Origin of the sequence: Pseudohaliea sp., from assembly GCF_040217025.1 — a bacterium.
Classification (GTDB): Bacteria; Pseudomonadota; Gammaproteobacteria; order Pseudomonadales; family Halieaceae; genus Pseudohaliea.
Genome location: NZ_JAVJOA010000010.1, coordinates 56,223 through 167,226, shown reverse-complemented (window position 1 = coordinate 167,226; position 111,004 = coordinate 56,223). Strand labels below are relative to the sequence as shown.

At 68.9% G+C, this 111,004-nt stretch carries 116 protein-coding genes, 2 pseudogenes and 1 riboswitch (1 of these 119 running past the window's edge); of the genes and pseudogenes, 67 read left to right on the top strand and 51 right to left on the bottom strand.

The window, feature by feature from the left end:
* The 20 genes and pseudogenes from RKE50_RS12140 to RKE50_RS12045 all read left to right on the top strand — a co-directional run.
* Positions 1-128 carry the 3' portion of a GGDEF domain-containing protein gene (locus RKE50_RS12140; RefSeq protein ID WP_350036697.1) on the top strand. Its footprint begins 970 nt before the window's first position, so only the last 128 of its 1,098 coding nucleotides appear in the window; the start codon falls outside the window, past its left edge; the stop codon is at positions 126-128.
* 111 nt (positions 129-239) lie between these two features.
* Positions 240-416 carry a hypothetical protein gene (locus RKE50_RS12135; protein WP_350036696.1) on the top strand — a complete coding sequence of 59 codons (177 nt, stop codon included), beginning with the start codon at positions 240-242 and terminating at the stop codon, positions 414-416.
* Positions 417-474: 58 nt separating this feature from the next.
* Positions 475-1,095 carry an adenylyl-sulfate kinase gene (gene cysC / locus RKE50_RS12130; protein WP_350036695.1) on the top strand — a complete coding sequence of 207 codons (621 nt, stop codon included), beginning with the start codon at positions 475-477 and terminating at the stop codon, positions 1,093-1,095.
* A 49-nt stretch (positions 1,096-1,144) separates the two neighbouring features.
* Complete coding sequence (gene sat / locus RKE50_RS12125) at positions 1,145-2,332, top strand: sulfate adenylyltransferase (RefSeq protein ID WP_350036694.1); 1,188 nt, start codon at positions 1,145-1,147, stop codon at positions 2,330-2,332.
* Positions 2,333-2,522: 190 nt separating this feature from the next.
* Complete coding sequence (gene gspC / locus RKE50_RS12120) at positions 2,523-3,599, top strand: type II secretion system protein GspC (protein WP_350036693.1); 1,077 nt, start codon at positions 2,523-2,525, stop codon at positions 3,597-3,599.
* Complete coding sequence (gene gspD / locus RKE50_RS12115; protein WP_350036692.1) at positions 3,599-5,626, top strand: type II secretion system secretin GspD; 2,028 nt, start codon at positions 3,599-3,601, stop codon at positions 5,624-5,626. Before gspC ends, gspD begins: the two co-directional genes overlap by 1 nt.
* Positions 5,613-7,148 (top strand): type II secretion system ATPase GspE, encoded by a 1,536-nt coding sequence (gspE, locus tag RKE50_RS12110; protein WP_350036691.1) that lies wholly within the window; start codon positions 5,613-5,615, stop codon positions 7,146-7,148. The genes gspD and gspE overlap by 14 nt, the downstream gene beginning before the upstream one ends.
* 7 nt (positions 7,149-7,155) lie before the next feature.
* A complete protein-coding gene (gspF, locus tag RKE50_RS12105; RefSeq protein ID WP_350036690.1) occupies positions 7,156-8,394 on the top strand; it encodes a type II secretion system inner membrane protein GspF in 1,239 nt (412 codons plus the stop codon).
* 4 nt (positions 8,395-8,398) lie between these two features.
* Positions 8,399-8,845: a type II secretion system major pseudopilin GspG gene (gene gspG / locus RKE50_RS12100; RefSeq protein ID WP_350036689.1), complete on the top strand. Its 447-nt coding sequence runs from the start codon at positions 8,399-8,401 to the stop codon at positions 8,843-8,845.
* Positions 8,846-8,849: 4 nt separating this feature from the next.
* Positions 8,850-9,515, top strand: coding sequence for a prepilin-type N-terminal cleavage/methylation domain-containing protein (locus RKE50_RS12095; protein WP_350036688.1), 666 nt, complete (start codon positions 8,850-8,852; stop codon positions 9,513-9,515).
* Positions 9,508-9,915, top strand: coding sequence for a type II secretion system minor pseudopilin GspI (gspI, locus tag RKE50_RS12090; RefSeq protein WP_350036687.1), 408 nt, complete (start codon positions 9,508-9,510; stop codon positions 9,913-9,915). Before RKE50_RS12095 ends, gspI begins: the two co-directional genes overlap by 8 nt.
* Positions 9,899-10,573: a type II secretion system minor pseudopilin GspJ gene (gene gspJ, locus RKE50_RS12085; protein ID WP_350036686.1), complete on the top strand. Its 675-nt coding sequence runs from the start codon at positions 9,899-9,901 to the stop codon at positions 10,571-10,573. Before gspI ends, gspJ begins: the two co-directional genes overlap by 17 nt.
* Positions 10,554-11,600: a type II secretion system minor pseudopilin GspK gene (gene gspK, locus RKE50_RS12080; RefSeq protein WP_350036685.1), complete on the top strand. Its 1,047-nt coding sequence runs from the start codon at positions 10,554-10,556 to the stop codon at positions 11,598-11,600. Before gspJ ends, gspK begins: the two co-directional genes overlap by 20 nt.
* A 44-nt stretch (positions 11,601-11,644) precedes the next feature.
* A complete protein-coding gene (gspL, locus tag RKE50_RS12075; RefSeq protein ID WP_350036684.1) occupies positions 11,645-12,847 on the top strand; it encodes a type II secretion system protein GspL in 1,203 nt (400 codons plus the stop codon).
* Positions 12,847-13,314, top strand: a complete 468-nt coding sequence (locus RKE50_RS12070) for a type II secretion system protein M (RefSeq protein ID WP_350036683.1) — start codon at positions 12,847-12,849, stop codon at positions 13,312-13,314. Before gspL ends, RKE50_RS12070 begins: the two co-directional genes overlap by 1 nt.
* A 6-nt stretch (positions 13,315-13,320) precedes the next feature.
* Positions 13,321-14,091, top strand: a complete 771-nt coding sequence (gene gspN, locus RKE50_RS12065; RefSeq protein ID WP_350036682.1) for a type II secretion system protein N — start codon at positions 13,321-13,323, stop codon at positions 14,089-14,091.
* A gap of 17 nt (positions 14,092-14,108) precedes the next feature.
* A pseudogene (locus tag RKE50_RS12060) lies at positions 14,109-14,279 on the top strand (rubredoxin); the annotation flags it as partial.
* Between the two features lie 38 nt (positions 14,280-14,317).
* Positions 14,318-16,096 carry an aminopeptidase P family protein gene (locus tag RKE50_RS12055; RefSeq protein WP_350036680.1) on the top strand — a complete coding sequence of 593 codons (1,779 nt, stop codon included), beginning with the start codon at positions 14,318-14,320 and terminating at the stop codon, positions 16,094-16,096.
* Between the two features lie 94 nt (positions 16,097-16,190).
* On the top strand, positions 16,191-17,546 hold the full coding sequence (locus RKE50_RS12050) for a sodium-dependent transporter (RefSeq protein WP_350036679.1): 1,356 nt from the start codon (positions 16,191-16,193) through the stop codon (positions 17,544-17,546).
* Positions 17,547-17,548: 2 nt separating this feature from the next.
* Positions 17,549-18,946 carry an alanine/glycine:cation symporter family protein gene (locus tag RKE50_RS12045; protein WP_350036678.1) on the top strand — a complete coding sequence of 466 codons (1,398 nt, stop codon included), beginning with the start codon at positions 17,549-17,551 and terminating at the stop codon, positions 18,944-18,946.
* Positions 18,947-18,993: 47 nt separating this feature from the next.
* On the opposite strand, the gene cls is transcribed toward RKE50_RS12045, so the two are convergent.
* Positions 18,994-20,430: a cardiolipin synthase gene (gene cls, locus RKE50_RS12040; RefSeq protein ID WP_350036677.1), complete on the bottom strand. Its 1,437-nt coding sequence runs from the start codon at positions 20,428-20,430 to the stop codon at positions 18,994-18,996.
* A 186-nt stretch (positions 20,431-20,616) separates the two neighbouring features.
* Between cls and RKE50_RS12035 the strand changes: the two genes are divergently transcribed.
* Positions 20,617-21,057, top strand: coding sequence for a hypothetical protein (locus RKE50_RS12035; RefSeq protein ID WP_350036676.1), 441 nt, complete (start codon positions 20,617-20,619; stop codon positions 21,055-21,057).
* 137 nt (positions 21,058-21,194) lie between these two features.
* Here RKE50_RS12035 and RKE50_RS12030 read toward each other — a convergent pair whose 3' ends face one another.
* The 6 genes from RKE50_RS12030 to RKE50_RS12005 form a co-directional block, all read right to left on the bottom strand.
* Positions 21,195-22,256 (bottom strand): S1C family serine protease, encoded by a 1,062-nt coding sequence (locus RKE50_RS12030; RefSeq protein WP_502937889.1) that lies wholly within the window; start codon positions 22,254-22,256, stop codon positions 21,195-21,197.
* Between the two features lies 1 nt (position 22,257).
* The gene (locus RKE50_RS12025; protein ID WP_350036675.1) at positions 22,258-23,010 is read right to left on the bottom strand and encodes a DUF1499 domain-containing protein; all 753 of its coding nucleotides are present in this window, start codon (positions 23,008-23,010) and stop codon (positions 22,258-22,260) included.
* Complete coding sequence (htpX, locus tag RKE50_RS12020) at positions 23,007-23,891, bottom strand: protease HtpX (protein ID WP_350037851.1); 885 nt, start codon at positions 23,889-23,891, stop codon at positions 23,007-23,009. Before htpX ends, RKE50_RS12025 begins: the two co-directional genes overlap by 4 nt.
* Positions 23,892-23,992: 101 nt before the next feature.
* A complete protein-coding gene (locus tag RKE50_RS12015; protein WP_350036674.1) occupies positions 23,993-24,232 on the bottom strand; it encodes a hypothetical protein in 240 nt (79 codons plus the stop codon).
* A gap of 51 nt (positions 24,233-24,283) precedes the next feature.
* The gene (locus RKE50_RS12010) at positions 24,284-25,018 is read right to left on the bottom strand and encodes a J domain-containing protein (protein WP_350036673.1); all 735 of its coding nucleotides are present in this window, start codon (positions 25,016-25,018) and stop codon (positions 24,284-24,286) included.
* A gap of 12 nt (positions 25,019-25,030) precedes the next feature.
* Positions 25,031-25,717 carry a hypothetical protein gene (locus RKE50_RS12005; RefSeq protein ID WP_350036672.1) on the bottom strand — a complete coding sequence of 229 codons (687 nt, stop codon included), beginning with the start codon at positions 25,715-25,717 and terminating at the stop codon, positions 25,031-25,033.
* 210 nt (positions 25,718-25,927) lie between these two features.
* Here RKE50_RS12005 and msrA point away from each other — a divergent pair, with 210 nt between their 5' ends.
* Complete coding sequence (msrA, locus tag RKE50_RS12000; protein WP_350036671.1) at positions 25,928-26,590, top strand: peptide-methionine (S)-S-oxide reductase MsrA; 663 nt, start codon at positions 25,928-25,930, stop codon at positions 26,588-26,590.
* Positions 26,591-26,632: 42 nt separating this feature from the next.
* Here msrA and RKE50_RS11995 read toward each other — a convergent pair whose 3' ends face one another.
* The 3 genes from RKE50_RS11995 to rimO all read right to left on the bottom strand — a co-directional run bounded on the left by RKE50_RS11995 (position 26,633) and on the right by rimO (position 29,280).
* The gene (locus RKE50_RS11995; RefSeq protein WP_350036670.1) at positions 26,633-27,085 is read right to left on the bottom strand and encodes a CBS domain-containing protein; all 453 of its coding nucleotides are present in this window, start codon (positions 27,083-27,085) and stop codon (positions 26,633-26,635) included.
* Between the two features lie 128 nt (positions 27,086-27,213).
* A complete protein-coding gene (locus RKE50_RS11990) occupies positions 27,214-27,939 on the bottom strand; it encodes a 16S rRNA (uracil(1498)-N(3))-methyltransferase (protein ID WP_350036669.1) in 726 nt (241 codons plus the stop codon).
* Positions 27,940-27,966: 27 nt separating this feature from the next.
* Complete coding sequence (gene rimO, locus RKE50_RS11985) at positions 27,967-29,280, bottom strand: 30S ribosomal protein S12 methylthiotransferase RimO (protein WP_350036668.1); 1,314 nt, start codon at positions 29,278-29,280, stop codon at positions 27,967-27,969.
* A 176-nt stretch (positions 29,281-29,456) separates the two neighbouring features.
* On the opposite strand from rimO, the gene RKE50_RS11980 reads away from it, so the two are divergent.
* Positions 29,457-29,786 carry a hypothetical protein gene (locus RKE50_RS11980; protein WP_350036667.1) on the top strand — a complete coding sequence of 110 codons (330 nt, stop codon included), beginning with the start codon at positions 29,457-29,459 and terminating at the stop codon, positions 29,784-29,786.
* 17 nt (positions 29,787-29,803) lie between these two features.
* On the opposite strand, the gene RKE50_RS11975 is transcribed toward RKE50_RS11980, so the two are convergent.
* Positions 29,804-30,307: a DUF2244 domain-containing protein gene (locus RKE50_RS11975; protein WP_350036666.1), complete on the bottom strand. Its 504-nt coding sequence runs from the start codon at positions 30,305-30,307 to the stop codon at positions 29,804-29,806.
* 69 nt (positions 30,308-30,376) lie between these two features.
* Between RKE50_RS11975 and RKE50_RS11970 the strand changes: the two genes are divergently transcribed.
* A complete protein-coding gene (locus RKE50_RS11970; protein ID WP_350036665.1) occupies positions 30,377-31,189 on the top strand; it encodes a sulfurtransferase in 813 nt (270 codons plus the stop codon).
* 15 nt (positions 31,190-31,204) lie between these two features.
* Here the strand turns inward: RKE50_RS11970 and RKE50_RS11965 are convergent, their stop codons facing one another.
* The gene (locus tag RKE50_RS11965; protein ID WP_350036664.1) at positions 31,205-31,861 is read right to left on the bottom strand and encodes an RluA family pseudouridine synthase; all 657 of its coding nucleotides are present in this window, start codon (positions 31,859-31,861) and stop codon (positions 31,205-31,207) included.
* Between the two features lie 40 nt (positions 31,862-31,901).
* On the opposite strand from RKE50_RS11965, the gene RKE50_RS11960 reads away from it, so the two are divergent.
* On the top strand, positions 31,902-32,570 hold the full coding sequence (locus tag RKE50_RS11960; RefSeq protein WP_350036663.1) for a class I SAM-dependent methyltransferase: 669 nt from the start codon (positions 31,902-31,904) through the stop codon (positions 32,568-32,570).
* A 4-nt stretch (positions 32,571-32,574) separates the two neighbouring features.
* On the opposite strand, the gene RKE50_RS11955 is transcribed toward RKE50_RS11960, so the two are convergent.
* From RKE50_RS11955 to RKE50_RS11935, 5 genes are all read right to left on the bottom strand, one after another.
* Positions 32,575-33,342, bottom strand: coding sequence for a pyridoxine 5'-phosphate synthase (locus tag RKE50_RS11955; protein WP_350036662.1), 768 nt, complete (start codon positions 33,340-33,342; stop codon positions 32,575-32,577).
* Complete coding sequence (locus RKE50_RS11950) at positions 33,339-33,920, bottom strand: peptidylprolyl isomerase (protein ID WP_350036661.1); 582 nt, start codon at positions 33,918-33,920, stop codon at positions 33,339-33,341. The genes RKE50_RS11955 and RKE50_RS11950 overlap by 4 nt, the downstream gene beginning before the upstream one ends.
* Before the next feature lie 51 nt (positions 33,921-33,971).
* Entirely contained in the window at positions 33,972-34,658 is a 687-nt protein-coding gene (locus tag RKE50_RS11945; protein ID WP_350036660.1) for a TIGR04211 family SH3 domain-containing protein, read from the bottom strand.
* Positions 34,659-34,831: 173 nt separating this feature from the next.
* Positions 34,832-35,131 carry a YciI family protein gene (locus RKE50_RS11940; protein WP_350036659.1) on the bottom strand — a complete coding sequence of 100 codons (300 nt, stop codon included), beginning with the start codon at positions 35,129-35,131 and terminating at the stop codon, positions 34,832-34,834.
* An 18-nt stretch (positions 35,132-35,149) separates the two neighbouring features.
* Positions 35,150-35,761, bottom strand: a complete 612-nt coding sequence (locus RKE50_RS11935; protein ID WP_350036658.1) for an inner membrane-spanning protein YciB — start codon at positions 35,759-35,761, stop codon at positions 35,150-35,152.
* A 101-nt stretch (positions 35,762-35,862) separates the two neighbouring features.
* Between RKE50_RS11935 and RKE50_RS11930 the strand changes: the two genes are divergently transcribed.
* The 5 genes from RKE50_RS11930 to rluB all read left to right on the top strand — a co-directional run bounded on the left by RKE50_RS11930 (position 35,863) and on the right by rluB (position 39,990).
* Positions 35,863-36,729, top strand: a complete 867-nt coding sequence (locus RKE50_RS11930) for a PHP domain-containing protein (protein ID WP_350036657.1) — start codon at positions 35,863-35,865, stop codon at positions 36,727-36,729.
* Positions 36,726-37,349, top strand: coding sequence for an L-threonylcarbamoyladenylate synthase (locus RKE50_RS11925; protein ID WP_350036656.1), 624 nt, complete (start codon positions 36,726-36,728; stop codon positions 37,347-37,349). Before RKE50_RS11930 ends, RKE50_RS11925 begins: the two co-directional genes overlap by 4 nt.
* 85 nt (positions 37,350-37,434) lie before the next feature.
* The gene (locus RKE50_RS11920; RefSeq protein ID WP_350037849.1) at positions 37,435-38,241 is read left to right on the top strand and encodes a segregation and condensation protein A; all 807 of its coding nucleotides are present in this window, start codon (positions 37,435-37,437) and stop codon (positions 38,239-38,241) included.
* Positions 38,241-39,041 carry an SMC-Scp complex subunit ScpB gene (scpB, locus tag RKE50_RS11915; RefSeq protein WP_350036655.1) on the top strand — a complete coding sequence of 267 codons (801 nt, stop codon included), beginning with the start codon at positions 38,241-38,243 and terminating at the stop codon, positions 39,039-39,041. Before RKE50_RS11920 ends, scpB begins: the two co-directional genes overlap by 1 nt.
* Positions 39,034-39,990 carry a 23S rRNA pseudouridine(2605) synthase RluB gene (gene rluB, locus RKE50_RS11910; protein WP_350036654.1) on the top strand — a complete coding sequence of 319 codons (957 nt, stop codon included), beginning with the start codon at positions 39,034-39,036 and terminating at the stop codon, positions 39,988-39,990. Before scpB ends, rluB begins: the two co-directional genes overlap by 8 nt.
* Positions 39,991-40,018: 28 nt before the next feature.
* On the opposite strand, the gene RKE50_RS11905 is transcribed toward rluB, so the two are convergent.
* The 4 genes from RKE50_RS11905 to RKE50_RS11890 are packed head-to-tail and all read right to left on the bottom strand — an operon-like array spanning position 40,019 to position 43,576.
* Positions 40,019-40,774, bottom strand: a complete 756-nt coding sequence (locus RKE50_RS11905; protein ID WP_350037847.1) for a YciK family oxidoreductase — start codon at positions 40,772-40,774, stop codon at positions 40,019-40,021.
* The gene (locus RKE50_RS11900; protein ID WP_350036653.1) at positions 40,774-41,505 is read right to left on the bottom strand and encodes an HAD family hydrolase; all 732 of its coding nucleotides are present in this window, start codon (positions 41,503-41,505) and stop codon (positions 40,774-40,776) included. Before RKE50_RS11900 ends, RKE50_RS11905 begins: the two co-directional genes overlap by 1 nt.
* The gene (gene ubiG / locus RKE50_RS11895; RefSeq protein ID WP_350036652.1) at positions 41,502-42,212 is read right to left on the bottom strand and encodes a bifunctional 2-polyprenyl-6-hydroxyphenol methylase/3-demethylubiquinol 3-O-methyltransferase UbiG; all 711 of its coding nucleotides are present in this window, start codon (positions 42,210-42,212) and stop codon (positions 41,502-41,504) included. The genes RKE50_RS11900 and ubiG overlap by 4 nt, the downstream gene beginning before the upstream one ends.
* Positions 42,209-43,576, bottom strand: a complete 1,368-nt coding sequence (locus RKE50_RS11890) for a TRZ/ATZ family hydrolase (protein ID WP_350036651.1) — start codon at positions 43,574-43,576, stop codon at positions 42,209-42,211. Before RKE50_RS11890 ends, ubiG begins: the two co-directional genes overlap by 4 nt.
* A gap of 292 nt (positions 43,577-43,868) precedes the next feature.
* On the opposite strand from RKE50_RS11890, the gene gyrA reads away from it, so the two are divergent.
* The 19 genes from gyrA (at position 43,869) to RKE50_RS11795 (ending at position 63,399) form a co-directional block, all read left to right on the top strand.
* Entirely contained in the window at positions 43,869-46,547 is a 2,679-nt protein-coding gene (gene gyrA, locus RKE50_RS11885; RefSeq protein WP_350036650.1) for a DNA gyrase subunit A, read from the top strand.
* Positions 46,548-46,568: 21 nt separating this feature from the next.
* Positions 46,569-47,648 (top strand): 3-phosphoserine/phosphohydroxythreonine transaminase, encoded by a 1,080-nt coding sequence (gene serC / locus RKE50_RS11880; protein WP_350036649.1) that lies wholly within the window; start codon positions 46,569-46,571, stop codon positions 47,646-47,648.
* A 14-nt stretch (positions 47,649-47,662) separates the two neighbouring features.
* Positions 47,663-48,781 (top strand): prephenate dehydratase, encoded by a 1,119-nt coding sequence (gene pheA / locus RKE50_RS11875; protein ID WP_350036648.1) that lies wholly within the window; start codon positions 47,663-47,665, stop codon positions 48,779-48,781.
* Between the two features lie 8 nt (positions 48,782-48,789).
* On the top strand, positions 48,790-49,680 hold the full coding sequence (locus tag RKE50_RS11870; RefSeq protein WP_350036647.1) for a prephenate dehydrogenase: 891 nt from the start codon (positions 48,790-48,792) through the stop codon (positions 49,678-49,680).
* A 14-nt stretch (positions 49,681-49,694) separates the two neighbouring features.
* Entirely contained in the window at positions 49,695-51,020 is a 1,326-nt protein-coding gene (gene aroA / locus RKE50_RS11865) for a 3-phosphoshikimate 1-carboxyvinyltransferase (protein WP_350036646.1), read from the top strand.
* Positions 51,017-51,715 carry a (d)CMP kinase gene (gene cmk / locus RKE50_RS11860; RefSeq protein ID WP_350036645.1) on the top strand — a complete coding sequence of 233 codons (699 nt, stop codon included), beginning with the start codon at positions 51,017-51,019 and terminating at the stop codon, positions 51,713-51,715. The genes aroA and cmk overlap by 4 nt, the downstream gene beginning before the upstream one ends.
* A 127-nt stretch (positions 51,716-51,842) precedes the next feature.
* Positions 51,843-53,516, top strand: a complete 1,674-nt coding sequence (rpsA, locus tag RKE50_RS11855; protein WP_350036644.1) for a 30S ribosomal protein S1 — start codon at positions 51,843-51,845, stop codon at positions 53,514-53,516.
* Between the two features lie 212 nt (positions 53,517-53,728).
* Complete coding sequence (locus RKE50_RS11850; protein ID WP_350036643.1) at positions 53,729-54,025, top strand: integration host factor subunit beta; 297 nt, start codon at positions 53,729-53,731, stop codon at positions 54,023-54,025.
* Complete coding sequence (locus RKE50_RS11845) at positions 54,022-54,327, top strand: lipopolysaccharide assembly protein LapA domain-containing protein (RefSeq protein ID WP_350036642.1); 306 nt, start codon at positions 54,022-54,024, stop codon at positions 54,325-54,327. The genes RKE50_RS11850 and RKE50_RS11845 overlap by 4 nt, the downstream gene beginning before the upstream one ends.
* Complete coding sequence (gene pyrF / locus RKE50_RS11840) at positions 54,320-55,039, top strand: orotidine-5'-phosphate decarboxylase (RefSeq protein ID WP_350036641.1); 720 nt, start codon at positions 54,320-54,322, stop codon at positions 55,037-55,039. Before RKE50_RS11845 ends, pyrF begins: the two co-directional genes overlap by 8 nt.
* 183 nt (positions 55,040-55,222) lie before the next feature.
* A complete protein-coding gene (locus RKE50_RS11835; RefSeq protein WP_350036640.1) occupies positions 55,223-55,552 on the top strand; it encodes a ComEA family DNA-binding protein in 330 nt (109 codons plus the stop codon).
* A gap of 96 nt (positions 55,553-55,648) precedes the next feature.
* Positions 55,649-56,602: an NAD-dependent epimerase/dehydratase family protein gene (locus tag RKE50_RS11830; protein ID WP_350036639.1), complete on the top strand. Its 954-nt coding sequence runs from the start codon at positions 55,649-55,651 to the stop codon at positions 56,600-56,602.
* On the top strand, positions 56,602-57,564 hold the full coding sequence (locus tag RKE50_RS11825; protein ID WP_350036638.1) for an MraY family glycosyltransferase: 963 nt from the start codon (positions 56,602-56,604) through the stop codon (positions 57,562-57,564). Before RKE50_RS11830 ends, RKE50_RS11825 begins: the two co-directional genes overlap by 1 nt.
* 68 nt (positions 57,565-57,632) lie before the next feature.
* Positions 57,633-59,666: a polysaccharide biosynthesis protein gene (locus tag RKE50_RS11820; RefSeq protein ID WP_350036637.1), complete on the top strand. Its 2,034-nt coding sequence runs from the start codon at positions 57,633-57,635 to the stop codon at positions 59,664-59,666.
* A 24-nt stretch (positions 59,667-59,690) separates the two neighbouring features.
* The gene (locus tag RKE50_RS11815) at positions 59,691-60,656 is read left to right on the top strand and encodes a DHH family phosphoesterase (protein WP_350036636.1); all 966 of its coding nucleotides are present in this window, start codon (positions 59,691-59,693) and stop codon (positions 60,654-60,656) included.
* 35 nt (positions 60,657-60,691) lie between these two features.
* Positions 60,692-61,582, top strand: coding sequence for a LysR family transcriptional regulator (locus RKE50_RS11810; RefSeq protein WP_350036635.1), 891 nt, complete (start codon positions 60,692-60,694; stop codon positions 61,580-61,582).
* Positions 61,583-61,725: 143 nt separating this feature from the next.
* Positions 61,726-62,097 carry a hypothetical protein gene (locus RKE50_RS11805; RefSeq protein WP_350036634.1) on the top strand — a complete coding sequence of 124 codons (372 nt, stop codon included), beginning with the start codon at positions 61,726-61,728 and terminating at the stop codon, positions 62,095-62,097.
* 64 nt (positions 62,098-62,161) lie between these two features.
* Entirely contained in the window at positions 62,162-62,974 is an 813-nt protein-coding gene (locus RKE50_RS11800) for a hypothetical protein (RefSeq protein ID WP_350036633.1), read from the top strand.
* On the top strand, positions 62,974-63,399 hold the full coding sequence (locus RKE50_RS11795) for an HIT family protein (protein WP_350037845.1): 426 nt from the start codon (positions 62,974-62,976) through the stop codon (positions 63,397-63,399). The genes RKE50_RS11800 and RKE50_RS11795 overlap by 1 nt, the downstream gene beginning before the upstream one ends.
* A 12-nt stretch (positions 63,400-63,411) precedes the next feature.
* On the opposite strand, the gene RKE50_RS11790 is transcribed toward RKE50_RS11795, so the two are convergent.
* The 11 genes and pseudogenes from RKE50_RS11790 to RKE50_RS11740 all read right to left on the bottom strand — a co-directional run bounded on the left by RKE50_RS11790 (position 63,412) and on the right by RKE50_RS11740 (position 74,407).
* A complete protein-coding gene (locus RKE50_RS11790) occupies positions 63,412-63,828 on the bottom strand; it encodes a DUF6524 family protein (RefSeq protein WP_350036632.1) in 417 nt (138 codons plus the stop codon).
* 76 nt (positions 63,829-63,904) lie between these two features.
* A pseudogene (locus RKE50_RS11785) lies at positions 63,905-64,953 on the bottom strand (NADP(H)-dependent aldo-keto reductase).
* Between the two features lie 25 nt (positions 64,954-64,978).
* The gene (locus tag RKE50_RS11780) at positions 64,979-65,911 is read right to left on the bottom strand and encodes a cation diffusion facilitator family transporter (RefSeq protein WP_350036631.1); all 933 of its coding nucleotides are present in this window, start codon (positions 65,909-65,911) and stop codon (positions 64,979-64,981) included.
* A gap of 102 nt (positions 65,912-66,013) precedes the next feature.
* A complete protein-coding gene (locus tag RKE50_RS11775; RefSeq protein WP_350036630.1) occupies positions 66,014-66,919 on the bottom strand; it encodes an AEC family transporter in 906 nt (301 codons plus the stop codon).
* Between the two features lie 70 nt (positions 66,920-66,989).
* The gene (locus tag RKE50_RS11770; RefSeq protein WP_350036629.1) at positions 66,990-67,856 is read right to left on the bottom strand and encodes a universal stress protein; all 867 of its coding nucleotides are present in this window, start codon (positions 67,854-67,856) and stop codon (positions 66,990-66,992) included.
* A 22-nt stretch (positions 67,857-67,878) separates the two neighbouring features.
* Positions 67,879-69,354 carry a SulP family inorganic anion transporter gene (locus RKE50_RS11765; protein WP_350036628.1) on the bottom strand — a complete coding sequence of 492 codons (1,476 nt, stop codon included), beginning with the start codon at positions 69,352-69,354 and terminating at the stop codon, positions 67,879-67,881.
* Positions 69,355-69,551: 197 nt separating this feature from the next.
* Positions 69,552-70,103 carry a GNAT family N-acetyltransferase gene (locus RKE50_RS11760; RefSeq protein WP_350036627.1) on the bottom strand — a complete coding sequence of 184 codons (552 nt, stop codon included), beginning with the start codon at positions 70,101-70,103 and terminating at the stop codon, positions 69,552-69,554.
* Positions 70,104-70,156: 53 nt separating this feature from the next.
* Complete coding sequence (locus RKE50_RS11755) at positions 70,157-71,356, bottom strand: ABC transporter permease (protein WP_350036626.1); 1,200 nt, start codon at positions 71,354-71,356, stop codon at positions 70,157-70,159.
* 4 nt (positions 71,357-71,360) lie between these two features.
* A complete protein-coding gene (locus RKE50_RS11750) occupies positions 71,361-72,575 on the bottom strand; it encodes an ABC transporter permease (protein WP_350036625.1) in 1,215 nt (404 codons plus the stop codon).
* On the bottom strand, positions 72,562-73,254 hold the full coding sequence (locus RKE50_RS11745) for an ABC transporter ATP-binding protein (protein WP_350036624.1): 693 nt from the start codon (positions 73,252-73,254) through the stop codon (positions 72,562-72,564). Before RKE50_RS11745 ends, RKE50_RS11750 begins: the two co-directional genes overlap by 14 nt.
* Positions 73,247-74,407, bottom strand: coding sequence for an efflux RND transporter periplasmic adaptor subunit (locus RKE50_RS11740; RefSeq protein WP_350036623.1), 1,161 nt, complete (start codon positions 74,405-74,407; stop codon positions 73,247-73,249). The genes RKE50_RS11745 and RKE50_RS11740 overlap by 8 nt, the downstream gene beginning before the upstream one ends.
* Positions 74,408-74,562: 155 nt before the next feature.
* On the opposite strand from RKE50_RS11740, the gene RKE50_RS11735 reads away from it, so the two are divergent.
* Positions 74,563-75,813: a serine hydrolase domain-containing protein gene (locus RKE50_RS11735; RefSeq protein ID WP_350036622.1), complete on the top strand. Its 1,251-nt coding sequence runs from the start codon at positions 74,563-74,565 to the stop codon at positions 75,811-75,813.
* A gap of 6 nt (positions 75,814-75,819) precedes the next feature.
* Here the strand turns inward: RKE50_RS11735 and RKE50_RS11730 are convergent, their stop codons facing one another.
* Both RKE50_RS11730 and RKE50_RS11725 read right to left on the bottom strand, forming a co-directional pair.
* Positions 75,820-77,409 carry a hypothetical protein gene (locus RKE50_RS11730; protein WP_350036621.1) on the bottom strand — a complete coding sequence of 530 codons (1,590 nt, stop codon included), beginning with the start codon at positions 77,407-77,409 and terminating at the stop codon, positions 75,820-75,822.
* A 17-nt stretch (positions 77,410-77,426) separates the two neighbouring features.
* Positions 77,427-77,510, bottom strand: a riboswitch (cyclic di-GMP riboswitch).
* 51 nt (positions 77,511-77,561) lie between these two features.
* Positions 77,562-78,575, bottom strand: coding sequence for an AraC family transcriptional regulator (locus RKE50_RS11725; RefSeq protein WP_350036620.1), 1,014 nt, complete (start codon positions 78,573-78,575; stop codon positions 77,562-77,564).
* Positions 78,576-78,743: 168 nt separating this feature from the next.
* On the opposite strand from RKE50_RS11725, the gene RKE50_RS11720 reads away from it, so the two are divergent.
* Entirely contained in the window at positions 78,744-79,598 is an 855-nt protein-coding gene (locus tag RKE50_RS11720) for an NmrA family NAD(P)-binding protein (protein ID WP_350036619.1), read from the top strand.
* 223 nt (positions 79,599-79,821) lie between these two features.
* Here the strand turns inward: RKE50_RS11720 and RKE50_RS11715 are convergent, their stop codons facing one another.
* Positions 79,822-82,098, bottom strand: coding sequence for a fatty acid cis/trans isomerase (locus RKE50_RS11715; RefSeq protein WP_350036618.1), 2,277 nt, complete (start codon positions 82,096-82,098; stop codon positions 79,822-79,824).
* A gap of 303 nt (positions 82,099-82,401) precedes the next feature.
* Between RKE50_RS11715 and RKE50_RS11710 the strand changes: the two genes are divergently transcribed.
* Entirely contained in the window at positions 82,402-84,189 is a 1,788-nt protein-coding gene (locus RKE50_RS11710; protein WP_350036617.1) for a DEAD/DEAH box helicase, read from the top strand.
* A 15-nt stretch (positions 84,190-84,204) separates the two neighbouring features.
* Here the strand turns inward: RKE50_RS11710 and RKE50_RS11705 are convergent, their stop codons facing one another.
* Positions 84,205-85,179: a calcium/sodium antiporter gene (locus tag RKE50_RS11705; protein ID WP_350036616.1), complete on the bottom strand. Its 975-nt coding sequence runs from the start codon at positions 85,177-85,179 to the stop codon at positions 84,205-84,207.
* A 121-nt stretch (positions 85,180-85,300) separates the two neighbouring features.
* Positions 85,301-85,930, bottom strand: a complete 630-nt coding sequence (gene trhA, locus RKE50_RS11700) for a PAQR family membrane homeostasis protein TrhA (protein ID WP_350036615.1) — start codon at positions 85,928-85,930, stop codon at positions 85,301-85,303.
* Positions 85,931-86,099: 169 nt separating this feature from the next.
* Here trhA and RKE50_RS11695 point away from each other — a divergent pair, with 169 nt between their 5' ends.
* The 5 genes from RKE50_RS11695 to RKE50_RS11675 all read left to right on the top strand — a co-directional run bounded on the left by RKE50_RS11695 (position 86,100) and on the right by RKE50_RS11675 (position 90,016).
* A complete protein-coding gene (locus tag RKE50_RS11695; protein ID WP_350036614.1) occupies positions 86,100-86,771 on the top strand; it encodes an NUDIX hydrolase in 672 nt (223 codons plus the stop codon).
* Positions 86,772-86,842: 71 nt separating this feature from the next.
* On the top strand, positions 86,843-88,189 hold the full coding sequence (locus RKE50_RS11690; RefSeq protein WP_350036613.1) for an FG-GAP repeat domain-containing protein: 1,347 nt from the start codon (positions 86,843-86,845) through the stop codon (positions 88,187-88,189).
* 11 nt (positions 88,190-88,200) lie between these two features.
* A complete protein-coding gene (locus tag RKE50_RS11685; protein WP_350036612.1) occupies positions 88,201-88,692 on the top strand; it encodes a hypothetical protein in 492 nt (163 codons plus the stop codon).
* A gap of 134 nt (positions 88,693-88,826) precedes the next feature.
* Positions 88,827-89,186: a DUF3192 domain-containing protein gene (locus RKE50_RS11680; RefSeq protein WP_350036611.1), complete on the top strand. Its 360-nt coding sequence runs from the start codon at positions 88,827-88,829 to the stop codon at positions 89,184-89,186.
* A 74-nt stretch (positions 89,187-89,260) separates the two neighbouring features.
* Positions 89,261-90,016, top strand: coding sequence for an SDR family NAD(P)-dependent oxidoreductase (locus tag RKE50_RS11675; protein WP_350036610.1), 756 nt, complete (start codon positions 89,261-89,263; stop codon positions 90,014-90,016).
* Between the two features lie 6 nt (positions 90,017-90,022).
* Here the strand turns inward: RKE50_RS11675 and RKE50_RS11670 are convergent, their stop codons facing one another.
* Positions 90,023-90,715 (bottom strand): SDR family oxidoreductase, encoded by a 693-nt coding sequence (locus RKE50_RS11670; protein WP_350036609.1) that lies wholly within the window; start codon positions 90,713-90,715, stop codon positions 90,023-90,025.
* 85 nt (positions 90,716-90,800) lie between these two features.
* Positions 90,801-91,829, bottom strand: a complete 1,029-nt coding sequence (locus tag RKE50_RS11665) for a TauD/TfdA dioxygenase family protein (RefSeq protein WP_350036608.1) — start codon at positions 91,827-91,829, stop codon at positions 90,801-90,803.
* 220 nt (positions 91,830-92,049) lie between these two features.
* Here RKE50_RS11665 and RKE50_RS11660 point away from each other — a divergent pair, with 220 nt between their 5' ends.
* Positions 92,050-92,970 (top strand): glutathione S-transferase family protein, encoded by a 921-nt coding sequence (locus RKE50_RS11660; protein WP_350036607.1) that lies wholly within the window; start codon positions 92,050-92,052, stop codon positions 92,968-92,970.
* A 9-nt stretch (positions 92,971-92,979) separates the two neighbouring features.
* On the opposite strand, the gene RKE50_RS11655 is transcribed toward RKE50_RS11660, so the two are convergent.
* The 3 genes from RKE50_RS11655 to RKE50_RS11645 form a co-directional block, all read right to left on the bottom strand.
* Positions 92,980-93,888: an AEC family transporter gene (locus RKE50_RS11655; RefSeq protein ID WP_350036606.1), complete on the bottom strand. Its 909-nt coding sequence runs from the start codon at positions 93,886-93,888 to the stop codon at positions 92,980-92,982.
* 72 nt (positions 93,889-93,960) lie between these two features.
* Positions 93,961-94,278, bottom strand: coding sequence for a 2OG-Fe(II) oxygenase (locus RKE50_RS11650; protein WP_350036605.1), 318 nt, complete (start codon positions 94,276-94,278; stop codon positions 93,961-93,963).
* A gap of 126 nt (positions 94,279-94,404) precedes the next feature.
* Positions 94,405-95,055 (bottom strand): hypothetical protein, encoded by a 651-nt coding sequence (locus tag RKE50_RS11645; RefSeq protein WP_350036604.1) that lies wholly within the window; start codon positions 95,053-95,055, stop codon positions 94,405-94,407.
* A gap of 311 nt (positions 95,056-95,366) precedes the next feature.
* On the opposite strand from RKE50_RS11645, the gene RKE50_RS11640 reads away from it, so the two are divergent.
* Positions 95,367-96,653 carry an APC family permease gene (locus RKE50_RS11640; protein WP_350036603.1) on the top strand — a complete coding sequence of 429 codons (1,287 nt, stop codon included), beginning with the start codon at positions 95,367-95,369 and terminating at the stop codon, positions 96,651-96,653.
* Positions 96,654-96,682: 29 nt separating this feature from the next.
* Here RKE50_RS11640 and RKE50_RS11635 read toward each other — a convergent pair whose 3' ends face one another.
* The gene (locus RKE50_RS11635) at positions 96,683-97,660 is read right to left on the bottom strand and encodes a cyclase family protein (protein ID WP_350036602.1); all 978 of its coding nucleotides are present in this window, start codon (positions 97,658-97,660) and stop codon (positions 96,683-96,685) included.
* Positions 97,661-97,769: 109 nt separating this feature from the next.
* Between RKE50_RS11635 and RKE50_RS11630 the strand changes: the two genes are divergently transcribed.
* From RKE50_RS11630 to RKE50_RS11620, 3 genes are all read left to right on the top strand, one after another.
* Complete coding sequence (locus tag RKE50_RS11630; RefSeq protein ID WP_350036601.1) at positions 97,770-98,672, top strand: LysR family transcriptional regulator; 903 nt, start codon at positions 97,770-97,772, stop codon at positions 98,670-98,672.
* A 115-nt stretch (positions 98,673-98,787) separates the two neighbouring features.
* Positions 98,788-99,798 carry a DMT family transporter gene (locus RKE50_RS11625; RefSeq protein ID WP_350036600.1) on the top strand — a complete coding sequence of 337 codons (1,011 nt, stop codon included), beginning with the start codon at positions 98,788-98,790 and terminating at the stop codon, positions 99,796-99,798.
* 12 nt (positions 99,799-99,810) lie between these two features.
* A complete protein-coding gene (locus RKE50_RS11620; RefSeq protein WP_350036599.1) occupies positions 99,811-100,434 on the top strand; it encodes a flavodoxin family protein in 624 nt (207 codons plus the stop codon).
* An 8-nt stretch (positions 100,435-100,442) separates the two neighbouring features.
* Here the strand turns inward: RKE50_RS11620 and RKE50_RS11615 are convergent, their stop codons facing one another.
* Positions 100,443-100,925, bottom strand: coding sequence for an FKBP-type peptidyl-prolyl cis-trans isomerase (locus RKE50_RS11615; protein WP_350036598.1), 483 nt, complete (start codon positions 100,923-100,925; stop codon positions 100,443-100,445).
* A gap of 378 nt (positions 100,926-101,303) precedes the next feature.
* Here RKE50_RS11615 and RKE50_RS11610 point away from each other — a divergent pair, with 378 nt between their 5' ends.
* Together RKE50_RS11610 and RKE50_RS11605 are read left to right on the top strand one after the other, a co-directional pair.
* The gene (locus RKE50_RS11610; RefSeq protein WP_350036597.1) at positions 101,304-102,119 is read left to right on the top strand and encodes an amidohydrolase family protein; all 816 of its coding nucleotides are present in this window, start codon (positions 101,304-101,306) and stop codon (positions 102,117-102,119) included.
* Between the two features lie 19 nt (positions 102,120-102,138).
* Positions 102,139-103,041, top strand: coding sequence for a haloalkane dehalogenase (locus RKE50_RS11605; protein ID WP_350036596.1), 903 nt, complete (start codon positions 102,139-102,141; stop codon positions 103,039-103,041).
* Between the two features lie 151 nt (positions 103,042-103,192).
* Here RKE50_RS11605 and RKE50_RS11600 read toward each other — a convergent pair whose 3' ends face one another.
* Positions 103,193-103,897: a tellurite resistance TerB family protein gene (locus RKE50_RS11600; protein WP_350036595.1), complete on the bottom strand. Its 705-nt coding sequence runs from the start codon at positions 103,895-103,897 to the stop codon at positions 103,193-103,195.
* A 298-nt stretch (positions 103,898-104,195) separates the two neighbouring features.
* Here RKE50_RS11600 and RKE50_RS11595 point away from each other — a divergent pair, with 298 nt between their 5' ends.
* Positions 104,196-104,792 carry a DUF4136 domain-containing protein gene (locus RKE50_RS11595; RefSeq protein ID WP_350036594.1) on the top strand — a complete coding sequence of 199 codons (597 nt, stop codon included), beginning with the start codon at positions 104,196-104,198 and terminating at the stop codon, positions 104,790-104,792.
* A gap of 16 nt (positions 104,793-104,808) precedes the next feature.
* Here the strand turns inward: RKE50_RS11595 and RKE50_RS11590 are convergent, their stop codons facing one another.
* Positions 104,809-105,033, bottom strand: a complete 225-nt coding sequence (locus RKE50_RS11590) for a hypothetical protein (protein ID WP_350036593.1) — start codon at positions 105,031-105,033, stop codon at positions 104,809-104,811.
* Positions 105,034-105,153: 120 nt separating this feature from the next.
* Positions 105,154-105,786: a class I SAM-dependent methyltransferase gene (locus RKE50_RS11585; protein ID WP_350036592.1), complete on the bottom strand. Its 633-nt coding sequence runs from the start codon at positions 105,784-105,786 to the stop codon at positions 105,154-105,156.
* A gap of 101 nt (positions 105,787-105,887) precedes the next feature.
* Between RKE50_RS11585 and RKE50_RS11580 the strand changes: the two genes are divergently transcribed.
* The gene (locus RKE50_RS11580; protein ID WP_350036591.1) at positions 105,888-106,793 is read left to right on the top strand and encodes a LysR family transcriptional regulator; all 906 of its coding nucleotides are present in this window, start codon (positions 105,888-105,890) and stop codon (positions 106,791-106,793) included.
* A 63-nt stretch (positions 106,794-106,856) separates the two neighbouring features.
* Here RKE50_RS11580 and RKE50_RS11575 read toward each other — a convergent pair whose 3' ends face one another.
* Positions 106,857-107,183 carry a hypothetical protein gene (locus RKE50_RS11575; RefSeq protein WP_350036590.1) on the bottom strand — a complete coding sequence of 109 codons (327 nt, stop codon included), beginning with the start codon at positions 107,181-107,183 and terminating at the stop codon, positions 106,857-106,859.
* Between the two features lie 46 nt (positions 107,184-107,229).
* Positions 107,230-107,649 (bottom strand): VOC family protein, encoded by a 420-nt coding sequence (locus RKE50_RS11570; RefSeq protein ID WP_350036589.1) that lies wholly within the window; start codon positions 107,647-107,649, stop codon positions 107,230-107,232.
* Positions 107,650-108,045: 396 nt separating this feature from the next.
* Here RKE50_RS11570 and RKE50_RS11565 point away from each other — a divergent pair, with 396 nt between their 5' ends.
* On the top strand, positions 108,046-109,086 hold the full coding sequence (locus RKE50_RS11565) for a serine hydrolase domain-containing protein (RefSeq protein WP_350036588.1): 1,041 nt from the start codon (positions 108,046-108,048) through the stop codon (positions 109,084-109,086).
* A gap of 171 nt (positions 109,087-109,257) precedes the next feature.
* Here RKE50_RS11565 and RKE50_RS11560 read toward each other — a convergent pair whose 3' ends face one another.
* Both RKE50_RS11560 and RKE50_RS11555 read right to left on the bottom strand, forming a co-directional pair.
* Entirely contained in the window at positions 109,258-109,545 is a 288-nt protein-coding gene (locus RKE50_RS11560) for a circadian clock KaiB family protein (protein ID WP_350036587.1), read from the bottom strand.
* Positions 109,546-109,557: 12 nt separating this feature from the next.
* On the bottom strand, positions 109,558-110,976 hold the full coding sequence (locus RKE50_RS11555) for a DUF7125 family protein (RefSeq protein WP_350036586.1): 1,419 nt from the start codon (positions 110,974-110,976) through the stop codon (positions 109,558-109,560).
* Positions 110,977-111,004 lie beyond the last annotated feature (28 nt).

The following is a 111,004-nucleotide window of genomic DNA, read 5'->3' as shown; positions in this document are numbered from 1 at the left end:
TCCCCGCGGACAACCTCGAGCGCCTGTCCGTACTGCTGCAGGCCGAGGCGGAAACCGCCCTTGCCCAGTCCGTGCTCGCCGGCGGCAACCGCGTCTCCATCGCCCGCCTTGGTGCCCTGATGGTCTGAGCGATCCTGCCCCTGGCTGCCCCGGGGCAGCTGGCGGGCCTGCCGTGAGGCCGCCGGGCGGCCGTGCTATCATCCGGGCCGCGACGACCGGCCCCGGAGGGTTCCCGAGCCGTGCAACTGCTGTTCGTGTTGCTGCTGCTGTTTGCCGCCCTCGCCCTGCTCGTGACGCTGGGCGAGCGCTACGCCCGTCCGCCGAGCCCGGGCCAGCTGGCCCGGCTGCGGCGCTGGCTGCTGCCGCTGGTGGGCGCCCTGCTGGTGCTGTCGCTCGTTGACTACTACTGGGCCTGAGGGCCCGCGCGATGCCGGCCCCGTTGCCCGGAGCCGGCCCGGACAAGGACCTGCCAACATGACCGAACAAAAAGCCACCAACGTGCACTGGCACGAGGGCGACATCGGCCGCGCCGAGCGCGGCGAGCTGCTGGGCCACGGCGGCGCCACGATCTGGTTCACCGGCCTCTCGGGCAGCGGCAAGAGCACCGTGGCGGTGGCCCTCGAGGGCGTGCTGCACGAGCTGGGTGTGCTCGCCTACCGCCTGGACGGCGACAACGTGCGCCTCGGCATCAACCGCAACCTCGGCTTCAGCGCCGAGGACCGGGCCGAGAACATCCGCCGCGTCGGCGAGGTCGCCAAGCTGTTCGTGGACTGCGGTGCCGTCGCCCTGAGTTCCTTCATCAGCCCCTACGCCGCCGACCGCGACAAGGTGCGCGCCCTGCACGAAGAGGCGGGCCTGCCGTTCATCGAGGTCTTCGTCGACTGCTCCCTCGAGGCCGCCGAGGCCCGCGACCCCAAGGGCCTGTACAAGAAGGCGCGGGCCGGCGAGATCAAGAACTTCACCGGCATCGACGATCCCTACGAGGCGCCGGCGAACCCGGAGCTCCACCTGCGTTCCGACCAGCAGTCGCTGGAGGAGGAGGTGGACGCCATCCTCGTGCTGCTGCGCGAGCGCGGCATCATTCCCGCCGCCTGACCTCGAACCGGCCCGTCACACGACCCTGCACCCGGCAAGGAGACCGACCATGATCAAGCCCCATGGCTCCCAGGAACTGAACCCGCTCTACGTCGCCGACCCCGCGGCGCGCGCCGCCCTCACCGAGGAGGCCGAGGGGCTGCCGAGCCTGCTGCTCAACTCCGCCGCCGCCGCCAACGCCGTGATGCTCGGGGCCGGCTACTTCAACCCGCTGCCGGGCTACATGAACCTCGCGGACGCCCTGTCCGTCGCGGAGTCCATGCGCACCGGCGACGGCCTGTTCTGGCCCGTGCCCATCGTCAACTTCACCGATGACGACTCGGTGGAAGCCGGCGCCCGCATCGCCCTGCGCGACCCCAACGTCGAGGGCAACCCGGTACTCGCGGTGATGGACGTCACCGCGGCGGAGCCGGTGACCGACGACCAGGTGGAAGCCATGGCGTCAAAGATCTTCCGCACCCTCGACCCGGAGCACCCGGGCGTGGCGACGTTCACGTCGCTCGGCCGCCGGCTGCTGTCCGGCCCGATCCAGGTGCTGAATTTCTCCTACTTCGAGACCGACTTTCCCGAGACCTTCCGCACGGCGGTGCAGATCCGCGACGAGATCGCCGCGCGCGGCTGGGAGAAGGTCGTGGCCTTCCAGACCCGCAACCCCATGCACCGTGCCCACGAGGAACTCTGCCGCATGGCCATGCAGGACCTCGGCGCAGACGGCATCCTGGTGCACATGCTGCTCGGCAAGCTGAAGCCCGGCGATATCCCCGCAGACGTGCGCGACGCGGCAATCCGCAAGATGGTCGAGGTGTACTTTCCCCAGAACACGGTGATGATCACCGGCTACGGCTTCGACATGCTCTACGCGGGCCCGCGGGAGGCCGTGCTGCACGCCGTGTTCCGCCAGAACTGCGGCTGCACGCACCTCATCGTCGGCCGCGACCACGCCGGCGTCGGCGACTACTACGGTGGTTTCGATGCGCAGGAGATTTTCGATGACGAGGTGCCCGCGGGCGCGCTGGAGCTGGAGATCTACCGCGCCGACCACACGGCCTACAGCAAGAAGCTCGACCGGGTAGTCATGATGCGCGACGCCCCGGACCACTCCAAGGAGGATTTCGTGCTGCTCTCGGGTACCGCCGTGCGCGACATGCTCAGCCGCGGCGTGGCGCCGCCGCCGGAGTTTTCCCGCCCGGAAGTGGCACAGATCCTCATGGACTACTACCGCTCGACGGTCTCCTGACCGCCGGCGGCGGAAACGGGCGGCCGGGGCCGCGTCGCGCGGGGCGCTGCCCCGGGCGTCGTAGTTGCCCCGCTTTTCACAATAGTGTCACAATTTTGCCATTCAATGGGCACCCCCGCGGGTGCTTCCTGCGGAAGGCATCGCCGTGCTCGCGGCCGATGTGTCGCAGGTGAAGGTCCGGAGGACATGCGTGCCGCAAGCATGGCGGGAAACCCTGGCGGCCGGCCTGGCCGGTGCCGGTCAGCGGGGCCAGGGCCTCGTGCTGTTCTGGTCCCGACCCGAGCGGCTGCGGCGCCTGCAGGCGGGTCTCCTGGTGCTCCTGGCGGCCTGGGCCTGCCTGTCGGCGGCCCGCCTCGGCTGGTCTTTCCTGCCCGCTCCCGACACCCCGATTCCCCCCGCTGAGCAGCTGGTCAACCCGGCCCGCCGCGCCGCCGCCCCGGCCGCCGGCCCCGCGGTGGATATCGAGGCAGCCATCGGCTGGCACCTGTTCGGCGAGGCCGGCGCCCTGAGCGAGGAGGCCCTCGCCGAGCTGGCGCTGCAGCAGACGACCGCGAAACCGAAGGCCGGCATCGAGGACGGCGCCCGCGAGACGCGCCTCGCCCTCACGCTTACCGGCATCGTCGCCACGGACGAGGATGGCCTCGGCTTCGCCATGATCGAGCACCGCGGCACCGAGGCGGTCTACGCGGTCGGCGACGAGCTGCCGGTCGGCCGGCGCGTGCTGCTGGCCAAGGTGATGCCGAGGCAGGTGGTGCTGGACAACGGCGGCACCTATGAACTGCTGACCCTGTTCGAAGACAGCGCCCTCGACGGCCAGCTTGCCGGGGCGGGGGGCGATGCGCAGACCCGTGCCCGGCCGGGGCCGGCAGAGCAGGCGTCCCCGGCTGCAGCGGACGAGGCGCCGGCCGCCGAGGCGGTCAGCGCAGGCCCCGGGGCCACGGATCTCGCCGCGCAGTACCGCGAGCGCCTGTACAATGACCCGCAGTCCCTGGCCGACGTGGTGCGTATCACCGCCGTGCGCCAGGGCGACCAGCTCGTCGGCTACCGGGTGAGCCCCGGCCGCGCCGGCGAGGACTTCGCCGCCCTGGGCTTCGAGCCCGGGGATATCGTCACGGGAGTGAACGGGCTCTCGCTGACGGACCCGGCGAATACGGTCCGCCTCTACCAGGCCATGCGCGAGGCCCGGGAGGCGGTTTTCGACCTGACGCGCGACGGCGAAGCGCTGTCGCTCAGCGTGCGGCTGGCCGCCGCCGGAGACACCGATTGATGCGACGCCTGCCCCGCCTGCTCGCCCTGCTCCTCGCCCTCAGCCTGAGCTGTGCCCGCAGCCCGGGCGCCGCGGCGCAGGATTTCACCGTCAACCTGAAGGAGACGGACATCCAGGAGCTGATCAAGTTCGTGTCGGAGGTCACCGGCACGACGATCGTCGTGGACCCGGCGGTGAAGGGCAAGGTCAAGGTCGTATCGTCGCGCCCGGTGAGCCGCGCCGAGCTCTACGACCTGTTCCTGTCGATCCTCGACGTGCACGGCTACACGGCCGTGCGCTCCGGCGAGGTGATCCGCGTGATCCAGTCCAAGGACGCGCGCTCCGCGTCGCTGCCGGTGGAGGACGACAGCCGCCGCGTGTCCGACGAGTACGTCACCCAGGTCATCCGCCTCGACAATATCTCCGCCGCCAAGCTGATTCCCGTGCTCCGGCCCCTGGTGCCGCAGCAGGCGCACATGGCTGCCTACGCGCCGAGCAACGCCATCATCATCTCGGACACGGCGGCCAATATCAGCCGCATGGTCGACATCATCGAGCGCATGGACCGCTCGGCGACGGCGGAGACGGAAGTCGTCGCCCTCAAGTATGCGAATGCCGGCGACGTGGTGGACATGCTGCAGAAACTCAACGACCCCTCGCAGCAGCAGGCCGGCGAGGCGGAGCCGGAGGTGCTGCTGGTACCGGACCAGCGCACCAACAGCGTGCTGGTGAACGGCGACGAGATCCAGCGGGCGCGCATACGCCGCCTCATCGGCTACCTCGACACGCCACTCGAGCAGACCGGCAACGTCAAGGTCATTTACCTCGAGTACGCCCAGGCCACCGAGGTTTCCGAGGTGCTCACCCGCGTCATGCAGAACATCAGCCGCCTCGACAGCGCGGACGGCAAGGGCAGCGGCCGCGCGAGCGAGGCCACCATCGAGGCGGATGAGGGCACCAACAGCCTGATCATCACCGCGGACCCGAACCAGATGGCGGCGCTGGAGTCGGTGATTCACCGCCTCGATATCCGCCGCGCCCAGGTGCTGGTGGAGGCGATCATCGTCGAGATGGAGATCACCGACGGCGCCGACCTCGGCCTGCAGTGGCTCTTCGCCAACGACGACGGCGCCTTCGGCAGCAACATCAATGCCGACGACGCCCGCGCCCGCAATATCGCCAACGCCATCCTGAACCCGGACAACCCGGACGCGGAGCCGCTCGCAAATACCGGTGACTTCGATGTCGGCGCCCTTGCCGGGGCCCTGGCCCAGTCCCCGGGCATGACCCTGGGCTGGGGCGTCGTCGACGACGACCTCAGCATGACGGTGATCCTCAACGCCCTGCGCGAGCGCACCAACGCCAACATCCTCTCCACGCCGTCGCTGCTCACCCTCGACAACCAGGAGGCCTACATCACGGTCGGCCAGAACGTGCCCTTCGTCACCGGGTCCTTCACCAACACGGGCACGGCGAACGGCGCGCAGAATCCCTTCCAGACCATCGAGCGCGAGAACGTCGGGATCACCCTGTCGGTGAAGCCGCACATCAACGAGGGCGACGCGGTGGTGCTGGACATCGAGCAGGAGGTGTCCAGCCTGACCGGTCTCACCGGCGCACAGGCCATGGCATCGGACCTCATCACCAACGAGCGCAAGGTGCAGACCAAGGTGCTGGCGGAGGACCAGCGCATCGTCGTCCTCGGCGGCCTGATCAAGGACGACGTGCAGGATGCCCAGCAGAAGGTACCGATCCTCGGCGACATCCCGCTGCTCGGCCGGCTGTTCCGCAACGACTCGATCAACGTCACCAAGACCAACCTGTTGATCTTCATCCGGCCCACGATCATTCGCGACGGCGCGGCGCTCGAGGGCGCCACGGCGCTCAAGTACAAGCAGATCCGCGAGCGACAGCTCGAGCGGCAGGAGCGGGGGCTCATGTTCCTCGACGACGGCGACTTCCCGGTGCTGCCGGAGTGGGAATCGCAGATCCGGCAGCTCGAGCAGCTCCGCGAGGAGCAGGACGGTGAGGGCGATGGACAGCGCTGAGCTCGAGCCTGCAGCGGACGAGGCGGGCACCGCGCCGGGCGCGGCGACGGCGGAGCGGGCACCGCGGCGCCTGCCCTTCGCCTTCGCCCAGCATCACCGGGTGCTCCTCGAGGACGGGGACGAGCCGGTGGTCTACCACCTCGGCACGCCGGCCTACGATGTGCTGGTGGAGCTGCGCCGGGTCATCGGCGGTGCCTTCCGTCTCCAGCCCATCGAAGAGACGCTGTTCCAGCAGCGCTTGAGCCAGGCCTACCAGCGCCGCAACAGCGAGGCCGTGCAGATGGCCGAGGACATCAGCGCGGACGTCGATCTCGGTCGCCTCGCCGAGGAGATACCCGACGCCGGCGACCTCATGGAGGCGGAGGACGATGCGCCGATCATCCGCCTGATCAACGCCATCCTGTCGCAGGCGGTGCGCGAGCAGGCCTCGGACATCCATATCGAGACCTTCGAGCACCGCCTCAGCGTGCGCTTCCGTATCGACGGCGTACTCAACGAGGTGCTGACGCCGAAGCGCATGCTCGGTCCCCTGCTCGTATCCCGGCTCAAGGTCATGGCGCGCCTGGACATCGCGGAAAAGCGCGTACCCCAGGACGGGCGCATCTCCATCCGCATCGCCGGCCACGCCGTGGATATCCGCATGTCGACGATTCCCTCGGCCTACGGCGAGCGCGTGGTGCTGCGACTCCTCGACAAGCAGGCGGGGCAGCTGGAACTGGCGCAGCTGGGCATGCCCGAGGCCGTCTTCACGGGCTTCCGCCGGGCCCTGCGCAGCCCCCACGGCATCATCCTGGTCACCGGCCCCACCGGCTCGGGCAAGACCACCACGCTCTACGCCGGCCTCGCCGCCATCAACGAGACCGAGCGCAATATCCTTACCATCGAGGACCCGATCGAATACATGCTCCCGGGCGTGGGCCAGACCCAGGTCAACCCGAAGGTGGAGATGACCTTCGCCCGGGGCCTGCGCGCGATCCTGCGCCAGGACCCCGATGTGGTCATGGTCGGCGAGATCCGCGACCTCGAGACGGCGGAGATCGCCGTGCAGGCCTCCCTCACGGGGCACCTGGTACTGTCGACGCTGCACACGAATACGGCGATCGGCGCGGTGACCCGGCTCCAGGACATGGGCATCGAGCCGTTCCTGCTGTCGTCCAGCCTCCTCGGGGTCATGGCGCAGCGCCTGGTGCGGGTGCTGTGCCCGGAATGCAAGGCGCCGCACGTGCTCAGCGACAGCGAGGCGGAGCTGCTCGGCGGCGATGACTGCCGCGGCCGCAGCGTGTTCCGCCCGGTGGGCTGCGACCACTGCAACCACAGCGGCTACCGCGGGCGCATGGGCATCTACGAGCTCATCGAGGTGCGCGACCAGCTGCGGGCCATGATCCACGAGGGCGCCAGCGAGCAGGAGATGCTGCGCGAGGCGCGTCGCCAGTACCCCAGCATCGAGGACGACGGGCGCCGGCGGGTGCTCTCGGGGCACACCAGCCTCGAGGAAGTCATGCGCGTGACCGCGCTGGCCTGAGGCGCCCGTGCCCGCTTTCCGCTATCGCGCCCTCAACCCCGCCGGCAAGCTCGTGCGCGGCGTGCTCGAGGGCGACTCGGAGCGCGCCATCCGCCAGCAGCTGCGCACGCAGAGCCTGCGGCCGGTGGAGGTCAGCGCCGCGAACCGTGCGCCGTCCCGGGGCGAGGCCCCGCACCTGCGTGCGCGCCTGGGGCTGGGCCTGGGCGGGCCCCGGGTCAGCCCGGCGGATCTGTCGCTGCTGACGCGCCAGCTCGCCACCCTGGTGCTGTCAAATCTGCCGCTCGCCGAGTGCCTGCAGGCGGCGGCCGAGCAGAGCCGCAAGGCGGGCACCAAGGCGCTGCTGCTGCAGGTCCGTTCCCGGGTGGCCGAGGGGCATACCCTGGCCTACGCGCTCGGCGAGTTCCCGCAGGTGTTCAGCGAGATGTACCGGGCCATGGTCAACGCCGGCGAGCACGCGGGCTTCCTCGGCCCCGTGCTGTCGCAGCTGGCGGACTACGCCGAGCAGCGCCAGTACACGACGCAGAAGCTGAAGATGGCGATGATCTACCCGGTGATCCTGCTCGCCGTCGCGGTGGCGGTGGTGACCGCGCTGCTCGTTTTCGTGGTGCCGGAGCTCATCGGCATCTTTGCGCACAGCAACCGGGAGCTGCCGCTCCTGACCCGGGGGCTCATCGCCACCAGCGATTTCCTGGAGGCCTGGGGCCTGTGGCTGTTCCTGGCGCTCGCCGGCCTCGCGGTCGGGCTGCGCCGGTTCCTGCGCGCCCCGGCGCGGCGCCGGGCCTGGCACCGCTGGCTGCTCCGGGTGCCGGGGTTGTCGCGGCTGCTGATCGCCGTCGACACGGCCCGCTTCGCCTCGACCCTGAGTATCCTGATGGCGAGCGGCGTGCCGCTGCTCGAGGCGCTGCGCATCGCCGGCCAGGTGCTGTCCAATCTCGTGCTGCGCGAGGAGAGCCTGCGCGTGGCCGAGCGGGTGCAGGAGGGCGCGAGCCTGAGCAAGGCCCTCGGCCGCGGCGAGCTGTTTCCGCCGATGATGGTGCACATGGTCGCCAGCGGCGAGGCCAGCGGTGAGCTCGAAACCATGCTCGAGCGCAGCGCCGCCAACCAGGAGCGGGAACTGGAGATGACCCTGGGTACGGCCATGGGCCTGTTCGAGCCGCTGATGGTGGTGGTCATGGGCGGCCTGGTACTGGTGATCGTCCTGGCGATCCTGCTGCCGATCTTTGATCTCAACACGATGGTAAGGTAACGACATGAACCGACAGACGATACGGTCGCAGAGCGCAGGCTTCTCCCTCGTGGAGATCCTGGTGGTGCTGGTGATCATGGGCCTGCTCATCAGCGTGGTGGCACCGACGGTGCTGAACCGGGCCGACGAGGCGCGGGTGCAGAAAGTCCAGGCCGACTTCAAGGCCATCGAGACGGCGCTGAAGATCTACCGCCTCGACAATTACGTCTACCCGACCACGGAGCAGGGGCTGGAAGCGCTGGTGGAACCCAGCACCCTCGACCCGGAACCGCGCAACTTCAAGGAGGGCGGCTACCTCGCCGAGGTCCCCGTCGACCCCTGGGGCCGCCCCTACCTATACCTGAGCCCCGGCGAGCGCGGCGAGGTGGATATCTACAGCCTGGGCGCCGACGGCCTCTCCGGGGGCGAGGGCCAGAACGCGGATATCGGTAACTGGCGCGACAAGGAGTAGTTCCATGCGGCACCAGCGCGGCTTCAGCCTGCTGGAGATGCTCGTGGTGCTGCTGGTCGTGGTGGTGATCGTGTCGCTGGCCAGCCTCAACACGGGCAGCGGCGCCGAGGAGCGGCGCCTCGCCGAGGAGGTGCGCTTCCTCGCCGACGTCGCCGCTTACGCGCGCGACGAGGCCGCCTTCAGCGGCCGCGACCACGGCCTGCTCCTGGCCGAAGAGCAGCGCGACGGCGAGCGGGTCACGGTGCTGCGCTTCCGCGAACGCCGGCTCCCCGGAGAGCGCGGCGCCGGGCCCGTCGCCGTGGCGGGCAGCGGGGAAAACGGCAATCAGCTCAGCGCGGGCAGCGGCCGGCCACTGGCGGCGGGACGCGGTGAGGACCGGCCCTGGGCGCGGCCGCAGAGCGGCGGCGAGCTGTTCGAGCCGCTGGTCTTTCCCGCGGCCCTGGCCGTCGAGCTGTCCCTCGAGGGCGTGCCCGTGGTGCTCGACCGCGGCGCGGCGGGAAACGCGGCAGAGAGAGTGCCCCAGGTGATCTTCTATGCCAGCGGCGAGGCGACGCCGGGCAGCCTGTCGTTCCGTCGCGCGGCGACCGGCGAGTTTCTCTGGCAGCTGCGCTGGGACCTGCTCGGCCGCATCGAGGTCACCGACGACCCGCTGGAGGCCGGCGATGCCTGAGCACCGCGGCCGCGGTTTCACGCTCGTGGAGGTGCTGGTCGCCCTCGCCATCGTGGCGCTGGCGCTGCCCGCGCTCCTCTTTGCCCTCGACCAGCAGGTCGACGGCACCGCCTACCTCCGCGACAAGTCCCTGGCGCGGCTGGTGGCGAGCAACAAGCTCACGGAGGTCCGCCTCCTCGCCGACGCCCGCGGCCAGCTCCTGCGCGGCAGCGAGAGCGGCGAGGCGCGCCTGGCCGGCCGCGACTGGTACTGGTGGCTCGACAGCGAAGGCACGGAGGTGCCGGGCTTCAACCGCGTGACGGTACGCGTCGGCCTCGCGGCGGGTGAAGGCGATGACAGCCTTGTCACGCTGGTGGGCTACCTCGATGACCCGGGAGGCGCCGATGCAGCGGCGCCCTGACTCGCGGCCCGGCGGCCGCGCCCGCCGCGGCTTCACGCTGGTCGAGGTGCTGATCGCGCTCGCGGTCACCGCCTTCGTTGCCGCCGCGGCCTACGCCGGCCTGTCCGCGGTGATCGACGGCGTGGACGCGACCCGCGCGGTGGCGCGGCGCACGGAGGACCTCAACCGGGCCCTCATGATTCTCTCCCGGGACCTGCGCCAGTTCGCGCCGCGGCCGGTGCGCGACGAGTTCGGCGACGTGGAGCCGGCGCTGTCCGGCGGCCCGCTCGCGCCCTTTCCCCTCTCGCTCACGCGCACCGGCTGGCACCCGAGCGCGGAGCAACCGCGCAGCCACCTCGAGCGGGTCAGCTACTACCTCGAGGACGACGCGCTCTGGCGCCTGTCCTGGCCGGTGCTCGACCGGGCCAGTTCCGTGGAGCCGCAGCGCGTGCGCCTCCTCGACGGGGTGGAGCGGCTGGAACTGCGCTTCCTGCCCCGGCTGGAAACGCTCACCGCCGGCCGCGGCAGCGACATCGACAGCCGCGACTGGGAGCGCAGCTGGATCCGCGAGGTGGGCGTCGATACGCCGTTGCCGCCCCCGCCGGCGGCCCTCGAGCTGCGCCTCGAGCTGGCGTCCCTCGGGGAACTGCGGAGGCTCTATGCGCTGCCGCGGCCCTAGCCCCCTGCGGCGGCGACCGCGGCGCGGCGGCCGGCAGAGCGGCGTCGCCCTGGTGGTGGCGCTGCTGGTCTTCGCCCTGGCCGCGGTACTGCTGGTGGCGCTGCAGCGCGAGTTCAGCCTTTTCTACCGCCGCGCCGGCAACCAGCTGCTCGCGGAGCAGGCCTGGGCCTATCTGCGCGGTGCCGAGGCGCTGGCCGCGCTCGCCCTGGCGCGCGACTACGAGCTGGACCAGCAGCGCGATGCGCCGCGGGACGATCTCGACGAGCTGTGGGCGCAGGAGAGTGCGCCCTACGCCCTCGACGAGGGCGGCTGGCTCAGCGGCAACCTGCAGGACCTGCAGGGCCGCTTCAACCTCAACCTGCTCGCCGCGCGCAGCGAGGCCGAGGAGGCCGGCGGCCTGCCGTCGTGGACGCCGGCGCAGGCGTTCTTCATCCGCCTGCTCGTGAGCTTCGAGGACCTGGCGCTGGACCAGGCCACCGCCATCGCCGTGACCGAGGCCATCGGCGACTGGCTCGACGCGGACCAGGTGCCGCGACCGAACGGTGCCGAGGACGACAGCTACGTTGTCCGCACGCCGGCCTACCGGGCGGCCAACCGGCCGATGGCGAGCGTGAGCGAGCTGCGCGCCGTCGCCGGCGTAACCCCGGCGCTCTACGCCCGGCTCGAGCCCCTGGTCACCGTGTGGCCGGAGACCCCCGGCGGCCTCAACATCCACACCATGCCGCTGGCGCTGCTGCGCGCCGTGAACCGCGACGGCAGCCTCGAGCCGCTGCCGTTGAGCGACGTGGAGCTGATGCTGGAACAGCGGCGAACGGTCGGCTTTGCGGACAAGCGCGCGTTTCTCGAGGACCCGGTCTTTGGCGGTGCACCGCTCGAGGTGGTGGCGACGCTCCTCGGCGAATCCTCGAGCTGGTTTCTCCTCGCCGCCCGCGTCGAGATTGCCGACCGGGAGCAGCGCTTGTACAGTGTGCTGCACCGTGAATTCCGCGAGGTGCGCAGCGTACTGCGCGCCAGCGGGAGCCTGTGACCAGCCATGTTCCCACCTATGCCCCCACCCTTCGAGAGAAGCCCGTGAGCGAGAACCTGAACGTGCTCCGCCTCGCCGGCGGCGACCTCTGCTGGTACCGCGCCGGCAGCAGCGATGCGCCCGTGCCCGTCTCAGAGCCCGGCGTCGCGGAGCGGCTCGCGGGGCTGTTGGCCGAGCGCCGGGAGGCGGTGGTTTTTGCCGCGCCCGGCGAGGATGTGCGCCTGGTCGAGCTCACGGTCACACCCGAAGAGAAAAAACACCTGCGCGCGTCGCTGCCCTTCATGCTGGAAGAGGCCGTCGCCGAGGACATCGAGGCCCTGCACGTGGTCCCGCATCATCGCGGCGACCTCGACTACACCGCCATGCTCTGCCGCCACGAGCGCATGGCAGCCTGGGCCGAGGCACTCGCGGTGCTGCCCGCCGTCACCTGCTGGACACCGGAACCGCTGCTTCTGCCCTGGCGGGCGGGCGAGTGGTGCCTGCTCCTCGAGGGCGAGCGCGCGCTCCTGCGCCACGGTGCGGGCGCCGGCACGGCGGTGGAGCGTGAGCTGCTGCCGGCGCTGCTCGCCGCGCTCCTCGCCGGCGACGACGCGCCCGACACGGTCGTCGTCTACGGCGAGGACCAGGCCGCGGATACGGCGCTGCTCCCGGAGGCAATCGCCGGGCGCTGCCAGTGGCGGCGCGGCGGCTTTTCCCAGGCACTGTGGCTCGATGCCGGCGGCGACCGGCCGAACCTCCGCCAGGGCCAGTACGCCCCGCGGCTGCCGCTGCGCCGCTGGTGGTCGCAGTGGCAGCGCGTGGCCGTGGTGCTCGGCGTCGCCTTCGCGCTGCAGCTCGCGGCGACCGCCGCCGAGTACCGGCAGCTGCGCGCCGTGAACCTGTCCCTGCGCGAGGCCATCCAGGAACGCTACCGGGAGGCCTACCCGCGCGGTGCCGTGGTCGACGCGGAGACGCAGCTGCGCCGCCAGCTGGCCTCGCTCACGGGGTCGGGCCAGGGCAGCGGTTTCACCAGCCTGCTCGCGCGCGTGGGCGCGGTCATCGACGGGCAGCGGGGTACCTCGATCGAGAGCCTCAACTACAGCCAGCGCGGCAGCGAGATGCGCCTCAACATCCGGGCGCCGGACTTCGGCGCGGTCGAGCGGGTGCGCGCCGGCCTGGCCGGCGCCGGGGTCGAGGCGGTGATGGAGAGCAGCACCAACGACGGTGACGGCGTGCGCGCGCGGCTCCGGGTCGGAGGGCGCGGCTGATGCGCTGGCTGGAGCGGTTCACGCCGCGCGAGCAGCTGAGCCTGCTGCTCATGGCTCTGGCGGTGATCGCCTGGGCGGGCTGGATGCTGCTGTGGGCGCCGCTGCGCGACGCGCGCAACGAGATGGCGCAGCGCAATGACGCCACCGCGGTGGTTCTGCAGCGGGTCGACGCCATGGTCTCGGAGATCCTCGCGCTGCGCGCCAGCGGCGGCGCGGGCCAGCGCGGCAACCTGGTAGCGCTGATCAACCGCAGTACCGGTGCAGCGGGCCTCGCCGTCAGCCGCCTGCAGCCGAACAGCCGCGGCGAGGTGCAGGTGCGCTTCGAGGCCGCGGCCTTCGACGACCTGCTCTCCTGGCTCCACCGCCTCGAGACCGAGGAGGGCATCATCGTGGGCGAGGTCGCCATCAGCCGGGCCGGTACGCCGGGCCGGGTCAACGCCACCGTGCGCCTCGGCCAGGGCGGCTGACGCCGCGTGCGCAAGGCCCTCGTCCCCGCCCTGCTGGTCCTGGGCTGCCTGCTGGCCGCGGTGGTGCTGCTGCCGGCGCGCCTCGCCGGGTGGGTGCTGCCGGCGTCCGTCATCGCCGCCGACGGCTACGCCGGCACGCTCTGGCGCGGGCAGGCGGCCCGGGCGCTGGTCGCCACGCCGGGGGGCTACTTCCATCTCGGCGGCCTGCGCTGGGAACTCTCGCCCCTGTCCCTGCTTATTGCGCGGCCGACCGCCACGGTCGAGGCCGCCTGGGCGGACCAGCGCCTCGCCGGTACCGTGACCTGGCGCGGCGGCGAGAGCCTGCGCGTGCGCGATGCGCGCCTCGCGGTGGACGCCGCGCTGCTCAAGGAGATCGTCCCGGTCTCGCTGCGCGGCCGCATCGCCGGCGACCTGGCGCAGCTGGCCGTCGCCGACGGCCTGGTGCAGGCCCTCGAAGGGCGACTGACCTGGGAGCGGGCGGCCTGGGACGCCCCCGGCAGCAGTTTTGCCCTCGGCAGCTACGCGGTAGACTTCGCCCCCGCGGCCGGTCGTGCGCCGGCAGGGGGCAAGGGCGGAGTGCAGGGCGAGGTGCTGACCCTGGCGGGCCCGCTCGAGGCCGCGGGCACCCTGGCCCTCGCGGAGCGCCGCTACCGCATCGATCTCACCCTGACCAGCGAACGGTCCCTGCCCCGGCCCCTGGCGGAGGCCCTTTCGCTGCTCGCAACGCCGACGGACCGCGGTTTCCGCCTGGTCCTCGACGGCGAACTGCAACGCTGAACCCGCAGGAGGAAACCATGGCGGACGACTATCGCAAGTACGAGTGCATTGTCTGTGGCTTCATCTACGACGAGGCCGAGGGGCTGCCGGACGAGGGCATTCCCCCGGGGACGCGCTGGGAAGACCTGCCGGAGGACTGGCTCTGCCCGGACTGCGGCGTCGGCAAGGAAGACTTCGACCCCCTCGACTGAGGCGGGCCCATCACCCCAGACTGCCGGAGACCCCCATGACCGATGCCCTGCACGCCCTGCGCCCGCTGCTCGAGGAACGCGGCTACGCTGCGCTGGTCGTCCCGCGCGCCGACGAACACCTCGGCGAATACCTGCCGGTGCACAACGAGCGTCTGCGCTGGCTCACCGGTTTCACCGGCTCGGCCGGCGTCGCCCTGGTCCTCGCCGACCGCGCGGCGGTTTTCGTCGACGGCCGCTACACGGTGCAGGTCCGCCGCCAGGTCGACAGCGCCGCTTTCTCGTTGCACCACCTCATCGACGAGCCACCGATCGCCTGGCTCGCGGCCCAGCTGCCGAAGGGTGCCCGCGTCGCCTGCGACCCGCGGCTGCACAGCCTGGCCTGGTTCGAGGCGGCCGAGCAACAGCTCGCCGACGCGGGCATCAGCCTGGTCGCCGATGCGGACAACCTCGTCGATGCCGCCTGGGCCGACCGGCCGGCGCCGGTGGTCGAACCGGCGCTGCTCCTGGACACCCGCTACAGCGGCGAGGACAGCCTGGCGCGCCGGCGGCGCATCGGCGCGACGCTGAAGGATGCCGGGGCGGACGCCGCGCTGGTGTTCGCGCCGGATTCCGTGAGCTGGCTGCTCAACGTGCGCGGCGAGGACGTGCCGCGCACGCCGGTGCTGCAGGCCTGGGGCATCCTCCACGGCTCCGGTGAACTCGACCTCGTCTGCCACCCTGGCCGGCTGCCGCCGGGCTTCCACGATCACGTGGGCGAGGGCGTCGCCGTCTACGCCGAGGCCGATGCCGTGCAGGTCATCGGCGCCTGCGCCGGCAGGACGGTGCTTGCCGACCCGGTCACCGCCAATGCCTGGACGCAGCGCGCGCTGCGCGAGGCCGGGGCGACCCTGAAGGCCGGCAATGACCCGGCGCTGCTGCCCAAGGCCTGCAAGAACGACACGGAGATCGCCGGTGCGCGTGAGGCCCACCGCCGCGACGGCCTGGCGGTCGTGCGCTTCCTGGCCTGGCTCGACGGCGAGGTGGCGGCCGGGCGCCTGCACGACGAGGCGCGGCTCGCGGAGCAACTGCTCGCCTTCCGCTGTGAGCAGCCACTGTTCCGTCAGCCCTCCTTCGACACGATCTCTGCCGCCGGCGCCAATGCGGCCATGTGCCACTACAACCACCGCGATAACACGCCGGCGGTCCTCGAGGCAGACAGTGTGTACCTGGTCGACAGCGGCGGGCAGTACCTCGACGGCACCACGGATATTACCCGCACCGTCGCCATCGGTGACCCCGGCGACACCGTGCGCCGGCTCTTCACCCGGGTGCTCAAGGGGCACATCGCCCTGGATACCGCGGTGTTTCCGCCGGGCACCACGGGTACGCATCTCGACGCGCTGGCCCGCCAGTTCCTCTGGCAGGCGGGCTGCGACTACGACCACGGCACCGGCCACGGGGTCGGCGCGTTCCTGAGCGTGCACGAGGGCCCGCAGCGCATCGCCAAGGCCTGGAACGACACCGCGTTGGCGCCCGGCATGATCGTGAGCAACGAGCCCGGCTACTACCGCGACGACGCCTTCGGCATGCGCTGTGAAAATCTCGTGGTCGTGCGGGCCGTCGACAACCCGGCCTTCGAGAAGCCGATGCTCGGCTTCGAGGCGCTCACGCTCGCGCCCTTTGACCTGCGGCTGGTCGTCCCCGAGCTCCTCTCGGCGGACGAGCGGGCCTGGCTGGACAGCTATCACGCGCGGGTACGCGAGACGCTGACCCCGGACCTGGACGCCGCCACCGCCGCCTGGCTTGCGGAGGCCACGCGCCCGCTCGGCAGCTGACCCCCGCGCCGGCGATGCTGCGCGCTCGGGCGCTGCACCGCCGGGGCCTTTTGTGTAGACTCGCGCAAGAGCAGAATAATCCCGGAGTCCCCCGATGGCAGCAGCTGGCGGTGCCCACGCGCACTGGTCGTCCCGGTTCGGTTTTCTTATGGCGTCGGTCGGGTTTGCCGTCGGGCTCGGCAACATCTGGCGCTTTCCCTACGTCGCCGGCGAGAACGGCGGCTCGGCCTTTGTCATCATCTACCTGGTGTGCGCCTTCGTCATCGGCGTGCCCGTGCTCATGGCGGAGCTGCTGATCGGCCGGCGCGGCGACGCCGCGCCGCCCATCGCCATGGCGCGCGTGGCCGAGCGCAGCGGCCGCTCCCGTGCCTGGGGGCTGGTCGGCGGCATGGGGCTGCTCGCGGCCTTCAGCATCGAGGTCGTGTACTCGGTGGTGGCCGGCTGGGTCCTCTGGTACCTGTTCAAGGCGATTACCACCGGTTTCGCCGGTATCGACACGACCAATGCCGAGGCTCAGTTCAGCGCCGTGCTGGCGAGCAACGACGGGATGCTGCTCTGGACCCTGGCGGGGCTGGCGATCACCGGCCTGATCATCTACGCGGGAGTGAAGGATGGCATCGAGCGCGCCGTCACCATCATGATGCCGCTGATGTTTGCGCTGCTGGTTTTCCTGGCGATCTTCAATGCCTTCTCCGACGGCTTTACCGAGGCCCTGGCCTGGCTGTTCACGCCGGACTGGAGCAAGGTCGGCTTCGGTACGCTTCTCGCCGCCATCGGCCAGGCCTTCTTCTCCATCGGCGTCGCCATGGGCGGCATGATGACCTACGGTTCCTACCTGCCGCGCAGTATCAGCATTACCAGCTCGGTCTTTATCGTGGTCATCGCCGACACCATGGTGGCGCTGCTTGCCGGCCTGGTGATCTTCCCGGCGGTGTTCCGCTTCGGCCTAGACCCCGGCGCCGGCGCGGGCCTCATCTTCCAGACGCTCCCCGTGGCCTTCGCGCAGATGCCCGGCGGCTACCTGTTCAGCGTGCTCTTCTTCCTGATGCTCTCGGTGGCGGCGATCACCTCCATGGTCGGCCTCATCGAGTCGGTGAACGCGTGGATCGAGGAGCAGTACGGCATCGCCCGGCACAAGAGCGCCGTCGTCGTCGTGGGTAGCGTCGCGGTGCTCAGCATCCTGAGCATCCTCTCCTACAACGTCCTCGGCGAGCTGCGCATCGGCAGCCGCAACTTCAACGACACCATGGACTTCTTCTCAAACCAGATCCTGCTGCCCCTGGGCGGCCTGTTCATCGCCCTGTTCGCGGGCTGGTTCATGCTGAAGGAGGAGAGCCGTGACGAGCTCACTACCCTGTCGCCGGCGGGGCACCGCCTTTGGTACCTGGCGGTGCGCTACCTGGTGCCGCCGGCGCTGGCGGTGATCTTCATCATGGGTGTGACCGAGTAACCGTGCCGCCCGTTCTTGCCGCGGCGAATGATTTTCTCTGGGGTCAGCTCCTGCTGGTGGTACTGGTGGGCGTGGGCCTGCTGTTCACTATCGCCTCGCGCGGGGTGCAGTTCCGCTACTTCGGGCGCATGTGGGGGGTGCTCGCCAGTGCGCTGCACCACGAGGCCGGGCACGTCAGCTCCTTCCAGGCCCTGGTGGTGAGCGTGGCCGGCCGCGTCGGCGGCGGCAACATCGCCGGGGTCGCGGTCGCGATCACCCTGGGCGGCCCGGGCGCCGTGTTCTGGATGTGGCTCATCGGCCTCATGGGCATGGCCACCAGCTTCTTCGAGTGCTCCCTGGCCCAGCTCTTCAAGCGCAACGAGCCGGGCGGTACCTATCGCGGCGGGCCCGCCTATTACCTCGTGCACGGGGTAGGCCAGCGCGGCCTCGCCGTGGTCTACTCGGTGCTGCTGCTCATCACCTTCGGCCTCGGCTTCAACGCCGTGCAGTCCTACGTGGTGGCAACTTCGCTGGAAGCCTCCTTCGGCGTGCCGCCCTGGGCATCCGGCGCTGCCCTGGTGCTGCTTGTCGGCATCACCATCTTCGGCGGCATCAAGCGCATCGCCCGCGTCGCCGAGGTGGTGGTGCCGGTGATGGCGTTGAGCTACCTGCTCTCGGCGCTGGTGGTCATCTGGCTGCATATCGACGAGGTACCCGCCGTCTTCGCCCTCATCGTCAAGAGCGCCTTCGGCCTGGAGCCCGCCGTCGGCGGCGGTCTCGGCGTGGCGGTGATGCAGGGCGTGAAGCGCGGCCTGTTCAGCAACGAGGCCGGCCTCGGCAGCGCGCCGAACGTGGCGGCGGTGGCCCACGTGCCGCACCCGGCGAACCAGGGCGTGGTGCAGGCCCTGAGCGTGTTCATCGACACGCTGATCATGTGCAGCTGCACGGCGCTGATCATCCTGCTCTCGGACCTGTACGTGCCCGGCGACGTGAGCGTCGAGGGCGTGGCCCTGACCCAGGGCGCGCTGGCCAGCCACATCGGCCCCTGGGGCGCGCAGTTCCTTTCCGTGTGCCTGGTGCTCTTCGCCTTCAGCTCGATCATGTACAACTACTACCTTGGCGAGAACAGCCTGAACTTCTTCCGCGAGGAGGACCAGCGCCTGTTCACCGTGTTCCGGGTGGCGGTGCTCGGGCTTGTATTCTGGGGTGCGGCCCAGGACCTGGGCACGGTTTTCGGCTTCGCCGATCTCACCATGGGCCTTCTGGGCCTGGTTAACCTCGTCGGCCTGCTGTGGATGTACCCGCTGGCCATGCGCCTCCTGCGCGACTACGACGCGCAGCTCGCGGCCGGCGGGGAGCCGCGCCTCGACCCGGCGGCCTGGCAGGATGTCGACATCGACCCGGCCGCCTGGCGCGACTGAGCCTCCCTTAACTTCCCTCCGGCTCCGGCCCGGGAGCCTCCGCCCTGCTAGAGAACCGGCGCGAGCAGTCGGGCCACCCCCATGGCAAAGGGGAACCAGAACGGCTTCCCAGCAAGCTCCGCTTCCTCCACCAGCCGCGAGTCGGCGAAGTCGCTCACCAGCATGGCCTCGACCTCGGCACAGAAGCCGGGGTCGTGGACGAGCGCGGTGATCTCGAAGTTCAGGCGGAAGCTGCGGTTGTCGAAGTTGGCGGTGCCGACACCGGCGAGGCGGTCGTCCATGAGAAACACCTTCTGGTGCAGGAAGCCGTCCCGGTAGCGGTAGATGCGGATGCCCGCGGGCAGGAGCTCCCGGGTAAAGGCCCAGTTCGCCATGCCCACCACCACCTTGTCCGGCCGGTCCGGGATCAGCACGCGCACGTCGACGCCGCGCAGCGCCGCCAGTTGTAGCGCCGAGATGATACTGCGGTCGGGCACGAAGTAGGGGCTGGCGATCCAGATACGGTGGCTGGCGGAGGCGATGACCTCGTGGTACATGAGGCCCGCCTCCTCGAAGTCGCTCGCCGGGTCCGAGGGGAAGATGAGCACGGCGCTGTTGCCGGGCACATCGCCGCGGAAGCGCCATTCCAGGTCGATACCGCGCTGCGTCGCCCAGCGCCAGTCCGTGGCGAAAGCGAGCTCCGCGCCCATGACGCAGGGCCCCTCGAGGCGCAGGTGCGTGTCGCGCCAGGGGCCGCGGCGACTGAGGCCGAGATATTCGTCGCCCACGTTGTGGCCGCCGATCCAGGCGCAGGCGCCGTCGACGACGACGATCTTGCGGTGGTTGCGGAAGTTCAGCTGGAAGCGGTTGCGCCGGCCCTGGGTGGTGTTGAAGGCCGCCAGCCGTACCCCGGCGCGCTGCAGGCGGCGGAACAGCGGCGTGCGTTTGAAGTGGGGCGAGCCGATCTCGTCGTAGAGCAGGTAGACGCGGACCCCCGCGGTGGCCTTGCGTGCCAGGATATCGCCGATGCGCGCGCCGAGGCTGTCGTCGCGGATGATGTAGAACTGGAACAGGATGTAGCGCTCCGCTCTCTCCATGCCCTCCATGATGCTGCGGAAGGTCGCGTGACCGTTGATCAGCAGCTCGACCCGGTTGCCGCCGGTCGCCGGCAGCCGCGCCAGCCGGCGCAGGCTGTTGTACAGCGGCAGGTCGTCGCTCGGCGGCAGGATGTGCTGGCGCACGGCGGCAAGGGTGTCCTCGGAGAGGGACTCCGTCTGCGCCTCGATCTCCGCGCGCTGCTCGAAGTACCCGTTGAAGCGGTTGCGCCCGAAGACGAGGTAGAGCGGCACGGACAGGTAGGGCAGGGTCAGCAGCGAGATGACCCAGGCGATAGCGCCCTGGGCCGTGCGCACGGTCATCACGGCCTCGATCGCCGAGCCGATGGCCAGCAGGTAGAAGAGCACCACGGCGACGGCGATGAGCTCACTGTAGGGCAGGGCGGGCATGGCCGGGCTAGTGTACACCGCGATTGTGACGCCCGCCCGCGCGCCGGCGCCGGTGAAAATGACTTGCGCTGTGCCCTGCGTGGACTAGGTTGAAAGGGTGCGCGGTTGCCAGGGAGGCGATACTTTCCCAGGCGGTAGCGGCCGCCGCGGACGTTCCTCACTTAGGCAAAAACCAAGGAGAACAACATGTTGAGATTCATCATGGCCGCCGTCCTGGCGCTCTGCCTGCCCCTGGCGGTTTCGGCGCAGGACAACTTCAAGGCCGGCAGCTTCTGGGCAATCCAGAGTGTGGACACGAAGCCGACGCGCTTTGATGACTACATCGGGGACATCAAGGGGCTGTGGCGCTCGCAGATGGAGGCCCTCAAGAAGGACGGCAAGGTGCTCAGCTACATGATGCTGACCAACGTCAATCCTCGGGATGGCGAGCCGGATCTCTGGCTCATGGTCGAGTGGGCGTCCGCCGCGGCGATGCTCGATACGCCCTGGGAGTACTACGAGGACCTCATGGACGAGATGGGCGAAGACGAAGACGACGTCGAAGAGGCGGCCCGCGATCGCGAGGAACTGCGCACGCTCATGAGCGACGTCCTCGCCCGCGAGATCATGTTCAAGGACGACGACTGACCGCTCCTTCCCGTGCTGCCCGCCGGTTCCCGGTGGGCAGCGTTCCCGTCCCGCCGGGTCTCAGCCCGGAACGAACTGAACCACGCCGATGGCAGTGAGAAAGACCGCGACCGCGATCCACATCCAGGTCTTGCCGCTCATTGGGACTCCGACAGCGTGACGTCCAGCGTCTCCTCGTCCTCACCGCGGCGCACGGTCACGGTGATGCGGTCGCCGACCTTGCGCTTCTCGAGAATGGACAGGTAGTCGTCGTTGCTGCGCACCGGCTCGCCGTCGAGGGCGACGATGATGTCGCCGAGGACGATGTCGCCGCGAGCACTGCGGAACGCGCCGCGCAGGCCCGCCGTGTCGCCGGGCAGGTCCGGGTAGACGCGCACGATCGGCACGCCCTCGATACCGTAGCGGCGGATCCAGCGGTCGCTGGCGAGTTCCACGCCCATGATCGGCCGCAGCATGCGCCCGTAGCTGATCAGCTGCGGCACCACGTCCTTCACCGTGTTTACCGGTATGGCGAAGCCGATGCCGGCGCTGGCGCCGGAGGGGCTGTAGATGGCCGTGTTCACGCCAACGAGCTGGCCCAGGGAGTTGAGCAGCGGGCCGCCGGAGTTGCCCGGGTTGATGGCCGCGTCGGTCTGGATCACCCCGCGGATGCGACGGTTGCTGGGGGCACGGATCTCCCGGCCGAGGGCGCTGACCACGCCCGTGGTCAGCGTCGTGTCGAGGCCGAAGGGGTTGCCGATGGCGAGCACCTTGCGCCCGACGGACAGCTCCGAGGAGTCGCCGAGGGGCAGGGTGACCAGGCCTTCCGGCGGCTCCAGGAGCCGGAGCACGGCCAGATCCTTCTCCGGCGCGATGCCGACGACCTCGGCGTCGTGTTCACTGCGGTCCTGGAGCGTCACGGTGAGACGCTGGGCCCCGGCGATGACGTGGAAGTTCGTGACGACCAGCCCGCTCTCGTTCCACACGAAGCCGGTCCCGGAACCGCGGGGGATCTCCTCGACGTTGAGGGTGAGGAGGTTGCGCCGGAGCGTCGTGCTGGTGACGTAGACCACCGCCGGGCTGGCGGCGTTGAAGATCTCCATCGTGTTGGCTTCGTCCTCGGTGGCGAAGCTCAGGTAGTCGACCTCGTCGCCGGCGCCGCAGCCCGGCGCCAGCAACAGGGCGAGGAGCAGCGCTAGAGCGCGGCCCGCGGCCGGCACCTCAGGCACCGTCCCGGAAACGCTCGGCAAAGGCGCGGATACGCGCCGCGTTAGCGCCCAGGTCGCTCACGCCGACGCGGGACGCCGAGCGCAGGTCGACCCGGCTGCCGTCCTCGTCGCTGCGCACGCGGATCACGACGTCGTCCTTGAAGGCCATGACCGCCGTGGTGTCCACCGCCTCGATGAAGCCGGCGTTGCGGTCGCTGCGCAGCACCTCCCAGCCGAGCTCCCGGGCGATAGCCTCGGCGCGGGCGAAGGTCTCACCGTAGGGGGCGCTGCTGTAGAGCGTGTCGAGGTCCGGGTAGGCCTTCGCCTGCTGCGCCTGTACCGCCGGATCGAGCTCGAGGCTGTTCGCCCCCGGGCCGCGCGCCGCGGCGACCGCCTCGAAACGGGGCGGGTCCTCGAGGTCGGTGGTGATGTCGTGGATCGGCGGCACGTCGCGGGCGGCCATGGCGCTCACCAGCAGCAGCGCGCCGGGCAGCGCGGGCAGGGCGCGCACGGCGATGGCGCCGCGGCGGCTGCCGTTGCGCGGCAGCAGCACGGCGACGGCATACCAGGCGAGCACCAGCAGGCTGGCGAGGCAGGCGACGGCGTAGAGCATCAGGCCCTGCTGCCACTGGCCCGCACGCACGGTGAACACGGCCAGGACGGTCAGGGTGAGGAAGGCCCAGGCCAGGTAGCCGGGCCAGCGCAGCAGTGCGGGTAGGGCCCCGGCTTTCGCCGTGGGCTGCGGAGTGGGCTCCGGGGTACTCATGCGCCACCCCGCAGTGCCCGGATGCGGTCCTCGAGCGGCGGATGGCTGGCCAGCAGTCGCATAATACCCTCCTTGAAGCCCTCGCTGATGCCGAAGGCGGTGAGTTCTCCCGGCAGGTCATCCTGCTTCGGTTGACCGGCACGCAGCCGTTCCAGGGCCCCGACCATGGCGGACGTGCCCGCAAGGCGGGCGCCGGCGGCGTCGGCGCGGTACTCGCGCCAGCGCGAGAAGCGGGCGACGATCATGCTCGCCAGCAGGCCGAGGACGATCTCGGCGACGATGGTCACGATGAAGTAGCCGATACCGTAGCCGCGCTCGGTCTTGAACACCACCCGGTCCACCGTGTGGCCGATGATGCGGGCGAAGAACATGACGAAGGTGTTCACCACGCCCTGGATCAGGGTCAGCGTCACCATGTCGCCATTGGCGACGTGGCCGATCTCGTGGGCCATGACCGCACGCACCTCGTCCTCGGGGAAGTGGCGCAGCATGCCGGCGCTCACCGCGACCAGGGCGGCGTTGCGGTTCCAGCCGGTGGCGAAAGCGTTCGGCTGCTCAGAGGGGAAGATGGCGACCTCGGGCATGGCGATGCCCGCGTCCTTTGCCAGTTCGCCCACGGTGGCCACGAGCCACTGCTCGGAGCCGTTGCGGGGCTGCTCGATCACGTAGGCGCCGGTAGCGCGCTTCGCCATCCATTTCGACAGCAGCAGCGAGATGAATGCGCCGCCCATGCCGAAGAGCCCGCAGAACACGAGCAGGGCCTGCAGGTTGAGGTCGACGCCGCCCTCGGCGAGGATGCCCCGGAAGCCGAGCAGGTTGAAGATCGTACCGACCAGCACCAGCACGGCGAGGTTGGTGGCCAGGAACAGCAGGATGCGCATGGGCATGACGGGTTTCCTCGCGAAGGGCTGCTAACGCCTGTTGGACAGCTTTACCTGTTGGACAGCCTTAGATTGGGGCTGCCGGCCGGGGTTCAAGGGGTTCAGGCGGCACTCGCCGGGGCGGGCTCCAGGGTCGGCTCGCCGCGCTCGCCGAGCGGGGCGGCCTCGATGCGGCCGCGCAGGTCCACGTTCTTCGCGCTCAGCTCGACCAGGGTGTTCACGGCCTCGTCGCGATGCCGGTAGCGGGCGACCTGTCGCGGGTCGCGACCGTCAACCCACTCCTTGCCCTTGCTCCAGTAGGCACCCTGCTGGTTGCGAATGACGTAGACCTCCTGCTCCATGGCTCCCGCCTGTCTTCTCTGTTGGCTGAATCGGCTGGCTGGACCACTATGCTAACGCAGCAGCAGGTCCTTTGCCTCGTTGATCTTGGCCGCCAGGTAGTCGTTGCCGCCGCGGTCCGGGTGAAGTTTCTGCATCAGGCGCCGGTGGGCCGCGATGATGTCGTCCCGACTCGCAGACTCGCCGAGGCCGAGGACCGCCAGCGCCTCGCTGCGCGTCATGCCGCCGCTGTCCCGTGCCTCAGCCTTCGAACGATCGCCGTCGCCGCCGTCGCCGGGTGCCTCGCCGGGGAAGCGCTGCTCGAGGTAGCTGTCGAGCAGCTGCACCGCCTCCGGGTCCTCTGCCGCACACCAGCGGCGCAGCTCGCCGAGCTGCGCGCGGTCCATCTCGTCGAGGCGCCAGTCCTGCCAGGGGCCGGCGAGCACCTCGCCGGAGAGCGCGCCGCTGTCGTGGTCGAGGTGCATGGCGAGGGTCCGCGTCTTCACCGTGGACTGCCCTCCGCCGGCCGGTTGCGCTCCCGCGGACTGCCGCCGCCACTGGGCGAGGAACGGGAACAGGCGCAGTAGCACCGGCAGGGTCTGCCGGGCGGCCACGAGCAGACCGGTCAGGGCGGCGCCGATCCAGTGCATCTTCCCGGCCAGGGTCAGCAGCACCACGGCCACCACCGCCACGCCCACCGCGATGCGCAGCATTTCGCCGCGCCGCTTGTGCGGCGGCAGTGCCTGCACCCGGCGATAGAGCAGGTAGGCCGTGGCGAGCACGGCCAGGAGCAATACGATTCGGGGCACGGGGCGGGAACCTCAGCGGTCGAGCTTTTCGAGCAGGAGTCTAGCACCGTCCGAGGGGCTCTTCTCCAGCGCCTCGCGGCCGCCGGCGGCGTAGCGGGCCACGGCGCCGAGGAGGCTGGCCAGGCGGTCGGCGCTGGCGCTGTCGAAGTCGAGACGGGCACCGCCGCTCAGCCGGGCGAGCTGCTCGAAGCAGGCCGTCACGGCGGGCTGCCCGCCCTCCTGGAACAGGAACAGCGGCAGGCGCTTCAGGCCGCATTCCCCTGCTAGCTGCGCGAGGCGGCCGGCGTCTTCCTCCATGGCGTCGCCGATGAAGATCGCCGCGCGCACCGGCCGGCGGGCGTGCTCGACGAGCGCGTGGCGCAGCACGCGGGTGAGCTGCGTCCGCCCCGCGGCGCACTGTACGCGGCTCATGGAGCGCGCCAGGCCACTGGCGCTGCCGGTCCAGGCCGTGGCCTCGAACTCCCCCAGGCCGCGGTAGTAGCACAGCTGCACCGACAGGCTTGCCAGGCGCTCCGTGGCGAGGAACATCTCGCCCTGCAGCTGGCAGGCGAGGTCCCAGGTGGGCTGGCGGCTGGCCGTGGCATCGACCGCGAACAGCAGCCGCGGGCTGCGCTCGGCGAAGGCCTGGAGGTTGCGCCGCTTGTCGAGGAAACGCGCGACCTCGCCGCGGGCAGCGGGTTTGGCGGGGGAGCGGCTCATGATCGGGGCCTCGGTTTCATGGGGTGATCTTAGCGCCGGGGCCCGGTGGCTCCAAGGCGCACGCAAGCGCGCTACACTTGGGGACGACGAAACGCCCGCCCGGCTGCCGCTAAAGCCGCCGTGCCGCGGCGTGCCGCCAAAGCATGCGAGGTAAGTACGCGACGAGAGCACGCGGCGAGAAGCCGCGACGAGTACAGCGAGGAGTCACCCATGGCCAGCCTGTTCAGCATCCGCAAGAAGCACGCCCTGCCCTCGGCCGAGGAGGCCCTCCCCGGTCGCGACGAGCCGGTGGCGGTACCCGAGCGCCACGCGGTCCTGGCGACACCGCTCGAGGGACCTTTCCCGGCGCCGCTTGAGCAGGTGGTCGTGGGCATGGGGTGTTTCTGGGGCGCCGAGCGCCGTTTCTGGGAGCAGCCGGGTGTCTATACCACGGCCGTCGGCTATGCCGGGGGTCACACGCCGAACCCGGGCTATCGCGAGGTGTGCTCCGGCAAGACGGGCCACACGGAAGCGGTGCTGGTCGTCTTCGACCCGGCGGTGCTGTCCTTCGACGCGGTGCTGAAGCTGTTCTGGGAGGGGCACGACCCGACCCAGGGCATGCGCCAGGGCAACGATATCGGCACCCAGTACCGCTCGGCGATCTACACGGCGAACGCGGCCCAGCAACAGGCGGCGGAGGCCTCCCGGGAGCAGTACCAGGCGGCGCTCAGCGCCGCCGGCCATGGCGAGATCACCACGGAGATCGCCGCGGCGGGACCCTTCTACTACGCGGAAGACTACCACCAGCAGTACCTGGCAAAGAATCCCGGCGGCTACTGCGGGCTCGGCGGCACCGGCGTGAGCTGCCCGGCGGGGCTGGATATCGCCGGCTGAGCCGCGCCCGGCGCCGGCAGGCTTCCCGGTGCCGGGCGGCCCCTAGAATTCGTCCTCGACGTCCTCGAGCCCTTCCTCGGGCTCCACCAGTTCCAACTGCTCCATCAGGTGGATGGCAATGGCGACGAAGTCCGAGTCGGTGATAATGCCGACGAGAGCGCCGTCGCGGGTCACCGGCAGGCAGCCCATGCGGTGCTTCTGCAGGTGCAGCGCCGCGCCGCGCAGGCTGGCGTGCTCGTCCACGGTCTGTACCGGCGAACTCATGACCGCCGACAGCGGCACCGCGGCATGGTCCTCGTGGTGGCTCTCCAGGGTCGAGTCGCTGGCCGCCAGCACGTCGCGGTGGGAGACCAGGCCGATGATCGTGCGCTCGGCGCTAACAACGGGGATATGGCGGATGTGGTGCGCGTTCATCAGGCGACGCGCGTCCGCCAGCGTGTCATCGGGCCCCAGGGTGTAGGGCTCGCGGGTCATGATCTCTGCAACACTCAGCATCTCGATTCCATGTCTTGTCTGATCGTTATCTTTTGATGACCTGTTACCGGGCGTTCCGGCCGGTTCCTGCCGCTGAAGTTACTGCGCGCGAGCCCCCCTGTCCTTGATACCGGTCAACGGTTGCATGCTCAGGCGAGGCCCGCGGGCGCGCCCAGTCGGCCGAGGGCAGCGACCAGCGCGGTCTCCACGCGCAGGGTGCGCGGCCCCAGGGAGACGGGCGTACAGCCCGCCGCCTCGAACAGCCCGACCTCGAAGCCGTTGAAACCGGCCTCCGGACCGATGGCGAGCAGGAGAGGGCCCGCGGGCGAGGCGGGGCAGGGCAGCACGGCGCCGGGATCGGCGACCAGGGCCCGGCGCCCGCTGCACAGTGCCGGGAGTTCGTCCTCGGCAAAGGGCCGGAAGCGGCGGCGCAGGGTGAGGGCCGGTAGCCGGGTGTCGCGGGCCTGGGCCGCACCGGCGAGGCAGTAGTCGCGCAGCGCGGCGTCGGCGAGGAGGTCGGACTGCCAGAAACTCTTCTCGACGCGCTCGCTGTTGATCAGCACCAGGTCGCTGACGCCGATTTCGGCGACGGCGCGCAGCAGCCGCCTGAGCATCTTGGGCCGGGGCAGGGCGAGCACCAGCACCAGCGGCAGGCGCGGCGGCGGGTCGCGTTCGAGCGCAACCGCGAGGAGGGCATCGTCCCCGTCGAGGTGAAGCACCGTCCCCGTGCCCAGCCGCCCGCCGATCTCGCCGACCGGCAGCGTGTGCCCCGGGGCGGCCTCGAAGACCTCGCGCAGGTGCCGGGCGCGGCGGCCGCGGATACGCACCCGGTCATCGCCCTCCCGCTCGGATGCGTCGAACAGCAGCAGGTTCACGGGGCGTCGCCCTCGATCTTCGGCGCGTCAGCCCGCCCACAGGTCGTAGGCGTCTGCCGCCGTGACCTGGGCCTCGACGAGGTCGCCGGGGGAGAGCTCCGTGATGCCGTCGAGGAACACGCGACCGTCGACCTCGGGTGCATCGCCCCGGGAGCGGCCGACCGCACCGCTCTCGTCCACCTCGTCGATGAGAACTTCGATCCACTGGCCGACCTTCGCCCGCTGTTTCTCCTCGCTGATCGCCTGCTGCACTTCCATGAAGCGCGCCCAGCGCTCCTCTTTGAGCGCCTCCGGCACCGGGTCCGGCAGCGCGTTGGCGGCGGCCCCGGCGACCGGTGAGTACTGGAAGCAGCCGACACGGTCAAGGCGCGCCTCGCGCAGGAAGGCGAGAAGCTCCTCGAACTCCGCCTCGGTCTCGCCGGGAAAGCCGACGATGAAGGTGCTGCGCAGCGTGAGCTCGGGCACGGCGCCGCGCCAGCGGGCGATGCGGTCGAGGACTTTCTCTGCGGCCGCCGGGCGGCGCATGCGCTTGAGCACCGTGGGGCTGCCGTGCTGGAAGGGGATGTCGAGGTAGGGAAGGATCCGGCCCTCGGCCATCAGCGGGATGATGTCGTCCACGTGCGGGTAGGGGTAGACGTAGTGCAGCCGTACCCAGACCCCGAGGTCGCCGAGGGCGCTGCAGAGGGATTGGAGGTTGCTCTTCAGCGGCCGGCCTTCCCAGAACCCCGTGCGGTATTTCAGGTCGACGCCGTAGGCGCTGGTGTCCTGGGAGATCACCAGCAGCTCGCGCACGCCGCTGCGCACGAGGCCCTCGGCCTCCGCCATGACGTCGCCGATCGGCCGGCTGACCAGGTCGCCGCGCATCGACGGGATGATGCAGAAGCGGCAGCGGTGGTTGCAGCCCTCGGAGATCTTCAGGTACGCGTAGTGCCGCGGCGTCAGGCGCAGGCCCGTACCGGGCACCAGGTCGACGAAGGGGTCCCGCTCGGCGGCCGGGGGAACGAATTCGCGCACGGCGCCCACGACTTCCTCGTAGGCCGCCGGGCCGGTCACCGAGAGCACGGAGGGATTGGCCTGGCGGATCCGCTCGGCGTCCTCGCCGCGACCCATGCAGCCGGTGACGATGACCCGGCCGTTCTCCGTCACCGCCTCGCTGATGGCGTCCAGGGACTCCTGCTTGGCGCTGTCGATGAAGCCGCAGGTGTTGACCACGACCACGTCCGCATCCTCGTAGGTGGGCACGATGTCGTAGCCGTCCAGCTTGAGCTGGGTGAGGATACGCTCCGAGTCCACCAGCGCCTTGGGGCAGCCCAGGCTGATGAAGCCGACCTTGTTGCTCATGGCGAGGTGCTCATAGCGGTTTGCTCATGGTGAGGGGCTCCCGAACGGATGCTTCTGCGGCGTGGCGCAGGTCGTTGCGCCGGCGCGGGGTGAGCCGGGGATTATACGGCGGCGGGAGACTCCGGTGAACGGTTGGGTGTCCCCGCGCCCGGTGATCTGTCAGACTTGGATGCTACATGAACAAGATGGGGCCACGTGCCATGCGACATTTCCTTTTCCTGGCCGCGGCGTGCGCCGCGGCCATCAGTGGCTGCGCGAGCAATTCGACCGCGGATGCCGACGCGGCCGCCGCGGGCGACCAGGTGGCGGCCAGTGGCGAAACGCCCGAGCTGATCTGCGAACGGGTCAAGACGACGGGCACACGCTTTACCGAGAAGGTCTGCATGACCGAAGAGCAGTGGGAAGCCAAGCGCGCGGCAATGCAGGAAGGCGGCGCCAACAGTACCCGCGAGTGGCAGCGCCGCGGCAAGATGGCCAACGACGGCGCCACCAATATCGGCGGCTGAGGCCGCGCCCCGCGCGCCTACAGGTGACGCTGGGCCTGCGGGCTGCTGGTGCCCACGCGGATTTCCGCGCGCAGCAGGCCAAGCAGCGACAGCGCATCGTCCCGGTTGAGGAAGTCGCCCACGGGCACCCGGTGATCGGGGCTGTAGACGGCCAGCCGGGGCCCCTCCCAGGGGTGTTTCTCCGGAGTGACGGCGAGCGCCGTGCCGTGCCGCGCCAGGCGCCAGGAGCGCACCGGTGCCGTGCGCCCTTCATCGATGCACACGTCCTGCTCGCTCAGGGTGATGATCTGCCGGAACTGCAGCTTGCGGTTCACGCGGTAGAGCGCCCAGCCGAGGGCGGAGAGTTCCAGGCCGGCGAAGGGCAGGACGAGCCAGGCGCCGTAGATGGCGAGGATGACACCGACGCCCAGCGAAGGCACCGCCAGCGCCAGCAGCACGAGCTGGTTCGCCTGCCAGGTCGACGAGTGATTGGGCCGCGCGATGATGCGCAGGCCGGAAACTGAGCGCTCGCTGCTGACCACGCTTTCTCCTTTCCTATGGCAGAATTCTAGTCAACTTTCCCGAAAGCGCCCAGCGCGCAGGAGGCTGCGATGACGGACGCAACCCTGGTTGAGCCGGAGACAATCGGCGGCGGTGAGGCCGTCATCGTCGATTGCCGTTTCGACCTGACCCGGCCGGATGCGGGGCGCGAGGCCTGGCTCGCGGGGCATATCCCCGGTGCCGTGTACCTCGACCTGGACCGCGAACTCTCGGTACCGCGCGGCGAGCACGGGGGGCGGCACCCGCTCCCGGCGCCGCAGGACTTCGCCGCCACGCTCGCCCGCTGCGGGATCGACCTCGCCACACCGGTCATCGCCTACGACGACAGCGGTTTTGCCATCGCCGGACGTCTCTGGTGGATGATGCGCGCCCTCGGCTACCGGCCGCCGGCACTGCTCAACGGCGGCTACAGCGGCTGGCTCGCGGCCGGCGGTGAGCCCGAGGCCGGCGAGGTCGCCGCGACAGCCTGCCCGGTACCGGTGGTGGGCGACTACGCCGGCCGGCTCACCATCGACGATGTGCGCAGTGCGCAGGCCGCGGGCGCCACGCTGGTGGATGCGCGTGCCCCGGACCGCTACCGCGGTGAGAACGAGACCATGGACCCGGTCGCCGGGCATATCCCCGGCGCCGAGAACCGGTTCTGGGGCGACGCCACCGACGACAGCGGCCGCCTGCTCGATAACGCGGCCCTCGCCGCCCACTGGGGCGAGCTGCTCGAGGCAGACCGGCTGGTGGCTTACTGCGGCTCCGGCGTCTCCGCCTGCATCAACCTGTTCACCCTGGCCCGCCTCGGGCGCGGCGACGCGCAGCTGTACGCGGGCAGCTGGAGCGACTGGTGTTCCCACCTGCCGGCGGAGGCCTGACCCGGTAGTCCGGGATCAGAATGGCGGCGGGCAGTGCCGCTCGAGCCGGGCGCCGCTGACCGGGTGCGGGAAGGCCAGGCGGCTGGCGTGCAGGAGCAGTCGTGGCGCCTTCGCCAGCACCGCCTCCGGGGCATAGAGGTCGCAGCCGAGGATCGGGTGGCCGATCGCCGCGAGGTGCAGCCGCAGCTGGTGCGACCGCCCGGTTACCGGCGTCAGTTCGAGGCGGGTGCGGTCGCCGTCGCGCGCGAGGACGCGGTAGCGGGTGAGCGCCGCCTTGCCCTGTTCCGCACAGACCTTCTGCCGTGGCCGCCGCTCCCAGTCCGGTGCGATCGGCAGGTCGATCTCCCCTGCGTCGTCGGTGACGGCGCCGTCCACCACGGCCACGTAGTCCTTCTCCACCCGGCGTTCCTGGAACAGCCGGCCGAGCGCCGACTCGGCGCGCCGGGTCAGCGCGATGACCATGATCCCCGAGGTGTCGAGGTCCAGCCGGTGCACGATGCGGGCCCCCGGGTAGTCCACCTGCAGCCGGCTGATGAGGCAGTCCTTGTTCAGCGGGTGCTTGCCCGGCACCGAGAGGAGCAGGTCGGGCTTGCGCACGAGGAGCAGGTGCCCGTCCCGGTGCAGGATAGCGATCGGCTCCCGGCTGTGCGGTACGAGGTAGGGCGTGGCCACGGCGGCTGTCCATCGGAAAGCGAGGCGCTATGATGCCGCGATGGATCGACAACGCAACCCGGTGCTGAGCGCCCGCCTGCCGCCGGCACTCGCCGGCGGCCGCATCGAGGCGACGGCGCTGCCGGGGGCGGGCGGCCTCTCGCTCTACCTGCTGAACGCCGATTACCCGCAGGAGGAACTCGATGGCGACGCCGTGCGTGCACTGATGGACACACCGCTCTACTGGGTCTTCTGCTGGGCGGCGGGGCAGGTGCTGGCGAGCCGGCTTCTCGCCAACCCGCAGTGGGTGGCAGGGCGGCGCGTGCTGGATTTCGGCGCCGGTTCCGGGGTGGTCGCCATTGCCGCGGCGCGCGCCGGCGCACGGGAAGTGGTGGCCTGCGACCTGGACCCGGATGCGCTGGCGGCCTGCGAGGAGAACGCGGCGCTGAACGGTGTCCCGCTCGTGCTCGCCGACGACTTCGCGGCGGTGGAGGGCCCGGTGGACCTGGTGACGGCGGCCGACGTTCTCTACGACCGCGCCAACCTGCCCTGGCTCGACCGGCTCTGCCAGCGCGCGCCGGCCGTGCTCCTCGGCGACTCGCGGGTGCGGGACTTCGCCCATTCCGCGTTCCGGCGCCTGGGCGAGTGGGAAGCGAGTACCTGGCCGGACCTCGACGAATCCCCGGCCTTCCGGCGGGTGAGCCTCTATGCGGCGGGGCCGCTGGACTGAGCTGTCAGGCCTTGCCCAGCGCGCGCTGGTAGGCGCGCACTGTCTCGGCGAGGCCGAGGCGCAGCGCGTCGACCGTGAGCGCATGGCCGATGGAGACCTCGAGCAGGGCGGGAAGCGCCGCGCAGAAGGGCGGCAGGTTTTCCAGGTTGAGATCGTGGCCGGCGTTGACGCCGAGCCCCGCCGCCTGCGCAGCCTCTGCCGCGGCACGGAAGCGCGCGAGCATGGCGTCCACCTCGGCACCGGTCGCAAAGGCGCGGGCGTAGCTCTCGGTGTACAGCTCGATCCGGTCGGCGCCGACCTCGGCCGCCAGGGCCATCTGCGCCGGTTCCGGGTCCATGAACAGGCTCACGCGGGTGCCGAGGCTTTTCAGTTCCTCGACCAGCGGCGCCAGCCGCTCGCCGTCCCTGTGCAGGTCGAAACCGTGGTCCGAGGTCAGCTGCGCGTCGCCGTCCGGCACCAGGGTGCACTGCGCCGGCCGCGTCTCGCGCACCAGCGGCAGGAATCCCGGATAGTCCTCGACCCCGGCGCGCTCGCTGCGCCGCGGGCCGGCGAAAGGATTGCCCTCGATATTGAACTCCACCGTGAGCATGGCCGCGAGCTCCCGGCAGTCGCTCGCGCGGATATGGCGCTGGTCCGGCCGCGGGTGCACGGTGATGCCGTCGGCGCCCGCGTCGATGCACAGCTGCGCGTGGCTGGGAACGTCCGGGGAGCGCGTGTCCCGGGAATTGCGGATCAGTGCGATCTTGTTGAGATTGACGCTGAGCGCAGTCACAACAGGGACTTCTTGCGGATCGTCTTGATGACGATGGGCTCCACGGGCACGTCCGTGTGGCCGCCCACCTCCTGCACCGGCGCGGTGGCGATGAAGTCGACCACGTTCATGCCGTCGGTCACCTCACCGAAAACCGTGTAGCCGGGCTGCCCCGGCATCCAGTCCAGGCGCAGGTTGGTGCGCTGGTTGATGAAGAACTGCGCGGTGGCCGAGTCCGGGTCCGAGGTGCGCGCCATGGCCACGGTGCCGCGCACGTTGTGCAGCCGGTTGCGCGACTCGTTGGGGATGGGCTCGCGGGTCGCTTTCTCCGTCATGTCCGGGGTGAAGCCGCCGCCCTGGATCATGAAATTGGGGATGACGCGGTGGAAGATCGTGCCGTCGTAGAAGCCGTCCTCCACGTACTGGAGGAAGTTCTCCACGGTGGCCGGCGCCTTGTCGCGGAACAGCCGCAGCGTGATGTTGCCCTGCGTCGTCTCGATGACGACCTGCGGGTTGGGTAGGGAGCTTTCCGAGGCCGCGGGCAGTGCCAGGCCGACGGCGAGCAGCGGCAGGACCAGGTAGTGGAGAAGTCGTTTCATGCTAGCGCTCCCGGGTACTGTGGGCTGGCCATGGGTTCAGACAATCGGGGATCAGGCCCAGCTGGAACTGCTGCGCCGGCGCGGCCAGAGCCGTGGCACCACGAGGGTGATGATCACGCCGAGAAGGACGGCGAGGGCGCCGTCGAGAAAGGCGCTGCTCTGCAGCTTGTCCTGCAGGCGCTGGTTGTCCGCTTTCAGCACGTCCAGCTCGGAGCGCAGGGTCTCGACGGTCTCGTTGAGCTGCCGGTTCTCCTCGTCCAGGGCCAGGGCGCGCCCGGAGACCTGCTTGATGTTGGCGAGCTCCTCGCTGGTTGCAGCGAGCCGCGCCTCGGTTTCCGCCAGGCTGCCGCTGGTGTCGGCCTCGGCGGCGCGCACGGCCGCGAGGTTGTCCTCGAGCTCCTTCACCCGGGCCTGCAGACGCCCGGCGCGCGCCTCGGCCGCGGGCAGGCGCACCTGGGCCGGGGGCTGGCGGGTGAGAAACTCGCTGCGCACCCAGCCCTCGGTGCCGCGGTCGGTGGTGACCTCGGTCCAGGCGCCGTCCTCGGCGGTGCCCTTCGGTTCCAGGGCCGTGCCCGGGTTCAGCTTGGCGACCCAGCGGTAGTTGGTTCCTGGGCCGGCGTGGAGCACGATGAAGACTTCATCGCCGACCCAGGCGCTGTCCTGGGCGGCGGCGCTGCCGGCGCCGGCAAGGCAGGCGGCACAGGCGATGGCATAGAGCAGGCGGGCCAGCGCGTTCACGAAACGGTCTCCTCTTTGTCGGGCATCAGTCTCAGGCACCGGTGTCAGCTTTCGTCGGCTGGCATCGGTGACCGGGCATCGGGGCTGTGCCAGCCGGCAGTCCGGGATGGCAGAGCATCCGGCATGGCCTGTCGGCAGCGGTTCGCGGCGGCAGAGGATAGCATGTGCCGCCCTCAGGGCAGCACCGGCAGGAAGGGTTTGACGGTCACCGAGGCGAAAACGCCGGCCTCCGTGTAGGGATCGCCGGCAGCCCAGGCCTCGGCATCGGCCAGGCTGTCGAACTCGGCGACGATGAGGCTGCCGCTGAAGCCGGCCTCTCCCGGCTCCCTGGTATCGAGGGTCGGGTGCGGCCCCGCCAGCAGCACCCGGCCGGCGTCGACCAGCGCCTGGATGCGCTTCAGGTGGGCGGGGCGCGCCGCGCGGCGCGCGCTCAGGGTCTGCGGTGCGTCCTCGGCGATGATGGCGTAGTACACGGTCCGGTCTCCTCGCCGTCAGGCGTCGTCGCTGGCGACGCGGGCCTCCGGGCCCTCGCCGTCGTCCTTGAGGTGCGGGCTGATGAGCAGGGCGGTGAGCACGGTGAGCAGCAGCGTGAAGCCGATGGCCGAGTACAGCTTGTAGCTCACCCAGGTCGCCTCGCTGTAGCTGTAGGCGACGTAAAGGTTGAGAGCGCCGACGATGAGGAAGTTGCCGACCCACAGTGCGTTCAGGCGCAGCCAGACGGCCCGCGGCAGGTGCAGCTGCGTACCCAGGGTGCGCTCCATGAGCGTTCGCTCGCCGACGAAGCGGAACAGGATGAAGGCCAGCGCCAGGGCCCAGTTGAAGATCGTCGGCTTCCACTGGATGAAGGTCTCGTCGCGCAGCAGCAGCGTCGCCCCACCGAAAACGAGCACGGCCAGGAAGGTCCACAATGCCCGCTTCTCGACGTGGCGCGCGAGCAGCGAGCCGACGACAAACTGCAGCGCGGTGGCCGCGATGAGCACGGCGGTGGCGGTGAAGATGCCATCGACGGTGTAGGACCAGCTGCCCAGGGACATCGTTTCGCCGTCTAGCTGGTAGACGATGAAGAACAGTGCAATGGGAATGAACTCGAGCAGTTGCCGCATGGGGTGGGGGGTTCCTTCCGTGCTAAGCTCGCCGGCCAGCGGCGGCGGTGTGCGCCCGGCGCGGGGCAGGAGAACGGTCAAGAGGCCAATGGTAGCGAACTGTGCTGGTTGACTTCCACACCCACACGAACGCCTCCGACGGCGCGCTTTCGCCGGCGGCGCTGCTCGAGCGCGCTCGTGCCGCGGGCATCGCCGAGCTCGCCATCACCGACCACGACACGCTCGCCGGCTACCGGGCGGCGGCGCCGCTGGCCGGCGGCCTGGTGCTGCACCCCGGGCTGGAACTGTCCTGCCAGTGGAGCGGTGCGACGATCCACGTGGTGGGCCTCGGCGTCCGCGTCGATGACCCGACCCTTTCGGCGGGCCTCGCCGTCCTGGACAGCGCCCGGCAGCAGCGGGCGCAGACCATTGCCGAGCGGCTGGCGAGCCGCGGTTTCCCCGGCGCCCTCGCCGGGGCCCGGGCGATCGCCGGCGCGAGCCAGCTGGGGCGGCCCCATTTCGCGCGCTGGCTGGTCGAGGCGGGGCACCTGCCCGATGAGGCCACCGCGTTCAAGCGCTACCTGGGACGCAACAAGACCGGGGACGTCAAGGCCTTCTGGCCCGGGCTCGCCGCGGTCACCGGGTGGATCACCGCCGCCGGCGGCATCGCCGTGCTCGCCCACCCGCTGCACTACAAGTTCACGCGCATGAAGCTGCGCCGGCTGGTGACCGATTTCGCTGCCGCCGGCGGTGCCGCGCTCGAGGTCGTGAGCGGACGCCAGGCGCCGGGACAGGCAACGGCCCTTGCGCAGCTGGCCGCGGATTTCGACCTCGCCGTCTCCGTCGGCAGTGATTTTCACGCCGACACGCCCCACGGGCCGCGTCTTGGTGTAGCATCGGCGCCCTTCGCCGACCGGCCCAACGTGTGGACGCGGCTGGCGGCCCCGGCCGGCGCGCGGGCAGCATCCAGGGAGGCGACAGCACCGTGAGCCAGTTCTTCCAGGTCCACCCGGACAATCCCCAGGCCCGTCTCGTGCGCCAGGCGGTGGACATCATCCGTGCCGGCGGCGTCATCGTGTACCCCACCGACTCGGCCTACGCGCTCGGCTGCCAGATCGGCGACAAGGCGGCGCTCGACCGCATCCGCCGCATCCGCCGCCTCGAGGCGGATCACAACTTCACCCTGGTCTGCCGCGACCTCTCCGAGCTCGCCACCTATGCCCGGGTGGACAACACCCAGTACCGGCTGCTGCGCAACAACACGCCGGGGCCCTACACCTTCATCCTCAAGGCCACGTCCGAGGTGCCCCGGCGCCTCATGCACGCCAAGCGCAGGACCGTGGGCCTGCGCGTGCCGGAGAACAATATCGCCCAGGCGCTGCTGGCGGACCTCGACGAACCGCTCATGAGCGTCACGCTGATCCTCCCCGGTGACGAGCTTCCGCTCATCGACCCCTACGAGATCCGCGATACGCTGGAGCACGACGTCGACCTGGTGATCGACGGCGGCTACTGCGGCATGGAGCCCACCTCGGTGATCGATCTGGCCGACGACCTGCCCCTGGTACTGCGGGTGGGCAAGGGCGACGTGACGCCCTTCGAAGCCTAGTCAGGTATACTCGCGCGAAAGCGATAAAGGACCGCGCGTGAGCACTTCCGAAGACCGCAGCAGCGCCGGCGAGGCCGCGCGCCCGCTGGCCCCGCCGACGACCAACCCGGAGCAGGGCGAGATGCCCTTCGCCATCGTCATGGGCAAGGCGGTGACGGAGCTGCCGAAGGATCTTTACATCCCGCCGCGGGCCCTGGAGGTGATCCTCGAGGCCTTCGAGGGGCCCCTCGACCTGCTGCTCTACCTGATCCGGCGGCAGAACCTCGACATCCTCGAGATCGACGTTTCCAAGATCACCGAGCAGTACATGGAATACGTCGAGCTCATGGACGCCATGCAGTTCGAGCTCGCGGCGGAATACCTGCTCATGGCCGCCGTGCTCGCCGAGATCAAGTCGCGCATGCTGCTGCCTCGCTCCGTCGATGTCGACGAGGACGAGGAGGACCCGCGGGCGCAGCTGATCCGCCGGCTGCAGGAATACGAGCGCTTCAAGAAAGCGGCCGAGGACATCGAGGAGCTGCCGCGCAACGAGCGCGACACCTTCGTCGCCAGCGCCGAGCCGCCGGACCTGCAGCGCGCCCGGCCGGACCCGGACGTCGACATGCGCGAGCTGCTGGTCGCCCTGTCGGAGGTCCTGCGCCGCGCCGACATGTACGAGCATCACCATATCCAGCGCGAGGCGCTGTCGACCCGCGAGCGCATGTCCGAGGTGCTCGAGGCCCTCGCCGGGCGGCAGTTTGTGCCCTTCGTCACCCTGTTCGACCCGAAGGAGGGTCGCCTGGGGGTCGTGGTCACCTTCCTCGCCGTCATGGAACTGATCAAGGAGTCCCTGGTGGAAATCGTCCAGAGCGAGCCGTTCGCGCCGATCCACGTCAAGGCGAGGGCCGAATAGTGGCGGAGACGGGCCTGGTACAGATCATCGAGGGCGCGCTGCTCGCCGCGGGGAAGCCGCTCACGGTGACGCAGCTCGCCGAGCTGTTCGAGGAGGCGGAGCGCCCGCCGAAGGAGGACATCCGCGCCGCGCTGGAGGAAGTCGCCGCCCGCTGCGAGGATCGGGGCTTCGAGCTGAGGGAGGTCGCCAGCGGCTTCCGCTTCCAGGTGCGCCAGAACCTGGGCCCCTGGGTGGCCCGGCTCTGGCACGAGCGGCCGCCGAAGTATTCCCGCGCCCTGCTCGAGACCCTCGCGCTCATCGCCTACCGCCAGCCCATCACCCGCGGCGAGATCGAAGAGATTCGCGGCGTGGCGGTGAGCTCCAACATCATCAAGACGCTGCACGAGCGCGAGTGGATCCGCGTGGTCGGCCACCGGGACGTGCCCGGGCGCCCGGCCATGTACGCCACCACGCGCCAGTTCCTCGACTACTTCAACCTGAAGAGCCTCGACCAGCTTCCCGCGCTGGCGGATATCCGCGACCTCGAGACGCTGAATGCCGAGCTCGGCTTCAGCGAGCCCCTCGCCAGTGCGGCGAATGATGCGGCCGGCAGCGGTGAAGCGGGCGGCCCGGCCGCCGAACCCCCATCGCCGGACAGCGCCGGCGGAGACGTGGCGGTACCCGGCGAGGAGCCTGCGACACCCGAGGACGCCGCCACCGACGGCGATGTCGCCAGCGCTGGGCACAGCGGGGCGGAGGACGACAGCAGCGACGAGGACAGCACCGAGGACGCCGCGGGCGCGCAACGGGCCGATGGCTGACGACAAGGGGAAGGACAAGGACAAGGACAAGGGCAAGAGCGGCGAAAAGCTGCAGAAGGTGCTTGCCCGTACCGGCCTCGGTTCCCGGCGCGAGATGGAGCGCTGGATCGAGCAGGGCCGGGTCACCATCGACGAGCGCACGGCCCGCCTCGGCGACCGGGTGCATCCCCGCAACCGCCTGGCCGTGGACGGCAAGCCCCTGGAGGCGGCCGTCAGCGGCGGCGTGCGCTGCCTGCTGTACAACAAGCCCACCGGCGAGGTCTGCTCCCGCAAGGACCCGGAAGGGCGGCGCACCGTGTTCGAGAGCCTGCCGAAGCTCAAGCAGGGGCGGTGGATCTCCATCGGCCGCCTCGACTACAACACCTCCGGGCTGCTCCTTTTCACCACCGACGGCGAACTGGCCAACGCCCTCATGCATCCCTCGGCGAACATCGATCGGGAATACGCCGTGCGCGTGCTCGGCGAGGCCCGGCCCGAGGCCCTCGAGCGCATGCTCGAGGGGGTCATGCTCGAGGACGGTGTCGCGCGCTTTACCGACGTCCAGCCCGGCGGCCACGACAGCGACGGCGTCAACCACTGGTACTACGTCGTGATCATGGAGGGCCGTAACCGCGAGGTGCGCCGCCTGTGGGAATCACAGGGCCTCACGGTCTCGCGGCTGAAGCGCGTGCGCTACGGGGAGATCTTCATCCCCTCCCGGGTGAAGAAGGGCCAGTGGATGGAGATGTCCGACAAGGAAGTGAAGGCCCTCTACCGCATGGCGGGGCTGGATCCGAAACCGGTCGAGTCCGTCACCGCCGACGAGCGCAAGGCCCAGGAGCGGCAGCTGCGCAAGAAGGGCCGCGATCCCCGCGGTGAGCGTGGCGAGAAAGCCGGCAAGTTCGGCAAGGGTGCGCTCAGGAAGCGCGGCGGCAAGGAAAAGGGCAGCGGCCGCAAGGCGGTGGAGTAGCCGCTGGCCGGCACCCTGCTGCGCACCCCTACTGCGCGTTGAGAGCCTGGCCGTGCACGGCCAGGCTGTCGTCTCCCATCAGGTACAGGTAGGCGGGCATGATCCCCTCCGGCGCCGGGTTGGTCGTGGGCTCCTCGCCCGGGTAGGCGGCCCGGCGCATGGCGGTGTTGGTGGCGCCGGGGTTCAGGCTGTTCACGCGCACCTTGCTGGTGTTCTCCAGCTCGTCGGCGAGGACCTGCATGAGCCCCTCGGTCGCGAACTTCGATACCGCGTAGGCGCCCCAGTAGGCGCGCCCCTTCCGGCCCACGCCCGACGACGTGAACACCAGGCTCGCCCGCGGCGCTGCCCGCAGCAGCGGCAGCATCGCCCGGGTGAGCAGGAAGGCCGCATTCACGTTCACCTGCATCACCTGCTCCCAGGCTTTCCAGGTCGCGTTCTCGATGGGCCGGCGCTCGCCGAGGACGCCGGCGTTTTGCAGCAGGCCGTCGAGCCGGCCGAAGGTCTCGCCGACGGCGCCGGCGAGGCCCGCGTAGTCGGCCTCCGGGGCGCTGGCAAGATCCATCGGGAAGATCGCCGGCTGGGCACCGCCGGCTGCCTCGATGGCATCGTACACGGCCTCGAGCTTTTCCACCGTGCGCCCGAGGAGGATCACCGTGGCCCCGTGCGCCGCGTAGGCGAGGGCGGCGGCGCGGCCGATGCCGTCCCCGGCGCCGGTCACCATGACCGTGCGGCCGGCGAGGAGGTCCGGCGGCGCGCGGTAGCCGGCGGGAATCGTCGTGGTCATCATGGCTGGGCCTCGTGGTTCCTGTCGGTGATCCCCGTGCTTGCCGGCGCCGTGTCGATGGGCGACAGCAGTACCGCGGCCAGGGCCTCGCTGTCCGCGACCAGCGCGTCGGCGCCCCAGCGGGCGGGATCGTCGCCGGGCTCGATGTAGCCGTAGGCGGCGGCGACCGTATACAGGCCGGCTCGGCGGCCGGCCTCTATATCGCGAACGTGGTCGCCCACGTACACCGCCCGCTCCGGGGCGCAACCCGCCTCCCGGCAGTTCCGCTCCAGGCTCTCCGGGTGCGGCTTGCGCTCGCTCACGTCCTCGGGGCAGACCACGCTCGCCGGCGGCGGCTCGATGGCCAGGCGCTCGAGCAGGGGCACCGTGTACACCCGCGGCTTGTTCGTGGCGACGCCCCAGGCGATGCCGGCATCGCCGAGGCGCGCGATGAGCTCGCGCAGCCCCGGGAACAGGGTGGCGTGGGTGCCGAGGATGCCGCCGTAGAGCGTCAGCAGCCGCTGGCGCCAGTGTTCGAAATCCCCTTCGCCCTCATCCAGGCCGAGGGCGAGGGTCACCAGGCCACGGGCGCCGTTGGAAACGCTGGCGCGGATCCGCGCCGGCGGCAGAGGCTTGAGGCCCGCCTCGGCGCGCAGCGTCTGCACCACGGGGATGAAATCGCCGGCGGTATCGGCCAGGGTGCCGTCGAGATCGAAGAAGACCGCGGCGAGGCGCGTGCCCGGGTGGCTCACGCCGGTTTCTCGGCGCGCAGCAGGTAGTTCACGGATACGTCCTTCTCGTCGAGGCGGTAGCGCTTCGTCAGCGGGTTATAGGTCAGGCCGGTCATTTCGCGCAGCACGAGGCCCGCGTCGCGCACCCAGCCGGCGAGCTCCGAGGGCTTGATGAACTTGTCGTACTCGTGGGTGCCCGCCGGCAGCAGCCGGAGGATGTGCTCGGCGCCGACGATGGCGAACAGGAACGCTTTCGGGTTGCGGTTGATGGTGGAGAAATAGAGCGATGCGCCCGGCCGGGCGAGGGCCGCGCAGGCGCCGACCACGGCACCGGGGTCCGGTACGTGCTCGAGCATCTCGAGGCAGCAGACGATGTCGTAGGCCCCGGGCCGCTCTTCCGCCAGCTCTTCCGCCGTGGCCTGGCGGTAGTCGATGTCGAGCCCCGACTCGAGCTGGTGCAGCCGCGCCACCGACAGCGGCGCCTCGCCCATGTCGATGCCGGTGACCCGCGCGCCGCGCTGGGCCATGGCCTCGGCCAGGATGCCGCCGCCGCAGCCCACGTCGACCAGGTCGCGGTCGGCGACCGGCGACAGGCCGTCGATGAAGTTGGCCCGGAGCGGGTTGATCTCGTGCAGGGGGCGGAAGTCGCCGTCCATGTCCCACCAGCGCGAGGCGAGGGCCTCGAACTTGGCGATCTCCTGCCGGTCGACGTTACTGCGTGCGGTCATGGTGTCTCCTTGGCTGCGTTGCCCGTCCCCGGCCCGGGCGTCCCCGCCTGAATCCTGGAACGCCAGTCCTCGGCCTTCGCCAGCACCGCCCGCCGGTCCAGGGTCAGCGGCTTGCGGTCCGCGAGCAGCGCCCGGCCGGCGACCCAGCTGTGGCTGACCTCGCTGCCGTTGCAGGCGTAGACCAGGGTCGACAGCGGGTTGTACACCGGCTGCTGGGCCGGGCCGCCGAGGTCCACGGCGACCAGGTCTGCCTGCTTGCCCACCTCGAGGCTGCCGATGCGCTGCTCGAGGCCGAGGGCGCGTGCGCCGCCGAGGGTGGCCAGGGTCAGCGTCCGCGCCGCCGGCAGGGCCGAGGCGTCGCCGCTGCCCAGCTTGGCGAGCAGGGCGGCGCTGTGCATTTCGTTGAACAGGTTGAGGTCGTTGTTGCTGGCGGCGCCGTCCGTGCCCAGGGCGACATTGACGCCGGCCCCCAGCAGGCGGGTGACCGGGCAGGTGCCGGAAGCCAGTTTCATGTTCGATTGCGGGCAGTGCACCACGTGCGCCCCCGTGGCGGCGAGCAGCTCGATATCCTGGCGCCCGGCGTCGGTCATGTGCACGCACTGCGTGCGCGGGCCGAGAAGCCCGAGCCGGTGCAGCGTGTCCAGGGGCCGCTCGCCGTTCGCCTCCACCGCCTGCAGCACTTCCGCGGCTGTCTCGTGCAGGTGGATGTGCACGGGCAGGTCCAGTTCCGCGGCCAGGGTGGCAATGCGGGCCAGGGTCTCCTCGCCCACCGTATAGGGCGCGTGCGGGCCGAACACGACGTTGATGCGCTCCTCGTGGCGCAGCTCGTCGCGCAGCGCCAGCCCTTTTGCCAGGTAGTCGTCGGGCCCGCTGCCCCAGGCCGTGGGAAAATCGAACACCGGGAAGGCGAGCTGCGCGCGCAGGCCCGCGGCGAGGTACTCGCGGGCGGCGACCTCCGGGAAGAAGTACATGTCCGAGCAGGTGGTGGTGCCGCTCTCGATCATCTCGAGTGCCGCGAGGCGCACGCCGTCGCGGACGAAGCCCTCGCCGACCCAGGCGCCCTCGGCAGGCCAGATGTGCTCCTGGAGCCAGGGCATGAGGGGCAGGTCGTCGGCGTAGCCGCGCAGCAGCGCCATGGCGGCGTGGCCGTGGGCGTTGACCAGCCCGGGCATGAGCGCGTGCGACGGCAGCTCGAGTTCCTCGCCTGCGCGGATCCCCGCCGCCTCGGCCCGGGGCAGGAGGGCGCTGATCGCACCCTCCTTTACCGCCAGGCTGTGGCCCTCGAGCACGGCCCCCTCGGGCACCACCGGCACGATCCAGCGCGGGTGGATCAGGAGGTCTGCCGCTGTCGTGCCTTTCTCCATGGGGCCTGCTCCCTCGTGGCCAGGGTGGGCGCTGCCGGCCGCCGCTGCCGGCGGGTCGCGTTGGGGCGGGCAGTATAACCGCAATTGTCCGCCGCCGGGCGCCCCCGGCCAGCCGGCCCGAGCCCGGTTCTAAGTCGTTAAAAACATGGCGAAAACGGGGCGCAGGCGGTACACTGGCAGGCTTCCATGACGGGGCTGCCGGCGGTTCTGCGCAGCGCATGCCAGGGTTGCTGTAGCGGCCCCGTGCGCGCCGCTGGCCGTGCACTGCCCCGAGTCGCACAGGGAATGCCAGATGGGTGATATCGCCAAGGAAATCCTGCCGGTCAACATCGAGGACGAGCTGAAGCAGTCCTACCTCGATTACGCCATGAGCGTGATCGTCGGCCGCGCCCTGCCGGACGTCCGCGACGGCCTGAAGCCGGTGCACCGGCGCGTGCTCTTCGCCATGAACGAGCTCAACAACGACTGGAACAAGGCCTACAAGAAATCGGCGCGGGTCGTCGGTGACGTCATCGGTAAGTACCACCCCCACGGCGACTCCGCCGTGTACGACACCATCGTGCGCATGGCGCAGGATTTCTCCATGCGCTACATGCTCGTCGACGGGCAGGGCAACTTCGGCTCCATCGACGGCGACTCCGCCGCGGCCATGCGCTACACCGAGATCCGCATGCAGAAGATCGCCCACGCGATGCTCGCGGACCTCGACAAGGAAACGGTCGATTTCGTCGACAACTACGACGGCACGGAGCGGATTCCGGCCGTGCTGCCGGCCCGGGTGCCCAACCTGCTGGTCAACGGCTCCGCCGGTATTGCCGTGGGCATGGCGACGAACATTCCGCCGCACAACCTCACCGAGGTGGTGAGCGGCTGCCTCGCGCTCATGAAGAACCCGGAGATCACCGTGGACGAGCTCATGGAGCACATCCCCGGACCGGACTTCCCCACCGGCGGCATCATCAACGGCCGTGCCGGCATCATCCAGGCCTACCGCGGCGGCCGCGGCCGCATCTACGTGCGCGCCAAGGCCGAGGTGGTCAGCGACGAGAAGCGTGGGCGCGACACGATCATCGTGCACGAGATTCCCTACCAGCTGAACAAGGCGCGGCTCATCGAGCGCATCGCCGAGCTGGTCAAGGAAAAGAAGATCGAGGGCATCAGCGAGCTTCGCGACGAGTCCGACAAGGACGGCCTGCGCATCGTCATCGAGCTGCGCCGGGGGGAGATCGGCGACGTCGTTCTCAACAACCTCTACGCCCAGACCAACCTGCAGTCGGTGTTCGGTATCAACATGGTGGCGCTGGTCGACGGCCAGCCGAAGGTGCTCAACCTCAAGGAAGTGCTCGAGGCCTTCATCCGCCACCGCCGCGAGGTCGTCACCCGCCGCACCGTCTACCTGCTGCGCAAGGCGCGCGAGCGCGGGCATCTTCTCGAGGGGCTGGCGATTGCGCTGGCGAATATCGACCCGGTGATAGAGCTGATCAAGGCCTCGCCGAGTGCCGCGGAAGCGCGCGAGGCGATCCTCGCCCGCACCTGGGCGCCGGGCGAGGTACTTTCCATGCTGGAGCGCGCGGGCTCCGAGGCCTGCCGCCCGGACGACCTGGCGCCGCACTACGGCCTGCACGGTGACGCCTACCAGCTGTCGCCGGCCCAGGCCCAGGCGATTCTCGAGCTGCGCCTGCACCGGCTCACCGGTCTCGAGCACGAGAAGCTGCTCAACGAGTACCAGGAGAAGCTCACCGAGATCGCCGACTACCTCGATATCCTGGGTGACCCCGAGCGCCTGATGCAGGTGATCCGCGAGGAGCTAGAGGAAGTGGCACAGGAGTTCGGCGACGCCCGCCGTACCCAGATCTCCGCGTCGCAGCACGATCTCACGGTGGAGGACCTGATCACCGAAGAGGACCGGGTGGTGACCATCTCCCACCTCGGCTACGCCAAGACCCAGCCGCTCTCCGACTACCAGGCGCAGCGTCGCGGCGGCATGGGCCGCGCGGCCCTGTCCGTGAAGGACGAGGACTTCGTCGAGCACCTGCTGGTGGCGAGCACGCACGCCACCATTCTCTGTTTCTCGAGTCTCGGCAAGGTGTACTGGCTCAAGGTCTACCAGATTCCCCTGGCCGGCCGCGGCTCCCGCGGGCGCCCGCTGGTGAACCTGCTGCCGCTGGAGCCGGGCGAGCGGGTGACGTCGATCCTGCCGGTGGAGGAGTACACCCCCGGCCACTTCATCTTCATGGCCACCGCCGGCGGCACCGTGAAGAAGACACCGCTTACGAACTTCGCCCGCCCGCGCAGCGTCGGCCTGCGCGCGCTCGAGCTCGAGGAGGGCGACGTGCTCATCGGCACCGCGATCACCGACGGCAACTGCGATGTCATGCTCTTCTCCAGCGGCGGCAAGGTCGCGCGCTTCCGCGAGGGCGATGTGCGCCCGATGGGGCGCACGGCGCGCGGCGTGCGCGGTATCCGCCTCGCCGAGGGCCAGCAGATGATCTCCCTGGTCATTCCCCGGGAAGACGGCCGCATCCTCAGCGTGAGCGAGAAGGGCTACGGCAAGCGCACCGACGTGGCCGAGTTTCCCACCAAGGGGCGCGGCAACATGGGCGTCATCGCCATGGCCCGCTCCGAGCGCAACGGCGATCTCGTCGGTGCCGTGCAGGTCTTCGACGGCGACGAACTGATGCTGATCTCCAACCTCGGCACCCTCGTGCGCACCCGCGCCGACGAGGTCTCGCTCCTCGGCCGCAACACCCAGGGCGTGCGCATCGTCCGCTGCAAGGACGGCGAACAGCTCGTGCGCGTGGCGCAGATCGACGAGCCGGAGGAAGACGAGGCCGCCGGCGGTGATCCGGAAGCCGCCGATGCCGATACCCGGGCCGTTGAAGCAACGCTCGATGCTGCCGGCGACAGCGAGAATGACAGCGACAGCGCTGGTGACAGCGAGAGTGAAGAGAGCAGCGACGATGACGCCTGACCGCCAGGGGAGCCTCTGCCGATGACCCGCGCCTGGAACTTCTGCGCCGGGCCCGCCGCGCTACCCGAGACGGTGCTCGCACGCGCCGCCGAGGAAATGCTGGACTGGCACGGCAGGGGCCTGTCCTTCATGGAGATGAGCCACCGCTCGCCGGAGGTGGTGGGCGTGGTCGAGGCCGCCGAGGCCTGCCTGCGCCGGCTCCTGGGGCTCGGTGACGACTACGCGGTGCTGTTCCTGCAGGGCGGGGCGAGCACGCAGTTTGCCGCGGTACCGCTCAACCTCGCCGCGCCGGGCGGGCCCGCCGACTACCTCGATACGGGACAGTGGTCGAAGAAGGCCATCGCCGAGGGCCGCCGCTTCGCCGATGTCGGCGTCGCGGCGAGCGATGCCGACGGACACTACCGCACGGTGCCGCCCCGCGACAGCTGGCAGCTGCGCGACGACGCGGCCTATCTCCATCTCACGCCGAACGAGACCATCGGTGGCGTCGAGTTCACGGAAGCCCCCGGGGCGCCGGTGCCGCTGGTCGCGGACATGTCCTCGACGCTGCTGTCGCGTCCCCTCGACTTGAGCCGCTACGCTGTCATCTACGCCGGCGCGCAGAAGAACATCGGCCCGGCGGGGTTGACCCTGGTCATCGTGCGCCGGGATCTCCTCGGGCGCGCGCGCCCCGAGTGCCCGGCCATGCTCAACTGGGAGACCGCGGCGAAGGCGGACTCCATGTACAACACGCCGCCGACCTTCGCCCTCTACCTCGCCGCGCTGGTGTTCGAATGGCTGGAGGGACTCGGCGGCCTCCCCGCCATGGCCGAGCGCAACCGGCGCAAGGCGGAGACGCTGTACGCCGCCATCGACGGCAGCGACTTCTATGCCAACCCCGTCGACCCGGCCTACCGCTCCTGGATGAACGTCCCCTTCGTGCTCGCGGACGACAGCCTCGACAAGCGCTTCCTCGAGGAGGCCGAGGCCGCCCGGCTCCTCAACCTCAAGGGTCACCGCTCCGTCGGCGGCATGCGTGCCAGCCTGTACAACGCCGTGCCCCAGGCCGCGGTGGACGATCTCGTGGCCTTCATGGCCGACTTCGAGCGCCGCTGCGGCTGACCGGGGCAGCGACCATGGCGGACGAGCGGGACCTGCAGGCGGTTCGGGAGGAGATCGACGGCATCGACCGCGAGATCCAGGCCCTCATCAACCGCCGTGCGCGCTGCGCGCAGCAGGTGGCAGAGATCAAGCTCGCCGAGCAACTGGCCGCGCGGGAGCGCGGTGAGGAAACCGGCGAGGTCGTCTTCTACCGGCCGGAGCGCGAGGCGCAGGTGCTCGCCCGTATCGTCGAGCGCAACGAGGGGCCGCTGCCGGCGGAGAACGTCGCCTATATCTTCCGCGAGCTCATGTCCGCCTGCCTCGCCCTGGAGCAGCCGCTGCAGGTGGCCTACCTCGGCCCCGAGGGCACCTTTACCCAGGCCGCGGCGCTCAAGCATTTCGGCCACGGCGCGGTGTGCGTGTCGCAGGCCACCATCGACGGCGTCTTCAACCAGGTCGAATCCGGTGCCTGCAACTACGGCGTGGTACCCGTGGAGAATTCCACCGAGGGCATGGTCAGCCACACGCTCGACAGCTTCCTCGACTCCCCCCTGTGCATCGCCGGCGAAGTCGAGCTGCGCATCACCCATCACCTGCTCGCCGCCCCGGGCACGGACCCGGCTTCCGTCACCCGCATCTGCGCCCACCAGCAGGCCCTGGCCCAGTGCCGGAACTGGCTCGACACTCACTGGCCGCACGTGGAGCGGGAGGCGGTGTCCAGCAACGGTGAGGCCGCACGCCTGGCGGCGGCGGAGCCGGGCGTGGCGGCGGTGGCCGGCGACATGGCGGCGGAGCAGTATCACCTCGAGCGGCTGGCGGAGCACATCGAGGACCGGCGCGACAACACCACGCGCTTTCTCGTCATCGGCCGCCAGGAAGTGCCGCCGAGCGGCCGCGACAAGACCTCCATCATCGTCTCCAGCCGCAACAAGCCGGGGGCGCTGTTCGCGCTCCTCGACCCGTTCCGCCGCGGCGGCGTGAGCCTTACGCGGATCGACACCCGGCCGTCGCGCACCGAGAAGTGGGCCTACGTTTTCTTTATCGAGTTCGAGGGCCACCTGCAGGACGAGAACATCGCGGCGATCCTGCGCGAGCTCGAGGAACAGTCCATTCTCCTGAAACCCCTGGGTTCCTACCCCCGGGCCGTGCTCTGAGCGACCGCGTGACGGTGAAGCCCTGCAGCGTGGCCATCCTCGGCCTCGGCATGATCGGCGGCTCCCTGGCCCTGGCGCTGAAGGCATCGGGTTTCGCCGACCGCGTGCTCGGCTACGACCGCGACCCGGCCGCGCTGGCCGCCGGCCTGGCGGCCGGCGTCATCGACGGCGCCTGCGAGGACCTCGATGCGGCCCTCGCCGCCGACGTCGCCGTGATCGCCGTGCCCAACGTCGCCGCCGCCGACGTCCTCGTGGAACTGCTCGAGCGCACGAATCACGGCCGCAGCGGGCCGGTGCTCACCGACGTCGCCAGCGTCAAGGGCAACCTGGCCGCCGCCGCGGCCCGCGGCGGGCCGGCGCCGCGCTTCGTGCCCGGCCACCCCATCGCCGGCTCCGAGCGCAGCGGCGTGGCGGCGGCCAACGGTGAGCTCTTCCGGCGGCACCGGGTCATCCTCACGCCCCTGCCGGACCAGGACGAAGGCGCCCTCGCGCTGGTGCGGCGCCTGTGGGAGAGCGCCGGCGCCGAGGTCGTCTGCATGGACGTGGCCGAGCACGACGCCGTGCTTGCCGCGACCAGCCACCTGCCGCACGTGCTCGCCTACTGCCTGGTCGACGACCTCGCCGCCTCGCCACGGCGGGAGGAACTGTTCCGTTTCGCCGCCGGCGGCTTCCGCGACTTCACCCGCATCGCCTCCAGCGACCCGGTCATGTGGCGGGATGTCGCCCTTGCCAACCGGGACGCCCTGCTGGAAGCTGTAGATGAGTTCATTGCGCACCTGGCGGCGCTGCGCGAGGCCATCGCCAGCGGCGACGGCGCGCGCCTCGAGGCGACCTTCACCGCGGCCAAGGCCGCCCGCGATGCCTTCGCCGAGCGCGAGTCGCGCCGGCAACAGAACTGAAGCAGGTCAAAGCCATGGAATTCAAGCTGCACCCCGGCGGCGTCATCAGCGGTGAGGCGCGGGTGCCGGGCGACAAGTCCATCTCCCACCGGGCCGTGATGCTCGGCGCGCTGGCCGAGGGCGAGACGCGGATCAACGGTTTCCTCGAGGGCGAGGACGCGCTGGCCACGGTGGCGGCGTTCCGCGCCCTGGGCGCGCGCATCGAGGGGCCGGAAGAGGGCGAGCTGCGGGTCCACGGCGTCGGCCTGCACGGGCTCCGGGCCGCCGGGGCCACCCTCGACATGGGCAACTCGGGCACCAGCATCCGCCTGCTGACCGGCATCCTCGCCGGCCAGGCCTTCGACAGCCGCCTCTCCGGCGATGCCTCGCTCTGCCGCCGGCCCATGGGCCGGATCATGCGCCCGCTGGAACTCATGGGCGCGCGCATCGAGGCCGCCGCCGGGGAGACGCCGCCGCTTACGGTCCACGGCGGCCAGGCGCTCACCGGCATTCACTATGACCTGCCGGTCGCCAGCGCCCAGGTCAAATCCTGCGTGCTCCTCGCCGGGCTCTACGCCGGGGGCACCACCACGGTCACGGAACCCGCGCCGACCCGGGACCACACGGAGCGCATGCTCCAGGGCTTCGGCTACGAGGTGCGCCGCGACAACGACGTCATCCTCCTGCGCGGCGGTGGCAGCCTGCGTGCCACCGACATCGATGTGCCCGCGGACATCTCCTCCGCGGCCTTTTTCCTGGTGGCCGCCAGCATCGCCCCCGGGTCGGAACTGCTGCTGACTCACGTCGGCATGAACCCCACGCGCACCGGCGTCGTCAACATCCTCACGCTCATGGGGGCCGATATCACCGTGCAGGACGAGCGCGAGATCGGCGGCGAGCCGGTGGCCGACCTGCTGGTGCGCTACGCGCCGCTGCGCGGCATCGAGATTCCCGAGGACCAGGTGCCGCTGGCGATCGACGAATTCCCGGCCCTGTTCATCGCCGCCGCCTGCGCCGAGGGGCGCACGGTGTTGCGCGGCGCCGAGGAACTGCGGGTCAAGGAGAGCGACCGCATCGCCGCCATGGCGGAGGGCCTGTCTACCCTCGGCGTGGCCAACGAGGTGCTGGACGACGGGATCATCATCGACGGCGGGCGCCTCGGCGGCGGCGTGATCCGCACGCACCTGGATCATCGCATCGCCATGGCCTTCGCCGTCGCCGCGCTGCGGGCCGAGGACGAGATCACCATCCTCGACTGCGACCACGTTGCCACCTCCTTCCCGGGCTTCGATGCACTCGCCCGCGGCCTCGGCCTGCAGATCTCCACCCGCGCCGGCGGCGAGGACGGAGAGGACGAGTGAGCGCGCCGGTCATCGCCGTCGACGGCCCCGGCGGCGCGGGCAAGGGCACGCTCTGCCACCTGCTGGCCCGGCACCTGGGCTGGCACCTCCTCGACAGCGGCGCCCTCTACCGTGTCACCGCCCAGGCCTGCCTGCAGGCCGGCGTCGCCTGGGAGGACGAGGCCGGCGCCGCCGCCGTGGCCGCCGACCTCGACGTGGTCTTCCGCCCGGCGGCGGACGGTGCCGTCGCGGTCCTCCTCGGCGGCGAGGACGTGAGCCGGGCGATCCGTACGGAGGAGGGCGGGCGTGGCGCCTCCATGGTGGCCGCCTATCCGCAGGTGCGCGCGGCCCTGCTGGACCGCCAGCGCGCCTTCCGTCGGGCGCCGGGGCTGGTCGCCGACGGCCGCGACATGGGCACCGTCGTCTTCCCCGACGCCCCCCTGAAAATCTTCCTCACGGCGAGTGCCGAGGAGCGCGCCAGGCGCCGCCACAGGCAGTTGCTGGAAAAGGGTGAAAGTGTTAGTCTGCCGCGCCTTCTTGAGGACATCCGGGAGCGGGACGCCCGCGACAGCCGTCGCGCCGTGGCCCCCCTGGTGCCCGCCGACGACGCGCTCGAGGTAGACAGCACGTCGATCCCCGTGGCCGGTGTGTTTCGCCAGGTGCTGCGGGTCGCGGTGGAACGCGGGCTGTGCCCGGCGGACCGTCTCGAGGAGTAGAAACAGCCCGCTCGCGCCGTCCCAGCCAGCCTCGACGGTGCGCGCGGTTTTTTTTCATGTGACCCGGCCCGGCTGGAGGGGCGGCTGAAGCGGCATCGCGCCGCAAACGTATACAGGTAAATGTGTAATGAGCGAATCCTTCGCCGATCTTTTTGAAGAAAGCCTGAAAACCGTCGACATGCAGCCGGGCGCTATCGTCACCGGCGTGGTCATCGACATCGACAACGAGTGGGTCACGGTCCACGCCGGCCTGAAGTCCGAGGGCGTCATTCCGCGCTCCCAGTTCACGGACGCCAGCGGCGAGTGCACCCTGAGCATCGGCGACGAGGTTCAAGTCGCGCTGGAGACCGTCGAGGACGGCTTCGGCGAAACCCGGCTGTCCCGGGAAAAAGCCAAGCGCGCGGAAGCGTGGAAGGACCTCGAGGCGGCCCACGCGGCCGACGAAGTCGTTTCCGGCGTCATCAACGGCAAGGTCAAGGGCGGTTTCACCGTCGACATCAAGGGCATCCGCGCGTTCCTGCCCGGTTCCCTCGTGGATGTCCGCCCCGTGCGCGACACGACGCACCTCGAGAACAAGGACCTCGACTTCAAGGTCATCAAGCTCGACCAGAAGCGCAACAACGTGGTCGTTTCCCGCCGCGCGGTCATGGAAGCCGCCAACAGCGTGGAGCGCGAAGCCCTGCTGCAGAGCCTGCAGGAAGGCATGACCATCAAGGGTATCGTCAAGAACCTCACCGACTACGGCGCCTTCGTCGACCTCGGTGGCGTCGACGGCCTGCTGCACATCACCGACATGGCCTGGAAGCGCATCAAGCACCCCTCCGAGATCGTCGAAGTGGGCCAGGAACTCGAGGTCAAGGTCCTCAAGTTCGACCGTGAGCGCAACCGTGTCTCCCTGGGCCTCAAGCAGCTCGGTGAGGATCCGTGGGTCGAGATCACCGGCCGCTACCCGGAAGGCAGCCGCGTCATGGCGCGGGTCACCAACCTCACCGACTACGGCTGCTTCGCCGAGATCGAAGAGGGCGTGGAAGGCCTGGTGCACGTGTCCGAGATGGACTGGACCAACAAGAACGTCCACCCGTCCAAGGTCGTGCAGGTCGGCGACGAAGTGGAAGTCATGGTCCTCGATATTGACGAGGAGCGTCGCCGCATCTCCCTGGGCATCAAGCAGTGCCAGCAGAACCCCTGGGATGCCTTCGCTGCCGCACACAGCAAGGGCGACCGCATCGCCGGAACCATCAAGTCGATCACGGACTTCGGTATCTTCATCGGCCTCGAAGGCAACATCGACGGCCTGGTGCACCTGTCCGACATCAGCTGGAACGAGACCGGCGAGGAAGCCGTGCGCAGCTACAAGAAGGGCGACGAGATCGAGACGGTCATCCTGTCCATCGATCCGGAGCGCGAGCGCATCTCCCTGGGCGTCAAGCAGCTCGAGGACGATCCCTTCTCCAACTACGTGGCCGTGAACGACCGCGGCACCATCGTGACCGGCGAAGTGATCGAGGTGGAACCGAAGGCCGTCGTGGTCAAGCTGGCGGAAGAGGTCGAGGGTATCCTCAAGGCCTCCGACATCAGCCGCGACCGGGTCGAGGACGCACGCAACAGCTTCAAGGTCGGCGATGCCGTCGAGGCGAAGATCGTGTCCGTGGATCGCAAGAACCGCAATGTCGCCCTGTCCATCAAGGCCAAGGACTACGACGACGAGAAGGAAGCGGTGAAGTCCCTTAAGGACCAGGAGGAAACGACTTCCCCCGGCACCATCGGCGACCTGATCAAGCAGCAGATGAACGGCAACTGATGCCGGGGCGGCGACCGCCGCCCGCGCAGCTCGTAGAACCGCGGCTCAGGCCGCGGTTTTTTTATGCTCATGGCAAACTTCCGCAGCGGCCTGGCGGGCGACCTTCGGGTTCAACCCCCGGGGCCGAATTTTTCCAGTAATAATAGGCACTTGCATCATCAGGGGGCGGACGGCACAATGCGCGCAAGCGTCTGGCGCGAGTGTGGCCCCCAATGACAAAGAGCGAACTGATCGAGGCGATTGCCGCCAGGCAGACCCAGCTGTCCACGAAAGACGTGGAGCTGGCGGTGAAAACCATCCTCGAGCACATGTCCCAGTCCCTCTCCAGCGGCGGCCGCATCGAGATCCGCGGCTTCGGCAGCTTTTCGCTCCACTACCGTGAGCCGCGCCGGGGGCGCAACCCGAAGACGGGCGACACGGTCCAGCTCGCCGGCAAGTACGTGCCGCACTTCAAGCCCGGGAAAGAACTCCGCGAGCGGGTCAACCTCGGCCTGCAGGGTGGCCTGTGAGCATCCTGCGCAGCCTGCTCATGCTCGTCGTGGTGGTGGCCATGGCCGCCGCCGGGGCGCTCTTCGCCCTGCAGAACGAGGCGACCGTCCCGCTCGATGTCCTGGTCTATAGCTTTGCCCCGCGCAGTGTCGCCCTCTGGGTGCTCGCGGCCTTCGCCCTCGGCGGCATCGCGGGGCTGCTCATGGCAAGCCTGCTCGTCCTGCGGCTGCGCGCCCGGCTGCGACTGCTGCGGCGGCAGCTGCACAAGACCCAGGGCGAGGTCGAGAGCCTGCGCAGCAAGGACATCGTCGTCAGTGACTGAGGCCACCAGCGAGCCCGCCTCGCCGGTCATCGTCGCCCTCGACTACGCCGACGGCGACGCGGCCCTGGCCATGGCGGATCGCCTGGACCCGGCGCTCTGCCGGGTGAAGGTCGGCAAGGAGCTGTTCACCGCCGCCGGCCCCGCGCTGGTGGAGGCCCTGCAGGGGCGCGGCTTCCAGGTCTTCCTCGACCTCAAGTTCCACGACATCCCGAATACCGTCGCCGGCGCCGTGCGCGCGGCTGCCGGGCTCGGCGTGTGGATGGTCAACGTCCACGCCGGGGGCGGCCGCCGCATGTTGGAAGCTGCGGTCGAGGCGCTCGCCGACCGGCGGGACAGGCCCCTGCTCATCGGCGTGACCGTACTCACCAGCCTGGCCGATGCGGATCTCGCGGAGCTGGGCTACGCCGAGTCCGCTGCCGAGCGGGTGCACCGCCTGGCCCGGCTCTCGGCCGCGGCGGGCCTCGACGGCGTGGTCTGCTCGGCGCAGGAAGCGCCCCAGCTGCGCGCGGTCCACGGCGCGGGCTTCCGGCTGGTAACGCCGGGCATCCGCAGCGCCGGCGATGCCGCGGGTGACCAGCGCCGGGTGGTCACGCCGGCCGAGGGGCTCGCCCTCGGTGCCGACTACCTGGTCATCGGCCGCTCCATCACCGGCAGCGCCGATCCCGGCGAAACGCTCGCCGCCATCGTCGCCGGCCTGCACGCGGCGGGCTAGGCGCTTCTTTTCAACCATCTCCGCGCGATTTCTCCCCGCTGAGAGCGGCCGCTGCTAGGCTGCTCTCGATGCGGATGCCAGCACGGACGCTGAAGCCCTCATCGAACAACCCATCGACCGTCTCAGCGCAACAGGCAGCGAGACGATCGAAAAACTGTCATGGAACGACGGAGAAACCACACCATGGAACGAGTACGCACACTAGTCGACCCCCTGCGCAACCTCACCGGCGCGGCCATCCTCGCCGCGGCCGCCGCCTCGGCCCTGTTGCCGGCCGCGGCCGGCGCCCAGGAGGCGGACGCGGCCCCCGTGCCGACCACCGTGAACATCAACAGCGCCGACGCAGCGACCCTCGCGGAAGCCCTGAGCGGCGTCGGCAGCAGCCGGGCCGAGGCCATCGTCCGCTACCGGGAAATGTACGGCCCCTTCGAGACCATCGAGGAGCTGGCCGAGGTCTCCGGCGTCGGCAGTGCCACCCTCGAACGCAACCGCGGGCGTATCACGCTGGAATAAGCGCCGGGCATCCGTATCATGGGGCTCCGGCCCCTTTTTTATTGCCCGGGCCTGCGGTCCGCGGCGGCCCCGCAACCTCGAGGAGACGAAGCCCGGGTGGAATGTCTGGTCACCGGAGCTACCGGTTTTGTCGGCACGGCGCTCTGCGAGGCCCTCGCGGCGCGGGGCGATGCCGTTCGCCGGGCCGGCCGCGACCCGGCGCTGGAGCTGCCGCTGGATCTCGCGGCGAGCGCTGCCCCGGTGGTGCCGCCGGGAATCGATGTCGTTTTCCACCTCGCGGGGCTCGCTCACCGGTCGGCGCCGGCGGCGCTCCACGAACAGGTCAACCACCGCGGTACCGTCGCGCTGGCGCGTGCGGCCGCGGCCGCCGGTGTCCCGCATTTCATCTTCTTCTCCAGCGTGAAGGCCCTCGGGGCCGCGCCGGGACCGGAGGCGCGCGGTGAGCACGACGGCACGCCGCCGCGCGATGGCTACGGGCGTGCGAAAGCCGCGGCCGAGCGGGCGCTCGAGAAAATCGCCGCAGAGACCGCTATGGCAGTGACGGTGCTGCGGCCTGCCCTGGTCTACGGACCGGGGGCGCGCGGCAACCTCGAGCTGCTCTACCGCTGGGTAGCCGCGGGCCGGCCGGCCCCGCCGGCGGCGGGCGCCCGGTCCCTCGTCGGGCGCGACGACCTGGTAGCGCTCCTGCTCACCGTCGCGGCACAACCCGCGGCGGGCTATCGCTGCTGGAACGTCACCGATGGCGAGTGCTACACGGCGCGGCGGCTCTGCGAGGCCCTCGCCCTGGCGCAGGGGCGTGCGCTGGCCGGCCCGCGCCTGCCGGCCTGGGCCTGGCGTGCCGTCGCGACGCTGCGCGATGTGCTGCGCGGTGAACACCCCGGGCACACGGCCGCGGCGCTGCTCGGCCGTGACAGCTACCGCGGCGACGCGGTGCGCGCGGCCACGGGCTGGGCACCGCAGCAACGCTTCGAGGACGTGGCGCCCGCGATGGTCGACGGGTGGCGCGCTCCCGGCCCTCCCGCGGTGCTGCGCGGGCGGATCGAGCGCTGATGCTGCTGGCCCTCGCTGCGGCGCTGCTCGCTGCCCTCTCGGTGGCCGGGTACGGCGCGCTGGCCCGCTCCCGGCGCTGGCTCGCCGAGCCGACCGCGCGCGGCGCCCACGCGGCGCCCACGCCGAGCGGCGCGGGCCTGGCGCTGTTCCTGGCAGTGGCGGCGGCACTGCTCCCCGGGGATGTCGTCCCCGGGCCCTACGCGCTGCCGCTCGCGCTGGCGCTCGGCCTCGCGCTGGTCGGTTTCATCGACGATCTGCGCCACCTCTCGGCCGGCCTCCGCCTCGGGGTCTACGCCGCCGCGGCGCTTGTCGGCACCGGCTGGCTGGTCGCCGGCGGCGGCCCCGTCGGCCTGCTCGCCTGGCTGCCGCTCGCCTTCGCGGTGCTCGCCTTCACCAACTTTTTCAACTTCATGGACGGCATCGACGGCCTGGCGGCGCTGCAGGGCCTGTCCGCCGCGGCGGTCGGGGCCTGGCTGGCGCAGGAGGCGGGAGCTTCTTCCGCCTACGTCGCCCTCTGCCTGGCCCTGGCGGGGGCCCACGCCGGGTTCCTGCTCTACAACCGGCCGCCGGCAAAGCTGTTCATGGGGGACGCCGGCAGTGTCCCCACGGGATTCCTGCTCGCGCTGCTGGCGGTCGCGGGGCCCTGGCGCGAGGGCCTGGCGGTCGCCTGCTGGCCGATCCTGCTGGCCCTGTTCGTCTCCGATGCGGGCCTCACGCTGCTCTTCCGCGTACTGCGGCGGGCTCCCCTCGCGGAGGCGCACCGGGACCACCTGTACCAGCGTCTCGCGCGCCGCTGGGGCTCCCACGGACGTGTCGACGGCCTGTTTCTCGCCGTGCAGTGGGGATGGCTCACGCCGCTGGCGTGGCTGGCCGCCCGCGAGCCGTCCTCCGGCTGGGCCTTCCTCGGCCTCGCCTACGCCCCGGTACTAGTGGGCATGGTCAAGTACCGGCACTTGCAGTAACATCGGCAGATTGGTGGCGCATACACAACAAGAGCCACCGGGCGCACAACCAGCGCGGAGTGAACAACTTGGTCAAGCAAGCAGCGGTTAACATGCTGCAGGCGCTCTCCTGTCGGTGGGCTGCCCTGCGCGCGGCGACCGACAGGCTCATCCAGGTTCCCCGCAACATCAAGCAAGGGCTGGTGTTGCTGGTGGACATGGTGTTTGTCGCAGCGTCCCTGTGGCTGGCGGTTGCCTACCCCTTCGGCGACGCCTCCTTCCACATCGGTTTCGTCGAGGTCCTCTGCGGCTTCGTGACCCTCGCCGCCAGTGCACTGATCTTCCTGCGCATGGGCCTGTACCGGGCGGTCATCCGCTACATGGGCCAGCAGGCGATCTGGTCCATCATCACCGCGGTCAGCTATTCCACCCTCGTGCTCGGCGCCACGATTTTCTTCACCCGCGCCGACGTGCCCCGATCCACGCCCTTCGTCTACTGGGCCCTGGTCATGTTCTGCATCGGCGGCTCGCGGCTCGTCGTGCGCGCCTACTACCAGGCGCGGCTGCGGTCGGACTCCAAGAACGTGATCATCTACGGAGCCGGGGAGTCCGGCCGCCAGCTGCTCACGGCTCTGCATCACGGCGACCAGTACCGCGTGGTGGCCTTCGTCGACGACGACCCGCGGGCCCAGCACTCGGTGATCAACGGCCTCCAGGTGATGAGCCCGGCGGACCTCGAGCGCCTCGTGGAGGAGCACGCGATCACCCAGGTCCTCCTCGCCATCCCCTCGGCGACCCACGAGCGCCGGCGCGAGATCATCAACTCGCTGGTGGGGCTTCCGGTGCATGTGCGCACCGTGCCCAAGATCAACGAACTCGTCTCCGGCGCCGCTACCGTCAACCAGATCCAGGACATCGATCTCGATGACCTCCTCGGCCGCGACCCGGTGCCGCCGCACCCGGAGCTCATCGATCGCTGCATCACCGACAAGGTGGTGATGGTGACCGGCGCCGGCGGCTCCATCGGGGCCGAGCTGTGCCGGCAGATCCTGAGCGCCGGCCCGCGGGAACTCGTGCTCCTCGACAACAGCGAGTTCGCCCTCTACCGCATCGAGCGGGAGCTGCGCGACCTGCAGGCCCGCGCCGGCACCTATATCGACGTGGTCTGCCTGCTCGGCTCCGTGCGCGACCAGGTGCGGATCGAGACGATCTACCGCACCTTCAACGTGCAGACGGTGTACCACGCCGCCGCCTACAAGCATGTGCCCATGGTCGAGTACAACGTGGCCGAGGGCGTTGCCAACAACGTGTTCGGCACCTGGCACGCGGCGGAGGCGGCGCGCCTCGCCGGCGTCGAGACCTTCGTGCTCATCTCGACCGACAAGGCCGTGCGGCCCACCAACATCATGGGCGCGTCCAAGCGCTTTGCCGAGCTGATCCTGCAGGGACTGGCGCAGGAGGACACGGACACCCGCTTCTGCATGGTGCGCTTCGGCAACGTGCTCGGTTCCTCCGGCTCCGTGGTGCCGCTGTTCCGCGACCAGATCGAGCGCGGCGGCCCCGTGACCGTGACCCACCCGGAGGTGTCCCGCTACTTCATGAGTATCCAGGAGGCGGCACAGCTCGTGCTCCAGGCCAGCGCCATGGGCACCGGCGGTGACGTCTTCGTCCTCGACATGGGCGAGCCGGTGCAGATCGTTGACCTGGCCAAGCGCATGATCCGCCTGAGCGGCCACGAGGTCGGTGCCCGCGGGCCCGGCCACAACGGGGTGGAGGTCGAATTCATCGGCCTGCGTCCGGGTGAGAAACTCCACGAGGAGCTGCTGCTCGGCACCTCTGTCAGCGGTACCGGGCACCCCATGATCATGCGCGCGGAGGAGGAGAGCCTCGGCTACCGCGACGTGCGCAAGGCGCTGACCAGGCTGCGCGAGTGCTGCGAGGCCATGGACTGCCGCGGCATCACCGAGATCCTCTCCGAGGCGGTGAGCGGCTTCGCCAGTCACGAGGTGCGCCACGATCATCTCTGGGTCAAGCAGGGCCGCGCCGTGCGCCGTGCGAGCCGCGGCGAAGCGGCCGAGTCCAACGTCAAGACGCTGTTTGCCGGCAAGGCGGCCACCGACTGATACACCACAGCCAACGGGGAACGCATGGCTGACTTCGATGTCTTCAACGGCGACGCAGACGGGATCTGCGCGCTGCTCCAGCTCCGGCTCGCGGAGCCGCGGGACGCCACCCTGGTCACCGGTGTGAAGCGGGATATCTCGCTCCTCGGCCGCGTGCAGGCGGGGGCGGGCGACCGGGTCACGGTACTCGACATCTCCCTCGACAAGAACCGCGAACCGCTCGAGGGGCTGCTCGGCGCCGGCGCCCGCGTCTGGTACTGCGACCATCACTTTGCCGGCGACATCCCCGCGCATCCGGGCCTCGAGGCGCACATCAACACCGAGGCTACGGTGTGTACCAGCTCGCTGGTGAACGGCCACCTCGAAGGCGCCCACCGCCCCTGGGCCGTGGTCGGCAGCTTCGGCGACAACCTGCGCGAGAGCGCCGTGGCCCTCGCCCGACCCCTGGGCCGTTCCGGGGAGCAGCTCGAGCGCCTCGAGAACCTCGGCATCTACATCAACTACAACGGCTACGGGCCGGACCCGGACGAGCTCCACTTCCACCCGGCGGACCTGTTCCGGGAGCTCCTGCCCTACGCCGAGCCCGAGGATTTCATGGCCGACAACCGGCCGATCTTCGAGCGCCTCGAGACCGGCTACCACGAGGATCTCGCTGCCGCCCGGGAGCTTTCGCCGGAATATGCCGATGCGCACGCCGCGGTCTTCCTGCTTCCCGCCGAGGCGTGGTCGCGCCGCGTGTCCGGCGTGTACAGCAACGAGCTGACCAATGCGAACCCGGACCGGGCCCACGCCGTGATCACGCCGAAGCGCGACGGCGGCCTGCTGGTGAGCGTGCGCGCGCCCCTCAGCAACCGCTCCGGGGCCGATGAGCTCTGCCGCGAGTTTCCCACCGGTGGCGGTCGCGCCGCCGCGGCGGGGATCAACGACCTGCCGGAAGAGCAGCTGCAGGCCTTCATCGACCGCTTCGCGGGCTTTTATGCGTCTCGCTGACCGGCCTCTCGCCGACCGGACGCCCGCCGAGGGTCGTGGACTGGGATGACCTGAAGGTGCTCCTGGCCCTCGCCCGGCGGGGGTCGGCCCGGGCTGCGGCGACGGAGCTCGGCGTCAGCACCTCCACGGTCACCCGCCGCCTCGACGCCCTCGAGCGCGACCTCGGCAGCCTGCTCTTCGACCGCACGCCGGACGGCTACCGCATGACCGCGGCCGCCGAGGCCCTGCTGCCCTCGGCGGAGCAGGTGGAGGAGGAACTGATTGCGGCGGAGCGGCGCATTACCGGCGGCGACCGCGAGCTGCGCGGCAGTATCCGCCTCACCATGCCGCCCGCGGGCAGCCTCGGCCGTCTCGTCAGCTGCCTCGAGCGTTTCGCGGCGACCTACCCGGGCATCGAGCTGCAGCTGCTGCCCGCGGAAGACTCCCTGGATCTCGCCCGTCGCGAGGCGGACATGGCCATCCGCGTGCTGCCGGCGGGCACCACGCTGCCGGACTACCTGATCGGCCGGCGCGTCTCGGCGCTCAGCCTGTCGACCTACGTTCACCGGGACCTGCTGGACACGGCTTCGCCGGAGGATGTCAGCCACCTGGTCTGGATCGGCAAGGCGCCGCTCGGCGAGCGCCAGGACTGGCTCGCCGCCACACCCTGGCCCGACCTGCCGGTGCGTCACGCCATCGACGACCACGACTTGCTGGTCGCCGCGCTCCGCTCGCGCATGGGCATGGCCTACCTGCCCTGCATTGCCGTGGCCGACGAGCCGGATATCGTGCGGGTCCCCGGCGCGCCGGTGAACTACCACGGCGATGTCTGGGTGCTCACCCACCGCGACCTGCGCATGAGTGCGCGCTTGCGGCTGCTGCGCGAGGCTATCGCCGAGGCCTTTGACCAGATCCGCTCCCTGCTCGATACCCGCGAAAGCGACTGAACCCCGCCAGGCTGCGATGTACCGAAACCGGGATGATGTTGCAAAAATGCAACGCGGGCGATTACTTTCGGAGAGTTCCTTGCAGTAACGGAAACGCCTAGCCTGTCTCCTGTCGCCACGCAATGCCCAAGGGAGGCAAGACGATGACCCACACTGCACTGAACCACTACTCCTTCAACCGCCATGCACTGCATCGGTACCTGCTCACGACCGTCGGTGTGCTGCTGTCCACGGTCACCCTGACCGCCCTGGCGGCGCCCTCGGAACGCGAGCGTTTCGCCGAGTGCAAGGACCTCGCCGAGGCCCACTACGGTGACGATACCCGCGTGCGCCTCTACAACATCCGCAACCGCGCCGGCACCACCGAGCTGCGCCTGCGGGTGAACCCGGCCGATGCGTCGGGGGCGAACCTGCTGTGCACGGCCCCGGCGGACGAGGACGCCGTGCTGCGCACCCGCGACGGCGTGGCCATCGAGCCCGCCGCGAGCCCCGCGATCGCCCTCGCCGAGCGCTGAGCATCGCCAGCGGCGGCGGCCTGGCGTACCATCGGGGCATTACGCCTGCCCGAAGGAGCCCGCCATGCCCCGCCGCCTGGCCCTGTTCGCCCTGCTTCTCGCCAACGTCGTCGGCGCGGAAGCGCCCCCGCCTGCAGCGGAGCGGGCAAGCATGCCCGCTGCCGTCCAGGCACAGCCGGAACTCGACGGGGCCGCGATCATCGCCCGGGCGCACGCTGCCGCGGGCGGTGCACCCTTCGTGAAGCCGGGCACGCTCTTCCTCTCCGGCTACAACGTCATCCGCCCGCCCGCCGGCGGCGAGGTGCTCTGGGATCGCTACGCCATGTGGCGCCAGTTCGCCGATGACAAGCCCGATGCCCACCAGGCCAGCGGCCGCGTCCGCATCGAGGCCTGGACCGGCGACGACCTGGCACTGCTGCTGACCTTCGACGGCGAGACCACCTACGACGAGGACGGTCCGGTGGAAGACCAGTCCGCGAATGCAATGTGGTCCAGCAACTTCGGCTTCGGCGCCATCCGCAACGCACTGGACCCGGGCTGGGAGCAGGCGCGCATGCCCGATGACCTCATCGACGGCGAGCCGGCTTTCCTGGTCCGGCTCACGGACCCCGCCGGCGGCGAGACGCTCTTCGGCTTCCGCCAGTCCGATTACGCGATCCTGTACGTCGGTTTCGACACGCCCCGCGGCTGGCACGAGCGGCGCTACTCCCACTTCTTCAGCAAACCCGGGAGCGGCTGGGTGCAGGCGGGGCGGGTGCGCCTTTTCTACGACGGCGTGAAGAAGAACGAGGCCATCTGGACGGATTACCGGGTAGGCGAACCGTTCGACCCGTCCCTGTTCCGCGTGGAGGCCGCGCCGGCGGCGCCAACCTGGTGATGGCACGCGATCCGGCAACGCTGCACCCCCGCCTCGCCGCCGACACGCATTGCCTGGGTGCGCTGTCGTCCGCCCTGCTGCTCCTGCACCGGGAGGCGGCGCTGCACTGGTTCATCCTCGTGCCCGACAGCGACTGCGATGACCTCACGGACCTGGCGGCCGACGAACGCGGGCGTCTCCTCGAGGACGCGGCGGCGCTGGGACAGTTCCTGAAGGCGGAGTTAGCCTACCCCAAGGTCAACGTGGGTGCTCTCGGCAACGTGGTGCCGCAGCTGCACCTGCACGTGATCGGCCGGCGGCCGGGGGACTTCTGCTGGCCGGACCCGGTGTGGGGGCGGCCTTCGCCGGGGCACGTGTGGAGTGGCGAGGCGCTGCAGGCACTCATCGGGCGCCTGGGGCCGCTCGGGCTGCGTGCTCTCGCCTAGCCCGGCGCGCGGTCAGTCCTCGACGTCGTCCACCGAGAGCTGGCCGCTGAACATGCGGCGCAGGTGGGCCCAGGACATGCCCACACCGAGGATCAGCGACAGCAGGAGCAGTGCCAGCCAGGCCAGCGCCCGCGTGCTGTCGAGGGACAGCCAGCCGATATCGATGAACAGCCAGATGATGGCGCCGAACAGCGCGGCGCCTAGGACTACCCCGAGCCAGCCGATGGCGAGGAAGGTCGCGCGCAGGTAGATGATCCAGCCGATGAGCAGCGCCAGCCCGATGATGGCGACCACGGGCCCCAGCCGCGTCTCGCTGTCGACAATCCAGGAGAGGTAGGAAAAGGCCGTCGGATTGTAGGTGCCGAAGACCAGCACCGCGGCAAAGAGCCAGCGGATCAAGAAACTGCCTGCGTCGAAGCGGCTCGCCATGGTCGGAACTCTCCTCGGGGGGGAGTCGAGAAAGTAATCCATCCCCGGCCGCGGGGCAATGGCCCCGCCCCCCGGCTCAGGGGGCAGGGTTGGAGTACTGCAGGTGGACGGCGTCGAGGGCCTTGCGCAGGTCCCGGGGCAGGGTGAGCTCGATACTGGCGATGTTCGTCTCGAGCTGTTCGAGAGTCGTCGCACCGATGATGTTGCTGGTGACGAAAGGCTGCTGGTTGACGAACGCCAGGGCGAGCTGGGCCGGGTCCACGCCCGCCTCGGCCGCGAGCGCCAGGTAGGCCTCGGTGGCGGCGGCCTGCGGGTTGTCATAGCGGGCGAAGCGGGGGAAGAGCGTGAGCCTCGCGCCCTCGGGCCGCGCCCCGCCCGCGTACTTGCCGGAGAGAAGGCCGAAGGCCAGGGGCGAGTAGGCGAGTAGGCGAGTAGACCGACCCGCTCGCGGATCGCGATCTCTGCCAGGCCGACCTCGAAGGAGCGGTTGAGCAGGTTGTAGGGGTTCTGGATGCTGACGATGCGGGGCAGGTCGGCCTCGCGCGCCAGGCGCAGGTATTCGAGCACGCCCCAGGGGGTCTCGTTGGAGATGCCCAGGTGGCGGACCTTGCCCTCCTTCACCAGCTCGCCGAGGGCGGCCAGGGTCTCGGCGATGGCAACGCCGTCGTCCTCGAAGTGGCGATAGCCGAGGTGCCCGAAAAAGTTCGTGCGCCGCTCGGGCCAGTGCACCTGGTAGAGGTCCAGGTAGTCGGTACCGAGCCGGGCGAGTGAGCCCACGAGGGCGGCGCGTACCGAGGCGGCGTCGAGCCGCGGGCCGCCGCGGATGTGGTCGACTCCGGCGTTCTGGTCGCCGCGCCCGGCGACCTTGCTCGCCAGCACCACCTTGTCGCGCTTGCCGCCCGCCTTCAGCCAGGCGCCGATGTATTCCTCGGTCCGCCCCTGGGTCTCCGGCCGCGGGGGTACCGGGTACATCTCCGCGGCGTCGATGAAATTGACACCGCGATCGAGGGCGAAGTCGAGTTGTGCTGCGGCGTCTGCGGCGCTGTTCTGCTCGCCGAAGGTCATGGTGCCGAGGCCGATGACGCTGACCTCGATGCCGCTGTCGCCGAGTGGCCGGTACTCCATGCGATGAATCTCCCTCTGCGTTGGCTCAGGCCTCTTCGGCCTGTTCGATCTGCTGGTCCAGCAGCGGCTCCGCGATGCTGACCGGGTCCTGGTGGATGACCACGTCGGCCGCCGGGTTCTCGGCCCGTATGGCATCCGCGACCTCGTCGGCAACGCGGTGCGCCTGCACCAGGGGCAGGTGATCGTCCAGCTCCAGGTGTAGCTCCATGAACTCGACCCGGCCGGCGCTGCGCGTGCGCAGGTCATGCACGCCGCGCACTTCCGGGTGCCTGCGGGCGATGGTCAGCACGGCTTCGCGCCGCGCCTCGGGCAGCTCGCGGTCGAGCAGCTCGTTGAAGGCGTCGGCCATGATGCGCCGGGCCGAGGCGAGGATGTACAGCGCGACCGCCAGGGCGAAGACCGGGTCCATGCCCGGCCAGCCGGCCTGCGCCAGCACCAGCGCGAGCAGCACGGCGCCGTTGGTGAGCAGGTCCGTGCGGTAGTGCAGGGAGTCGGCGCGGATCGCCGCCGAGTGCGTGCGCCGGATCACGTGGCCCTGGATGAGCAGCAGCACGGCGGTGACGGCGATGGTAAAGACCATCACGGCAATGCCCAGGCCGAAGGCCTGCAGGGGCTCGGGTTCGAGAAGCCGCTGGACGGCCTCGATGATCAGGAACAGCCCGGAACCGATGATGAACGCCCCCTGGCCCAGGGCGGCGACGGACTCCGCCTTGCCGTGGCCGAAGCGGTGGGCCCGGTCTGCCGGCGCCAGCGCATAGCGAACGGCGATCAGGTTGAGGAGTGAGGCGCCCGAGTCCATGAGCGAGTCGACGAAGGAGGCGAGGATACTCACCGACCCCGTCTCCCAGTAGGCAACCGCCTTGACCAGGATCAGCAGCACGGCGGCCGTGATCGAGGCGTTGGTCGCCAGCTTGAGAAGGCGGGCGCTTTGCGCGGGAGTCAGGGCGTCTGCGGCCATGGTTCGTCGTCTGCCGGGGAGGGGGAACCTTATAGCACTGGGGCGGTGGTGCAAAGGGCCGCGGCGGTGTCTCCCGGACGATTACCCCCGTGGCCCTGGCGGCTAGAGCACCCAGCCCAGGGCGAGCGGGAGTACCAGCAGCGCCGCGAGGTTGCCGACGAGGACGATAGCGGCGACGCGCTCCGGTTCCTGGCCGTAGCGCTCGGCGAAGAGGAAGTTCATCACTGCCGGCGGCAGCGCGCCGAAGAGGATCAGCAGCGCGCTGTCGCGCGGTCCCAGGCCGAGCAGCTGGCCGAGCAGCCAGCCGAGGCCCATGCCGAAGAGGGGGCGGGCCAGTGCCCCGACCAGGGAAGCGCCGACGGCGTCGAAGCGTACGTCCTGCATGCGCACGCCGAGGGCGAACAGCAGCAGCGGAATGGCCACGTTGCCCAGCAGCTGCAGCGCCTGCACCACCGGCTGCCACACGGGCACCCCGAGCAGGGCGATGGCGAGACCGCCGAAGGCGGCGAGCAGCGTCGGGTTACGCCACAGCGTGTGCAGGCCGGCGTGCGGGTCGAGCATGCGCACACCCAGGGAGAAATGCATGACGTTGGATACGCTGTAGAGGATGACGCCGGCTGCGAGGGCTTCCTCACCGAAGGCCAGTACCGCGAGGGGAATGCCGATGTTGGCCGAATTGTTGAACATCATGGGTGGTACGAAGGTGCGCCAGGCCAGTCCGAGGCGGCGGGCCAGGGGCCAGGCGAGGAGACCGCAGGTGAGCAGCAGGAGCGCGGCGCCGGCGGCCAGTCCCGCGTAGCGCGCCGGTTCGAAGGCCTTGCTCGCCATGGCGCCGAGAATCAGCGCCGGCACGAAGATGTCCATGTTCAGGCGGTTGGCGACGGACATCTCCGGCTTGTGCCGCCGCCCATAGAGAAACCCCACCGTGACGATGGCCACGATGGGGAACAGGATCGAGAGTATCCGGCCGGCCAGGGCGCCGGCGCCGGGTGCGTCAAGTTCGGGCATGGCCGCCTCTCCGTGGCGCGAGCGCGCAGTTTATCGAAACAGGCCGCCGGCTGCGTTATCCGAGGGTACGCTAGCGCAGCAGGAGTACCGGGACCCGCGCGGCGCGGAGCAGGTCCGTGGTCTTGCTGCCGAGGAACAGCGAGCGCAGCGGGGAGTGGCTGTAGGCGCCCATGACCAGGATGTCGATGTCGCGCGCCTGCACCTCCCGGGCGATGACGCTCTCCGCATCGCCGGGCAGCAGGGCCGAGGAGACGCTGAAGCCCGCCGCCTCGAGCACGCCGGTCGCCCAGGCGACCTGCCTCTCGGCATCGCGCTGCAGCTTGCCGGCCATCACCAGGTGGATGGGCATGCCGCGAAACAGCGGGCTGGCTGCCACGAGCTCGACGCCGCGACGGGCGAGGCTGCTGCCGTCGAAGGCGATGAGGGCGCTCTGTGGCTCCCGGAAGGAGTCGGTCACCGCCAGGATGGGCCGCTGCAGCGCGCGTACCACGCGCTCCACGTTGCGGCCGAGGTCCCGCTGTGTGGCCTCGGCGGAGCGCCCGCGGCGGCCGAGGACGAATACCCGGGTGTTCTCCGCCTGTTCGCGCAGCGTCTCCTCGAGCTCGCCGTGGCGCTGGCGCGTGTCGGTGTGCTCGGCGCCGGCGTCCTCGGCGCGCTCGCGCAGCCGGGCGAGGAAGACGCGGCCCTGCTCGCGGGCGGCACGGCTGCGCGACTCGTCCTGGTCCGACAGCGTCGACAGGAGCTGTTCCTGGGCGTCGATGCCGATGGCGCCGCTGTGATCCGCCGCCGCGGCGATTTCCGGGTGTCGGTCGAGGACGTGCAGCAGCTCCAGCGGCAGGGACAGGCGCCGCGCCACCCATGCGCCGTAGTCGGCCACGTGGTCGGCAAAGTGGGACTGGTCCACGCAGGCGAGGACCCGTTCTTCGTGCTGCGTCATCAGGCGCTCCCGGTGTTTCCTGTCAATGGCCGAGGATCAGGTCTTCGGCATTGTCCTTGTCGTGCACGGCAAACTTGTCCACGAGGGTCTTGCTGGCCTCGTTGAGGCCGAGCACTTCCACCTCGGTGCCCTCGCGGCGGAACTTGATGACCACCTTGTCGAGGGCGCTGACCGCCGTGATGTCCCAGAAGTTCGCCCGGCTGACGTCGATGGTGACCTTCTCGATGACCTCGCGGAAATCGAAGGAGGCGGTGAAGCGGTCGGCAGAGGCGAAGAATACCTGGCCGATCACCTGGTAGCGGCGCACGCGGCCGTCCTCGTCGGCGCGGGAGCGCACGAGCAGCACCTGGCCGACCTTGTGGGCGAAGAAGAAGCCGGAGAGCAGCACCCCGGTGAGTACGCCCAGGGCGAGATCGTGGGTGCTTACGGTGACGGCCACCGTGGCCAGCATGACCACGCTGGAGCTCTTGGGGTTCGTGCGCAGGTCGCGCAGCGACTGCCAGTTCAGCGTGCCGATGGACACCATGATCATCACCGCGACCAGCGCGGCCATGGGAATGCGCGCGACGAGGTCGCCGGCGAGCATGAGCAGGGCGAGGAGGAACACGCCTGCCGCGAGCGTGGACAGGCGGCCGCGGCCCCCGGACTTAATGTTGATGACCGACTGGCCGATCATGGCGCAGCCGGCCATGCCGCCGAGGAAGCCGGCGCCGATGTTCGCGATGCCCTGGCCGACGCACTCGCGGTTCTTGTTGCTGCCGGTGTCCGTCAGGTCGTCGATGAGCGAGGCGGTCATCAGCGACTCGAGCAGACCCACCACGGCGAGGGTGGTCGAGACGGGGAGAATGATCTTGAGCGTTTCGACGGTCAGCGGGATGTCCGGCAGCAGGAACACGGGCAGCGTATCGGGCAGGGCGCCCATGTCGCCGACGGTGCGTATGTCGATATCCAGGGTGATGGCGACGACGGTCAGCAGGACGATCGCCACCAGCGGCGAGGGAACGGAGCGGGTCAGGTAGGGCAGCAGGTAGATGATGCCGAGGCCCGCGGCTGTCATGGCGTAGACATGCCAGGTCACGCCGGTGAGCTCCGGCAGCTGGGCCAGGAAGATCAGAATCGCCAGTGCATTGACGAAGCCGGTGATCACCGAGCGCGACACGAAACGCATGAGCGAGCCCAGGCGCACCCAACCCGCCACGATCTGCAGGATGCCGGTGAGCACCGTGGCGGCGAGCAGGTACTCCAGCCCGTGCTCCCTGACCAGGGTCACCATGAGCAGGGCCATGGCCCCGGTGGCGGCGGAGATCATCCCCGGGCGCCCCCCGGTGAAGGCGGTGATCACGGCGATGCAGAACGAGGCGTAGAGACCTACCTTCGGATCCACGCCGGCGATGATCGAGAAGGCGATGGCCTCCGGGATCAGCGCCAGCGCGACGACCATGCCGGCCAGCAGGTCGTTGCGGGTATTCGAGAACCAGTCGTGCTTGATCGAGGCCATGGCCGTCGCGCTGTCTCCGGCTGCGCCCGTGCTCTGCCACGACAGTCCCCGGCTGCGCCGGGAAACAAGGGGCTCGGCCGCCCCGGCGCTGGCGCGGGGTTGACGACGGGTCGGTGAGGGAAGCGCGGGAGGGTAGGGTCGAAGCGCTCCGGGGGCAAGGGAAATATGTCGCAGTCGCCCCGGGGCGGCGCGCCGCCTCACCAGAGAATGCGGGAATAGACGAAGACGTCCTGCGGCTCCGGCGCGAGGTTGGGAAAGACCGTGTGCCGGCGCAGGCGTCCGTCCAGTTCGAAGCCGGCCTTCTCGAGCACGCTGGTGGAGGCGGCGTGCTCCGGGTGGCAGAAGGCCTCGACGCGCCAGACGGTGGTACCGGCGAGGGCCGCGAGCACCGCGGCGAGGGCCTCGCTGGCGTAGCCCTGGCCCCAGGCGTCCTCAGCGAGTACGTAGCCGGTGTCGACCCGGTAGGGGGTCTGGAAAGCCACCCCCGTACTGCCGACAAGCAGGCCGGTCTCCCGCTCTTCGATGAGCAGCGGCCCGGCGTGCCACTGCGCCCAGGCGGTGTCCGCGAAGGCAAGGAAGGCGCGTGTGTCGTCGATGGATCGATGCCGCGGCCAGCTCAGGTAGCGGGTCACCGCCTCGCTGGCCGCGTAGCGCTCGTAGATGGCCGTCGCGTCCGCCGGCTCCGGCCGGCGCAGGACGAGGCGCTCGCTGGTGAAGCGCTCAGCCAGCATCGTCGTGCTGTCGTGCATGATCCCTTCCCCCTCTCCCTGATGACGACCGTACCCGGGGGTGGATTCCCGTGCTACTCCGCCCGCAGGGCCTCCACCGGGTCGAGGCGTGCGGCGCGGCGGGCCGGCAGCACGCCCGCGAGCAGGCCGATGCTCAGGGCAATGGTCTCGGCGAGAAGCGTGTAGAACAGCGACGGCCGGACCGGCAGGGCCGGTACGGCCAGGTGCAGCAGCTGGCCGAGGCCGGTGCCCAGGGCGAGGCCGGCGAGGCCGCCGACGGCGGCGAGGACGATGGCTTCGCCGAGGAACAGCGACAGCACCTGGCCCTGGCGCGCGCCGAGCGCGCGCAACAGGCCGATCTCGTTGGTGCGCTCGTTCACGGCGATGGTCATGATGGTGACGATGCCGATGGCGCCGACGAGCAGCGACACGCCGCCGATGGCGGCGACGGCGAAGGTGAGCACGTCCAGCACGCCGCCGAGCACATCGAGCATCTGCTGCTGCGTGGTGATAGTGACGTCGTCGCGGCCGTGGCGGGCGGTGAGCACCCGCCGGATGCCCTCGACGACAGTGTCCACGGCCGTCTCCTCCTCATACATTACGTCGATCTCGATGAGCCCGTCGACATTGAAGAGGCTCATGGCCCTGGCCGCGGGGATGTAGACCGTGTCGTCGAGGTCGAAGCCGAGCACCGTGCCCTTCGATTCCATGACGCCGATCACCCGGAAGCGGCTGCCGGCGATGGTCACGAGCTTGCCCAGCGGGTTCTCTTCCGGGAACAGCTCGCTGCGCATCTTGCTGCCGAGGACCGCGAAGGCCCGGGGCGCGGTCGGGTCGTCCTCCGGGAGAAAACGGCCGATGGCGACTGCCATGCGGAAGGCCTCCGGCATGGCCGGCCCGGCGCCGTAGATGGTCGTGCGCCGGCTCAGGCTGCCGGCTTCCACGGCGGCGTTGCCCTGCACGAAGGGCACCACGGCGCGGGCATAGGGCAGCTGCTCGAGGGCCACCGCGTCCTCGATGGTCAGCGGCCGCTCGGTGCCGAAGACGCCGACGCTGGTGCCCGCCGTGGTCGCCTTGCCCGGGTTGACGGCGACGATGGTGGTGCCGAACTGGGTGAACTGCGCGAGCACGAACTGCTGCAGGCCCTGGCCGATGGAGGTGAGCAGGACCACTGCGCCGATACCGACGGCGATGCCCAGGGCCGTGAGCAGGCTGCGCGTGCGGTGCGCGATGAGCGAACTGCTGGTCAGGGACAGGAAATCCGCCGTCTTCACCGGTCTACCTCCGCGAGAGGGCGAGGACCGGGTCCAGCCGCGCCGCATTGCGTGCCGGCAGCAGGCTGAAGACCACGCCCGTGACCATGGCGATGGCGACCACCACGGCAATGACCCAGGTCGGTGCGTAGGCGGGCAGGATGGGCAGCGCGAGGCGCAGCCCGAGGGCGCTCGCCTGGCCGATGGCGAGACCGAGGAGGGCGCCGAGCAGTGACAGCAGGGACGCCTCGGCGAGGATCAGCAGCAGGATCTGCCGCGGCGTGGCGCCGATGGCCTTGAGCAGGCCGATCTCGGCGGTGCGCTCCGAGACGGCCACCAGCATCACGTTCATGATGAGGATTCCGGCCACGGCGAGGCTGATGGCGGCAATGCCGCCGACGGCGAGGGTGAGGGCGCCGAGGATGTCGTCGAAGGTGGAGAGCACGGCGTCCTGGGTGACCACGGTCACGTCCTTCTCGCCCTGGTGCCGCTCCGCGATCGTCGCCTCGACGAAGTCCCGCACAGGCGCGATGTCCTCGCGGCTGCGCGCCTCGATGAGGATCCGGAACAGCGACCGCGTGTTGAGAAGCTGCTGTGCGGCGGCAACGGGGACGATGATGGTTTCGTCCGTGTCTACGCCGATCGAGCGGCCCTCGGACGCGAGGATACCGATGACGCGGAAGCGGCGGTCGCCGATGCGTAGCCACTCGCCGAGGGCGCGCTCGGCGCCGAAGAGCTCGTCGCGGATGGTCTGGCCGAGCACGGCCACCGGCAGGGCCCGGTCGATATCGGACGCGGGCAGGAAACTGCCCTGGGCCATGCGCCAGTGGCGCACGGGCAGCAGTTCGCTGGTGGAGCCGAGCATGACCACGTCGCGGGAGCGGGGCCCGTAGCTGACGGACACCGAGCCCACGTTCAGCGGGGCGACGCGGCGCACGCGGCTCGAGCGGGTAAGCGCCAGGGCGTCGTCGAGGGTGAGGTCCCGCGGCGTCTCGCCGAACATCGCGCCGGGGTTGACGCCGGCGGTCTCGGAGCGCCCGGGCAGTACCACCACGAGGTTGGTACCCAGGGAGGCAAACTCGCCGGTCACGTAACCCCGCGCGCCCTCGCCGAGGGCGGTGAGGACCACCACGGAGCCGACGCCGATGGCCATGGCGACGAGCATGAGCAGGGTCCGGGCCGGGTAGCCGGTGAGCGCGCGCCAGGAGAAGCGCGCCACGTCCGCGCTATGCAGCGCCATCGTTTCCGCCCGTCTCGTCGCTGGCCAGGCGCCCGTCCATCATCTTCAGCTGCCGGCGCGCGCGGCCGCCCATGGCCGGGTCGTGGGTCACCATGATCAGGGTGATGCCCGCGTCTACCAGTCCCTCGAGGATGGTGATCACATCGCCTCCGGACTTGTGGTCGAGGTTGCCCGTGGGCTCGTCGGCGAGCAGCACCCGCGGCTTTGTGATCGTGGCGCGGGCGATGGCCACGCGCTGGCGCTGGCCGCCGGAGAGCTGCTCGGGCTTGTGATGCGCGCGGTCGGCCATGCCCAGGGCCTCGAGCGCCGCGGCGACCCGCGCCCGCCGCGCCTCCGCCGCCATGCCCGCCAGCAGCAGGGGCAGCTCGACGTTCTCCGCAGCGGTGAGCCGGGGCACCAGGTGAAACATCTGGAAAACGAAACCGATCTGGCTGTTGCGCACCCGCGCCTGCTCGACGTCGCTCAGGGCGGTGACGTCGGTGCCCTCGAGGCGGTAGCTCCCCGCGGTGGGCCGGTCGAGCAGCCCGATGAGGTTCAGGAGCGTCGACTTGCCCGAGCCCGAGGGGCCCATGATGGAGACGTACTCCCCCGCACCGATGTGCAGCGTGACATCGTCCAGGGCTTTTACGAGCTGGTCACCGACCTGGAAATGCCGGTCGATGTGCGAGAGCTCAATCATCGCCGCCGGGCCCCGGCTTCGCCTCGACCAGGACACCGGGCGCGACGCCTTCCCGGTCGACGGAGAGGACCAGCGTGTCGCCGGCTTCGAGGCCGGCGGTCACCTCGGTCCACGCCCAGTTGCGCAGGCCGGTGTCGATGCTTCGCTCCTCGAGCCGGCCGTCATCGCCCACGAGGTACACGCGGTTGCCCTCGCGCACGGCCTGGGTAGGGATACGCAGCACGTCGTCGTGCTGGGCGAGGATCACCTCGATATCGGCGCTGTAGCCCGGGAGCATGCAGTCGCAATCCGCCGCCTCGAGGAAGGCGACCTCCACGTCAACGGTGCGCGCCTGCTTTTCCACGTCGAGGACGTAGGGCGCCACGCGCCGGACCCGGCCGGCGAATACCCGGTCGTCGAAGGCATCGAGGGAGATCTTTGCCGGCATGTCCACGCGGATCGCCGGTGCATCGACCTCGTCGATGGGGGCGGAGACATAGAGGCAGCTGATGTCCATGAGGTCCACCGCCGGCGGCGTCGGGATGCCGACGGGGGAGGGCGTGACGAACTCGCCGACCTCGCCATTCACCTCGGCGATCACACCGGGGAAGGGCGCGCGCAGCTGCGTCTGGTCCAGCGCCGCCTGGGCCACCTCGAGCCGTGCCCGGCTGACCTCCACGGCCGAGCGGGCGGCGGTACAGGCTGCCTGCTGGGCGAGCGCCTGGCTCTCGGCATTGTCGATGGCTTCCTCGGAGGCGAGGTTCTGGCTGCCGAGGCGCCGCTGGCGCACTGCTTCCCGGGCGGCGCGGTCGGCGACGATGCAGGCCTGCTCGCGCCGCGCCCCGGAGGCCGTGAGTTCGCTCTGGGCCAGCCGCGCCTGCGCCCGCAGGTCGTCGTTCCAGAATTCCATGAGGATCTCGCCGGCTTCGACCACGTCGCCCTCGGTGACGGGCATGCGGTCGATCTGGCCGCCGAGGCGGGGCGAGATGCCGGCGCGCCGGCAGGCCTCGATGGTGCCGGCTTTCGTGTTGGCCACCGTGTCCTGCACCTGCCCCCTGGCCACGGCCTCCACGCGTACCGGGAGCGGCGCCGGCCGCGTAAACCAGGCGACAAGCAGCGCGAGGGCGACGACCCCCGCCAGGATCGAGAGAAGGACTCCGGTCTTGCCGTGCATCGTGGCGCGCCTCTGGTTGCCCGCTTGACCCCCAGTATGCGTGCCCTGCCGCGAAAGGCCAGTGCGGCAGGTCAAGGTTGGGCTGTTTCAGTGGCGGTGCCTGGATCCGCCGCGTCTTCGGTATGATGCTTGCGGAGACCCTGCGGAGCCCTGCCATGCCCACCCTGCGCGCCGTCATAGCCACCACCCTCTGTCTCGCCTGCGCTGTCGCCTCGGCGCAGCCCTTCCGCGACCGCATTACCTCGGTCACGCGGCAAAACTTTGACAGCGGCGGCGCCGTGAGCCGCCAGTTTCACCTGCACGCACCGGCCTACCGTTACCACGCGACGGTGCCGCGCACGATGCCGCCCCGGGCGCTGCCGCAGGCGCCGGACGACGCCCTCGCGGCCGTGCCGGTGACGCATGGTGGCGGCACTTCCCCGTTCGCGGACTACGTGGCCGGCGACCCGCTGCTGGACGGCGTCCTCGTGCTGTACCGCGGCGCCATCGCCTTCGAGGCCTATCCGCACATGGAGACCTGGCAGCGGCACTTCGCCTGGTCCGTGAGCAAGGTGATCACGGCCGCGACGCTGGCGACGCTCGTGCGCGAGGGACGCGTGGCCATGGATGCCCCCGTAGAGCGCTACCTGCCAATGCTGGCGGGGACGGCCTGGGCCGGAACGCCGCTGCAGGCGGTCGCCGACATGGGGTCCGGCATCGACTGCCTGGACAGCGACGGCTACCAGGATCCCTCGACCTGCATCTATCGCCTCGAGGAATCGCTGGACATCACTGCACCCACGGGGCGCGACAGCAGCCTCCCCGCGGAAATCGCGGCCATGGCGCGACGCGGCCCGCCGGGCGCGAGGAACGAGTACGTCTCGGCCAACACGGCCGTGCTCGGCCTGGTGATCGAGGCCGTGGCGGGCAAACCCTTCGCCACCGTCGTCCGGGAGCAGCTCTGGGACCGCCTCGGTCCGGAGGCAGATGCCCTTATCGCCATCAGCGGCGATGGCTACCCCTACGCGGCGGGCGGCTTCTCGCTGCGGCTGCGGGACCTCGCGCGCTTCGGGGAGGCGTTCACGGCGACGGCGCGCCTCGGCGTGGTCGATGACGCGCTGGTCGAGGCCATCCAGGGCCGCGGTATCGCACTGGAAGCGGCGGACCTCGATGAATTGCGCGAGTTCCTCGGTGACGACCTGCCCCGCCACTCGGCGTGGCAGTGGGACTTCGTCTGGGAGGACGGCGCCTTCTTCAAGAGCGGCTACGATGGCCAGGGGCTGTACGTGGACCCGCCCCGGGAACTGGTGATCGCCTGGTTCGGCACCGGGCTCGATTTCAGCGAGACCGTCAACGACATGCTGCCGGTCGCCCGGCAGCTGGCTCGCAGTGGCTCCTGGGCGTCAGGAGATGCGGTGAAGCAATAGCCCTGGCTACCCGCCGGCGCGAACCACGACGAACTGCTGGACGTCATCGAGCTCGGCGTTGGTCAGGCAGTCCTTTTCCGTCGGGTCGCGGTCACAGGCTCGCTTTGCGCGCGGCCGCACATACCAGTCGACAACCGCCTCGCGAAGCGTGGCCGCGTCCGTCGCGGTGCTGACGTGGTCAGGAATCGGCAGGTGAATGCGCAGCAGGCTCGGATTACCGAAGGGCGAAGCCGCCGCCAGTTCGTCCGCCAGCTGCCCCAGGGTCGGATTGCCGGCGAGGAGCCCGACATCGATGGCGGACGGCGCCTTGAAGACCGTCTTCGGCGCAGCAAAAAGTTCGATCGGCGCCGACGCACTACCGTCTGTCGATGCAGGGAGCGCGTCGGCAGGTACTTCCGGGTCGGGCTGCATCGCGCTGTGGATCAGCCGGCGCAGTCGCAGAACGTCGTCCTGGAAGGCCCGGAGCTCCGGCTGGGTTTTACCGGTCAGCTTATTGTAGTTCTTGTAGTCAGCGAGAATCGTCTCGATCTCATCATCGAGATTGGTCAGCTGCCAGTAGTAGTCCGCGATGACCTCGAACTCGTCTTCCGCCTGCATCCAGGTATCGGTGCCGCGCCACTCCGGCATCTGCGAGTACGGTGTCAGGCGCAGGTACTGGAACTGGGGTGACGCTTCGGCCTCGCCAGCCAGCGATTTCAGCTTTTCCAGCAGCGCATCCTTGCTCATGGCGATTTCGCCGCCGCTGCCGCCCACCTGCAGGTTGTGCACGGTAAGCGAGGTGTTGGCGAGCGTCTCTGCATGAGTCGCGGCCGCTTTCGCCTCCGCCCTGACAGGGCCATAGGTGCCCTCGATCGCCGTCTTCACCTTCTGCGACTGGCTGGAGCTCGTGCTGCGGAACGAGATCGTCGCGTATAGGCGTGCACCGCTGGTAATGGCCGAGACATAGGCGTCGCCGCAATAGGCACGAAACGTCGCAGCGTCGTTCATCAATCCGCCCGCCCAGGGTTGCAGGGTGAGGCGGCTTGCCGGTTCGCCACCTGCCGCGGTCGCATGGGCCTCGAGTGACGGATACGCCAGGCGCGCCTCGTCGGCGGGTCCGTAGGGACCCGCGAAGAGCACGCCGTTCTCCACGGTGGCGTCGAGCAGGAAGGTCGTCGATTGGGCAGACACCCGCGATGACTTCGCGAAAGAAGCGGCGGCACTGCCCTTGGCAAACATGGTCTTCACCGCGACGGCGGCACTGACCTTCAGCGATTTCATGACCTCGGAGGTATCGGTCACCTCGCTCAGGCTCGCCCGGGCCACCTGCCCGGAGGCCCGGACTGGCGTCATGCGCACGCAGCGATTCGGCACGATGCGCCCCTTGCGGCTGTCCCAGCCGAAGCCGAGCTCGACCCCCTCCTCCGGTGCCGGCTCCCAGTATTCCGGTGCGCCGAGCACCGCGCGGCTCTGCGTGGCCTCCGCATCCTCCGGTTGCGCAGCCGGCTTGATTACCGCCGGTGGCGAATCATCGCTCGTGCAGGCGGCCAGTCCGGCAATGGCCAGTACGGCGAGGGCTGGAATTAGCGGGAAGACAAGGTTGGGCGGTTTCCTCATGGACTGAGCTCCGAGTGTCGGGTAATGCCGCTGCCCTGGAGAAACTCCGTAGGCCGGTCACTTTGCGTCGCCGCCTTTCGACGGGTTTGCCTTTCTCACCACCCGGAAAACCACCCGAGGTACAGCTAAACGTAGTCGATCGCTACGGGGAGTCAACTCCGGGCGGGACCTGCGCTCAGCCGATAGGAACGCGGGGTTTGCCCCGCCCAGCGTTTGAAGGCTCTCGTGAACGCGCTCTGGTCGGCGAATCCCGTCAGGAACGCCACTTCAGCGATTGTGTAGTCCGTCTCGTTCAGAAGGCGGTGAGCGAGATCTTTCCTCGCCGCATCGATGACATTCTGAAACGAGTTGCCTTCGTCGGACAGTCGCCGCTGCAGCGTTCGAGCGCTCATAGCAAGTGCCGAGGCAATGGAAGACAGGGAAGGAACGCCTTCACTTAGCACCTCTGCGACAGCACGCCGGACGCGCAGCTCGAGGCTGCTGTCTTTCGACACGGTCGCGAGCATCTGCTCGAGGTGCTTGTCAAAGAAGGCGGCAATCGTCTCGTCACCGAGCCGGTTCGGGACACTGATGCTCTCCTCGCTTACCAGCAGGGCATCGCGTCCTGATCCGAAGTGAACCGGGCAGCCAAAATGGTCCTCGTACGCGGAAACATCGCCCCTCGGCGCATGTTTGAAATGGACCGCCAGGGGCAAAAAGCTCGCTGTGCTTACTTCCCTGCTGATCGCATCGACTGCCGACATGCTGGCCTCGTTGGACAGTAGCATGCCCACCTGGCCGTCGCCGGCCTTCTCGAGGCTGAAGAAAACGCCGTCTGCGGTATGTTCTACAGCGTAGGTTTCTGCGCTGCCCAGAACATGACCGTAGCGCTCCGATCTTGCGAAGGAGGCGCGCAGGGTCGGCGCGGACTTCCAGGCGAGACCGAACGCGCCGTATTCGTCAGAGCTCATCGCAGCGCCGACCCGCAGTGGCAGGGAGAGGCCCTCGGGATCACGATCAGCCAGTGCAGCAAAGAAATCGTAATACGCTGCTGACGGAACCATCCGGGTCGGATCGACAGGTCCCTCCGGGGAAAGCCCGAGCTGTCTGACAAGGTCCGCTGTTTCAACGCCAGGGCCAGCCGCAGCGACGACCTTGTAGACATACAGAGAGGTTATCTCGCTCATCCCGCTGTCCGTTGCTGGGAGGGAGGGTTTCGACTGAATCCCGCCGGCTGTTGGCTAGTGATGCTTCCTGGCGCCTTCGGCCAAAGAAACGGCGTCAGCGGTCAAGAAGGCAGCCCGCTGCTTTGCAACGATGTGCTCGCACGTCACGCAGACTTTAGGAGCATTGCCATGACCACGCAAACTGTCAAAGCAGACACCAATGAACTCGTACTGGTGCTCGGCGCCACCGGGAAGACCGGCCGTCGAATCGTCTCTTCCCTCGAGGACCTGGGTGTCCCGGTCCGCAAAGGATCACGCTCGGCGTCACCTTCTTTCGACTGGAACAATACAGCTACCTGGGATGAGTGCCTCATGGGGGTTACCCGGATCTACATCAACTATGCGCCCGATCTGGCGATGCCGGGTGCCAGCGATGCGATCGCTGAGTTCGTCCGTCGCGCAGGAGTGGCCGGCGTGAAACACCTGGTGCTGCTTTCGGGGCGGGGCGAGGAAGAGGCACAGGCCTGCGAAGCGATCGTTCAGGCGAGTGGTATCGACTGGACGATCGTCCGGGCAAGCTGGTTCAACCAGAACTTCTCTGAAGGCGCATTCGTCGAAATGGTCCAGGCCGGTGCCATCACCCTCCCTGCCGTGGAGACGCCAGAGCCCTTTGTCGATGTCGATGACATCGCGGAAGTCGCGGTGGTCGCTCTTACCCAGCCCGGCCACAGCGGCAGGCTCTATGAGGTGACGGGTCCGCGGATGCTGACCCTGGCGGAAGTCGCAGAGGAACTGTCCAGGGCAACCGGGCGCACGATCTCGTACCAGCCGGTACCGCACGCGGCATTTATCGAGGGCGTCGCTGCTTCCGGCGCGCCGCAGGACGTACTCTGGATGCTCGACTACCTGTTCGCTACCGTGCTGGACGGACGCAATGCGCATCTCACCGACGGGGTGCAACGCGCTCTCGGCCGCCCGCCCCGGGACTTCGCCGATTACGCGCGCGAGGTCGCAGCGACGGGCCTTTGGAGCAAAGCCGCATGAAGCCCGTTATCGCAGAAGCCGCCCGGGTGCCGCCCGGGCAGCAGTGAGGCACGCTCCGATGACTCGCTCAATGGGCAGGGTACTCGGCGCACTTCTTGTTGAACCGGTAATCGCTGCGCCCTGTATTGCAGCCTTTGCGGGGAAGCGGCACGGCGAGCGGTCGCAAAGGGTCTAGCCCGGAGACATACGTCCAAAGCCCGCTACGCCATGGAGCCGGGCATTCCTAGCGGTTCTGGTAGCGGTTCAGGTCGAAGAGGCCGGCTTCCGCCGGGAAGCTGGCGCGGTAGCTTGCGTTGATGTCGTCGCTGAGCTTCCAGAACCACGGGGCGGTGCGGCGCACGCCGTAGCGCGCGACCAGCGCCGTGTAGTCCTCGTCACTCTCCAGTGTCCGCAGCGCGTCGGCAAAGCGGTCCAGTTCCTGCTCGGCAACCTGGAAGAACTGGTTCGGATAGGCGCCAACGAAACCCCGGGCCACGGTCAGCGTGTCCTCCTCGGGCAGCCGCCGGTTCTGCTCCTGGAACAGCTGGGCGTTGTTACTGAAGCCCTGGTTGTGGACCAGCGAGTAATACTCGCGCTCGCCGCGGCGGTCGAGTACCTGCAGGAAGGCGACCTCGGGGAGGTAGCTGAAGCTCGCGTCCGCGCCGCTCATCAGGCCGGCGAGTTCCTCGCGCTTTACCGCGTACCGCGCGTTCGCAGCCGTGGGAATGTGCACCCTCAGACGCCGCATGAGCTCGGTGCGCGGATCGTCCGTGCGGTACTCGATAGCCGTGGGGCGCTCATAGCGGGCATTGCCCGGCGACATCAGGTAGTCGGTCACGTGGTCGCGCGCACCGCGGTACCAGTAGTCCCGCACATCGGCGCGTGCTTCCTCCGGCAGGAACAGCAGGAAGGCCTGCTCGCCCTCCATGCGCAGGAAGTCCATGTACAGCCGGCTCTCCAGCTGGTGGCCCACGGCGCCGTAGACATCGAAGCCGGCGACGAGCAGGTGGTGAATGCGCTCCAGGAGCGAGTAGTCGATGATCCACATGGTCTTGGGCAGCTGCCCGAGAAAGCCCTTGGCGACCGTGGCGCTGTCGAAGTGGCGGAACACCGTGAGTGCGGCGTTTTCGTTGCGCTCGGGCCCGCCGGTCCAGATCAGGTCCAGGTCTAGGCTCAGCGCGTCCTGTTCGATCACCCGGGCAATGGCTTCCGCCTGGGCCTCCAGGTAGCGGCGCTGGCTCTTTGCATAGCTCCGCCACTGCAGCAGCGTGACCACCAGGCTGCCCTTCGGCTGCGGCAGGCGCATCTCGTGGGCATGCTCGGCCAGGAAGCGCGCGCTCTGTTCCGGGTCGAAGGCATTGGGTGCAGCGAAGGCCACCCAGAAATGGTCGTCGATGACATTGAGGGCCACCTGCCCGCGACAGACCGGGCCCTTGATGTAGGCCATGATCGTGAACTGGGCTTCGTCGAGCATGAAGCGGTAGCGCGCATCGACGGGCAGCTGTTCGAAGGTGATAAACGGGTTCGCGGCCTCATCGCCGCTGTAGCCCGGCAGCGTATCGACCGTGTAGTCGGGGGCCAGGAACAGTTCCCGCCAGCGCGCCATGCGTTGGGGGTTCAGGGCGTAGGGCATGTGCCGCTTGGCCAGCGGCGTGAGGTAGCGCGGCTGCAGGCGGTAGTAGAAGCGGTCCGCGCCCGGATCGTCGTAGGGACGGCGCGTGGCGATCAGCTCGATGGGCTCACCGGGTGGTGTTTTCGAGCGCACCAGGCTGTACCAGGTGCGCGCGCCGTCGAGCTCGTCGAAGTAGAGGCTGCCGATGAACAGGTGCTCGAAAACATAGCGGCTCATGAGCCGCTCGCGGTTGCTGCTGCCGTTCAGGAAACGCTCCCAACGCTCGATGGCTTGCTGCTCCTCCGCCGCAACCGGCGCAGCGGGCACTCCGGGAGCCCCGGCATCGATCCAGTCCGTGAGAACCTGCTGCCGCTCGGCGTCGAGGCCCGGGAAGCCATAGGGCATGCCCTGTTGGGGCCGGTCAGTGCGGTAGTCGTCGAACTGGTCGGCCTTGCTGCAGGCCTGGTCCCGGTCGAGGCTGAAGTCGAAGTCGTCCGGAAGCGGTCCCTTCGCCGGCAGGGGATGCTCTGCCTTGAGCGCGAGCATGCGGTAGAGAATCCCGTCGCGAGGCTCGTAGGGGTCGATCACGGAAAAGAAACCCCTGTCGCGCCAGCCGTCGAGGCTGTGGGCGTCCTCGTAAAGCCGGGTCAGCTCGGCCGGCAGCAGGCGCGTCCCGTCGTAGACTTTTTTCTTGTTCGCCCCGCGTGCGAGGCCCGCCCAGGCATCCATCTTCAGCTGGCAGGGGGCGTCGTAGCAGCCATGGCAGACGACGCAGCGCTGCTCGATCACCTCTTTCACCGCGGGCGGGTAGCGTTTCGCAAGCAGCTCCTCGCCGCGGGCATTGCCGGCCGCCAGGAGCAGCAGGGCCAGGGCCGGTGCCAGCAGGATGGGAAAGGCGAGGGGCGGCACTGGCCGCAGCGTGGCGCATCGGTGAGCAGGGGGCATGGTGGGCACGGGCCGTCGGCGGGAGTCCCTTTCACGGTAGCCAAGGCGGGCTGTTCGATCAAGACAGGGGGTCGTGACGCGGTGTCGTGAGGCCTACCCCGCAGCAGCGCCCGGGAACCGTTAGCGCCCAAGCGGGGCCGGCTGTCCACGCTGGCTCACGAAACGCGCACTCGCGCAAGGCGATTTGTCACGGGCCTGCGCCGCCGGAAAACGGTATAGTCCGCGGGCGCTCCGAGAAAGGCGCCCCGCTTGTTACCCGGTCCCGCCATGAACAGTACCACCACGCCCGGCAGCTTCGCCGAGCTCGACCTGCCCGCCTTCCTGCTGAAAGCCCTCGGCGAGGTGGGCTATGAGGCCCCTTCCAGCATCCAGGCGCTGACCATTCCGCCGCTGTTGGCGGGCCGTGACCTCGTGGGCCAGGCACAGACCGGGACGGGGAAGACAGCGGCCTTTGCGCTGCCGGTGCTGGCGACGCTGGACCCGTCCTCGGCAAAGCCGCAGGCCCTGGTGCTGGCACCGACGCGGGAGCTGGCAATCCAGGTTGCCGAGGCGTTCCAGAAATACGCCACCCATCTCGAGGGGTTCCGCGTGCTGCCGATCTATGGCGGCTCCGACTACCGGGCGCAGCTGCGCACGCTGGGGCGCGGCGTACAGGTCGTCGTCGGCACGCCGGGGCGTGTGATGGATCACATGCGCCGCGGTTCCCTCGACCTCTCGGCACTGCGGACCCTCGTGCTCGACGAGGCCGACGAGATGCTGCGCATGGGTTTTATCGACGACGTGGAGTGGATCCTCGAGCAGACGCCCGCTGAGCGCCAGATCGCGCTTTTTTCCGCCACCATGCCCGACGCGATCCGGCGGATCGCCGGCCGGCACCTGCGCGAGCCGGAGGAGATTTCCATCCGGCAGAAGACCGTGACCAACGCCGCCATCCGTCAGCGGGTGTGGATGATGGCGGGCGTGCACAAGCTGGATGCGCTGACGCGGATTCTCGAGACCGAGGACACGGACGGGGTGATTATCTTCGTCCGCACGCGCCTCGCCACGCAGGAGCTCGCCGACAAGCTGGCCGCGCGGGGCTTCACCGCTGCCGCGCTGAACGGCGATATTCCGCAGGCGCAGCGGGAGAAGACCGTCGAGCGGCTGAAAACCGGCGGGCTCGACATCGTGGTGGCTACGGACGTGGCGGCGCGCGGGTTGGACGTGGAGCGCGTGAGCCACGTCATCAACTATGACATCCCCAACGATCCGGAGGCCTATGTGCACCGGATCGGCCGCACCGGCCGGGCGGGGCGCAGTGGTGAGGCCATCCTCTTCGCCGCCAGCCGCGAACGCCGGCTGCTGCGCGCTATCGAGCGCGCCACGGGCCAGCCCATCGAGCCCATGGCGCTGCCCACGGCGGACGACGTCACCGACCGCCGGGCCGCGCGCTTCAAGGCCCGCATTACCGAAACGCTCGCCAGCCAGGACCTGGCCTCCGCGCGGCGCCTGGTGGAGGACTACCAGCAGGAATTCGGCGTGCCGGTGATCGAAGTGGCCGCGGCCCTCGTGCTCATGAGCCAGGGTGAAGCACGCCCGGCGATCGGGGGCGAGGAAACCGGCCCGGCGAAGGGTGGCGATCGCGCCGCGCGGCGGGCTTCACCGGGGAAGGAGCCGGGCGCCGGCGACGGACCTGGGGGGCAGGCAGCTTCGGATGCAGGGCCCGGCCGCCCTCACCGGTGCCGGGGCGGCGACCGTCCGGAGAAGGGTTTCGAGCGCTACCGCATCGAGGTGGGGCGGCAACACGGTGTGCGGCCCGGCAATATCGTCGGCGCCATCGCCAACGAGGCCGAAGTGGACGCGCAGTACATCGGCCGCATCCAGATCTTCGATGACCACAGCCTGGTCGACCTGCCCGAGGGCATGCCGGCGGAGATCTACCGGCACCTGCAGTCGGTCTGGGTAAGCGGCCAGAAGCTGCGTATTTCCCGCGCCGGCGGCGGCCCCGAGGGCACGCCCCGCAAGGCCGGGCGGCGCAAGGCAGGGCCGAAACAGGCAGGTCCGAAGCGGCGCTAGTCCGCCGGGTTCAGGTTAGGGGCCCGTCGCCTGGAGTACGAGCCAGGTGGTGTAGGCGACGTAGCAGCCGAGGAGCGCCAGCCCTTCCAGCCGGTTGATGCGGCCCGGGCCGACGAAGCCGAAGGCCATGACAAGGAGCAGGAGCGTCAGCCCAATCATCGTCAGCCAGTCCCGGTAAAGGACCTCGGGCGCGATCGACGACAGCGGGTTGATGGCGCCGGCGATGCCGATGACCGCCAGCAGGTTGAACATGTTCGAGCCGACGACGTTGCCGATGGCGATGTCGTGCTCACCCCGGCGGGCGGCGATGACCGATGCGGCCAGCTCGGGCAGCGATGTTCCGAGCGCGACGATGGTCAGGCCGATGACCAGGTCGCTGATGCCCAGCGCACCGGCGATGCTCACCGCGCCGTAGACCAGGACGCGGGAACTCACGATCAGCAGCAGGAAGCCCGCGACCAGCCAGAAGACGGCCCGTCCCAGGGGCATCGCGCGGGCTTCCAGTTCCTGGTCGACCTCGCTGGCGAGCGGGTCGTGCCGGTTGCGCAGGCCCTCGACGATGGACCAGCCGATGAGGGCGAAGAAGCCGGCAAGCAGGCCCAGCGCCTCGAGGCGGCCGAGGACCCCGTTCCAAAGCAGCAGTCCCGTGACCAGGCTGATGAACAGCAGCAGCGGCAGCTCCCGGCGCACGATCTTCGACTGCACGATGATGGGCGCTACGAGCGCGGTGAGGCCGAGGATCAGCCCCGTGTTGGTGATGTTCGACCCAAGCGCGTTGCCCAGGGCCAGCGCCGGGCTGTCGTCGAGGGCGGCCATGGCCGAGACCACCATCTCCGGCGCCGAGGTGCCGAAGCCGACGATGACCATGCCGATGAGCAGCGAGGGCATACCCGCGTGGCGGGCCGTGGCGGCAGCCCCTTCGACGAAGCGGTCTGCGCTCCAGACGAGAAGCATGAAGCCGCCGACGATGGCGATGGACGGTAGGATCATGGGTGCTCATGGTGACCGATAAGGAGGCGCAGAGTCTAACGGTGATTCCGCTGGTGCGCGTCAACTTTCGTGCCGCGGCGTCCGGGTGTTCTGTGGCGCTCGTCTGCGTCGCACTCAGGCGCTAGCGGACGTACCCGATCACCGCGATGAAATGGGCCACGGATCCGCACAGCACGAACGCGTGCCAGATGCCGTGGGCGTGGGTCAGGCGCTGCAGCTTGTCGAGGACGTAGAAGATCAGGCCGACCGTGTAGGCGACGCCGCCAAGAAAGAGCAGGAGAAAACCGGGGCGGGGCAGGGCGGCGCGGAGGTTCTCCAGGTCCAGGGCACAGGCCCAGCCCATGGCCAGGAAGGTCACCAGCTGGATGGCCTTCACGATACGGCCGCGCAGGAAGACTTCCGACAGCGTCCCCAGAGCCGCAAGGCCCCAGACCACGGCGAGGATCGCGGTCGCCTTCGGGCCGGGTATGGTCACCAGCATGAAGGGCGTGTAGGTGCCGGCGATGAGCAGGTAGATGCTGATGTGGTCGAGGACCTTGAACAGCTGCTTCAGCCGCGGCGGGTGGAAGCTGTGGTACAGCGTCGACATGGTGTAGAGCAGGACCAGCGTCAGGCCGTAGACGACATGGCCGACGATTATCCGAGCATCGCCGCTCTGGATGGCGATGGCCATGAGGGCACCGAAGCCGACCAGCGCGAGGACGGCGCCGATGAGATGGCTGATGCTGTTCAGGTATTCCCCGTAGTACATAGGAGCGGTGGTGCCGGGCTCTTTGCGTATCTCGGTAGTACCAGCATACGGTGAGCCACACCGCGACGCCTAGTGTCCTGCCCGTTTGAATCGTTGCTTTTCAGCGTGCCAGCCCGGTCTCCGCGCAAGGCGCGTCTTGCCTTGCGGCTGTTGCGCCGGAAGAATGGCGATGCCTGCCGGTAAGCGGCCGGCGGAGAACAACCGGAGTGTTTACCTGGAACTGCATCATTACAACCCCGGGCTCAGAAGTGTGCTGGCGAGACACCTTGCCGCCTTCGGGCGCCGGCAGCTCTCGCCCGAGGGCCGTCGCCCCGCGGCCGTGAGCCTTACCGTATGCCGTGACGGCGATCACGCCGCGATTGTCGTGACCCGGCGCAGCGCATCGCTGCGCGCCCATTCGCGGCAGTGGGCCCTGCCCGGCGGGCGCCGGGACCAGGGTGAGTCGGCCGTCGAGGGGGCGCTGCGGGAGCTGCACGAGGAGGTCGGCCTGCTCGCCGGCCCCGACGACGTGCTCGGCCAGCTCGACGACTACGCCACGCGCTCGGGTTACGTGATCACGCCGGTCGTGGTCTGGAGTGACTGTGCCTGGCAGGACCTCACGCCGAACCCCGGGGAGGTCGAGCTGGTGCGGCCGTTCCGTTTCCGCGAGCTGGCGCGCCGCGACTCACCGGTGCTGCAGCGCATTGCCGAGAGCGATGGTGAGGTGCTGTCCATGCGCTTTCACGATGACGTCATCTACGCGCCGACGGGCGCAATGCTGTACCAGTTCCGGGAAGTGGCGCTGCTTGGCCGGCATACCCGCGTCGCTCACTTCGAGCAGCCGCTGTTCGCCTGGCGCTGACCGGTTGTTCCGACGCCGCCCCGCCCTTATCCTTGGCGCCGCTCTACATCGATGCTCTGCCAGGTAGCCTGATGCCCCTTGCCCAGACCGGCTTCAGCCCCCGCACCTTTGTCCGCGGGCTGGCTGCCCTCCTGCTCCTCGCCGGCAGCGCGGCGGGCTGTGGCGATGCGGGAGATCTCGCGTCCCTGCCCGTTACCGCGGTCGCCACCGAGACGGGGGTCGTTGTCGACTACGCGGCGCCGGCGCTGCAGCCGCGGCACGGTTACGAGCCGGTCACTGCCGACTTCGACGGCGACGGCCGGCGCGATTTCTTTCTCGGCGGGCATGCCTTCTCGGCCGGGCTCAGCCGGCGTTACCCGATTGCCGATCGCGTTTTCCTGTATCGCGACGGTGCCTATCAGCCTGCGCCCAGGCCACTGCCCCCGGGCGAGGATCGCCACGGCTGCGTGGCGGCAGACCTGGTCGGCGATGGCTGCCTCGACCTGTTCTGCGTCGCCGGCGCGGAGCGCGGCGCCGGTGGCCACGATAACGAGCTCTGGGAGGGCGACTGTCGCGGGGGCTTCACCCCGGTCCCGAACTTCGGTGCCGAGTACCCCACGGGGCGGAGCCGGCTCGCGCGCGCCCTCGACCTGGACGGCGATGGCGACCGGGACCTGGCCGCCAGCGTGTTCGGTCGGCGGGAAGACGCGCAGCCGAACGCGACCTCGCTGTTCCGCAACGAGGGCCCCGCCGGCTTTACCCGTATCGAGAGCTGTCTGCCGGCGGAAGCCGGGTCCCGCTGCCTCGCCACCTCGGACCTCGACGGCGACGGTCGCGAGGACATCGTCGCCTGCGCCGCGCGCCAGGGGGTCGATGCCTACGTCGAGCTGGCGGGCGACCGCTGCCGCGCCGTTCCCCTGTTCGCTGAATCCCGGCGCTGGCAGGTGCTCGCCCTCGCCCCGCTCTCGAGCGGCAAGGGTGACAGCTTCGTCGGTGCGACGACGCTGGACGCGGCGCCGACCGTGGTCGTCCTCGAGGGCCTGCGGGTGGAACCGGGGGCCGGGGCGGTCGCTTACCGCTCCGGGTTCCGCCTTGCGCTGGCGCCCGCCTACGCGGGGTGCCGCGTGCATTCCCTGGCCGTCGGCGATCTCACCGCCGACGGCATTGCCGAGCTGATGCTGACCCTGGTCGATGCCGGTGACGCCGCCGTACGCTGCCGGCCGGCCGCCGAGCTGCTGCTGCTGGGCCCGACCTTCCGCCGCGCCGTTGCACTGGAAAGCGGGCCACACCGGGGACCCACCTTTGCGGCCATTCTGAACGGCCAGGCACTGCGCTCGGGCGCGCTGCCGGGCAGCCCGGGCGTGGTAGACCTGGCGTCACTGCCCCGGGGCTGGCCTGCCGCCGGCGCGGGCATTGATCAACGCGTGCCGTCACCGTAGCCTCGACGGTCATGACGGGCGCACACATCGACGACTTCTACTACGTAACGGCGGAGGCGCTGTGCAAACTCCACGCTGCCTTCCCGGTGCGCTATCTCCTCCTGGTCGAGGACCTGACCGGTCCGATCCGCTGGGACATGACCGGTTTGCCCGACCGCAAGTCGCGCGCCTGCTTCGAGACGCTCATCTGGCTCGCGGAACACGGCCTGCTCAACTATCGCTCGGTCGAGCCGAGGGACGTTGGCATCGAGGGTGCTGTGCTGTCCCAGCAGGGCTTCGTCCTGCTCAGTGGCCGGCTCACCTGGCATCACGGCGAGTCCACGAGCCGCATCGCCGGCCTGCAGCGCGCGCGGGCGGAGCGCGCCTACAGCGACCTCGCCACCATCATCGAGGACCTGCTCGCCGCGAACTGTCACTGGGCGGCGCCGCGGCAGCCGGCGCCGCTGGTAAAGGCAGCCTCGATCGACGTGAACAGCGACGACGAAGCGGACGTTAGCGGCTGAACAAAGCCGCGACGCGACGGGGTGCGCCTGCCGTGCGACGAACGGCCGCGCCGGCGGGGGAAGTCTGCCGTCGCCGACGGGATAATGGACCTCCCGGCCATCGGGCCACCCACCCCAACCCAGGAGGATTTCCCTTGAAGGCATTATCCCGGCTCTTTGTCGTTACCCTGCTTGCCCTCACCGCTACCGGCTGCATCTTTATCGACGGCGAACACGTCGATATGGACGACTGGCGCAGTGCGCAGGAGGACAACCGCGAGGCGATCAGCCAGCTCAGTATCGGCATGTCGCGGGAAGCCGTCATCGAGCGGCTCGGTACGCCCGCCGATTCCGAGGCATTCACCCGCGATGGCGAGGAACTACGTGTTCTCTTCTACCGCACGCGACACCGCCACAGCGACGGGGAGACGAGCCGCGACGAGACGACACCGGTGATCTTCCGGAACGATGAGCTTGTGGGCTGGGGTCAGCGGGTCTACGACACGGTGCGTTGATCCCGCGGGGCGGCACGACGCGCTCTCCTGTGGTAAGACTATGCGCCCACTGAACCACAGCGGAGAGAGCCCTGATGAAACTCGAGGGGAAGATTGCCTACGTCACCGGCGCCGCATCCGGCATCGGGGAAGCCGTCGCGGCGCGGTTCCTCGCCGAAGGCGCGGTCGTTGCCGCGATCGACCGCGACGCGGAGCGACTGTCAGCGCTGGCCGCGGCGCACAGCGCGGCGGGCGGGAAGCTCATTACCAGCGTGCTGGATGTAGTGGATGAGGAGGGTGTTGCGGCCTCCCTCGATGCACTGGTCGCCGAGCATGGCCGGGTGGATTGCGCCGTCAACTGTGCCGGTATCCTCGGACCGACGGGCCCGCTGCATGAAACCGACACGGCGGCCTACCGCGCGCTGATGGCGAACAACCTCGACGGCATCTTCCACTGCCTGAAGCACCAGCTGCGCTGCATGCATCCGCGCGGCCGCGGCAGTATCGTCAACATCGCCTCGGCCGCCGGTATTGTCGGCTTTCCCAGCGCGGCAGCGTATACCGCTGCCAAGCACGGCGTCGTCGGCCTGACCCGTACCTGCGCCATCGACTACGCGGAGCAGGGCATCCGCGTGAATGCCATTGCACCCGGCGGTATCGACACACCCCTCATCCGCGCCACCACCTGTGCCACAGCCGAGGGCCAGGCGATGATCGAGTCCATGCACCCGGTGAAACGGCTGGGCACGCCCGACGAGATTGCCAGTGCCGCGCTGTTCCTCGCCGGCGACGAGGCCTCTTTTGTCACCGGGGCCGTCCTCGCCGTCGACGGCGGCTGGACTGCCTGGTAGGCGGGTCTACCAGGGCAGCTCTTCGCCCGAGTAAGTGAGTAGGCGGCCGCTGTCGCCGGTCGTCAGCCCGTCGATGACGCGGCGTATCCCGGCAACCGATTCCTGCGCGCTGATGGTGGCATCGGCGCCGCCCATGTCGGTCTGCACCCAGCCCGGATGCATGGCAATGGCAATGACTCCCTGCTCGCGCAGGTCGACACTCAGGCTGCGCATCACCGCGTGGATGCCCGCCTTGCTGCTTCGGTAGCTGTACAGCCCGCCGTCGTCGTTGCAGGCGATGCTGCCGAGAAAGCTGCCGATCCCGGCCAGGGTCCTGCGCTCGCTCGCCGCCACGTGGCTGCGGAAGGCCTGGGCACAGATAGCAGGTGCGACCACGTTGACCTCGAGCACGTGCAGGAAGTCCGCTGCGTCGAGTTTCCCCAGCTTGTTCGAAGCGGGGCTCATGACGCCCGCGTTGAGGATCAGGACGTCGATGGCGGTGCCCTCGAGCTGATCGGCCAGTGCCTCGACGGCGCCGCTGTCGGTCACGTCGAGTGGGTACAAGGTGACGGCCGGGTTGCTGTCGGCGAGCTCGCGGGCGGCGTCGGCGCCCGCGACGTCCCGGCAGGTCCCCACCACCTGCCAACCGGCTTCGCTGTACTGGCGAAGCATCTCGAGGCCGATGCCGCGGTTTGCGCCGGTGATCATTGCGGTAGGCATAGTGAACTCATTCCTTCTGTGGTCGACTTACCGGTCGTGCCCTTGCGGAAGCCGCGGGCACGCGCCAGTCTAGCAGCTGCCACCTTCAGTTCTGCATCGGCGCCGTGGCATCCCAGCGGAACCCGATGCCCCCGGCCTTCCAGACTCCCCGGCCGAAGGGATTGGGGCCGCCGATGTCGAGGACCTGCGGCAGGCCGTGGCCGGGCGCGAAGTTCTCGAAGGGGGCCTTGATCGTCGCCCGGTGCATGATGCGCAGCCCCTGCTCCGCGGCAGGCCGATGCGCCGCGCCGGCGGCCTTGTGCGCGACGGCGTAGTTGTCGATGAACACGCAGTCACCGGGCTCGTACTCGTAGGGGAGGGTGTAGCCCTGGTCGATGCCGTCGCTAAGGAGAGCGTTGTAGTCCCGGCAAAGTGCCGTGAGCTCGTCCTCATCGAGCAGCCGGTGTTCACTCCCCCCGGGCGAACTCTCAATCACCGCCCCGGTCATGCCAAGGTGCAGCCAGACGCTGCGCCGGCCGGAGACCGGGTGATCGTGCACCAGCGGGTGGACCACGCCGGTGGTCGCATTGACCGATGACAGCCGTTGCCACCGGGCCTGCGTTGCGGCCGGCAGCGCATCGAAGGCGGCACCCAGGTGAGCGAAGACAGTGCCGCCGCCGTGCTCCGGCACGCGCACCATGTGGTAGGCGACGTGGGAAAAGGGCGCCTCGCAGAACGCGCCGTCGTTGTGGAACAGCGGCCCCACGCCGAGGATGCCCTGGTGCTGGTCGTTGGACAGGCGAAAGATATGCCGGTTGCCGCCCGGCGTCGCCGGGTGCACGCCGTGGGTGGAGTGCAGAGCGCGACCACCCCACCATTGGCAGGCCTGCACCAGTTGCTCGGCGGTGAGCCCCTGCTGTCCCTTGAAGACGATGAAACCCCGGTTCGCCATCTCCGCCTCGAGGGCGGTGAGCACGGCATCCTCCGGCCGGTCGCTCCGCAGGTCGATACCCGCCAGGCTCGCGCCGAGCGGGGACAGGGGCTCGAGGCGGCCGCCGGCCTCTTCAAGGATGCGCAGGCGGTCCGGGTCCGGCGGTGGAACGGGTGTTTCGTGGGGAACGTCTCGGGTCGCCATGGGTACCTCCTTCGGTGCCGGTGCTCGCGCCTCCTCTGCTGAATGTAAGCCGGGCAGCCAGGACCCGGTGATCCCGCAACGATAACAGAGTGTCGCCCGGGCTAGTGCGCCCGGGCGCGCTATCCCGTACCCTCGGGCCTTGCGGGTCGCCGGTGGCCCGCTACCGGCATTCCCGCGGCACCGGGCACCTGGCCGCCTGTGGCATGGCAAGAGGTAAATCATGAGTGACAACACGTTCTTCCTGCATCACTACGAGGCGTCACCCTACGCCGAGAAAATCCGTGCCATGTTCGGCCTTGCCCGCCAGGCCTGGGGTTCGGTCCTCACCTCGCCGTACCCGCCGCGGCCGGACGTCGATCCGCTCGCCGGCGGCTATCGGCGTATTCCCGTGGCACAGGTCGGTGCCGATGTGTTCTGTGACACCGCGCTGATCGCGACGGAGGTGGCTGCGCTGACCGGGCGCGCAGAACTCGCGCCGACCATAGCGGATCCCGGCGCGCAGGCGCTCGCCGGGCGGGCGGAGGGCGATGTGTTCTTCGCCGCGATCACCTCGGCGCCGCCGCTCAAGCTGCTGGGCAAGCTGCTTTCCTCCGCAGGCCCGCTCGGCACCCTCCGCTTCATCCGCGATCGAACGGGGATGATGAAGGGGGCGAGCACCCAGCCGCCCCGGGGTGCGGAAGCGGGCCGGCTGTTCGATGCCTATCTGGCCGACCTCGATGTCCACCTCGCGGACCGCGACTGGCTCGGTGGCGACCAGCCCGGCTACGCCGACTTCTGTGCCTACCACCCGATCTGGCTCGCGCAGAGTGTCGGCGGCGCCGGTACCCTCGGGCGCTACGCCGCGGTGGGCACCTGGCTGGATCGCATGGCATCCCTGGGGCATGGTGAGCGCCGGGAAATGACACCGGAACAGGCCTTTGCAGAGGCGGCGGAGAGCAACCCGCGGGCACTGCCGGACGATCCGGGCGCGCACGAGGCGATGGGCAGCGAGGTGACGATCGCGCCGGACGACTACGCGCGCATCGGCGTCACCGGCACGCTGGTCGCGGCCACCGGCGAACGCTACATCCTTGCGCGGGAGTCGGAGCGCCTGGGTACGCTGCACGTGCATTTCCCGCGCGAGGGCTATGAACTGGGCTGAGCACCCTGCTCAGAGCAGGCCGAAACTCCACATGACGAGTGGCATGGTTATCGCGGCGAGCACCGTCTGGGTGGCGATCAGGTTGGCCATGAAAGGTGCATCGCCGCCGAGCTGACGGGCCAGGATGTAGCCGTTGGTGGCCGTGGGCGTCGCGGCGGCAATGGCGATGACGGCAAGGCTGACCCCGTCGACCCCGAGGCTCCGGGCGCTGGCGATCGCCAGGGCGGGCAGACCCAGGAGACGGACCAGAGACCAGCACAGCGTGGGTACGCCCGAGCGCCTGAGTGCGCCGAGATCGAGCCCGGCACCCGCCGCGAGCAGACCGAGGGCGAGAGCCGCCGCCGCAAGCGTCTCCAGCACCCGGTCGATCACGGCGGGAAGGACGAGGCCGCTCGCATTGATCAGTCCCCCGATCAGGCAGGCGAGCACCAGCGGGTTCCGGAACAGCTCCAGGAAAGGGTGTCGCTTGATCTCCCTGTCGCCGTACTGGCTGAACCCCAGGATGGAAATGACGTTCGCCGTCGGAATCATGGCCGCGGCGGCGACCGCCGTGAGCGCGATGCCCTCTTCGCCGTAGAGCGTGCCCGCGAGCGACAGCGCGACGAACGTGTTCCAGCGCACGTTGGACTGGATGATGCTGCCGACGGTGGCGCGGCGGATGCCCGGCCAGAGCCGCGCGCCGTGCCCTGCGACGGTCATGAGCAACTGCGCGCCGATCAGCGCCGCGGCAATGGGCCAGGGTGATTGCTCGAAGGGCGCGTTTGCCAGCACGCGGATGATCAGGCAGGGAAAGAGCAGGACGTAGCAGAGCCGCTCGATGGCCCGCCAGCCTTCCGCGGGCGGGCTGTTGCGCCGGGCGAGGAAATGCCCGATGGAAACGATGGCGATAACGGGCAGCAGGGCGAGGACGAAGGTCATGACACGATGCCGGGGGAGCGGGTGCGCAGGATACACCCGGGGCTCATCGACAGGGCAGCCGGCCCGGGTGCTTCAGTGCCGGGTCAGCGCGACACTGAGCAGCCAGCGGCTTCCGTCCTCGATCGTCGACACCTGGTGCTGGTAGAGGTCGGGCCGGAACAGCACCAGCCGACCGAGGAGGTTGAAAATACTGCGCTCACAGGAGAACTCGCCGCCGCGTCTCGGCTTTACCAGCACGCAGTTGAGCTTGTAGAGCCGTCCCTCTGCCACCATGTCGACGTGGGGCATGATGCGGTGCCCCCTGGCGTAATGCACGAGGTAGACGCTGAGGCGCCGGGACTGGAACAGGACCCGGTTCCTGACCCTGGCCCTGCCTTGGGATGAGCTCATGAAATGGATTGTACCAGTGACGACGGATGTGATGCGGAGTCGCGAAAGTCACGCCCGGCAGCAAAAAGGGGGCCAAATCGCCGTGGCTCCTCGGGTGCTCTCAACTGGCGGTGTTTGCACCGCCGGTCAAACGGAATAAGCATTTGTGCGGGAGAGGACCAGGCCAAGCCAGAGGAACCAGAGGATCTGGGTGAGCCCGAACAGCTCGGTCAGGATGTCGGCAGGGTAGATCGTGCCGATACCTGCGGCCCCGACAAGACACCCCAGGCAGTTCAGCCCGGGGGACAGCAGCCGGCCGCGCAGGGCAAGGAGGCTCACGAGGAGTACCCACAGACCCCCGACGAGCTCGTTCCCGCCCCCCACGCTGTCGCCGATGACGGACAGTGTTCTCCACAGCGCATAGGCGGCTTCCGGTTCTTCGCTGGCCAGGTGGATCGCGTGATCCAGCCCGACGGTAAAGATCATGCCGCTGGCGATGACGAGGGTGACCCACACGGCGCCGAAGAGCGAGGCCAGTGCGGCGAGGGGAGGGTGTGTGCGTCTCAGCAGCTCATGCAGGCCCACGACCAGGACCGCCAGCAGCACGCCGAACAGCACGTAGATCGAGAAATAAACGAACGAGACCTGCACCTTGTGCTCTGCCAGGAAGCGCATCTTCTCTTCCGGCGGGGCGGTTTCGGGGAAGGAAAAGAACGCGCCGAAGTACACGAACGCAGCGATGTAGGTGAATCCGAGCAGGAACGATGAGATGGCGGACGGAACGCGCAAACCGGTCATTGTTTTTCATCGCTTGGCGTGGACGTGTGAAGCGGCAGCTTACATGGGTTTCTGCGCTGCTGTCCCGGCACCCGGTTGAGGTGGCGGCGTGACGGTGCCAGTCAGCAGACGGAAAGCAGCAGGCGGCGCCTTTTTCGCCGATTCATAATAGTATGCTGTGAGCCGGGCGATACAGCGGGAGTGACGCAGGTGCGACAGGACGGGAATGAACCCTGCCGGCTGATACCGGCCGCGGCCGGCGGGCGCCGCGCTCGCAGGTCCGAACGACGTGCCTGCCCGGGGCCGGTGTGACTCCCGGGCGGCGCTCGCCGATGCCTCCCGAGGCGCCCCCGCGCACCGTCGGCTTCCTGGGCGTTGCGCTCCTGCCCGTGAACGGCATGATCGGCGCCGGCATCTTTGCCTTGCCGGCGGCACTCGTCGGTGCCGTGGGCGGCTTCGCGCCGTGGCAGATTCTCATCGGTGGCTTCATCTTCCTGCCCCTGGTGCTGACCTTTGCCTGGCTGGCCGCGCATTTCGAAGGCAGCGGCGGGCCGGTGCTGTTTGGCAAGACCGCGTTCGGACCCTTTTTTGGCTTCCAGGCCGGGTGGGCGCGCTATGCCGCCGGGACCGTCGCCGTGGCGGCGAACACGCACGTGATGGTGAGCTACTTCGCGGCGCTGTTTCCGTTCCTCGAAGACCCTATGCTCCACACCGCCGCGGTCGTGCTGGTGATCATGGGGCTGACGCTGCTATGCATCCTGGGCATGCGCCAGTCCGTCGCGGCGCTGGGGGTGCTGACGGCACTCAAGCTGCTGCCGCTGCTTGCGCTGGTGCTGTCTGCCGCTCTCGGCAGCTACCGCTCCGTTCCTTTCGTGCTCCCCGAGTTCAGCCACGTCGAGAGTGTGCTCCTCCTGTCTTTCTATGCCTTCATTGGCTTCGAGACCGCGACCATGCCCGCCGGCGAAATGCGCCGTCCGAAGCGCGATCTGCCGCGCGCACTGGTCGCCATGCTGGCCATGGTGACTTTGGTCTACATGGCCGTGATCTGGGCCTTCGGTGTCATCGCGCCCGAGGCGACTGAGAGCGGCAATGCGCTGGCCGACGCAGCAATGGTTTCCCTTGGGCCGATCGGCTCCCTCGCTATCGTACTCGCCGCCGGCTTTTCCATCGCTGCAAACACCCTCTCCGGCATCGTCACCATACCGCGCATGGCCTTCGGCATGGCGGAGGAGGGGATGTTGCCGGCGTGGTTCGGCCGCGTGAATCCGCGCTGGCTGACGCCCGCCAACGCGATTCTCTGCTACGGGGTGCTGGCCGCGCTGTTCAGTCTGTGGGGCGGTTTCGCGGTGCTCGCGGCGGCCAGCACGCTTACCCGGCTGCTGACCTACCTGGTGAGCGCCGCCGCGCTGCCGGTAATCGAGCGTCGCAACGGCATCCCCAACAGCCTGCACAGCGCCATGGCGTTTCTTGCCATCTGCCTGTCCTGCTGGATCGCGTCGCACGCCAGTACGTTGTCCTGGCTGATCTTTGCTGCGCTGGTGGCGCTGGGGACGCTGTTGTACTTTCTTGCGCAGCGCGCGGTGACACCGGTCGTCGCCGAGGGCGGACACGGCCGGTAGCATTACCTCTGCATCTTCAGTCGACGGGCTCAGCGCAGGGGTATGGCAATGGGGCGGAAGGGGGCGGCATCGGCCCCGCGGAGCTTTAGCGCCGCGGCAATGAAGGCGAACTCGTAGACCTCATCGCGAGCAAGGTCTTCCAGCCAGGCGAGCTCGATGATCGGGGCGCCCTGTTCTGCCAGCAGGTAGGTGTGTAGCGGCACGTAATCGGTGGCGAGTTCTGAAGGAAAGGCCTCGAGGCTGAGGTTGTCCGCGCCAACGATCATCGCGCCGGACTCCTCGATCAGGAAGCGTGCGGCCTCGAGGCCCAGTCCTGGCGGGTTGTCCATGTAGGCCGCCGCCTGCTCATAGCGAAGCATTCGGCCTGTGCGGATAAGAACGACATCACCCTCCTGCAAACGCACCTGCTGGCGGCGCGCCGTAGCGACAAGGTCCTCGCGGGTAACCCGGTAGCCGTCCGGCAGCATGGCGAGGTCCTTGGCCGCTGCCACGTCCAGCAGGATGCCTCGCGCGACGATCGGCGGCATGTTCTCCATGCCTGCTACCCGCCAGCCGCGATCGCCGAGATGCTCGCTGGCCGCGAAGTTGTTCCAGATCCTGCCATTGAGCCCGAAATGCGCGAGACCGTCGATGTGCGTGCCCGTATGCGTGTACATGGACACGGCCGCACCGGTGTAGCTGACGTGTTCGTTCATCGCGTTTCCCGTATTCAGCGGGTCATCGACCACCGTGCCGTGGGGCGTATGCGTCATCCAGATGCGATAGTGAGGGTCACCGGCAGCCTGCCAGCTGGGCATGCCGATGAAGTATTCGACGGACAGGTCATAGAGCCTGCCACCGTCCAGTCGCGACAGCACGGCGGCCCTGGAGCTGTCGTTCATGAGGTTCAGGCGGCCGATCTCATCGGCCGGGCCCCAGGGGCTGGTTCCAACGTTGCGTTCAGCGTTTGCAGTAAGCGAAACGCCGACAAGGAGTGCGATAGCGAGGGAAAGAGATTTCTGTTTCATGGTGTTCTCCTGGTGTGATTGCCCGGTCAAACCATAGCGTCGGGAGAAGCATTGATAATCGTCCTGTTTTGAAAGACTCTGTTTACGGATTATTACAGGTGAGCTCTCGTTGGAAGACCTTAACGATATCGCCGTGTTTGTTGCGGTCGTCGATGCCGGCAGCTTCACCCTTGCCGCGGAGCGTCTGAAAGTGTCTCGCCCGGCCGTCAGCAAGCAGGTGAGCCGCCTCGAGGAGAGCCTGGGAGTTCGATTGTTGCACCGCACCACGCGGCGCCTGAGCCTTACGGAAGCCGGACAGATTTTTCACGAAAGAGCGAGCCGGGGCCTGGACGGCCTCGCCGAAGCCAGGGCCGAAGTCGCATTTCTGCAGCAGAAGCCACGCGGCACGCTCAGGATCAACGTGCCGATGTCCTTCGGCATTCTTCATGTCGCCCCCTTGCTGCCGGAGTTTCTCCGCGAGAACCCTGAACTCTCGGTAGAGATGGACCTGAGCGATCGCAAGCTTGACGTGATCGAAGAGGGCTTTGACGTTTCGGTGCGTATCAGTGATTTGCCGGATTCCAGCCTCGTCGCACGTCGTCTCGCCCGCTGTCGGCATGTGATCGTGGCCGCGCCGGAGTACCTCGAGCGCCACGGTGAGCCGAAGACACCGGCAGACCTGCAGGCGCATGACGTGCTCGGTTACAGCCTGCAGCATTCGGCCTTGCAGTGGCATTTCCTGGCGCCGGATGGTCAGCCGGAACAGGTCACCGTCAGCGGACGGCTGCAGGCGAACAACAGCCTGGCACTTCGCGAGTCATTGCTGGCCGGGATGGGTATTGCGAGAACGCCGACGTTCCTGGTGGGGGAAGATCTGCAAAAGAACCGCCTTGTGACGGTGCTTGGCGACTATCGTTCACCGGAGGTCTCCATCTATCTCGTGTATCCACAGCGGCGGCACCTGTCGCCGAAGGTGCGCGCCTTCGCCGATTTTCTCGCCGTGCGTTTCAAAGATCCGCCGTACTGGGAATGATCCGCCTCGAAGCAGGATTCGTCAGCCTGTGTCACCAATCATTTTCTTCTGAGGACGATTATCCCGCCCTGCCTTGCCCGTAGTCTGCTTCCCCACCAACACGGAGGAGCAGAGCATGAGGACAGCGAGTTTAGGAACGACGGAGAGGAGTCTTACTGAGGCCGCTATTACGTCGCCGGGTGAGAGGGCGACCAATGCAGGGCATTGGCTCCTGGCACCACAGGGCCTGTTACTAGCCAGCGGGACGCTTCTCGGTCTGAAGCTGCCCCTGGGAAAGTTAGCAAGCGAAGCTGGCGTTCCGGCGCTCGTCTGGGCGGCGATAGTATCGGCAGGGGTGGTGCTGATGTTGCTGCCCACGCAGCTGACGCGCCGGGGGCTTCGGCTGCCTGGCGCCGTGGTGCTGCGATACACGGCAGTGTCGGCGCTGATCTCGTTCATCATCCCCAACCTGCTGCTGTTCACCGTCATATCCAGGGTGGGCGCGGGCTACACCGGCCTGATGTTCGCCTTGTCCCCCGTTTTCACCTTGTTGTTTGCCACGGTTCTGGGCATGAAGACGCCCGGTCGCCTTGGGATGCTTGGCATCGTCACAGGCTTGATCGGCGCGACCCTGGTGAGCCTGACGCGCGGTGTCTCTGCCGAGGGGCCGACACTCGGCTGGTTGCTTGCTGCGGCAGTGCTTCCCGTGGCACTGGCGACCGGCAATGTCTATCGCAGTCGGTACTGGCCTGCTGGCGCTGCACCGAATGCCCTGGCTTTCTGGGGCCATGCCGTCGCCACGCTGTTCTTTGCGGCGATCATCTTCGGAACTCAGCGTGAGCTTCCGCTGGAGGAGCTGGCAGCAATCAAGGAGCTGGTTGCGGTGCAACTTCTGCTCGCCGGCCTGAACTTTCCACTGTTCTACCGCCTGCAGCGAGATGGTGGGCCGGTACTCCTCAGCCAGGTCGGGTTCGTGGCCGCGGCGGTGAGCCTCATGACCGCCACCGTCTTCCTGGGAGAGCGCTACAGCCCCCTGACCTGGCTCGGCGCTGCAATCATCGGCGCGGGAATCTTCGCAACCGTCACGGCACAACGTCACGAGGCCCGAGGGGCTTTCTTGAAGGAATCTAAGTCAGTCAATCAGTAGAGGAGAGTCAGCATGAAAAGCAAAGCGAGCATTGCAGTCGTGTATCACAGCGTTACGGGCACCACTGCCAGGTTAGCCGAGGCCGCCTTGAGTGGTGCAGCGGAGGTCGATGGTATCGAAGCGTTTTCCGTCAGCCTCGAAGGTAGGGATATTGAGGCGGGCCGCTACCGCAACAGTGAAACGCTGGATGCGTTGAGCCGAGCCGACGCCATTATCTTCGGGTCGCCTACCTTCATGGGAAGCGTGTCAGCCCAGTTCAAGGCATTTGCCGACGCGACCAGCGAATTTTGGTTCCAGCGGCACTGGGCGGGAAAGTTCGCGGCTGGCTTTACCGTCGGCAACAATCCCAGCGGCGACCAGCTCAGCACCATCCAGTATCTCTCTGTCTTTGCCAACCAGCACGGCATGTTCTGGGTTGGCATCGATCTGCCCGGTGGTTTTGATGCGGCGGGTCGCAACCGCATGGGCGCTCAGAGCGGGCTGATCGCCCACGCGCCGGCAGGGATTATCGAAGGCGCCGACCTTGAAACGGCGCGCTACCTCGGCGCAAGGGTGGCATCAGTGGCCAGGCAGTATCACTTCGGGCAGTCACGATTCGGTGCAGCAAATCGGGATGTACAGTCCATGGTGTACTAGCACATGGCTCAATGCTGGTGCCCGCCCGGCCCGTGCGCATGCCGGTGGGCAATCTCCTCCCCGGTCGCAGCCCGAACACCGATGATCTCGATGTCGAACACGAGGTCGCGGCCCGCCAGGGGGTGATTCGTGTCGAGGTCGGCGCTGAACTTGCCGACCTTCAGCACCGTGGCGGGGCGCCGCCCCTCCGCGGTGTTGACCTGCACCAGCATGCCCGGCCGGAGGCGACCCTGGTAGAGCAGATGCCTGACGGGTACGCGCTGCTGCCGCGCCGGGTCGCGGTCACCGTAGGCATCCGCTGTATTCAGCGCGACGCTGAAGACATCGCCCTCGGCCCTGTCTTCGAGATTGCGCTCGAGGCCCGGCAGGAGGTTGCCCGCGCCGTGCAGATAGAGGCTGGGTTCGCCGTCCCGCGAGGTCTCGAGTTCCTCGCCGTCGGCATCGCGCAGGGTGTAGTGGAAAGAGACAACGCTGTGCCTTTGGATTTTCATTGCTATGCCTAAGAGTCTGGGCCAGTGCCGCGGGCGGCACGAGCCGTGCTTGTGTGCTGGCAGCCGTGTACGGTAATCCAGCGGCGGTATCCCAGAGGCTACCGCCGCAGTTAACCATGCTAGCAAGATGTTCCCGATTGTACTGTCTCGAGGAAATCTCCCGCGCCCGGACTGCACGCCGGCACATCAGCGCGGCCACGGAGCGCGGAGCTGGCGCGCGAGCGGGGTGTCAAGGCGGCTGGCGCGCCGAGATGATACCCGCAGTGGTGTTTCTGCAACAACGAGGTAAGCTGGACCTGATAGCGGTTAGCGTCATCCGGCCGGCGGCGAGCGACGGCCGGCCGCTGCCAACCTGAAGATAGTGCAGGGAGAACTGGCATGATTATCGACGCTTGGGGCCAGCACCCCACGCTGCGCCACAGCTCCGACCCGATGTTCGATTCCCTCCGCCGCTGGACGAAACAGCCTGTGCCGACAAAGGAAGTGCCGGTCAGCGCGACGGTCGCAGCCATGGACGAGGCAGGTATCGATAGAATGATGATCAGTGCCTGGCAGGCGCCGGCCCGCGACCTGATCAGCAACGACGAGGTCGCCGGTTTCGTCGAGCAGGCTTCCGGGCGTTTTTCGGGTGTGGGCTCTGTGGATATTTCCAGGCCTGTGGCGGCGGTGCGTGAGATTCGCCGCTGCGTCAGCGAGCTGGGTTTCAAGGCGATTCGCGTCCTTCCCTGGCTCTGTGACGCATTGCCGACAGACCGGCGTTTCTATCCTGTATACGTGGCCTGCGTGGAGGAGGGTGTGCCGTTCTGCACCCAGATAGGCCATACGGGCCCAATGATGCCCTCGGAAGTAGGGCGCCCGATCCATCTCGACAGAGTTGCGCTGGACTTTCCCGAGCTCGTCATCGTTGCGGGACACATTGGCTACCCGTGGACGGATGAGGCTGTCGCCGTGGCCAGCAAGCACGAGAACATCCATATCGATACTTCCGCGCACACGGTCAAGCGCTATCCCGCAGCGCTCGTCGATTTCCTTGCGGGCCACGGTCGGCACAAAGTGCTTTTCGGCACGAACTACCCCATGTTAACGCCGGCAGAAGCGATTGCTGGCGTCGACAAACTGGGGCTCACCGATGAAGGAAGGGATGCGTTCCTGGGCGGCAATGCCAAGCGTGTATTCAAGCTGGAAGCGTCGTAAATGACAGGAGGAATGCACAATGAAAATTGAAGCGAGGCGTACCCCCGACGATTGCTTTGCCGATCTTCCCGGCTATGAGTTTGCACCGAATTTCGTCGACGACCTGCCGGGTTACGAGGAGCTGCGTGTCCACTATGTCGACGAGGGGCCGAGAGACGCGGGCAAGGCCTTCTTGTGCCTCCATGGCCAGCCGACCTGGAGTTACCTCTATCGCAAGATGATCCCGGTTTTCCTCGAAGCGGGGGCTCGCGTCGTCGCGCCCGACTGGCTGGGCTTCGGCAAATCCGACAAGCCGGTCGATGACGGCGTCTACACCTTTCACTTTCACCGCAACATGATGGTTGCCTTTATCGAGCGGCTTGACCTGTACAACGTCACCCTCGTTTGCCAGGACTGGGGAGGGCTACTCGGCCTGACGATACCTCCGGCCATGCCGGAGCGCTTCGAAAGGCTGATCGTGATGAATACCGCCATCGCCGCGGGAGAGTCACCGGGTGAGGGCTTCGAGGCGTGGAAGGCTTTCGCCGCCAGCCAGCCGGACATGGATATCGCCGCACTGATGAAGCGCGCAACCCCGATTCTCACCGACGAGGAAGCGGACGCCTACGCGGCGCCCTATCCCGACGTAAGCTACAAGGCCGGCGTGCGACGCTTCCCGGAACTCGTGATGGTCAGCCCCGATATGGACGGTGTCGAGGTATCAAAGCGCGCGCAGGCCTGGTGGGCCGAGGAGTGGCAAGGCGAGTCTTTCATGGCCGTGGGCATGGCAGACCCGGTGCTGGGCCCGCGGCAGATGGCGCGGCTGCGCGCCGGGATCAGGAACTGCCCGCCAGCCATGGAGATCGAAGAGGGCGGCCACTTCGTGCAGGAGTGGGGCGAGCCGATCGCCCGCGCTGCGCTTGCGGCCTTCGGTCGACACTGAAGGTGACCGGCGGCCTGAGCCCCCGTGGGATCGATCCTCACCGCCGCGCTCGCCAGAGTACTTTGGTTTTCTCGCCCATGGCTGTTCTGGCGGGTACCGTACTAACGTAGGCCGCGCAGAGCGCACAGTCGGGCGGGAGCGCTGAGGCGCGTCATCGTTGTTGGGACAGGCGCAGCTGCTCCTCCAACTGTCGCGTCAAGCCCTGTTCGAGCCCGAGCGAACTGCCGAGTTGATCGAGCCAGGCGCGCTCCATCGGGTTGTCTTCATCGACCATGATTGCGCTGACCAGGTAAATCTCCCGCTGCGCCTGCGGTGAGTCGGCACTCGCGGCGAGCGCTGCCGCATCCAGCGGCGCCTCGAACTGCTGCTGTATCCAGTGATGCAGTTCATCGTCGGGATCGAGTTTCTCGATCTCCGTGGTCAAGAGGGCGCGTTCGCGTGCATCGACGTGGCCGTCGGCGCGCGCCGCCATGATCATCGCCTGCAGGATCTCCAGGCCGCGTCGTTCCTGGCTCTGCCCCTGGAGCTGCTCAAGGGGTTCACCCTGCGGCGGCGCCTGTCGTGACGAGACCTGCCGGGCGTTTGCCTGGTAATCCTGGTAGGCCTTCCAGGCAAGGGCGCCGACGCCGGCCAGGGCACCGTACTTGAGTGCCTTGCCGCCCAGCTTGCGACCGCGCTTGGAGCCCAGCATCAGGCCGAGCGCGCCGCCACCCAGGAGGCTTTTCAGGTCGACATTCATCCCCGGGGCTCCTGCGGGTCCGGGGCGCCCGGCACCGGTATCGGTGTTGCCGGCCGGCGTGCTCTGGGCGCTCTGGGCTTGCTGCATCAACTGATTCAGTACGGACATGACGTTCATGGGTCACTTCCTTGGCGGGCCGCCAGCTGAACGGGTGGTCTCGTTCGGCCAGCCTTCGCTGGTTACGTGGGCCCCACCGCTACAGGGGGCGCACGGACGGCGCGAGGTTTCAGGGTCGATCTGCGGCACTGCCGCGCTCCCGGCATTTGCCGGCCGCGGCAAACTGCTGCCGATATTCTAGGTGATTTCGTCGCTTCCGGGAGCCTCAGGGCGCCATAAAAGCCGTAGAAAACGCGTGGTGTATATTCGCAACGGCCTGGACTATGCTCCGTTCGGCCTGTGGTGAGGAAATCGCGTTATGAGTATCACGAGGGGAGGCTCACGCTTCGGACTACTGAGCGCCCGCCTGCTGGCGCCGGCAAGCCTCGCTTTCGTGCTCGGCTGCAGTGGCGTGGACGTCACGCCGGCCGCGACGGAGACGTTCGCGGGCACCGGGTATACGCGCTATGCCTGGCGCAGCGAGCCGCCGTCGCAGGCGACCTACAGCAAGGATATGCTGGCCCGGAAGAGCCCCTCGATTCGCTCGGGCGTGGAAGCGGAGATGGCGGAACTCGGCTACCGGCGCGTCGACCGGGCCGAGGCCGAATTCCTGATCGAGTACATCGCGGCGCCCGGGTTCAATGATGGGCAGCTGTCCTACGGTGGGTCCAACGACATGCTCTACGGCAGCTCCGTGAATCGCCAGATTGACGGTGCCTCTGCCGACAACGCGGAAGCGCTGAGCGGTCCGGTCGAGACCGCGGAAATGGAACTGGTGTTCCTGGACGCGGCCTCAGTGGAGGTGCTCTGGCGGGTACAGATCAGCATGGTGGTCGAAGACGCCAACCGCATCGACCATGATGCGGTGCGCGGTGCCGTTCGCAAGGCGATAGCCGGCTTGCCGGCCGCGCCCTGACGCGCCCCGCAGTCATTCAGTCAGACACCGCATCACCGATGGCTTCCCGGGTGTTGTCCCGGGCCTGGTTCGCCAGTATCGCGCCGACCACGAGGGCGGTGCCGATGGTGATGAGCACGGTCTTCACGCGGTTCGCGCGGTCCGGCGGCGGTTGCTGCGGGTCAGGGCCCTGCGTGTGGGCGCAGCCGGCGCTGACGAGGTGAATGGCGATGAAGATGGCGAGCGGTCGAAGGGCTTTCACGTCGGGTTTCCTGTTGCTTTCGGGCACGCGCGTGACGCGCGCGTAGTGTCTTTTCGGGCGGCGCCGGGACTGTGGCGAGCCCCGGCGTTGCCTGTCGGTCGGGCGGATACCGCTCCCGGGTCAGGGTGAACCGGGTTTCCTTGCCACGAGAAACAGGCTGTTCGTGCGTCCGTGGGTCCAGTGCTCCTGTTCCTCGAAGCCGGCAGACGCCACCTCCCGCAGCATGTTCTCGGCACGCAGGAAACTCACGTAGGGCGCCTTGCCCAGCCATTGCAGGACCGGGATGGCTGGCCTCAGGAACCACAGCCGGTCAGCGAGGCAGACCGTGCTGGAGACGAAAAGCCCCCCGGGTTTCAGGAGTCGATGAACCTTGGCCAGGGCGGCCCCCCGGTCCGGCAGCAGGTGAATGAGGTTCAGCGCCAGGACCAGGTCGTAGCTTTCGTCCGGAGCCTCGAAGTCCTCCACACCGGCCTGCCTGAAGCTGACGTTCCCGATGCCGGCGTCCCGCGCCTTCTGCCGCCCGATTGCGACCATCGCCGCCGATACGTCGGTCGCGTCGATCCGTGCCACGTGGCGGGCGTGCTCGAGCGCTGTCGATCCGGTGCCGCAGCCGAACTCCAGCACCGCCATCGAGGGCTGCATGAGCGCCTGCGTTGCCGCCAGCTTGCGGGCATAGGTCTCGATGTCGGCAATGGGTTGCTTGCTGTAATCGGGAGCGACCCGGTCCCAGAAATCCGATGATGTCACGGCCACGGCGGCGTCCTCTGCGGGGTAGCGTTGTCTGATTGCTTATTGGACCATGCATACATTGCAGATAGAATGCCGGTTTCGGTGGATCAGGCATACGAAAATCAATGAGCTGGAACGACGTTGCCTTCGATTGGAACCAGGTCCGGGCGTTTCTCGTCGCCTCTGAAGAGGGGTCGCTCTCGGCAGCCGCCCGCGCGCTCAACCAGACCCAGCCAACGCTGAGCCGGCAGGTGACGGGCCTGGAGCAGTCGCTTGGCGTGACCCTGTTCGAGAGAGGGCATCGGAAGCTGCAATTGACCGCTGCCGGTCTCGAACTGCTCGAACACGTACGCGTGATGGGCGAGGCGGCCAACCGGGTATCACTCGCGGCGTCCGGGCAGTCCCAGGCCATCGAGGGTCGGGTGCGTATCACCGCATCGGAATTGATGGCGACCTACTGCCTGCCGCGGATGCTGCGGAAGCTGCGGGAACAGGCGCCCGGTATCGTGGTCGAGGTGGTGGCCTCGGACCAGGTCCGCGACCTCATCCGGCGCGAGGCCGATATCGCTATCCGCCATGCGCAACCGGGGCAGCCCGATCTCATCGCCCGGCGCGTCGGTTTCCTGCGGGGCCGCATCTATGCCGCGCGCAGCCTGCTGGACCGGGTCGGCATGCCGTGCGACTTCGATGATCTCAGGAAACAGGATTTTGTCGGCATCGACGACACGGCAGCGCTGCTCGATGGGCTGGCGGAGCAGGGGCTCGAGCTGCACCTGGACCAGTTCCGGGTGTCGTCCGCCAGCGGCAACTGCATGCTGCAGCTCATCCGCGAGGGGCTGGGCTTCGGCTTCCTTCCCATGGATACCGGCGGGCTCTTTCCGGACCTGGTGTGTGTCCTGCCGGACCGCTTCAACCCGCCGATCCCGATCTGGCTAGTGTCCCACCGGGAACTGCACACCAGCCGGCGCATCCGGGTCGTCTACGACCTGCTTGCGGAGGAGCTCGGGACTCTCTCGGAAACGCTGGGCTAGCTGCGGCGCGGCTGTGCCAGCCGGACGCGCGGGCGCTTGCCGCGCGCGTGGGAAAGGCGCCGGTCAATCCTCGGGGCGATAGTTGGCGTCGGGCCAGAGCGTGTTGATCTCCTCCGCCTGCTGTGCGGCAGAGAAGCATTCCCAGGTAATGCCGTTGACGTCGGTTTCCTCGGAAAACACGGTCGCGGCGCTGTCTTCCCAACCCAGGTGCCGCAGGGAACCGGGCGCGCAGTCCGGATCGTGCCTGACCGACAGGTTGAGCGAGGCTGTGCGCCACAGCGCGTACTCGCCGTGCACCACCGAGCAGGGCGGAGTGCCCAGGCGGACGCTGTAGTCGTCAATCGTCGCCGGGAGATCGTGTGTTGCCAGGGCGATATGAAGCTTTCTCATGGGTTCTGCCTGCTGGGCCCCTTGTTCCAGACCCGTTGGTGACCGTTTATAGCGGCCGAGACGCCACCCAGGCGTAACCGTTGGGGCACAGAATGTAGGTTTCGCGGAGCCCGTGCGGCTTGTCGGTGGGCTCCTGCAACACCTCTGCCCCGTACGCGTGGGCCTGTCTTGCGGCCTCGTCGGGATCTGTCTCATAGAGACGAAACTCGGCGCCTGCCCCGCGAGTCGGAAGGTCCGGTACGAGCCCGAGGAGGGGGTTGGCGCCATAGGTATGATCGGCGTGCAACTGCAGTAGCTGCTGGTGATAGGTCATGATGGCGAAGTCCTCGCTCACCCGGTGCCCCCGCATGCCGAAAACGCGCTCCAGGAATGCAACCTCGGCCCTGACATCGCGCACCAGGAGGTTGAGACCGATGCCCGTCAAAGACGCACCGAAAGCTTCGGGAGCAATCGTTTCATAGTCCATCGTGGTTCCCGCCTCCTTCCCCGTAGTGTATGAAATTGTGTGTCGCTGCGGGGCGCTCGTGGCCGCTATCGCCGCGCGACCCGGGCGTGCGACGAGCCGGCGAGCAGGGCCTATACTCATCGACAATCCTTCGCAGGAATGACTGAATACAAACCCGGACTTTCGCGCGCTGCCTTCCCCGGCTCCCCTTGCTGTTCGCCAGCCTGCTCCTGGCCGCCGTCGTCGGCCGGGCAGAGGTGCCCCCTACCGCCGCGCAGCTTGGCCTGATGCTCGGCTCACCGGTTCCCGAGGACAGGCTGGTCACGCCGTCGAATTTCATTGCAGCGCCCTATAACCGCTGGAGCCTGCAGCACCTGAGGGAACTGTTTCCCCACGCGTGCCGTGCCGCCTGCGCCGATGCCGCGGCCGCTGCCCCGCCGACCGGTCGCCATCGACGCCGTCGCCGTGACGCTCGGTGACGGACGCACCGTTACGGTCGGGGACTGGCTCGCTTCTGCCTACACCGATGGCTTCATCGTGCTCCACCGCGGCGCGATCGTCCATGAGCAGTACGCCAACGGCCAGGGGCCCGGGACACCGCACCTGATGTTCTCGGTCACCAAGTCGGTCACCGGTACCCTGATGCTGATGCTCATGGAGGAAGGTCTCGTAGACGCTGCCAGGCCCGTCACCGCGTACGTCCCTGAACTGGAAGGCACGGCCTTCGCGGATGCCACCGTGCAGCAGGTCATGGACATGACCAACTCGATAGCCTACGACGAAACCTATGACGACCCGGAGTCCGATATCGCCACCTTCCTCACCGCGATGTACCCGGGGGCTGAGGGCCTCTACACGCACCTCCGAAGCCTGCAGGCCAGGGCGCCGGCTTTCGAGCACGGCGAGGCCTTCCACTACGTCACCCCGGACCCGGAGGTGCTCGGCTGGATCATCCGCCGTGCGACCGGCATGACGCTCGCGGAGGTTCTGTATACCCTGCTCTGGTCGAAGCTCGGCACCGAGTTCGAGGCGAACTACTGGGTCGACCCGCTCGGTATCGAGATGGCCGGCGGCGGGCTGTCCATGGCCCTTCGCGACGCGGCGCGCTTCGGCCAGCTGATTCTCGATGACGGGCACGCCAATGGCGCGCAGGTGCTGTCGCCCGCTGTCGCGGCGCGGATCAGGAGCCACCGCAACCAGCCGCAGTTCAACCGCTTTTACGATGACCCCTGGTACGGGGAGGTGGCCGCCGCCTATCACGACCAGTGGTGGAGCTACCGCGGCGTTGACGCGGTCGTGGCCCTGGGTATTCACGGCCAGTTCATCTACGTCAATTCGGAGCACAACGTCGTCATCGTCAAGCAGAGTTCCGACCCGGACGCGGAGAACGAGCGGGTGGACAGCGAGACGCCGCGCGTGATGCACGCGATCGCCCGCTTCCTGGCCGGTGGAGGCTAGCTGCTCCGCCTTGGCATCGCCGCGCGGCGCCGGCCCAGTGCTGGGGGCGGGACCGCGTTCTATGGGCTATTGAAATCGCGCTGCCTGCACGCTTTCAGCCCGGGAGTTGGCTGGCTATCTTCGGTAGACGGCCAGTCATAGGGTGAGTTCCGCGCCCGTGTCCGATCAGAGCTATTCGTCGACCGCCACCAGGTCCAGGCCAAGAATCGCCTGCTCGCGATCCGTAAGATCGCCAACCAGTTTCCGAATGGGCGGTGGCAGGGAGCGTACGACCGTCGGCGTAGCGAGAATCTTCTCATCCTCTGCAAGCTGAGGGTGCTGGAGGATATCGATTACCGAAATGTCGAAGTTGCCGTCGTCACGAAAGCTCTCACAGATCTCCCTGAGATTGCGCAGGGCGCGCAGGGCGGCTGGTGTCATGCCCGCAATGTAGATTTTCAGGATCAGTTTTTCTGTCATGCTTGCGACCTATCAAGCTTGCCGGGCCGTGGTAGACGTTAAGGTAAGACCCCGTGCTGTAATTTCAAAGTCCATAACCTCACTGGAGGTTGATGATCCCCGTGACTTGTGCACGTGCAGGGTGCGGTGGAAATGGTTGTCTCTGCGAACACGCTCAAGTCGTATCCACGTGTCAATCAAGGAAGACATATTCAGGCTGGACTGGCCGCTGCCATCATCACCGATCAGCTCAAGCAGAACCAGTGTCAGGCCTTCTGACTTGAGTTGATGCGCGACGCGCAGCACAAGGTTCTTGAAGCTGCGGGCACTTGCGACATCGGAAAGCGCACTGATCGGGTCGATGATGACCGTGTCGACCCCCCGCCGATGGGTCTCGTGGAATAGCCAGATCAAGTGCTCCTCGACGCCCCGCTCCACAGCGCGCCGGGCTTCAAGGAATAGTCGTCCCTCCTCCATGGCAGAGCTCAACGAAATGCCGACAGAGGCAACGTCCCGAAGAAGTTGTTGTGGCGACTCTTCGAAGGAAAGAAACAGTGTCTTCTTGCCCGCCTTACAAAATGTCTCCGCCATGTGTGCGGCGATAATCGTTTTGCCGGTGCCCGAGGTGCCGGAAATGAGCACCGTGCTGCCCGACCAGACGCCGGTACCGCCCAGAGCCTCGTCAAGCTCAGGGATACCGGTCGATTGGCGCTCCCGCAGCGCGGGTGCCGTGAGCGCGGTATCGGTTATCGGCAATAGCCAGATACCATGCTCATCAATGAGAAAAGGGTAAACATTGGTGCCGTGTCCCGCGCCGCGCAGCTTGATCACCCGCAGGGTGCGGGTCATGAGATTGCCCTCAATCGCCTGTCCGATCTCGATCACACAGTCCGCGAGGTAGTCCATAAGCCCCGTTGCGCTCCGGTAGTCGGCGTCGACGCCACCGGTCACCAGCAAGGTCACGTCGTTGTTTCTGGCCCAGTTGAAGACGGCCGTCATACTGCGTCGTATCGTCTCCGTGTTGCCGAAGGTTGTAGCAACAGAGTCGAACGCATCCAGGATGACTACGCGTGTGTCGTGGAGGGCAAGCGCGTGCTCGATGCGCACCAGAAGCCCACCCAGTTCAACGCCACTGAAGCTCTCATTGACCAGGTCATCCTCGGCACGAAAGTCGAGGAAATGCACGTCGGATTCTGTTCGCCAGTTACTGAGGTAGCCCTGGAGACGCTCGGGAGCCTCGTCGAAGGTCCCATAAATCGCGCCGCCGGGCTGGGCGCTGGCGAGCATGAGGGCACAGAGGCTCTTCCCGGAACCGCTGGCCCCTCGGATCAGCGAGACACGCCCTGCGGGGTAACCGCCATTCAGGAGATGGTCGAGGCCTGGGATGCCTGTAGGCAGACGCTGCATAGAGTCGTCCTCGTGCGTGATTCTCGGTCCACGATTGGCTGGCATAAGCCGCCAGCCTGCTGGCCGGCGCGTC

Bases quoted from the DNA above. Each gene is read 5' to 3' on its own strand.
- cysC (WP_350036695.1), top strand. From the start codon at position 475: ATGACCGAACAAAAAGCCACCAACGTGCACTGGCACGAGGGCGACATC.
- sat (WP_350036694.1), top strand. From the start codon at position 1,145: ATGATCAAGCCCCATGGCTCCCAGGAACTGAACCCGCTCTACGTCGCC.
- gspD (WP_350036692.1), top strand. From the start codon at position 3,599: ATGCGACGCCTGCCCCGCCTGCTCGCCCTGCTCCTCGCCCTCAGCCTG.
- gspE (WP_350036691.1), top strand. From the start codon at position 5,613: ATGGACAGCGCTGAGCTCGAGCCTGCAGCGGACGAGGCGGGCACCGCG.
- gspG (WP_350036689.1), top strand. From the start codon at position 8,399: ATGAACCGACAGACGATACGGTCGCAGAGCGCAGGCTTCTCCCTCGTG.
- RKE50_RS12095 (WP_350036688.1), top strand. From the start codon at position 8,850: ATGCGGCACCAGCGCGGCTTCAGCCTGCTGGAGATGCTCGTGGTGCTG.
- gspI (WP_350036687.1), top strand. From the start codon at position 9,508: ATGCCTGAGCACCGCGGCCGCGGTTTCACGCTCGTGGAGGTGCTGGTC.
- gspJ (WP_350036686.1), top strand. From the start codon at position 9,899: ATGCAGCGGCGCCCTGACTCGCGGCCCGGCGGCCGCGCCCGCCGCGGC.
- gspK (WP_350036685.1), top strand. From the start codon at position 10,554: ATGCGCTGCCGCGGCCCTAGCCCCCTGCGGCGGCGACCGCGGCGCGGC.
- RKE50_RS12070 (WP_350036683.1), top strand. From the start codon at position 12,847: ATGCGCTGGCTGGAGCGGTTCACGCCGCGCGAGCAGCTGAGCCTGCTG.
- RKE50_RS12055 (WP_350036680.1), top strand. From the start codon at position 14,318: ATGACCGATGCCCTGCACGCCCTGCGCCCGCTGCTCGAGGAACGCGGC.
- RKE50_RS12050 (WP_350036679.1), top strand. From the start codon at position 16,191: ATGGCAGCAGCTGGCGGTGCCCACGCGCACTGGTCGTCCCGGTTCGGT.
- cls (WP_350036677.1), bottom strand. From the start codon at position 20,430: ATGCCCGCCCTGCCCTACAGTGAGCTCATCGCCGTCGCCGTGGTGCTC.
- RKE50_RS12035 (WP_350036676.1), top strand. From the start codon at position 20,617: ATGTTGAGATTCATCATGGCCGCCGTCCTGGCGCTCTGCCTGCCCCTG.
- RKE50_RS12025 (WP_350036675.1), bottom strand. From the start codon at position 23,010: ATGAGTACCCCGGAGCCCACTCCGCAGCCCACGGCGAAAGCCGGGGCC.
- htpX (WP_350037851.1), bottom strand. From the start codon at position 23,891: ATGCGCATCCTGCTGTTCCTGGCCACCAACCTCGCCGTGCTGGTGCTG.
- RKE50_RS12015 (WP_350036674.1), bottom strand. From the start codon at position 24,232: ATGGAGCAGGAGGTCTACGTCATTCGCAACCAGCAGGGTGCCTACTGG.
- RKE50_RS12005 (WP_350036672.1), bottom strand. From the start codon at position 25,717: ATGAGCCGCTCCCCCGCCAAACCCGCTGCCCGCGGCGAGGTCGCGCGT.
- msrA (WP_350036671.1), top strand. From the start codon at position 25,928: ATGGCCAGCCTGTTCAGCATCCGCAAGAAGCACGCCCTGCCCTCGGCC.
- RKE50_RS11995 (WP_350036670.1), bottom strand. From the start codon at position 27,085: ATGCTGAGTGTTGCAGAGATCATGACCCGCGAGCCCTACACCCTGGGG.
- rimO (WP_350036668.1), bottom strand. From the start codon at position 29,280: ATGAGCAACAAGGTCGGCTTCATCAGCCTGGGCTGCCCCAAGGCGCTG.
- RKE50_RS11980 (WP_350036667.1), top strand. From the start codon at position 29,457: ATGAACAAGATGGGGCCACGTGCCATGCGACATTTCCTTTTCCTGGCC.
- RKE50_RS11970 (WP_350036665.1), top strand. From the start codon at position 30,377: ATGACGGACGCAACCCTGGTTGAGCCGGAGACAATCGGCGGCGGTGAG.
- RKE50_RS11960 (WP_350036663.1), top strand. From the start codon at position 31,902: ATGGATCGACAACGCAACCCGGTGCTGAGCGCCCGCCTGCCGCCGGCA.
- RKE50_RS11950 (WP_350036661.1), bottom strand. From the start codon at position 33,920: ATGAAACGACTTCTCCACTACCTGGTCCTGCCGCTGCTCGCCGTCGGC.
- RKE50_RS11935 (WP_350036658.1), bottom strand. From the start codon at position 35,761: ATGCGGCAACTGCTCGAGTTCATTCCCATTGCACTGTTCTTCATCGTC.
- rluB (WP_350036654.1), top strand. From the start codon at position 39,034: ATGGCTGACGACAAGGGGAAGGACAAGGACAAGGACAAGGGCAAGAGC.
- RKE50_RS11905 (WP_350037847.1), bottom strand. From the start codon at position 40,774: ATGACCACGACGATTCCCGCCGGCTACCGCGCGCCGCCGGACCTCCTC.
- ubiG (WP_350036652.1), bottom strand. From the start codon at position 42,212: ATGACCGCACGCAGTAACGTCGACCGGCAGGAGATCGCCAAGTTCGAG.
- RKE50_RS11890 (WP_350036651.1), bottom strand. From the start codon at position 43,576: ATGGAGAAAGGCACGACAGCGGCAGACCTCCTGATCCACCCGCGCTGG.
- gyrA (WP_350036650.1), top strand. From the start codon at position 43,869: ATGGGTGATATCGCCAAGGAAATCCTGCCGGTCAACATCGAGGACGAG.
- serC (WP_350036649.1), top strand. From the start codon at position 46,569: ATGACCCGCGCCTGGAACTTCTGCGCCGGGCCCGCCGCGCTACCCGAG.
- pheA (WP_350036648.1), top strand. From the start codon at position 47,663: ATGGCGGACGAGCGGGACCTGCAGGCGGTTCGGGAGGAGATCGACGGC.
- aroA (WP_350036646.1), top strand. From the start codon at position 49,695: ATGGAATTCAAGCTGCACCCCGGCGGCGTCATCAGCGGTGAGGCGCGG.
- rpsA (WP_350036644.1), top strand. From the start codon at position 51,843: ATGAGCGAATCCTTCGCCGATCTTTTTGAAGAAAGCCTGAAAACCGTC.
- RKE50_RS11850 (WP_350036643.1), top strand. From the start codon at position 53,729: ATGACAAAGAGCGAACTGATCGAGGCGATTGCCGCCAGGCAGACCCAG.
- RKE50_RS11835 (WP_350036640.1), top strand. From the start codon at position 55,223: ATGGAACGAGTACGCACACTAGTCGACCCCCTGCGCAACCTCACCGGC.
- RKE50_RS11825 (WP_350036638.1), top strand. From the start codon at position 56,602: ATGCTGCTGGCCCTCGCTGCGGCGCTGCTCGCTGCCCTCTCGGTGGCC.
- RKE50_RS11815 (WP_350036636.1), top strand. From the start codon at position 59,691: ATGGCTGACTTCGATGTCTTCAACGGCGACGCAGACGGGATCTGCGCG.
- RKE50_RS11805 (WP_350036634.1), top strand. From the start codon at position 61,726: ATGACCCACACTGCACTGAACCACTACTCCTTCAACCGCCATGCACTG.
- RKE50_RS11800 (WP_350036633.1), top strand. From the start codon at position 62,162: ATGCCCCGCCGCCTGGCCCTGTTCGCCCTGCTTCTCGCCAACGTCGTC.
- RKE50_RS11795 (WP_350037845.1), top strand. From the start codon at position 62,974: ATGGCACGCGATCCGGCAACGCTGCACCCCCGCCTCGCCGCCGACACG.
- RKE50_RS11790 (WP_350036632.1), bottom strand. From the start codon at position 63,828: ATGGCGAGCCGCTTCGACGCAGGCAGTTTCTTGATCCGCTGGCTCTTT.
- RKE50_RS11780 (WP_350036631.1), bottom strand. From the start codon at position 65,911: ATGGCCGCAGACGCCCTGACTCCCGCGCAAAGCGCCCGCCTTCTCAAG.
- RKE50_RS11775 (WP_350036630.1), bottom strand. From the start codon at position 66,919: ATGCCCGAACTTGACGCACCCGGCGCCGGCGCCCTGGCCGGCCGGATA.
- RKE50_RS11770 (WP_350036629.1), bottom strand. From the start codon at position 67,856: ATGACGCAGCACGAAGAACGGGTCCTCGCCTGCGTGGACCAGTCCCAC.
- RKE50_RS11765 (WP_350036628.1), bottom strand. From the start codon at position 69,354: ATGGCCTCGATCAAGCACGACTGGTTCTCGAATACCCGCAACGACCTG.
- RKE50_RS11760 (WP_350036627.1), bottom strand. From the start codon at position 70,103: ATGCACGACAGCACGACGATGCTGGCTGAGCGCTTCACCAGCGAGCGC.
- RKE50_RS11750 (WP_350036625.1), bottom strand. From the start codon at position 72,575: ATGGCGCTGCATAGCGCGGACGTGGCGCGCTTCTCCTGGCGCGCGCTC.
- RKE50_RS11745 (WP_350036624.1), bottom strand. From the start codon at position 73,254: ATGATTGAGCTCTCGCACATCGACCGGCATTTCCAGGTCGGTGACCAG.
- RKE50_RS11740 (WP_350036623.1), bottom strand. From the start codon at position 74,407: ATGCACGGCAAGACCGGAGTCCTTCTCTCGATCCTGGCGGGGGTCGTC.
- RKE50_RS11735 (WP_350036622.1), top strand. From the start codon at position 74,563: ATGCCCACCCTGCGCGCCGTCATAGCCACCACCCTCTGTCTCGCCTGC.
- RKE50_RS11730 (WP_350036621.1), bottom strand. From the start codon at position 77,409: ATGAGGAAACCGCCCAACCTTGTCTTCCCGCTAATTCCAGCCCTCGCC.
- RKE50_RS11725 (WP_350036620.1), bottom strand. From the start codon at position 78,575: ATGAGCGAGATAACCTCTCTGTATGTCTACAAGGTCGTCGCTGCGGCT.
- RKE50_RS11720 (WP_350036619.1), top strand. From the start codon at position 78,744: ATGACCACGCAAACTGTCAAAGCAGACACCAATGAACTCGTACTGGTG.
- RKE50_RS11710 (WP_350036617.1), top strand. From the start codon at position 82,402: ATGAACAGTACCACCACGCCCGGCAGCTTCGCCGAGCTCGACCTGCCC.
- RKE50_RS11705 (WP_350036616.1), bottom strand. From the start codon at position 85,179: ATGATCCTACCGTCCATCGCCATCGTCGGCGGCTTCATGCTTCTCGTC.
- trhA (WP_350036615.1), bottom strand. From the start codon at position 85,930: ATGTACTACGGGGAATACCTGAACAGCATCAGCCATCTCATCGGCGCC.
- RKE50_RS11695 (WP_350036614.1), top strand. From the start codon at position 86,100: ATGCCTGCCGGTAAGCGGCCGGCGGAGAACAACCGGAGTGTTTACCTG.
- RKE50_RS11690 (WP_350036613.1), top strand. From the start codon at position 86,843: ATGCCCCTTGCCCAGACCGGCTTCAGCCCCCGCACCTTTGTCCGCGGG.
- RKE50_RS11685 (WP_350036612.1), top strand. From the start codon at position 88,201: ATGACGGGCGCACACATCGACGACTTCTACTACGTAACGGCGGAGGCG.
- RKE50_RS11675 (WP_350036610.1), top strand. From the start codon at position 89,261: ATGAAACTCGAGGGGAAGATTGCCTACGTCACCGGCGCCGCATCCGGC.
- RKE50_RS11670 (WP_350036609.1), bottom strand. From the start codon at position 90,715: ATGCCTACCGCAATGATCACCGGCGCAAACCGCGGCATCGGCCTCGAG.
- RKE50_RS11665 (WP_350036608.1), bottom strand. From the start codon at position 91,829: ATGGCGACCCGAGACGTTCCCCACGAAACACCCGTTCCACCGCCGGAC.
- RKE50_RS11660 (WP_350036607.1), top strand. From the start codon at position 92,050: ATGAGTGACAACACGTTCTTCCTGCATCACTACGAGGCGTCACCCTAC.
- RKE50_RS11655 (WP_350036606.1), bottom strand. From the start codon at position 93,888: ATGACCTTCGTCCTCGCCCTGCTGCCCGTTATCGCCATCGTTTCCATC.
- RKE50_RS11650 (WP_350036605.1), bottom strand. From the start codon at position 94,278: ATGAGCTCATCCCAAGGCAGGGCCAGGGTCAGGAACCGGGTCCTGTTC.
- RKE50_RS11645 (WP_350036604.1), bottom strand. From the start codon at position 95,055: ATGACCGGTTTGCGCGTTCCGTCCGCCATCTCATCGTTCCTGCTCGGA.
- RKE50_RS11640 (WP_350036603.1), top strand. From the start codon at position 95,367: ATGCCTCCCGAGGCGCCCCCGCGCACCGTCGGCTTCCTGGGCGTTGCG.
- RKE50_RS11635 (WP_350036602.1), bottom strand. From the start codon at position 97,660: ATGAAACAGAAATCTCTTTCCCTCGCTATCGCACTCCTTGTCGGCGTT.
- RKE50_RS11625 (WP_350036600.1), top strand. From the start codon at position 98,788: ATGAGGACAGCGAGTTTAGGAACGACGGAGAGGAGTCTTACTGAGGCC.
- RKE50_RS11620 (WP_350036599.1), top strand. From the start codon at position 99,811: ATGAAAAGCAAAGCGAGCATTGCAGTCGTGTATCACAGCGTTACGGGC.
- RKE50_RS11615 (WP_350036598.1), bottom strand. From the start codon at position 100,925: ATGAAAATCCAAAGGCACAGCGTTGTCTCTTTCCACTACACCCTGCGC.
- RKE50_RS11610 (WP_350036597.1), top strand. From the start codon at position 101,304: ATGATTATCGACGCTTGGGGCCAGCACCCCACGCTGCGCCACAGCTCC.
- RKE50_RS11605 (WP_350036596.1), top strand. From the start codon at position 102,139: ATGAAAATTGAAGCGAGGCGTACCCCCGACGATTGCTTTGCCGATCTT.
- RKE50_RS11600 (WP_350036595.1), bottom strand. From the start codon at position 103,897: ATGAACGTCATGTCCGTACTGAATCAGTTGATGCAGCAAGCCCAGAGC.
- RKE50_RS11595 (WP_350036594.1), top strand. From the start codon at position 104,196: ATGAGTATCACGAGGGGAGGCTCACGCTTCGGACTACTGAGCGCCCGC.
- RKE50_RS11580 (WP_350036591.1), top strand. From the start codon at position 105,888: ATGAGCTGGAACGACGTTGCCTTCGATTGGAACCAGGTCCGGGCGTTT.
- RKE50_RS11575 (WP_350036590.1), bottom strand. From the start codon at position 107,183: ATGAGAAAGCTTCATATCGCCCTGGCAACACACGATCTCCCGGCGACG.
- RKE50_RS11570 (WP_350036589.1), bottom strand. From the start codon at position 107,649: ATGGACTATGAAACGATTGCTCCCGAAGCTTTCGGTGCGTCTTTGACG.
- RKE50_RS11565 (WP_350036588.1), top strand. From the start codon at position 108,046: ATGCCGCGGCCGCTGCCCCGCCGACCGGTCGCCATCGACGCCGTCGCC.
- RKE50_RS11560 (WP_350036587.1), bottom strand. From the start codon at position 109,545: ATGACAGAAAAACTGATCCTGAAAATCTACATTGCGGGCATGACACCA.
- RKE50_RS11555 (WP_350036586.1), bottom strand. From the start codon at position 110,976: ATGCCAGCCAATCGTGGACCGAGAATCACGCACGAGGACGACTCTATG.